The 109,609-nt window shown below is 72.6% G+C and carries 98 protein-coding genes, 3 tRNA genes and 2 pseudogenes; 59 read left to right on the top strand and 44 right to left on the bottom strand.

The window, feature by feature from the left end:
• Positions 1-100 precede the first annotated feature (100 nt).
• The 10 genes from ACWEV0_RS09675 to ACWEV0_RS09630 all read left to right on the top strand — a co-directional run bounded on the left by ACWEV0_RS09675 (position 101) and on the right by ACWEV0_RS09630 (position 9,630).
• The gene (locus ACWEV0_RS09675; protein WP_453147949.1) at positions 101-1,267 is read left to right on the top strand and encodes a nitronate monooxygenase; all 1,167 of its coding nucleotides are present in this window, start codon (positions 101-103) and stop codon (positions 1,265-1,267) included.
• A complete protein-coding gene (locus ACWEV0_RS09670; protein WP_453147947.1) occupies positions 1,264-2,007 on the top strand; it encodes a 16S rRNA (uracil(1498)-N(3))-methyltransferase in 744 nt (247 codons plus the stop codon). Before ACWEV0_RS09675 ends, ACWEV0_RS09670 begins: the two co-directional genes overlap by 4 nt.
• A gap of 139 nt (positions 2,008-2,146) precedes the next feature.
• On the top strand, positions 2,147-2,506 hold the full coding sequence (locus tag ACWEV0_RS09665; RefSeq protein WP_453147946.1) for a histidine triad nucleotide-binding protein: 360 nt from the start codon (positions 2,147-2,149) through the stop codon (positions 2,504-2,506).
• Between the two features lie 15 nt (positions 2,507-2,521).
• Positions 2,522-3,424 carry a ribonuclease Z gene (locus ACWEV0_RS09660; protein WP_453147944.1) on the top strand — a complete coding sequence of 301 codons (903 nt, stop codon included), beginning with the start codon at positions 2,522-2,524 and terminating at the stop codon, positions 3,422-3,424.
• A gap of 56 nt (positions 3,425-3,480) precedes the next feature.
• Entirely contained in the window at positions 3,481-4,476 is a 996-nt protein-coding gene (locus ACWEV0_RS09655) for an adenosine deaminase (protein WP_453147943.1), read from the top strand.
• A gap of 420 nt (positions 4,477-4,896) precedes the next feature.
• On the top strand, positions 4,897-6,009 hold the full coding sequence (locus tag ACWEV0_RS09650) for a carbohydrate kinase family protein (protein ID WP_453147941.1): 1,113 nt from the start codon (positions 4,897-4,899) through the stop codon (positions 6,007-6,009).
• Between the two features lie 336 nt (positions 6,010-6,345).
• Positions 6,346-7,431 (top strand): PhoH family protein, encoded by a 1,086-nt coding sequence (locus ACWEV0_RS09645; protein WP_453147939.1) that lies wholly within the window; start codon positions 6,346-6,348, stop codon positions 7,429-7,431.
• Positions 7,432-7,443: 12 nt separating this feature from the next.
• Positions 7,444-7,941 carry an rRNA maturation RNase YbeY gene (gene ybeY, locus ACWEV0_RS09640; RefSeq protein WP_403793034.1) on the top strand — a complete coding sequence of 166 codons (498 nt, stop codon included), beginning with the start codon at positions 7,444-7,446 and terminating at the stop codon, positions 7,939-7,941.
• A 31-nt stretch (positions 7,942-7,972) separates the two neighbouring features.
• Complete coding sequence (locus ACWEV0_RS09635; RefSeq protein ID WP_453147936.1) at positions 7,973-9,280, top strand: hemolysin family protein; 1,308 nt, start codon at positions 7,973-7,975, stop codon at positions 9,278-9,280.
• Complete coding sequence (locus ACWEV0_RS09630) at positions 9,277-9,630, top strand: MmcQ/YjbR family DNA-binding protein (protein WP_403793037.1); 354 nt, start codon at positions 9,277-9,279, stop codon at positions 9,628-9,630. Before ACWEV0_RS09635 ends, ACWEV0_RS09630 begins: the two co-directional genes overlap by 4 nt.
• A gap of 3 nt (positions 9,631-9,633) precedes the next feature.
• Here ACWEV0_RS09630 and ACWEV0_RS09625 read toward each other — a convergent pair whose 3' ends face one another.
• On the bottom strand, positions 9,634-11,085 hold the full coding sequence (locus tag ACWEV0_RS09625) for an MFS transporter (protein WP_453147934.1): 1,452 nt from the start codon (positions 11,083-11,085) through the stop codon (positions 9,634-9,636).
• A 78-nt stretch (positions 11,086-11,163) separates the two neighbouring features.
• Between ACWEV0_RS09625 and ACWEV0_RS09620 the strand changes: the two genes are divergently transcribed.
• From ACWEV0_RS09620 to era, 7 genes are all read left to right on the top strand, one after another.
• Positions 11,164-12,078: a helix-turn-helix transcriptional regulator gene (locus tag ACWEV0_RS09620; protein WP_453147932.1), complete on the top strand. Its 915-nt coding sequence runs from the start codon at positions 11,164-11,166 to the stop codon at positions 12,076-12,078.
• A 152-nt stretch (positions 12,079-12,230) separates the two neighbouring features.
• Positions 12,231-12,962 (top strand): hypothetical protein, encoded by a 732-nt coding sequence (locus ACWEV0_RS09615; RefSeq protein WP_453147931.1) that lies wholly within the window; start codon positions 12,231-12,233, stop codon positions 12,960-12,962.
• A gap of 43 nt (positions 12,963-13,005) precedes the next feature.
• Positions 13,006-13,368 carry a cytidine deaminase gene (locus ACWEV0_RS09610; RefSeq protein ID WP_453147929.1) on the top strand — a complete coding sequence of 121 codons (363 nt, stop codon included), beginning with the start codon at positions 13,006-13,008 and terminating at the stop codon, positions 13,366-13,368.
• A gap of 201 nt (positions 13,369-13,569) precedes the next feature.
• The gene (locus ACWEV0_RS09605) at positions 13,570-14,049 is read left to right on the top strand and encodes a hypothetical protein (RefSeq protein WP_451609547.1); all 480 of its coding nucleotides are present in this window, start codon (positions 13,570-13,572) and stop codon (positions 14,047-14,049) included.
• A 206-nt stretch (positions 14,050-14,255) separates the two neighbouring features.
• Positions 14,256-15,590 carry a beta-xylosidase gene (locus ACWEV0_RS09600; RefSeq protein ID WP_453147928.1) on the top strand — a complete coding sequence of 445 codons (1,335 nt, stop codon included), beginning with the start codon at positions 14,256-14,258 and terminating at the stop codon, positions 15,588-15,590.
• Between the two features lie 37 nt (positions 15,591-15,627).
• Positions 15,628-16,596 (top strand): WxL protein peptidoglycan domain-containing protein, encoded by a 969-nt coding sequence (locus tag ACWEV0_RS09595; protein ID WP_453147926.1) that lies wholly within the window; start codon positions 15,628-15,630, stop codon positions 16,594-16,596.
• A gap of 29 nt (positions 16,597-16,625) precedes the next feature.
• A complete protein-coding gene (gene era / locus ACWEV0_RS09590) occupies positions 16,626-17,585 on the top strand; it encodes a GTPase Era (RefSeq protein WP_403793050.1) in 960 nt (319 codons plus the stop codon).
• A gap of 11 nt (positions 17,586-17,596) precedes the next feature.
• On the opposite strand, the gene ACWEV0_RS09585 is transcribed toward era, so the two are convergent.
• Complete coding sequence (locus ACWEV0_RS09585; RefSeq protein ID WP_453147924.1) at positions 17,597-17,863, bottom strand: protealysin inhibitor emfourin; 267 nt, start codon at positions 17,861-17,863, stop codon at positions 17,597-17,599.
• A gap of 20 nt (positions 17,864-17,883) precedes the next feature.
• The gene (locus ACWEV0_RS09580; RefSeq protein WP_453147922.1) at positions 17,884-18,924 is read right to left on the bottom strand and encodes a M4 family metallopeptidase; all 1,041 of its coding nucleotides are present in this window, start codon (positions 18,922-18,924) and stop codon (positions 17,884-17,886) included.
• Between the two features lie 296 nt (positions 18,925-19,220).
• On the opposite strand from ACWEV0_RS09580, the gene leuA reads away from it, so the two are divergent.
• From leuA to ACWEV0_RS09565, 3 genes are all read left to right on the top strand, one after another.
• On the top strand, positions 19,221-20,990 hold the full coding sequence (gene leuA, locus ACWEV0_RS09575; RefSeq protein WP_453147920.1) for a 2-isopropylmalate synthase: 1,770 nt from the start codon (positions 19,221-19,223) through the stop codon (positions 20,988-20,990).
• Between the two features lie 38 nt (positions 20,991-21,028).
• Positions 21,029-21,391 (top strand): hypothetical protein, encoded by a 363-nt coding sequence (locus tag ACWEV0_RS09570; protein ID WP_453147919.1) that lies wholly within the window; start codon positions 21,029-21,031, stop codon positions 21,389-21,391.
• A 156-nt stretch (positions 21,392-21,547) separates the two neighbouring features.
• Complete coding sequence (locus ACWEV0_RS09565) at positions 21,548-22,240, top strand: TerB family tellurite resistance protein (RefSeq protein WP_453147917.1); 693 nt, start codon at positions 21,548-21,550, stop codon at positions 22,238-22,240.
• Positions 22,241-22,359: 119 nt separating this feature from the next.
• Here the strand turns inward: ACWEV0_RS09565 and ACWEV0_RS09560 are convergent, their stop codons facing one another.
• The 3 genes from ACWEV0_RS09560 to ACWEV0_RS09550 form a co-directional block, all read right to left on the bottom strand.
• Positions 22,360-23,739 carry a LuxR family transcriptional regulator gene (locus ACWEV0_RS09560; RefSeq protein ID WP_453147915.1) on the bottom strand — a complete coding sequence of 460 codons (1,380 nt, stop codon included), beginning with the start codon at positions 23,737-23,739 and terminating at the stop codon, positions 22,360-22,362.
• Positions 23,740-23,855: 116 nt separating this feature from the next.
• A complete protein-coding gene (locus tag ACWEV0_RS09555) occupies positions 23,856-25,229 on the bottom strand; it encodes an FAD-dependent oxidoreductase (RefSeq protein ID WP_453147913.1) in 1,374 nt (457 codons plus the stop codon).
• Between the two features lie 139 nt (positions 25,230-25,368).
• Positions 25,369-26,208: a hypothetical protein gene (locus tag ACWEV0_RS09550; protein ID WP_453147911.1), complete on the bottom strand. Its 840-nt coding sequence runs from the start codon at positions 26,206-26,208 to the stop codon at positions 25,369-25,371.
• A gap of 85 nt (positions 26,209-26,293) precedes the next feature.
• On the opposite strand from ACWEV0_RS09550, the gene ACWEV0_RS09545 reads away from it, so the two are divergent.
• Entirely contained in the window at positions 26,294-26,752 is a 459-nt protein-coding gene (locus ACWEV0_RS09545) for a hypothetical protein (RefSeq protein WP_453147909.1), read from the top strand.
• A gap of 88 nt (positions 26,753-26,840) precedes the next feature.
• Positions 26,841-27,218 (top strand): hypothetical protein, encoded by a 378-nt coding sequence (locus ACWEV0_RS09540; protein WP_453147908.1) that lies wholly within the window; start codon positions 26,841-26,843, stop codon positions 27,216-27,218.
• Between the two features lie 133 nt (positions 27,219-27,351).
• On the opposite strand, the gene ACWEV0_RS09535 is transcribed toward ACWEV0_RS09540, so the two are convergent.
• Positions 27,352-28,125, bottom strand: coding sequence for a DUF3592 domain-containing protein (locus ACWEV0_RS09535; RefSeq protein WP_453147906.1), 774 nt, complete (start codon positions 28,123-28,125; stop codon positions 27,352-27,354).
• A gap of 40 nt (positions 28,126-28,165) precedes the next feature.
• Complete coding sequence (locus tag ACWEV0_RS09530) at positions 28,166-29,080, bottom strand: nuclease (RefSeq protein WP_453147904.1); 915 nt, start codon at positions 29,078-29,080, stop codon at positions 28,166-28,168.
• A 113-nt stretch (positions 29,081-29,193) separates the two neighbouring features.
• On the opposite strand from ACWEV0_RS09530, the gene ACWEV0_RS09525 reads away from it, so the two are divergent.
• The gene (locus tag ACWEV0_RS09525) at positions 29,194-29,643 is read left to right on the top strand and encodes a hypothetical protein (RefSeq protein ID WP_453147902.1); all 450 of its coding nucleotides are present in this window, start codon (positions 29,194-29,196) and stop codon (positions 29,641-29,643) included.
• Positions 29,644-29,677: 34 nt separating this feature from the next.
• Here the strand turns inward: ACWEV0_RS09525 and ACWEV0_RS09520 are convergent, their stop codons facing one another.
• The gene (locus tag ACWEV0_RS09520; RefSeq protein ID WP_453147901.1) at positions 29,678-29,947 is read right to left on the bottom strand and encodes a DUF397 domain-containing protein; all 270 of its coding nucleotides are present in this window, start codon (positions 29,945-29,947) and stop codon (positions 29,678-29,680) included.
• Positions 29,929-30,766, bottom strand: a pseudogene (locus ACWEV0_RS09515) (helix-turn-helix domain-containing protein). Before ACWEV0_RS09515 ends, ACWEV0_RS09520 begins: the two are co-directional and overlap by 19 nt.
• 131 nt (positions 30,767-30,897) lie before the next feature.
• Between ACWEV0_RS09515 and ACWEV0_RS09510 the strand changes: the two are divergent.
• The 6 genes from ACWEV0_RS09510 to ACWEV0_RS09485 all read left to right on the top strand — a co-directional run bounded on the left by ACWEV0_RS09510 (position 30,898) and on the right by ACWEV0_RS09485 (position 34,945).
• Complete coding sequence (locus tag ACWEV0_RS09510) at positions 30,898-31,113, top strand: hypothetical protein (protein ID WP_453147899.1); 216 nt, start codon at positions 30,898-30,900, stop codon at positions 31,111-31,113.
• A complete protein-coding gene (locus ACWEV0_RS09505) occupies positions 31,110-31,325 on the top strand; it encodes a hypothetical protein (RefSeq protein WP_453147897.1) in 216 nt (71 codons plus the stop codon). The genes ACWEV0_RS09510 and ACWEV0_RS09505 overlap by 4 nt, the downstream gene beginning before the upstream one ends.
• A 123-nt stretch (positions 31,326-31,448) precedes the next feature.
• Positions 31,449-32,750 carry a S8 family serine peptidase gene (locus tag ACWEV0_RS09500; RefSeq protein ID WP_453147895.1) on the top strand — a complete coding sequence of 434 codons (1,302 nt, stop codon included), beginning with the start codon at positions 31,449-31,451 and terminating at the stop codon, positions 32,748-32,750.
• Between the two features lie 77 nt (positions 32,751-32,827).
• Entirely contained in the window at positions 32,828-33,577 is a 750-nt protein-coding gene (recO, locus tag ACWEV0_RS09495; RefSeq protein WP_403793079.1) for a DNA repair protein RecO, read from the top strand.
• 13 nt (positions 33,578-33,590) lie between these two features.
• On the top strand, positions 33,591-34,415 hold the full coding sequence (locus ACWEV0_RS09490; RefSeq protein ID WP_453147894.1) for an isoprenyl transferase: 825 nt from the start codon (positions 33,591-33,593) through the stop codon (positions 34,413-34,415).
• Positions 34,416-34,417: 2 nt separating this feature from the next.
• Positions 34,418-34,945, top strand: a complete 528-nt coding sequence (locus ACWEV0_RS09485; protein WP_453147892.1) for a YcxB family protein — start codon at positions 34,418-34,420, stop codon at positions 34,943-34,945.
• A gap of 71 nt (positions 34,946-35,016) precedes the next feature.
• On the opposite strand, the gene ACWEV0_RS09480 is transcribed toward ACWEV0_RS09485, so the two are convergent.
• The 4 genes from ACWEV0_RS09480 to ACWEV0_RS09465 form a co-directional block, all read right to left on the bottom strand.
• Positions 35,017-35,427 carry a Fur family transcriptional regulator gene (locus tag ACWEV0_RS09480; RefSeq protein WP_453147890.1) on the bottom strand — a complete coding sequence of 137 codons (411 nt, stop codon included), beginning with the start codon at positions 35,425-35,427 and terminating at the stop codon, positions 35,017-35,019.
• A 61-nt stretch (positions 35,428-35,488) separates the two neighbouring features.
• A complete protein-coding gene (locus ACWEV0_RS09475; protein ID WP_453147888.1) occupies positions 35,489-36,394 on the bottom strand; it encodes a metal ABC transporter permease in 906 nt (301 codons plus the stop codon).
• Positions 36,395-36,396: 2 nt separating this feature from the next.
• Complete coding sequence (locus ACWEV0_RS09470) at positions 36,397-37,167, bottom strand: metal ABC transporter ATP-binding protein (protein ID WP_453147887.1); 771 nt, start codon at positions 37,165-37,167, stop codon at positions 36,397-36,399.
• Positions 37,168-37,193: 26 nt separating this feature from the next.
• Entirely contained in the window at positions 37,194-38,165 is a 972-nt protein-coding gene (locus tag ACWEV0_RS09465; protein ID WP_453147885.1) for a metal ABC transporter substrate-binding protein, read from the bottom strand.
• A 117-nt stretch (positions 38,166-38,282) separates the two neighbouring features.
• Between ACWEV0_RS09465 and ACWEV0_RS09460 the strand changes: the two genes are divergently transcribed.
• Entirely contained in the window at positions 38,283-39,746 is a 1,464-nt protein-coding gene (locus ACWEV0_RS09460) for a hypothetical protein (RefSeq protein ID WP_453147883.1), read from the top strand.
• A 66-nt stretch (positions 39,747-39,812) separates the two neighbouring features.
• On the top strand, positions 39,813-41,195 hold the full coding sequence (locus tag ACWEV0_RS09455; RefSeq protein ID WP_453147881.1) for a glycine--tRNA ligase: 1,383 nt from the start codon (positions 39,813-39,815) through the stop codon (positions 41,193-41,195).
• Positions 41,196-41,272: 77 nt separating this feature from the next.
• Here the strand turns inward: ACWEV0_RS09455 and ACWEV0_RS09450 are convergent, their stop codons facing one another.
• The 3 genes from ACWEV0_RS09450 to ACWEV0_RS09440 all read right to left on the bottom strand — a co-directional run bounded on the left by ACWEV0_RS09450 (position 41,273) and on the right by ACWEV0_RS09440 (position 44,411).
• Positions 41,273-41,863, bottom strand: a complete 591-nt coding sequence (locus tag ACWEV0_RS09450; protein WP_453147879.1) for a TetR family transcriptional regulator — start codon at positions 41,861-41,863, stop codon at positions 41,273-41,275.
• Between the two features lie 16 nt (positions 41,864-41,879).
• Positions 41,880-42,905: an aldo/keto reductase gene (locus tag ACWEV0_RS09445; protein ID WP_453147877.1), complete on the bottom strand. Its 1,026-nt coding sequence runs from the start codon at positions 42,903-42,905 to the stop codon at positions 41,880-41,882.
• Positions 42,906-42,974: 69 nt separating this feature from the next.
• Positions 42,975-44,411 (bottom strand): MFS transporter, encoded by a 1,437-nt coding sequence (locus ACWEV0_RS09440; RefSeq protein ID WP_453147875.1) that lies wholly within the window; start codon positions 44,409-44,411, stop codon positions 42,975-42,977.
• 101 nt (positions 44,412-44,512) lie between these two features.
• Here ACWEV0_RS09440 and ACWEV0_RS09435 point away from each other — a divergent pair, with 101 nt between their 5' ends.
• Complete coding sequence (locus ACWEV0_RS09435; RefSeq protein WP_453147873.1) at positions 44,513-45,511, top strand: helix-turn-helix transcriptional regulator; 999 nt, start codon at positions 44,513-44,515, stop codon at positions 45,509-45,511.
• Here the strand turns inward: ACWEV0_RS09435 and ACWEV0_RS09430 are convergent.
• Complete coding sequence (locus ACWEV0_RS09430) at positions 45,478-46,953, bottom strand: MFS transporter (protein WP_453147871.1); 1,476 nt, start codon at positions 46,951-46,953, stop codon at positions 45,478-45,480. The two genes, ACWEV0_RS09435 and ACWEV0_RS09430, sit on opposite strands and share 34 nt — an antisense overlap.
• A gap of 52 nt (positions 46,954-47,005) precedes the next feature.
• Between ACWEV0_RS09430 and dusB the strand changes: the two genes are divergently transcribed.
• From dusB to ACWEV0_RS09400, 6 genes are all read left to right on the top strand, one after another.
• Positions 47,006-48,142 (top strand): tRNA dihydrouridine synthase DusB, encoded by a 1,137-nt coding sequence (gene dusB, locus ACWEV0_RS09425; RefSeq protein WP_403793104.1) that lies wholly within the window; start codon positions 47,006-47,008, stop codon positions 48,140-48,142.
• Positions 48,143-48,508: 366 nt separating this feature from the next.
• The gene (gene ppdK, locus ACWEV0_RS09420) at positions 48,509-51,220 is read left to right on the top strand and encodes a pyruvate, phosphate dikinase (protein ID WP_453147869.1); all 2,712 of its coding nucleotides are present in this window, start codon (positions 48,509-48,511) and stop codon (positions 51,218-51,220) included.
• Positions 51,221-51,742: 522 nt separating this feature from the next.
• Positions 51,743-52,840 carry a helix-turn-helix domain-containing protein gene (locus ACWEV0_RS09415; RefSeq protein WP_453147867.1) on the top strand — a complete coding sequence of 366 codons (1,098 nt, stop codon included), beginning with the start codon at positions 51,743-51,745 and terminating at the stop codon, positions 52,838-52,840.
• Between the two features lie 9 nt (positions 52,841-52,849).
• Positions 52,850-53,902 carry a hypothetical protein gene (locus ACWEV0_RS09410; protein WP_453147865.1) on the top strand — a complete coding sequence of 351 codons (1,053 nt, stop codon included), beginning with the start codon at positions 52,850-52,852 and terminating at the stop codon, positions 53,900-53,902.
• Between the two features lie 51 nt (positions 53,903-53,953).
• Positions 53,954-55,561 carry a right-handed parallel beta-helix repeat-containing protein gene (locus ACWEV0_RS09405; RefSeq protein WP_453147864.1) on the top strand — a complete coding sequence of 536 codons (1,608 nt, stop codon included), beginning with the start codon at positions 53,954-53,956 and terminating at the stop codon, positions 55,559-55,561.
• A gap of 94 nt (positions 55,562-55,655) precedes the next feature.
• The gene (locus ACWEV0_RS09400; RefSeq protein ID WP_453147862.1) at positions 55,656-56,069 is read left to right on the top strand and encodes a VOC family protein; all 414 of its coding nucleotides are present in this window, start codon (positions 55,656-55,658) and stop codon (positions 56,067-56,069) included.
• Positions 56,070-56,085: 16 nt separating this feature from the next.
• Here the strand turns inward: ACWEV0_RS09400 and ACWEV0_RS09395 are convergent, their stop codons facing one another.
• The 6 genes from ACWEV0_RS09395 to ACWEV0_RS09370 all read right to left on the bottom strand — a co-directional run bounded on the left by ACWEV0_RS09395 (position 56,086) and on the right by ACWEV0_RS09370 (position 63,004).
• Complete coding sequence (locus ACWEV0_RS09395; protein WP_453147860.1) at positions 56,086-56,850, bottom strand: SDR family NAD(P)-dependent oxidoreductase; 765 nt, start codon at positions 56,848-56,850, stop codon at positions 56,086-56,088.
• A gap of 39 nt (positions 56,851-56,889) precedes the next feature.
• Positions 56,890-58,242, bottom strand: coding sequence for an MFS transporter (locus ACWEV0_RS09390; protein WP_453147858.1), 1,353 nt, complete (start codon positions 58,240-58,242; stop codon positions 56,890-56,892).
• Between the two features lie 83 nt (positions 58,243-58,325).
• Positions 58,326-58,910: a TetR/AcrR family transcriptional regulator gene (locus ACWEV0_RS09385; protein ID WP_453147856.1), complete on the bottom strand. Its 585-nt coding sequence runs from the start codon at positions 58,908-58,910 to the stop codon at positions 58,326-58,328.
• A 32-nt stretch (positions 58,911-58,942) separates the two neighbouring features.
• Positions 58,943-59,281, bottom strand: coding sequence for a nitrite reductase small subunit NirD (gene nirD, locus ACWEV0_RS09380; protein ID WP_453147854.1), 339 nt, complete (start codon positions 59,279-59,281; stop codon positions 58,943-58,945).
• A complete protein-coding gene (gene nirB, locus ACWEV0_RS09375) occupies positions 59,281-61,818 on the bottom strand; it encodes a nitrite reductase large subunit NirB (protein ID WP_453147852.1) in 2,538 nt (845 codons plus the stop codon). Before nirB ends, nirD begins: the two co-directional genes overlap by 1 nt.
• A gap of 1 nt (position 61,819) precedes the next feature.
• On the bottom strand, positions 61,820-63,004 hold the full coding sequence (locus ACWEV0_RS09370) for an NAD(P)/FAD-dependent oxidoreductase (RefSeq protein ID WP_453147850.1): 1,185 nt from the start codon (positions 63,002-63,004) through the stop codon (positions 61,820-61,822).
• Between the two features lie 204 nt (positions 63,005-63,208).
• On the opposite strand from ACWEV0_RS09370, the gene ACWEV0_RS09365 reads away from it, so the two are divergent.
• Positions 63,209-64,600 (top strand): ferredoxin reductase family protein, encoded by a 1,392-nt coding sequence (locus tag ACWEV0_RS09365; protein ID WP_453147848.1) that lies wholly within the window; start codon positions 63,209-63,211, stop codon positions 64,598-64,600.
• 215 nt (positions 64,601-64,815) lie between these two features.
• On the top strand, positions 64,816-65,601 hold the full coding sequence (locus ACWEV0_RS09360; RefSeq protein ID WP_453147846.1) for a sulfite exporter TauE/SafE family protein: 786 nt from the start codon (positions 64,816-64,818) through the stop codon (positions 65,599-65,601).
• A 15-nt stretch (positions 65,602-65,616) separates the two neighbouring features.
• Here ACWEV0_RS09360 and ACWEV0_RS09355 read toward each other — a convergent pair whose 3' ends face one another.
• The 3 genes from ACWEV0_RS09355 to ACWEV0_RS09345 all read right to left on the bottom strand — a co-directional run bounded on the left by ACWEV0_RS09355 (position 65,617) and on the right by ACWEV0_RS09345 (position 67,927).
• Positions 65,617-66,180 carry a class F sortase gene (locus tag ACWEV0_RS09355; RefSeq protein ID WP_453147957.1) on the bottom strand — a complete coding sequence of 188 codons (564 nt, stop codon included), beginning with the start codon at positions 66,178-66,180 and terminating at the stop codon, positions 65,617-65,619.
• Positions 66,181-66,334: 154 nt separating this feature from the next.
• Positions 66,335-66,913: a hypothetical protein gene (locus ACWEV0_RS09350; protein ID WP_453147844.1), complete on the bottom strand. Its 579-nt coding sequence runs from the start codon at positions 66,911-66,913 to the stop codon at positions 66,335-66,337.
• Positions 66,914-67,135: 222 nt separating this feature from the next.
• Complete coding sequence (locus tag ACWEV0_RS09345; RefSeq protein ID WP_453147842.1) at positions 67,136-67,927, bottom strand: aminotransferase class IV; 792 nt, start codon at positions 67,925-67,927, stop codon at positions 67,136-67,138.
• Positions 67,928-68,013: 86 nt separating this feature from the next.
• On the opposite strand from ACWEV0_RS09345, the gene cutA reads away from it, so the two are divergent.
• The gene (gene cutA / locus ACWEV0_RS09340; protein WP_453147840.1) at positions 68,014-68,739 is read left to right on the top strand and encodes a divalent cation tolerance protein CutA; all 726 of its coding nucleotides are present in this window, start codon (positions 68,014-68,016) and stop codon (positions 68,737-68,739) included.
• Here the strand turns inward: cutA and ACWEV0_RS09335 are convergent.
• From ACWEV0_RS09335 to ACWEV0_RS09320, 4 genes and pseudogenes are all read right to left on the bottom strand, one after another.
• Complete coding sequence (locus ACWEV0_RS09335) at positions 68,726-70,876, bottom strand: molybdopterin oxidoreductase family protein (RefSeq protein WP_453147838.1); 2,151 nt, start codon at positions 70,874-70,876, stop codon at positions 68,726-68,728. The genes cutA and ACWEV0_RS09335 overlap by 14 nt on opposite strands.
• A 72-nt stretch (positions 70,877-70,948) precedes the next feature.
• Positions 70,949-71,638: a SanA/YdcF family protein gene (locus ACWEV0_RS09330; protein ID WP_453147955.1), complete on the bottom strand. Its 690-nt coding sequence runs from the start codon at positions 71,636-71,638 to the stop codon at positions 70,949-70,951.
• A gap of 34 nt (positions 71,639-71,672) precedes the next feature.
• Positions 71,673-72,176 (bottom strand): hypothetical protein, encoded by a 504-nt coding sequence (locus ACWEV0_RS09325; protein WP_453147959.1) that lies wholly within the window; start codon positions 72,174-72,176, stop codon positions 71,673-71,675.
• Between the two features lie 47 nt (positions 72,177-72,223).
• A pseudogene (locus tag ACWEV0_RS09320) lies at positions 72,224-72,409 on the bottom strand (aquaporin family protein); the annotation flags it as partial.
• 75 nt (positions 72,410-72,484) lie between these two features.
• On the opposite strand from ACWEV0_RS09320, the gene ACWEV0_RS09315 reads away from it, so the two are divergent.
• From ACWEV0_RS09315 to ACWEV0_RS09290, 6 genes are all read left to right on the top strand, one after another.
• Positions 72,485-73,204: a hypothetical protein gene (locus ACWEV0_RS09315; RefSeq protein ID WP_453147836.1), complete on the top strand. Its 720-nt coding sequence runs from the start codon at positions 72,485-72,487 to the stop codon at positions 73,202-73,204.
• 177 nt (positions 73,205-73,381) lie between these two features.
• Positions 73,382-74,200, top strand: coding sequence for a sirohydrochlorin chelatase (locus ACWEV0_RS09310; RefSeq protein ID WP_453147953.1), 819 nt, complete (start codon positions 73,382-73,384; stop codon positions 74,198-74,200).
• Between the two features lie 54 nt (positions 74,201-74,254).
• Complete coding sequence (locus tag ACWEV0_RS09305; RefSeq protein ID WP_453147834.1) at positions 74,255-75,619, top strand: deoxyguanosinetriphosphate triphosphohydrolase; 1,365 nt, start codon at positions 74,255-74,257, stop codon at positions 75,617-75,619.
• Positions 75,620-75,747: 128 nt separating this feature from the next.
• Complete coding sequence (locus ACWEV0_RS09300; protein ID WP_453147832.1) at positions 75,748-77,010, top strand: NAD(P)/FAD-dependent oxidoreductase; 1,263 nt, start codon at positions 75,748-75,750, stop codon at positions 77,008-77,010.
• Positions 77,011-77,209: 199 nt separating this feature from the next.
• Positions 77,210-79,108, top strand: a complete 1,899-nt coding sequence (gene dnaG / locus ACWEV0_RS09295) for a DNA primase (protein WP_453147830.1) — start codon at positions 77,210-77,212, stop codon at positions 79,106-79,108.
• Positions 79,109-79,219: 111 nt separating this feature from the next.
• Positions 79,220-80,290: an RNA polymerase sigma factor gene (locus ACWEV0_RS09290; protein ID WP_453147951.1), complete on the top strand. Its 1,071-nt coding sequence runs from the start codon at positions 79,220-79,222 to the stop codon at positions 80,288-80,290.
• A gap of 4 nt (positions 80,291-80,294) precedes the next feature.
• Here the strand turns inward: ACWEV0_RS09290 and ACWEV0_RS09285 are convergent, their stop codons facing one another.
• From ACWEV0_RS09285 to ACWEV0_RS09270, 4 genes are all read right to left on the bottom strand, one after another.
• Complete coding sequence (locus ACWEV0_RS09285; protein WP_453147828.1) at positions 80,295-82,226, bottom strand: ABC transporter ATP-binding protein; 1,932 nt, start codon at positions 82,224-82,226, stop codon at positions 80,295-80,297.
• Positions 82,226-83,959 (bottom strand): ABC transporter ATP-binding protein, encoded by a 1,734-nt coding sequence (locus tag ACWEV0_RS09280; protein WP_453147827.1) that lies wholly within the window; start codon positions 83,957-83,959, stop codon positions 82,226-82,228. The genes ACWEV0_RS09285 and ACWEV0_RS09280 overlap by 1 nt, the downstream gene beginning before the upstream one ends.
• Before the next feature lie 140 nt (positions 83,960-84,099).
• Entirely contained in the window at positions 84,100-85,539 is a 1,440-nt protein-coding gene (locus tag ACWEV0_RS09275; protein ID WP_453147825.1) for an FGGY family carbohydrate kinase, read from the bottom strand.
• A 43-nt stretch (positions 85,540-85,582) separates the two neighbouring features.
• On the bottom strand, positions 85,583-85,876 hold the full coding sequence (locus tag ACWEV0_RS09270; protein WP_453147823.1) for a YtxH domain-containing protein: 294 nt from the start codon (positions 85,874-85,876) through the stop codon (positions 85,583-85,585).
• Positions 85,877-86,023: 147 nt separating this feature from the next.
• On the opposite strand from ACWEV0_RS09270, the gene ACWEV0_RS09265 reads away from it, so the two are divergent.
• The 3 genes from ACWEV0_RS09265 (at position 86,024) to ACWEV0_RS09255 (ending at position 86,417) form a co-directional block, all read left to right on the top strand.
• A tRNA-Asn gene (locus ACWEV0_RS09265) sits at positions 86,024-86,096 on the top strand.
• A gap of 5 nt (positions 86,097-86,101) precedes the next feature.
• A tRNA-Asn gene (locus ACWEV0_RS09260) sits at positions 86,102-86,177 on the top strand.
• Positions 86,178-86,340: 163 nt separating this feature from the next.
• A tRNA-Ile gene (locus tag ACWEV0_RS09255) sits at positions 86,341-86,417 on the top strand.
• A 260-nt stretch (positions 86,418-86,677) separates the two neighbouring features.
• Here the strand turns inward: ACWEV0_RS09255 and ACWEV0_RS09250 are convergent.
• Positions 86,678-87,181 (bottom strand): carboxypeptidase-like regulatory domain-containing protein, encoded by a 504-nt coding sequence (locus tag ACWEV0_RS09250; RefSeq protein ID WP_453147821.1) that lies wholly within the window; start codon positions 87,179-87,181, stop codon positions 86,678-86,680.
• Between the two features lie 85 nt (positions 87,182-87,266).
• Between ACWEV0_RS09250 and ACWEV0_RS09245 the strand changes: the two genes are divergently transcribed.
• Positions 87,267-90,989 carry a hypothetical protein gene (locus tag ACWEV0_RS09245; protein WP_453147819.1) on the top strand — a complete coding sequence of 1,241 codons (3,723 nt, stop codon included), beginning with the start codon at positions 87,267-87,269 and terminating at the stop codon, positions 90,987-90,989.
• Between the two features lie 70 nt (positions 90,990-91,059).
• On the opposite strand, the gene ACWEV0_RS09240 is transcribed toward ACWEV0_RS09245, so the two are convergent.
• The 4 genes from ACWEV0_RS09240 to ACWEV0_RS09225 all read right to left on the bottom strand — a co-directional run bounded on the left by ACWEV0_RS09240 (position 91,060) and on the right by ACWEV0_RS09225 (position 93,070).
• On the bottom strand, positions 91,060-91,425 hold the full coding sequence (locus tag ACWEV0_RS09240) for a hypothetical protein (RefSeq protein ID WP_453147817.1): 366 nt from the start codon (positions 91,423-91,425) through the stop codon (positions 91,060-91,062).
• A gap of 86 nt (positions 91,426-91,511) precedes the next feature.
• A complete protein-coding gene (locus ACWEV0_RS09235) occupies positions 91,512-92,111 on the bottom strand; it encodes an HAD family hydrolase (RefSeq protein ID WP_453147815.1) in 600 nt (199 codons plus the stop codon).
• Positions 92,112-92,138: 27 nt separating this feature from the next.
• Positions 92,139-92,633 (bottom strand): hypothetical protein, encoded by a 495-nt coding sequence (locus ACWEV0_RS09230; RefSeq protein ID WP_453147813.1) that lies wholly within the window; start codon positions 92,631-92,633, stop codon positions 92,139-92,141.
• 107 nt (positions 92,634-92,740) lie between these two features.
• A complete protein-coding gene (locus ACWEV0_RS09225) occupies positions 92,741-93,070 on the bottom strand; it encodes a hypothetical protein (protein ID WP_453147812.1) in 330 nt (109 codons plus the stop codon).
• 253 nt (positions 93,071-93,323) lie between these two features.
• On the opposite strand from ACWEV0_RS09225, the gene ACWEV0_RS09220 reads away from it, so the two are divergent.
• The 6 genes from ACWEV0_RS09220 to ACWEV0_RS09195 all read left to right on the top strand — a co-directional run bounded on the left by ACWEV0_RS09220 (position 93,324) and on the right by ACWEV0_RS09195 (position 103,191).
• Positions 93,324-97,358: an SGNH/GDSL hydrolase family protein gene (locus ACWEV0_RS09220; RefSeq protein WP_453147811.1), complete on the top strand. Its 4,035-nt coding sequence runs from the start codon at positions 93,324-93,326 to the stop codon at positions 97,356-97,358.
• Between the two features lie 114 nt (positions 97,359-97,472).
• The gene (locus ACWEV0_RS09215) at positions 97,473-97,865 is read left to right on the top strand and encodes a hypothetical protein (RefSeq protein ID WP_453147809.1); all 393 of its coding nucleotides are present in this window, start codon (positions 97,473-97,475) and stop codon (positions 97,863-97,865) included.
• A 138-nt stretch (positions 97,866-98,003) separates the two neighbouring features.
• The gene (locus tag ACWEV0_RS09210) at positions 98,004-99,329 is read left to right on the top strand and encodes an ATP-grasp domain-containing protein (protein WP_453147808.1); all 1,326 of its coding nucleotides are present in this window, start codon (positions 98,004-98,006) and stop codon (positions 99,327-99,329) included.
• On the top strand, positions 99,326-100,483 hold the full coding sequence (locus ACWEV0_RS09205; protein WP_453147806.1) for a GNAT family N-acetyltransferase: 1,158 nt from the start codon (positions 99,326-99,328) through the stop codon (positions 100,481-100,483). The genes ACWEV0_RS09210 and ACWEV0_RS09205 overlap by 4 nt, the downstream gene beginning before the upstream one ends.
• Positions 100,480-102,177, top strand: a complete 1,698-nt coding sequence (locus tag ACWEV0_RS09200) for an ABC transporter substrate-binding protein (RefSeq protein WP_453147804.1) — start codon at positions 100,480-100,482, stop codon at positions 102,175-102,177. Before ACWEV0_RS09205 ends, ACWEV0_RS09200 begins: the two co-directional genes overlap by 4 nt.
• Positions 102,178-102,186: 9 nt before the next feature.
• The gene (locus ACWEV0_RS09195) at positions 102,187-103,191 is read left to right on the top strand and encodes a GNAT family N-acetyltransferase (RefSeq protein ID WP_453147802.1); all 1,005 of its coding nucleotides are present in this window, start codon (positions 102,187-102,189) and stop codon (positions 103,189-103,191) included.
• Here ACWEV0_RS09195 and ACWEV0_RS09190 read toward each other — a convergent pair.
• Genes ACWEV0_RS09190 through ACWEV0_RS09175 form a run of 4 tightly spaced genes read right to left on the bottom strand, consistent with a single transcriptional unit; the run spans position 103,143 to position 106,887 of the window.
• Entirely contained in the window at positions 103,143-104,177 is a 1,035-nt protein-coding gene (locus ACWEV0_RS09190) for an EamA family transporter (protein ID WP_453147801.1), read from the bottom strand. The two genes, ACWEV0_RS09195 and ACWEV0_RS09190, sit on opposite strands and share 49 nt — an antisense overlap.
• A complete protein-coding gene (locus ACWEV0_RS09185) occupies positions 104,174-105,475 on the bottom strand; it encodes a serine hydrolase (RefSeq protein ID WP_453147799.1) in 1,302 nt (433 codons plus the stop codon). The genes ACWEV0_RS09190 and ACWEV0_RS09185 overlap by 4 nt, the downstream gene beginning before the upstream one ends.
• A gap of 21 nt (positions 105,476-105,496) precedes the next feature.
• The gene (locus ACWEV0_RS09180; RefSeq protein ID WP_453147797.1) at positions 105,497-105,733 is read right to left on the bottom strand and encodes a ferredoxin; all 237 of its coding nucleotides are present in this window, start codon (positions 105,731-105,733) and stop codon (positions 105,497-105,499) included.
• Positions 105,730-106,887: a cytochrome P450 gene (locus tag ACWEV0_RS09175; RefSeq protein ID WP_453147795.1), complete on the bottom strand. Its 1,158-nt coding sequence runs from the start codon at positions 106,885-106,887 to the stop codon at positions 105,730-105,732. Before ACWEV0_RS09175 ends, ACWEV0_RS09180 begins: the two co-directional genes overlap by 4 nt.
• Before the next feature lie 303 nt (positions 106,888-107,190).
• Here ACWEV0_RS09175 and ACWEV0_RS09170 point away from each other — a divergent pair, with 303 nt between their 5' ends.
• Together ACWEV0_RS09170 and ACWEV0_RS09165 are read left to right on the top strand one after the other, a co-directional pair.
• Positions 107,191-107,934 (top strand): SDR family NAD(P)-dependent oxidoreductase, encoded by a 744-nt coding sequence (locus ACWEV0_RS09170; protein ID WP_453147793.1) that lies wholly within the window; start codon positions 107,191-107,193, stop codon positions 107,932-107,934.
• A gap of 265 nt (positions 107,935-108,199) precedes the next feature.
• Positions 108,200-109,528, top strand: a complete 1,329-nt coding sequence (locus ACWEV0_RS09165) for a LysR family transcriptional regulator (RefSeq protein WP_453147792.1) — start codon at positions 108,200-108,202, stop codon at positions 109,526-109,528.
• Positions 109,529-109,609: the final 81 nt, after the last annotated feature.

Below are 109,609 nucleotides of genomic sequence, written 5' to 3'. Positions count from 1 at the left end.
TCCCCCCGCGGGCGCCGCCCCCCTTGGGTGCGGGCCGCCCCTGCGCGTATCGCCGCCGTATCGATTCGGCGGCGTCGCACCGGCATGGCACGATGCCTGCATGTCCACCGCTCTGAACGATCTCTCTCGTCATCCGATCGTGCAGGCCCCCATGGCGGGTGGCGCCTCCTGTCCCGAGCTCGTCGGGGCCGTGTGCGAGGCCGGTGCGCTGGGCTTCCTGGCCGGCGGGTACAAGACCGCGGGCGGGTTGTACCAGGAGATCAAGCAGGTGCGCGCGCTCACCGCGCGGCCGTTCGGGGTCAACCTGTTCATGCCGCCGGGCGGTCAGTCCGCCGACCCGGCGGCCGTCGAGGTGTACCGGCAGCAGCTGGCCGGTGAGGCCACCTGGTACGAGACGGAGCTCGGCGACGCCGAGCAGGGCCGGGACGACGCCTACGACGCCAAGCTGGCGATCCTGCTCGACGACCCCGTGCCGGTCGTCTCCTTCGCCTTCGGCTGCCCGGACCGCGACGCGCTGCACGCGCTCGCCCGGGTCCGCACGTACACGATCGTCACCGTCACCTCGGTCGAGGAGGCCCGGACGGCCGAGCGGGCCGGGGCCGACGCGATCTGTGTGCAGGGCACGGAGGCCGGCGGGCACCAGAGCACCCACCGCGACGACCCGGCGGGCCTGCCCGGCGCCGGCAGCGGCCGCGGACTGCTCCCGCTGCTGACCGAGGTCCGCGAGGCCGTGCGGCTGCCTATCATCGCGACCGGCGGGATCATGCGGGGCCGCCAGATCGCCGCCGTGCTCGCGGCGGGCGCCGACGCCGCCCAGCTCGGCACCGCCTTCCTGGTCTGCCCCGAGTCCGGGGCGCATCCGCTGCACAAGCGCGCCCTGACCGACCCGCTCTTCACGCACACCGAGCTGACCCGGGCCTTCTCGGGGCGGCCGGCCAGGGGCCTGGTGAACCGTTTCATGCGCGAGCACGGGCCGTACGCCCCCGCCGCGTACCCCGAGGTCCACCACGTCACGGCGCCGCTGCGCAAGGCCGCCGCGACCGCCGGGGACCCGCAGGGCATGGCCCTGTGGGCCGGGCAGGGCCATCGGCTGGCCCGAGAGCTGCCGGCCGGGCGGCTCGTCGAGGTCCTCGCCGAGGAACTCGCGGAAGAGCTCGCGGCCGTCGGTACCGTCACCGCATCAGGCAACAAGCCAGGCAGCGGGCCGGGCAACAAGCCAGGCAGCAACAGGCCAAGTAACAGGTCGAGCAACAGGAGCACCTCGTGACCGCACCCGTCTTCGTCGTCGACGCCGTCCCCGCCGTCGGCGGGTTCCTCCTCGACGGGCCCGAGGGCCGGCACGCCGTCTCCGTGAAGCGCCTGCGCGCGGGGGAGGAGCTGGTGCTCACCGACGGGCGGGGAGCCTGGGCGGAGTGCGCGGTCGCCGCCGCCGAGGGCAAGGACCAGCTGACCGTCGAGGTCACCGCCGTCCACGAGGACCCGGAGCCCGCGCCCCGCATCACCGTCGTCCAGGCCCTGCCCAAGGGCGACCGCGGCGAACTGGCCGTCGAGACCATGACGGAGACCGGCGTCGACGCGATCGTGCCGTGGGCCGCGTCCCGCTGCATCACGCAGTGGAAGGGCGACCGCGGTCTGAAGGCGCTCGGCAAGTGGCGGGCCACCGCACGCGAGGCCGGCAAGCAGTCGCGCCGCACCCGCTTCCCCGAGGTCGCCGAAATGATGACGTCCAAGCAGGTCGCCGCGCTGCTCGCGGGTGCCGACTTCGCCGCGGTGCTGCACGAGGACCGCGACCACCCGAGCGGCGCGCTGGCGACGGCCGAGCTGCCCGGGAAGGGGTCGATCGTGCTCGTCGTCGGGCCCGAAGGGGGCGTGTCCCCGGAGGAGTTGGCACTCTTCGAGGAGGCGGGCGCCCGGCCGTACCGGCTCGGGCACAGCGTGCTGCGCACGTCGACGGCGGGAACCGCGGCGGCGGCGCTGGTGCTCGGCCGCACCGGACGCTGGTCGTGAAGGGCCGGTGGCCGGCCCGCGTTGTCGGTCGGCCCCGATAGCATCTGATCGACATCGACAGTGACGTCGAGAGCGGCGTCGAGCGTGACGCCGACAGTGGCGTCGAGAGCGACACCGACCGAGGCGAGGAGGCCCGGGCATGGCCGGAGAGCCGCAGAGCGACTGCCTGTTCTGCAAGATCGCGGCGGGGGAGGTCCCGGCGACGATCGTGCGCGAGACGGAGACGACGGTCGCGTTCCGCGACATAAACCCGCAGGCGCCCACGCACGTCCTGGTGATCCCCCGACGGCACTACCCGGACGCCGCGTCGCTCGCCGCCGCGGAGCCGGTGATCGCCGCGGACGTACTGCGCGAGGCCGGTGAGGTCGCCGCGGAGGAGAAGATCGACGGCAGCGGCTTCCGGATCGTCTTCAACACCGGCGCGGGCGCCGGGCAGACCGTCTTCCACGCCCACGCCCACGTGCTGGGCGGCCGCGGCCTCAACTGGCCGCCCGGATAGGCCCGGACGGTCCCCTTGTCCGTACGTGAACTGGTCGTCCTCGGCACGGCCAGCCAGGTCCCGACCCGGCATCGCAACCACAACGGCTATCTGCTGCGCTGGGACGGGCAGGGCATCCTCTTCGACCCCGGCGAGGGCACCCAGCGGCAGATGCTGCGGGCCGGGGTCGCGGCGCACGACCTGAACCGGATCTGCGTCACGCACTTCCACGGGGACCACTCGCTGGGCCTGGCCGGGGTGATCCAGCGGATCAACCTCGACCAGGTCCCGCACCCGGTCACCGCGCACTACCCGGCGAGCGGGCAGCGCTTCTTCGAGCGCCTGCGGTACGCGACGGCCTACCGCGAGACGGTGCGGCTGGCCGAGGCGCCGGTCGCCGCCGACGGGCCGCTCGCGGTCACCGACGCGTTCACGCTCGACGCTCGCCGGCTCTCCCACCCCGTCGAGTCGTACGGCTACCGGCTCACCGAGCCGGACGGGCGCCGCATACTCCCGGAGCGGCTGGCCGCGCACGGCATCGCCGGGCCGGACGTCGGCCGCATCCAGCGCGAGGGCGTTCTCGGCGGCGTCACGCTGGAGGACGTGAGCGAGGTGCGGCGAGGCCAGCGGTTCGCGTTCGTCATGGACACGCGGCTGTGTGACGGGGTGTACGAGCTCGCCGAGGGCGCCGACATGCTCGTCATCGAGTCGACCTTCCTCGACGAGGACGTCCAGCTCGCCGTCGACCACGGCCATCTGACCGCCGGTCAGGCCGCGGCGGTCGCACGGGACGCGGGCGTACGGCACCTCGTGCTCACGCACTTCTCACAGCGGTACGCGGATCCGGCGGAGTTCGAGCGGCAGGCGCGGGCGGCCGGGTTCGCGGGGGAGCTGAGCGTCGCCCAGGATCTGATGAGGGTCCCCATGCCCAGGCGCTAGTCGCACGAGCGCCAGACCAGTACCACCCCACGCGAGATCCAGGAAGCAGCACCACCATGCCGGTACCCAAGGCCGAACTCCACCTCCACATCGAAGGCACCCTCGAACCCGAGCTGGCCTTCGCCCTCGCCGAGCGCAACGGCGTCACCCTGCCGTACGCGGACACGGCCGCGCTCCGGGAGGCGTACAGCTTCAGCGACCTCCAGTCCTTCCTGGACCTCTACTACTCCCTCATGGCCGTGCTCCGCACCGCCGAGGACTTCACCGACCTCGCCGAGGCGTACCTGGCGCGCGCCGCCGAGCAGGGCGTACGGCACGCCGAGATCTTCTTCGACCCGCAGGCGCACGCCGTCCGCGGTGTCCCCATGGGCGTCGTCGTGGAGGGCCTCGCGGCCGCGCTCGACCGCGCCGAGGAGCGCCACGGCATCTCCACCCGCCTCATCATGTGCTTCCTGCGCGACGAGTCGGCCGAGTCCGCGCTGGCCACGCTCGACGCCGCCAGGCCGCACCTCGACCGGATCACCGGCGTCGGCCTCGACTCGGCGGAGGTCGGGCACCCGCCGGCCAAGTTCCGCGCGGTGTACGAGGAGGCGGCGCGGCTCGGGCTGCGGCGCGTCGCCCACGCGGGCGAGGAGGGGCCCGCGGAGTACATCCGCGAGGCGCTGGACGTGCTCGGCGTGGAGCGCGTCGACCACGGGCTGCGCTGCCTGGAGGACCCGGAGCTCGTGGACCGGCTGGTCCGCGAGCGGGTGCCGCTGACGCTGTGCCCGCTGTCGAACGTGCGGCTGCGCGCGATCGACGTCCTGGAGCAGCATCCGCTGCGCCGGATGCTCGACGCGGGGCTGGTCGCGACGGTGAACTCGGACGACCCGGCGTACTTCGGCGGCTACGTCGGGGACAACTTCACCGCGGTGCGGGACGCGCTGGGCCTGGCGCCGGAGCAGCTGCGGACGCTGGCCCGGAACTCGTTCCTGGCGTCGTTCCTGGAGGACGACGAGGAGCGGCGGGAGCGGTACCTGGCGGAGGTCGAGGCGTACGACTTCGGGGCGTAGCGCCGGGGTACGGGGCGGGGAGCGGGGCGCCCGCGGCGGGCTTTCCCCGGCCCCGCGCCTTCCCGGTCCGGCGGCTGGCCCCGTGCCCTCCTCGCCCCGCGCCTTCCCCGGCCCCGCGCCTCGGCCCGCGCCTCGGCCCCGCGCCTTCCCGGGCCGGCGACCGGGCCCCGGGCGCCCCCCCGTGGCACACGGGCGGCGCTACCGCTCGGGCGTTCCAGGGAACGAACCGGGAAATGAGACGGCGCCCGGTGATCCACGGGCGCGCGGCACCATGTGTAGCAAGCACCCGAGTGGGCGGAGCAGGCGTTCAGCCCCGGGCGCGGAATCGTCGCGTCCACCCCGCCCCACCGTCCCCTTCGGGCACACTGTCCGGATCAGCACCTCGTGCCGATCCGCCGCACCACGACCGGGGAGCCCGCCGTGACCGACCGCGACCGCGAACGCCACACCGACGTCGACCCGCTCGTGTGCCTGCGCGAGCCCACCGACCCGGACTGCGACGTCTTCCTCACGGGCACGGTCTTCCTCGACATCATCTTCACCGGCCTCGACAGCGCTCCCGTCCGCGGCACCGAGTCCTGGGCCCGGGGCATGGGCTCCAGCCCCGGCGGCGTCGCCAACATGGCCACCGCGCTCGCCCGGCTCGGCCTGCGTACCTCGCTCGCCGCCGCGTTCGGCGACGACCACTACGGCGAGTACTGCTGGGACGCCCTGGAGCAGGGCGAGGGCATCGACCTCTCGCTGTCGCGGACGGTGCCCGGCTGGCACTCGCCCGTCACCGTCTCCATGGCGTACGAGGGCGAGCGCACGATGGTCTCGCACGGCCACGCCGCCCCGCCGCTCGACGGCGCCCTGCCCGCCTACCCGCCGCACGCCCGCGCCGCCGTCGCCTCCCTGGTGCCCGGCCGCAGCGAGGAGTGGGTGGCGCGGGCCGCCCGCAGCGGGGCGAAGGTGTTCGCGGACGTCGGCTGGGACGACACCGGGCACTGGGACCTGGCCGGCCTGACCGACCTGGAGCACTGCGAGGCGTTCCTGCCTAACGCCGCCGAGGCCATGCGCTACACCCGCACCGACTGCCCGCGCGCCGCCGCGCGGGCGCTCGCCGACAAGGTCCGCTACGCCGTCGTCACCCTCGGATCGGAGGGCGCCTACGCCGTGGACGGCGCCACCGGCGAGACCGCCGAGGTGCCCGCGATCCAGGTCGCCGCCCTCGATCCGACCGGCGCCGGTGACGTCTTCGTCGCCGGCTTCGTCACCGGCACCCTGGCCGGTTGGCCGCTCGCCGACCGGCTCGCCTTCGCCGGGCTGACGGCCGCGCTGTCCGTGCAGGAGTTCGGCGGCTCGCTGTCCGCGCCGACCTGGGGCGAGATCGCCGCCTGGTGGCAGCACGTCCAGGGCCACGAGGGCCAGGACCCGGCCGCCCTGCGCGACCGCTACGCCTTCCTGGAGCGCCTCCTGCCCGGCGCCGCCCGCCCGTGGCCGCTCCGTCGCGCCGTCCCCACCATCGGCTTCCGCCCGGCGCCGGCCCCGTAACCGCCGGCCCTCGCTCTGGGCCCCGCGCCGTAACCGTCGGCCCTCGCTCTGGGCCCCGCGCCGTAACCGCCGGCCCTCGCTCTGGGCCCCGCACCCGTAACCGCCGGTACGGCGCTGGTGCCGCCCGGCCCCCGTGCGCGGCCCGCGCCGTAACCCCCGGCCCCCGCGCGCGGCCCGGGCCCGTAACCCCCGGTAATGGCCCGGCCCCGCGCCCGGCCCTGCCCCGTAAAAAGCGTTCAGGGTTGTCCGACCCGAGTCGTAGGCTTGGTATCCGAGAGGTTGTCGAGCAGCGAGAACCCTGCGACGGGAGGTATGTGCAGGCCACAGTGCCGGCCCATGACTCAGACACCCACAGCCCACGCCCCTGCGCCGGGGCAGGCACGCGCTCAGTTCACCGTCCCCGCGAAGCACCCGATGGTGATGGTCCTCGGATCCGGTGACGCCCTGCTGCGCGTGATCGAGGAGGCGTTCCCGTCCACGGACATCCACGTGCGGGGAAACCAGATCAGCGCCGTGGGCGACCCCAGTGAAGTCGCCCTGATACAGCGCCTGTTCGACGAGATGATGCTGGTGCTCCGCACCGGACAGCCGATGACGGAGGACGCCGTGGAACGGTCGATCGCCATGCTGCGGGAGGAGAACGGGGAGGCGGTGGCCGAGACGCCGTCCGAGGTGCTCACGCAGAACATCCTCTCCAGCCGCGGCCGCACCATCCGCCCCAAGACCCTCAACCAGAAGCGCTATGTCGACGCCATCGACAAGCACACCATCGTCTTCGGCATCGGCCCCGCCGGCACCGGCAAGACGTACCTGGCCATGGCCAAGGCGGTCCAGGCCCTGCAGTCCAAGCAGGTCACCCGGATCATCCTGACCCGGCCGGCGGTCGAGGCGGGTGAGCGGCTCGGCTTCCTGCCCGGCACGCTCTACGAGAAGATCGACCCGTACCTGCGCCCGCTGTACGACGCGCTGCACGACATGCTCGACCCGGACTCCATCCCCAAGCTGATGGCCAACGGGACGATCGAGGTCGCGCCGCTCGCGTACATGCGAGGCCGGACGCTCAACGACGCGTTCATCATCCTCGACGAGGCGCAGAACACGAACCCCGAGCAGATGAAGATGTTCCTCACCCGCCTCGGCTTCGACTCGAAGATCGTCATCACCGGTGACATCACCCAGGTCGACCTGCCCGGCGGCACGAAGAGCGGTCTGCGCCAGGTCCGCGACATCCTCGACGGGGTCCAGGACGTGCACTTCTCGATGCTCACGTCGCAGGATGTCGTCCGGCACAAGCTCGTCGGCCGTATCGTCGACGCGTACGAGCAGTACGACATCCGCAACGAGGGCAAGCGCGAGGGCCGGCACGACGGCCGTCGCGACAGCCGTCGCGAGGACCGTCGTGAGGACCGCAACGGGAAGTAGAAGCAACAGCACATGTCGATCGACGTCAACAACGAGTCCGGCACCGAGGTCGACGAGCAGGCGATCCTCGACATCGCCCGCTACGCGCTCGGGCGCATGCGCATCCACCCGCTCTCCGAGCTCTCGGTGATCGTCGTGGACGCCGAGGCGATGGAGCAGCTCCACATCCAGTGGATGGACCTGCCGGGCCCGACGGACGTCATGTCCTTCCCGATGGACGAGCTGCGCCCGCCGTCGAAGGACGACGAGGAGCCCCCGCAGGGCCTCCTCGGCGACATCGTGCTCTGCCCCGAGGTCGCCAAGAAGCAGGGCGACGAGGCCCCGACGCGGCACTCCATGGACGAGGAGCTCCAGCTGCTCACCGTCCACGGAGTGCTGCACCTGCTCGGCTACGACCACGAGGAGCCGGACGAGAAGGCCGAGATGTTCGGCCTCCAGGCCGCCATCGTGGACGGCTGGCGTGCGGAGAAGGGCCTGACCGGCCCCTCGCCGGCGCCGACCGTCTCCTGACCCCGGACGGGACAGGACAGGTCCGTCCGTCATGAACGCACAACTGATCCTGGGCGCCGTCGCGCTGGTCGTCGTCGCCTGGCTCGCCGCCTGCGCCGAGGCCGGCATGGCCCGCGTCTCCAGCTTCCGCGCCGCCGAGGCCGTCCGGACCGGGCGGCGCGGCGCCGAGAAGCTGGCGCAGGTCGCCTCCGACCCGACCCGCTATCTCAACGTGGCGCTGCTCGTTCGCGTCGCCTGCGAGACGGCGGCCGGCGTCCTCGTCACCTACGCCTGCCTGGAGGCCTTCCCGGAGACCTGGCAGGCGCTGCTCGTCGCCATCGCCGTGATGGTGCTCGTCTCGTACGTCGCCGTCGGCGTCTCGCCGCGCACCATCGGCCGCCAGCATCCGCTGAACACGGCGACCGCCGCCGCGTACGTGCTGCTGCCGCTGGCCCGCGTCATGGGCCCGATCCCGCAGCTGCTCATCCTCATCGGCAACGCGGTGACGCCCGGCAGGGGTTTCCGCAAGGGCCCGTTCGCCTCCGAGGCCGAGCTGCGGGCGATGGTCGACCTCGCCGAGCAGGAGTCGCTGATCGAGGACGAGGAGCGCCGCATGGTGCACTCGGTCTTCGAGCTCGGCGACACCCTCGTCCGCGAGGTGATGGTGCCGCGCACCGACCTCGTCGCCATCGAGCGCTACAAGACCGTCCGCCAGGCCCTGACCCTCGCGCTGCGCTCCGGCTTCTCCCGGATCCCGGTGACCGGTGAGAACGAGGACGACATCGTCGGCATCGTGTACCTGAAGGACCTGGTCCGCAAGACGCACATCAACCGCGACGCCGAGGCCGACCTGGTGTCCACGGCGATGCGCCCGGCGGCCTTCGTGCCCGACACCAAGAACGCCGGCGACCTGCTGCGCGAGATGCAGCAGGAGCGCAACCACGTCGCCGTCGTCATCGACGAGTACGGCGGCACGGCAGGCATCGTCACCATCGAGGACATCCTGGAGGAGATCGTCGGCGAGATCACCGACGAGTACGACCGGGAGCTGCCGCCCGTCGAGGAGCTCGGCGACGAGCGCTACCGGGTCACCGCCCGCCTCGACATCGGCGACCTCGGCGAGCTCTACGGCTTCGGCCCGGACGAGTACGACGACGAGGACGTCGAGACGGTCGGCGGACTGCTCGCCAAGGCCCTCGGGCGGGTGCCGATCGCCGGCGCCAACTCGGTCGTCGAGCTCCCGGACGGGCGGACCCTGCGGCTCACCGCCGAGTCCCCGGCCGGCCGCCGGAACAAGATCGTGACCGTGCTCGTCGAACCCGTCGGCACCGCCGGCCCCGAGGAGGGAACCGAGTCGTGACGCCCGACCAGCTGCGCGCCTTCTGCCTGGACTTCAACGACGCGACCGAGGAGTTCCCCTTCGGGCCCGACGTCTCCGTCTTCAAGGTGGCCGGGAAGATGTTCGCGCTGTCCTGGCTCGACGGCGACCCGCTCACGGTCAACCTCAAGTGCGACCCGGACGACGCCGTACGGCTCCGCGAGGAGTACCCGGCGATCGCCCCCGGCTACCACATGAACAAGCGGCACTGGAACACGGTGAACGTGGGAGAGCTCCCGGACCGGATGGTCCGGGAGCTCGTCGAGGACTCGTACGACCTGGTGGTCGCCGGGCTTCCGAAGGCGGTACGGCTCCGCCTCGACCGGCCCTGACGGTCAGGCACGCTTTCCCGCGGCACGCTTCGAGCCGCGCAGGCCCAGCGCCACCAGGACCGCCGTCACCAGGACGATCGCCGCGTCCAGGGCGAGGACCGTGCGCACGCCCCCGTACAGGCTGTCGCCGGTGGTGGCGAGGACGCCGAGCAGCGGGATGCCGACGGTGAGACCGACCTGCTGGGTCGTGGTCACCAGACCGGTGGCCAGGCCCTGCTCCTCGTCCGGGACGCCGGAGGTGACGGTCACGCCGTACGAGATGATCGCGCCCAGGTGGCACATCGAGGCCAGCGAGACGGCGACCGTGGCCACGACGGCGCCCGAGTCGGCGCCGACGGCGAGCAGCGCCGCGGTGAGCACGCCCTGGCCGGTGAGGCCGAGGACCAGGGTGCGGCGGGCGCCGATCCGGCCGATGACCCTGGCGGCGAAGGAGCCGGCGAGGACCGACAGGGCGCCCTGCACACCGAAGACCAGACCGGTCTGGAAGCCGGACAGGCCCAGCGTCTCCTGCAGGTAGAGGGTCAGGACGAAGACGACCGTCGACATCATCGCGAAGGTGATCAGCCCGCCCAGGTTGCCGAAGGCGACCGTGCGCCGCTTCAGCATCGGCAGCGAGACGAGCGGGGCGGCGTGCCGGGACTCGACGATCACGAAGGCGACCAGCAGGGCCACGCCCGCCACGAGGGTGACCAGGACGTCCGCGCCGCCGAAGCCGCGCTGGGCGGCCGTCGAGAGCGAGTAGATCAGCGACAGCAGACCGGCGGTGACGGTCACCGCGCCCGGCACGTCCAGGCGGGGCCGCTCGGGAGTGCGGGACTCGGGCAGCAGGCCCGGGGCGAAGGGCAGCACGAGCGCGCTGAACAGGGCCAGCAGGCCCATGGTGGAGCGCCAGCCGAAGGTGTCCGTCATGACACCGCCGAGGACCATGCCGATGGTGAAGCCGAGCGACAGGATGGTGCCGGAGATACCGAGCGCCCGGTCGCGCTGCGGTCCCTCGGGGAAGGTCGTGGTCAGCAGGGCCATGCCGGTCGGCACGATCATCGCCGCACCCAGGCCCTGCAGCGCGCGGCCGGTGAGGAAGGCGGCCGGGTTCCAGGCGAAGGTGGCGAGCAGCGAGGCCGCGCCGAAGAGCGCGAGGCCGGTGAGGAACAGCTTCTTGCGCCCGTACAGGTCGCCGATCCGGCCGGAGAGCAGCAGGAAGCCGCCGGACGGCAGGGCGAAGGCGGTGACGGCCCACTGGAGGGCGGCGGGGCTGAGGCCGAGGTCGGCGCCGAGCACGGGCAGGGCCACGTTCAGGACGGAGAAGTCCAGCGACACCATGAACTGGGCGGCGCACAGCACGATCAGGATGAGCCGGGCGCGGCCGTCCAGCGCGGGAGCCGGCGCCGGGGGCGGTGCGATCCCGGTGGGGGAAGCCTTGGGGGAAGCCTTGGGGGAGGAGGTCGTGGTTGCCATGGCCACGACTCTCGTGGCTCGGGAATGCCCGTGGGGAGCGGGAACTTATGCTGTTGGTCGTACCACCAGGCAACACCCATGCGCGTCCCGGGGGAGGAAGCACACGTGGCCACCGCACTGGAGAGCACGGAGGGCAAGGCACACCGACTCGCCGAGCTGCGCGAGTTCCTGATGAGCCGACGGGCCCGGGTCAGCCCCGCCGAGGCGGGCCTGCCGGACGGCGGCGCGCGGCGCCGCACGCCCGGACTGCGCCGGGAGGAGGTCGCCGTGCTCGCCGGGGTCGGCGTCTCCTGGTACCAGTGGCTGGAGCAGGGCCGCGACATCACCGTCTCCCCGCAGGTCCTCGACTCCGTCGCCCGGGTGCTGCGGCTCAGCCCGACCGAGCGGCGCCATCTGTACGTCCTCGCGGGGCTCAACCCGCCGGCGCCCGAGACCGCGCCCGAGGACCGGGACATGTGCCACGGGCTGCGCCGCCTCATCGACACGTGGATGCCGTTCCCGGCGCACATCATGGACGTGTACTGGAACACGGTCATGTACAACGACGCGGCGGCCATCGTGCTCGGCATGCGCCCCGAGATCGTGCAGAACTGCCTGATCGCCTTCTTCACCGACCCGCTGTACCGCGCGCGGTCGAACTGCTGGGAGCGGGTGGCGCCGCAGGTCGTCGCCCAGTTCCGGGCCGCCTGCTCGGAGCATCCCGGCGACGACGGCTTCCGCACGGTGGTCGAGGAGGCGAAGGCGGCGAGCCCGGAGTTCGCGGAGCTGTGGGAGCGGCGGGACATCCGGCCCGGCGGCCTCAACCGCAAGGAGCTGGAACACCCGCTGGTCGGCCCGCTCTTCGTCGAGGCCACCCAGCTGCGCGTGCCGGCCCGCCCGGACCTGGTGATCGTGCTGCACACCCCGCTCGCGGAGGCGGACACGGCGGCGAAGCTGGAGTGGCTGGTGTCGCCGGAGGGGCGGCGCGGGGCGATGTACCCGGTGGCCGGCTGAGGGGTCCGGGTCCCGGGGCGGCCTCCGGGGCGAGTTGGCGGTACGGGGACCTCGGCGAAGCGGTGTCAGAGACTCCGGATATCCTCACGCCGCACGTCACCGCAGGACGCGGCCGTGCTCACCCCTGCCGCCTCACCCCTAGGGCTCGCATCATGCGTACGCGTTTCTCCCGCGGCCTGTCCGCCGCGCTCGCCGTCTCCGCCCTCTCGCTGACCGCCGCCTGCGGCGGTGGCGCGGACGACACCAAGAAGGACGGCGCCGACAAGCCGGCCGCCTCCGCCACCGCGGCGGCCACCTCCGCCGCGCCGCAGCCGGCCGGCCCGCTGACCGACGCCCAGATGAAGGCCGCCGCCCTTGAGGCCAAGGACCTGCCGGCGGGCTGGAAGGCCGGCAAGGTGGAGAACGGCCCGGCCTTCGGCAAGGCCGACAAGGCCGAGTGCGTGGCGGTCACCGACCTGTTCGCCCCGGCCGTCAAGGGCGCGACGACCGGCGCGGACCTCCACTTCACTCAGGGCAAGAACACCACGCTCGACCAGCAGGTCCTCACCTTCCCGGGCACCGGCGCGGCCGACTTCGCCAAGGCGGTCGGCGCCGCCGCCGACGGCTGTACCTCCTTCAACACCACGGCCGAGGGCATGAAGCTGAAGGGCACGGTCAAGAAGCTGACCGCCCCGGCCGGCGCCGAGGAGGCGCACGCCTTCCGCGTGACGGTCACCATGCCCGACATGGGGTACACGACCCAGGTCGACCTCCTCGTCGCCCGCCAGGGCAGCGGCGTGACCCGCCTCGCGTTCGACCCGGCCAGCGACGCCACCGGCCACAAGGACTTCGACGCCCTCGCCAAGACGGCGGTGGAGAAGTTCGCCAAGGCCGCCCAGGGCTGAGACCCGCCCCCGTGGCCGCCCCGCCCCGACCTATCCTCGGATCATGACACTCAACCGCGAGCACGACGACCTCGGCGCCGAGGACCTCAAGATCATCACGCTGGCGCGCAGCGCCCGCGCCCGCAACGGAGTGCCGGAGGGCGCGGCGGTACGGGACGAGACGGGGCGCACCTATGTCGCCGGCACCGTCGACCTCGACTCGCTCAAGCTGAGCGCGCTCCAGACGGCGGTCGCCATGGCCGTCGCCAGCGGCGCCCAGTCCCTGGAGGCCGCGGCGGTCGTCTCCACCGCCGAGGCCGCCTCGGCGGCGGACCGCGCGGCGGTGCGGGACCTGGGCGGGCCGGAGACCCCGGTGCTGCTCGCGGGCCCCGACGGGCAGCTGCGGGTCGCGGTGACGGCGGGCTGACCCCGTCGAACGAGCAGGGGGAGCCCGGCGCGAGCACGATGCGCCGGGCTCCTCACACATGACCCTTGTGCTCTTGTGAAGAATGCGCGTCAATAAGCACCGGTCCGCTTGATGGGCCGTCAGAAACGCGTCGTCAGGGACGCGTCCTCCACGCAGTGCCCGCACCCCTGCGTTCGTCATCGGAAGGGGTACGACCTCGCCATGAGAAGCAGAAGCAGCTTAGGGATCGTCGCGGTGCTGTCCGGGGCGCTCGCCGCCGCCGGGCTCGCCTTCGCACCGGGTGCCGCCGCCGTCTCGCCGGGCTCGGCCACGGCGACGTACGACTGCGGGTCGTGGGGCGGCGGCGGTGCCACCCTCACCGCCACGCAGAGCGGCACGGCCGCGACCATCACCATCACCTCCGCCGTGAAGACGCCGATCTCCGTCGGCGCCGACCAGATCAGCGCCAGTCTGACGATGGCCAAGGCCGGCGGTGGCACCCGGGTCTTCACGGGCAAGAAGAACCCGCCGCTCGCCGCCAACCAGTCGGTGACGATCGGCCCGCTCAGCGGGACGGTCGCCTCCGGTGACAGCCTCAACTCCTACTTCGCGGGCACCGCGCTCTCCATGGTGATCTTCGGTGTCACGGTGAACTGTGACGCGCTCACCTCGCAGTCGCCCGGGCCCTTCGTGTTCAGCTGAGCCCTGTCCCGCACGTCCGGCCGGTACCGCCGAGAGCGGTACCGGTCCTTGCTGTGGTCGAACACGGCTGACCTGCGGAAACGCGTCAAATGTGCCGATCTTGACAGTATCTGATGGCCCATCAGTCGGTGCATTTCGATTCCATTGACTTCTCTCGGCCCGCGGCCGTCAATGGCGCCCTCTCATCTCCCTCAGGAGGGGCCCACATGCTCTTCACACCACGAAGACGGCGCCGCTGGACCGCCGTCCTCGGCGCCACCGCGCTCGCCGTCACCGCGGGCGGCGCGCTCGCCGCCCCCGCCGGCGCGGTCTCCACCGCCTCCCAGGCCGTCGACTTCGCCACCCACTGCGTGCCGCCGCCGATCGCGGGCATCCCGCCCATCGACGGCACCACCACCGCCCAGATCACCGTCGACAACGCCGCGCCCAAGGTCGGCGACACGGTCACCGTCACCTACACGGTCACCAAACCCGCCGCCTCCAACCCGGTGGACCTCGCCCTCCCGGCCGACATCATGACCCCGAGCGGCAAGGTCACCCTCGGCGGCGCCCAGTCCGGCGCGGTCACCGTCACCGGACCCAAGAAGAACCCGCCCATCCCCGGCAAGGGCTCCTTCCCGCCCTTCTCGATGAGCGGCACCTTCACCGTGACCGAGCCCGGCGCGATCACGCTCTCGCCCGGCGACTACAACATCCACACCTCGTACCTGATGGAGCTGGACACCCCCTGCACCGTCAGCAACCCGCCCGCGCCCGTCTCCGAGACGGTCACCGCCGCCGCGCAGCCCGGCGCCAACGAGCGCGCGCTCCAGCTCGACAACGCCTCCGGGGCGCCCGGTGTCCGGGTCACCGTCTCCGGCACCAAGTTCACCCCGCTCACCGAGGTCACCGTCGTCGGCCGGGCCGGCGCCGCCGAGACCGCCGACCGGATGACGGTCACCACGGACAGCGAGGGCGGTTTCGCCGCGCGCCTGAAGGTCACCGACCTGGCGACCACCGGGATCGTGGCGTACGAGGGCGCGGCCTGGGACCCCGACAAGGGCGCCGGCCCGGTCGCGTACCAGGTCATCGACGACACCCCGGCCCCGCCGAACAGCCAGAAGATCACCGCGACGGTCAAGGCGGGCACGCTGTCGATGACCCAGGCCGGTGACGCCGTCCAGCTCTCGGCCGTCGACTTCGGCCAGGGCGGCGCGGCCACCGGCGCGCTGCAGACGGTGACGGTCAAGGACTTCCGCGGCGGCCCCGCGGGCTGGTCCCTGACCGGCAAGGTCACCGACTTCACCGGACCCGGCGGCGCGTCCGTCGGCGCCGGGCGGCTCAGCTGGACCCCGGCCTGCGCCACCAAGGCCGGCAGCCCCAGCACCTGCGTCCCCGGCAGCGCCGGCCCCGTCGGCAGCGGTGGCGCGACCCTCGCTTCCACGCCCAACGGCACGCTCACGGGCGGCGAGTTCACCGTCGACGCGGGGCTCTCCCTCGACGTCCCGGCGTTCACGGCGCCGGGCTCGTACGCGGGCGTGCTGACGCTGACGCTGTCCTGACCGACACGAGAGAACCGAGCCAAAGGGGTCCGCACCCGTGCGCAAGCCGTACGTCCTCCTCCTGAACGTCCTGGCCGTCCTGGGCGCCGCGCTTCTGCTCGGCGCCCGGGACGCACCCCCGGCCTCCGCCGCCGAGAACGGCGAATGGGCCGTCTACCCCGCCGCCTCCCGCCTCGGCAGCCGCCCGTACTTCTACCTCTCCGCCGACCCCGGGACCACCGTCACCGACAAGGTCACCGTCGCCAACAAGACCGCCGCCCCGCTCACCTTCCTCCTCTACGGCGCCGACGCCTACAACACCGAACGCGACGGCGGCTTCGCCGTGCGCACCCGGCAGGAGCGGCAGACCGGCGCCGGCGCCTGGATCAGGCCCGCCCGGGACCGGGTCACCGTGCCGCCGCAGTCCGCCGTCACCGTGCCCTACACGCTCACCGTGCCCCCCGACGCCGAGCCCGGCGACCACCCCGGCGCCGTCGTCGCCCTCGACGAGCGGATCACCAAGGGCGGCGCCGGCGCGGTCGCGCTCGGCGTGCAGCGGGCGGTCGGCGCCCGGGTGTACCTGCGGGTCGGCGGCCCGACCGTGCCGGCGCTCGCCGTCGAGGACGTCACCCTCGACCAGGACCGGCCGCTCGTCCCCGGCACCCGGACGAGCACCGCCGTCGTCTCGTACACCCTCCACAACCGCGGCAACGTCACCCTGAACCCGAAGGTCGCCATCGAGGCCCGGGGCCTCTTCGGCCGGACCCTGCTCGCCCGCGACCTGGACCGGCTGCCGGCCGAGCTGCTGCCCCGGCAGAAGATCCGGCTGACCGAGCGGTGGAGCGGATCGCCGCAGCTCGACTGGGGCGAGGTGACGCTGACGGCGACCGCGAAGGACGTCCGCGAGTCGGCCGGCGTGTCCTTCCTGGCGCTGCCCTGGCTGCCGCTCACGGTGCTCGCCGCCGGCGCCGCCGGAGGCGCCGTCGCCCGCCGGACCCGCCGTCGCGCGACGCCGGGGGCGGACTGAGTACGTGAGGAGGTCGCGCATCGGGGACAATGGCCCCCATGAGCGTTCGCACCCCCGAGACCGATGAGAACACCGCCCCCCACCGGGCGGGCTTCGCCTGCTTCGTCGGGCGCCCCAACGCGGGCAAGTCCACCCTGACGAACGCTCTGGTCGGCCAGAAGGTGGCGATCACCTCCAACCGGCCGCAGACCACCCGGCACACCGTCCGCGGCATCGTGCACCGCCCGGACGCCCAGCTGGTCCTGGTCGACACCCCCGGCCTGCACAAGCCGCGCACGCTGCTCGGCGAGCGCCTGAACGACGTCGTGCGCACCACCTGGGCCGAGGTCGACGTGATCGGCTTCTGCCTGCCCGCCGACCAGAAGCTCGGCCCCGGCGACCGCTTCATCGCCAAGGAGCTCGCCGAGATCAAGAAGACGCCCAAGGTCGCGATCATCACCAAGACCGACCTGGTCGACTCCAAGACCCTCGCCGAGCAGCTGATCGCGATCGACCAGCTCGGCAAGGAGCTGGGCTTCGAGTGGGCGCAGATCGTGCCCGTCTCGGCCGTCGGCAACAAGCAGGTCCAGCTCGTCGCCGACCTGCTCATCCCGCTGCTGCCGGAGTCCCCGCCGCTCTACCCGGAGGGCGACCTCACCGACGAGCCCGAGATGGTCATGGTCGCGGAGCTGATCCGCGAGGCCGCGCTCGAAGGCGTACGGGACGAGCTGCCGCACTCCATCGCGGTGGTCGTCGAGGAGATGATCCCGCGCGAGAACCGCCCGGCGGACCGGCCGCTGCTCGACATCCACGCCAACGTGTACATCGAGCGGCCCAGCCAGAAGGGCATCATCATCGGCCCCAAGGGCAAGCGCCTGAAGGAGGTCGGGACGAAGTCCCGCAAGCACATCGAGGCGCTGCTCGGGACCCCGGTCTTCCTCGACCTGCACGTGAAGGTCGCGAAGGACTGGCAGCGGGACCCGAAGCAGCTGCGCAAGCTGGGCTTCTAAGCCCCTCGGGGCTAAGCGCCTTCCTTCAGAACGAGCTGGATCAGCTCGCGCTGTTCGTCGGTGAGGTGCGGGTCCGCGCACTTCACCGTCTGGCCGTCGATCGTGATCTCGTAGGCGAAGCCGTCGGGGACCCCGCGGGTCTGCGGCGGCGGCGGCGCGGTGAGGGTCCGCTGGGCCAGGTCCCGCAGATGCCCGTCATCGGGCCGGCCGTCGGTCTCCACCTCCGCGTCCTTCTCGATGCCCGCGAAGCCCCCTGTGCGTACGACGCGAATTCTCATGGGGCCTGTCTACCGCACCCTCAGGCCGTCGGCACGCCGACGGCCGCCCAGGCGTCCCGCACCGCCTTGACCTCTTCACCCTCGTTGTAGCGGGCCTTCGCCGCCGCGACCGTCGCCGCCGCGAAGTCGGAGAACTTCGCCTCCTCGTCGAGCGTGCCGCCGGTCAGGACGTCGTACCAGATCTGCCCGGCCCGCTCCCACGCGTTCCCGCCGAGCGCCGTGGCGACCAGGTAGAAGGCGTGGTTCGGGATGCCCGAGTTGATGTGGACGCCGCCGTTGTCGGAGTGCGTGCGGACGTAGTCGTCCATCGTCGCGGGCTGCGGGTCCTTGCCGAGTTCGTCGTCGTCGTACGCCGTGCCCGGCGCCTTCATGGAGCGCAGTGCCACGCCCCGGTCGATGGCGGGGCCGAGCAGTCCCTCGCCGATGAGCCAGTCGGCCTGGTCGGCCGTCTGGCCGAGCGCGTACTGCTTCACCAGCGAGCCGAAGACGTCCGACACGGACTCGTTGAGCGCGCCCGACTGCCCGTAGTAGGCGAGGTTCGCGGTGCTCTGGGTGACGCCGTGGGTGAGCTCGTGGCCGATGACGTCGACCGAGACGGTGAAGTCGACGAAGAGCTGGCCGTCGCCGTCGCCGAACACCATCTGCTCGCCGTTCCAGAAGGCGTTGTCGTACTTCTCGTCGTAGTGGATGCTCGCGATCAGCGGCATGCCGTTGCCGTCGATCGACGCGCGTCCGTACACCTTCTCGTAGAGGTCGTAGGTGGCGCCGAGGCCCGCGTAGGCCCGGTTGCCGGTGGCGTCGGCGGTCGGCTGCCCGCCCTCGTCCTGGATCTTGACGCCCGGCAGGTCGGTGCCGTTCCGGGCGTCGTAGATCGTGCGGCGGACCCCGGTGGCCCCGGCCGGCGCGACGGGCAGGGCCAGCCGGCGGGCGGTGCGGTGCCCGGCGTCGGCCACCAGGGTCCGCCGGGCGGCCTCGGCGAAGGCGGGATTGTCGGACCGTGCGAGCCGCTCCAGGATGTGCGGCGGGACGATCGAGCAGAAGACAGACGAGTGGGGAGTCATTGCAGCAATGTGGCACTGCGTGGTGCCGGTGTCACGACCTGCGACAGTGATTGGCGAAATGGAGTGATAGGTCACCTTTTCTGCTTGACGGCGACGCCGTCCCGCATACTGAAACGGGACGTCCGCCTCCGCCACACCTGGGCTACAGTGACGCACATCATGCGTTTCGGGCTGCTTCTCCTTAGCTGCCGCGGCGAGGGCCTGTAGTCGTAGGCCGACCCCCTCCCCGCGGGTTTCGGTGTTGCGTTCGACAGTCGGCCGTCCTTCCCGCAGGACCCTCCGAGGAGCCCTACGCAATGTCCCAGTCGCCCTTCATCAGCCGTCCGACGCCCGTCACCAACGCGACGCACCTGCAGAAGCCGTCCGGCATGCCGGTGCACAAGTACGGGCAGTACGAGGCCGTCGACATCCCGGACCGCACCTGGCCCGAGCAGCGCATCACCAAGGCGCCGCGCTGGCTGTCGACCGACCTGCGCGACGGCAACCAGGCCCTGATCGACCCGATGTCCCCGGCCCGCAAGCGCGAGATGTTCGACCTGCTGGTCCGCATGGGCTACAAGGAGATCGAGGTCGGCTTCCCGTCCTCCGGCGAGACCGACTTCGCGTTCGTGCGCTCGATCATCGAAGAGGGCGCGATCCCGGACGACGTCACCATCTCCGTACTGACCCAGGCCCGCGAGGACCTGATCGAGCGGACCGTGGAGTCCCTGAAGGGTGCCAAGCGGGCCACCGTGCACCTGTACAACGCGACCGCGCCGACCTTCCGCCGGGTCGTGTTCCGCGGCTCGAAGGACGACATCAAGCAGATCGCCGTCGACGGCACACGCCTGGTGATGGAGTACGCGGAGAAGCTGCTGGGCCCGGAGACCACCTTCGGCTACCAGTACAGCCCGGAGATCTTCACCGACACCGAGCTGGACTTCGCCCTGGAGGTCTGCGAGGCGGTCTGCGACGTGTGGCAGCCCGGCCCCGGCCGCGAGATCATCCTGAACCTGCCCGCCACCGTGGAGCGCTCGACGCCGTCCACGCACGCGGACCGCTTCGAGTGGATGTCCCGCAACCTGAGCCGCCGCGAGCACGTCTGCCTGTCCGTCCACCCGCACAACGACCGCGGTACGGCGGTGGCGGCGGCCGAGCTGGCGATCATGGCCGGCGCCGACCGCATCGAGGGCTGCCTGTTCGGGCAGGGCGAGCGGACCGGCAACGTCGACCTGGTCACCCTGGGCATGAACCTGTTCAGCCAGGGCGTCGACCCGCAGATCGACTTCTCGCAGATCGACGAGATCCGTCGGACCAGCGAGTACTGCAACCAGATGGAGGTCCACCCGCGCCACCCCTACGCGGGCGACCTGGTCTACACCGCCTTCTCCGGCTCCCACCAGGACGCCATCAAGAAGGGCTTCGACGCCATGGAGGCCGACGCGGCCGCCCAGGGCAAGACCGTCGACGAGATCGAGTGGGCCGTCCCGTACCTGCCGATCGACCCGAAGGACGTCGGCCGCTCCTACGAGGCCGTCATCCGGGTCAACTCGCAGTCCGGCAAGGGCGGCATCGCGTACGTCCTGAAGAACGACCACAAGCTGGACCTGCCGCGCCGGATGCAGATCGAGTTCTCGAAGATCATCCAGGCGAAGACCGACGCCGAGGGCGGCGAGGTCACGCCGAAGGAGATCTGGTCCGTCTTCCAGGACGAGTACCTGCCCACCGCGGACCCGGACAACGCCTGGGGCCGCATCCAGCTGCGCTCCGGCCAGTCGACCTCCGACACGGACGGCACCGACACGCTGACCGTCGAGGCTGTCGTCGACGGCGTCGAGACCGTCCTGACCGGCTCCGGCAACGGCCCGATCTCCGCCTTCTTCGCCGCGCTGCAGGCGATCGGCGTGGACGCCCGCCTGCTGGACTACCAGGAGCACACGATGAGCGAGGGCGCGTCCGCGCAGGCCGCCTCGTACATCGAGTGCGCCATCGACGGCAAGGTCCTGTGGGGCATCGGCATCGACGCGAACACGACGCGCGCGTCGCTGAAGGCCGTCGTGTCGGCGGTGAACCGCTCGGCGCGCTGACGCCCCTTGCGCCCAGTGCCCCGCACCCCTTCCGGGGGGTGCGGGGCACTGTCGCGTGCGGGCACCACTACAAGAACCGGCCGGCGGCGCCCGGCGGCCCGGTCGTGCCGCCGCCGCAGCAGCCGAAGCCGGCCAAGACCCCGGTCCCGGCCGAGCCCGGCACGCCGGCCGGGACCCCTGGTTCTCCGCAGTCGTCCACCACCCCTTCCGCTTCCGTCCCCGCGCCCTCCGGACCCTCGTCGGCGGCCGTCCCGGTCCCCGTCCCCTCGTCCACCCCGGAGGGTGATCTCGCCACGACCGGTTCGTCCGTCGGACCTGGGGCGATCGGCGCCGGCGCGGCGGCCGTCCCGGCCGGCGGCGGCCTTCTGGCCTTCGCGAAGCTCCGCAAGCGGGCCTCCTGACGCCCGGCGGACGCCGGCCGGGGCCCCTTCCGGACCTCGGCGGGTCTCGGCCATCTCCTTGGCGTTCTGCTGACGAGGTGCTGACGCCACATCATCGATGTGGCTAACATCACGCCAACGCCGGCAGCGACGCCGGCGCGTCGAAGGAGGTGCGGCGTGCGATCTGCGCGGAAGTCTCGTGAGCGGAGCCTGGTTCTCTGCGGGATCCGGACCTCCTGGAACACGATCGGCGACGGCGAGTTCTTCTGCGAGGAGTGCGGCGGCGACCGCAACTACCGGCGCCGCACCGGCCGCCGCCGGTTCGCCCTCCTGGGCGTACCGCTGCTGCCGCGCGGCCACGCGGGCCCGGTCGTGGAATGCGCCGCCTGCCACACCCACTTCGGTACGGACGTGCTCACGCACCCGACGACCAGCCGCTTCTCGGGCATGCTCCGCGACGCCGTGCACACCGTCGCCCTCGCCGTCCTGGCCGCCGGCGGCACCTCGTCCCGCACCGCCGTCGACACCGCCGCCACCGGTGTCCGGGCCGCCGGATACGCGGACTGTACGGCCCTCCAGCTCGTCGAACTGGTCGAGGCGCTCGCCGCCGACACGGGCCGCTTCCTGCCGGACGTCAGCAGCGGGGGAGCGGCCCTCGCCATCGAACTCCACGAAGCCCTCGAACCCCTCTCCCCCCACCTCGCCGCCGCCGGCCGCGAATCGATCCTGCTGCAGGGCGCCCGCATCGCCCTGGCCGACGGGCCCTACACGCCCGCCGAGCGCGAGGTCCTGGGCACGGTGGGCAACGCGCTGGCGCTGTGCCCGGACGACACGGCGAGGCTGCTGGCGACGGCGCGAAAGGTCGGCTGACGGCGGAAGGCGACCCGGACGGCCCGGCCCGGCCCGGCTGGCGGGGTCGGGCCGGGTAGACCGGGGCGGCGGGGGCCGCGCACAGTCGGTGCGCCTGGTGGCGTCCGGGACGGGCGCGGTCAGGCCGGTGCGGCGCCCAGGCGGGCGAAGGCCGCGCGGGCGGCGGCCAGTTCGTCGGCCGCGGCCCGATCGGCCGCCGCGAGCCGCATCCGTACCCGCGCCGCCTCGTACGGCACCCGCAGCTCCAGCCACAGTGCGAGTGCGCGCCGCAGCGGCCCGGGCGCGCGCGTCACCGCTCCGCGCGCACTCGCCGCCATCGCCGTCAGCAGCGGCACCTCCCCGGCCGGGTCCAGCGCCTCGAGCCCTGCCACCGCATCCCCCGCCGCGTCCGTGTCGCCCAGCGCGAGGTGCGTTTCGACGAGCGCGGCGAGCAGCCGGGCCCGGCCGAGCACGTCGTGCGCCGGGTCGCTCTGGCAGTCCAGGGCCAGCCGCAACCCAGCCAGAGCCGGGTCCGCCCGGCCCTGCGCGAGCCGGAGCAGCGCAAGCCCCGGCTGCGGGACCCGTCCCAGCTCGTGCGCGTGCGCGTACGAGCGGGCCGCCTCGTCGAGCCGGCCCTGCCGGCGCTGGATCTCCCCGACCGCGTACGCGGCGGCCGCCGCCGTGTCGAGCGAGTCCGGCAACACCTCCTGGTACACGAGCCGCGCCTCCTCCTCGGCCCGCTGCCACTCGCCGAGCAGGTCGAGCACCTCGACGTGGTGGATGCGGAAGAGGGCGCGGAAGGGGTTGTCGGCGAGGTTCTGCGTGGCGGCCGCGCACCACGCCAGTGCCGCGTCCGTCCACTCCACCGTGCGCGCGAGGTCGGCCGCGCGCGTGCTCTCGCCGAGGGCCAGGTCGTACAGCCGGCCCGTGAAGAGGTCGCTCAGTTCGCCCGCCGTCACCGCGCGCATCGCCTCGTCGAGGAGGGCGAGCGCCTCCGCGCGGTGGGCCGGGCCCCGGGAGAGGAGGACGGAGGATTCGGCCTGGTGGCCGAGGGCGAGCAGGTCGCGGCTGCCGGAGCGGGCGGCGAGGCGGGTCATGCGGTGGGCGGCGGCGAGGGCCGTGGCCGGGGCGTGGTGTTCCTCGGCGTCGGCGACGTCGGACCAGGCGAGGAGGCACTGCTCGGGGCAGTCGGGCCGGCCCTCCAGGTGGTGGCGGGCCCGGTGCAGCCAGCCCGCGGCGGCGACGGGGCGCCCGAGCCGGCGGTACTCCGCGGACAGCCACCACGCGGCGCGCCCCGCGCCGCGCGGGTCGTGCGCCGCGACGTACGCGGCATGGGCGCGCAGCCGGGCCGCGACCGACTCGTCGACGTGACCGGACCACCAGGCGGAGTCGGCGAGGGCGTCGAGCTCGGCGGGCCCGAGGGGCGCGAGGGGATGCCGGTCGGCGGCGTGCAGCAGCCCGTACCGCCCGGCCCAGTCCTCGCCGGCCGCCGCGTTCGTGGCCCGCGCGACGACAGTCACGCCTCCAGCGTAGGACCGGGCCCGGGACGGGGCCCGGGGACGCCACCGGCCCCGTACACGCCACCGGGCCCGGGGATGCCCCCGGGCCCGGTGCCGACGCGTTCTCGTCCTGCGGGTCAGGCGAGTTCGACGCCGCTCGCTCGCAGCATGTCCTCGCGCTCCACGATCTTCACGCGCTCGCGGCCCTGCGGCTCGCCGAGGGCCTTCTCCGCCGCGTCGAGCTTGTACCAGCCCTCCCACGTCGTGTACGTGATGCCCTTGTCCTCCAGGAAGGCCACGACAGCGGCCTCGTCCGGGGTCTCGGGGGTGAGCAGGCGGCCGTTGGCGTGGTCGTCGAGCAGGTTGGCCACGGTCTCGTTCGCGTCGCCCTTGGTGTGGCCGATGAGGCCGACGGGGCCGCGGCGGATCCAGCCGGTGACGTAGGTGGAGGCCATGTGCTCGCCGGTCTCCTCGAGGACCCGGCCGCCCTCGTCGGGGACGGTGCCGCTGACGGCGTCCCACGGGAGCTTCGGCAGCTCGTCGGAGAGGTAGCCGACGGCGCGGTAGACGGCCTGGACGTCCCAGTCGGTGGTCCGGCCGGTGCCCTTGACGTTGCCGGTGCCGTCCAGCTCGGTGCGCTCGGTGCGCAGGCCGACGACCTTGCCGTCCTCGCCGAGGATCTCGACCGGCGACTCGAAGAAGTGCAGGAAGAGCTTGTGCGGGCGGTCGCCGACGTCGCGGATCGCCCAGTTCTCCAGGGTCTTGGCGACCATGTCGGTCTGCTTGTTCTTGCGGCGCTCGGCGATCGAGCCCTCGTCGTAGTCGATGTCCTCGGGGTTGACGATGACCTCGATGTTCGGCGAGTGGTCCAGCTCGCGCAGCTCCATGGGGCTGAACTTCGCCTGGGCCGGGCCGCGGCGCCCGAAGACGTGGATCTCGACGGCCTTGTTGGCCTTGAGGCCGTCGTACACGTTCGCCGGGATCTCGGTCGGCAGCAGCTCGTCGGCCGTCTTCGCGAGGATGCGGGCGATGTCGAGGGCGACGTTGCCGACGCCGAGGACGGCGACCTTCTCGGCGGAGAGCTCCCAGGTGCGCGGGACGTCCGGGTGGCCGTCGTACCAGGAGGCGAAGTCGGCGGCGCCGAGGGAGCCGTCGAGCTCGACGCCCGGGATGCGCAGCTCGCGGTCGGCCATGGCGCCGGTGGAGAAGATCACGGCGTCGTAGAAGGCGCGGAGGTCGTCGAGGTGGACGTCGGTGCCGTAGTCGACGTTGCCGAAGAGGCGGACCTGCGGCTTGTCGAGGACCTGGTGGAGGGCGGTGATGATGCCCTTGATGCGCGGGTGGTCGGGCGCGACGCCGTAGCGGATCAGGCCGAAGGGGGCGGGCATCCGCTCGAAGAGGTCGATGGACACACCCGGTTCGGCGGCGGCCTCGGACTTCAGCAGCGCATCAGCGGCGTAGATCCCGGCGGGGCCGGCGCCGACGATCGCGACCCGGAGGGGGCGGGGCATGACGGGTTTCCCTTCGCAAGCGACGAGGCGGCGAGGGGAGCCGCCGCTTAGGTCACCCTAAATAACGCGTGTCGCGGGAGAGTACCCGCCCCCGGTCTATGGCCTCATAAGGTGGACTTATGAGATCCCAAAGGGAACCCTAGACTCCGTCGCCGGTGAGCGTACCGCCCGTGAACGCGTCCACGACCGCGAAGCCGACCATGGCCACGGCGTTCAGCGAGCAGAAGAGGATGAAACCGCCCACGGTGACGTCGAGGCGTCTCATGAAGGGGGTCTGCGGCACGAGCACGTCCGCCGGGTCCCGCGGGTCGTAGCTGACCTGGAGGAACGGTGCGCCGCCGAGGTGGGACACGGTGCGGGTCAGACCGTCGGTGTCGACGTAGAGGTACAGCCCCGACATGTTGGCCGGCGCGGCGAGGACCGTGATGCCGTGCTTCAGCAGCCGGCGCTCGTGCAGCCACGTGCCGACGAGGTACGCGCCGATCCACAGGCCCGCGGTGCCGATGCCGCCGAACACCACGATCATGATGGGGTAGACCGCGCCTCCCGCGATCCCGGTGACCACGGACAGCGCGACGAGCGTCGCCAGGGAGCCGATCACCAGCCACTTCAGGCGGCGCATGAACCGCTCGCGCCACAGCGTCCTGATCGTCCGAAGGACGACGAGCGCGGTGCCGTCCACGTCCTCCGCGTCGGCCGCCGGCTCCTCCAGGAGGCCGTTCACGGCGTCGGCGAAGGCCGTGGCCGCCGCCTCGCTGACGTCCTCGATCTCGATCCGGTGCGCCGCCGTCGCCGCGCCCCCGGCCGGCACCCGCAGCTCGACGGTGACGGACCGCCCCTCGGCCCGCACCCGGGCGACGGCCCGCTCGGGAATCGACAGCTCCTCGCGGGGCCGGGTCAGGACGAGCCCGCCGGGCTCAGCGGTCAGGACGGCGCCGCCGCGGCCCTGGAGGACGGGTATGGACGAGAGCATCGACATGATCGGGATCGTAGGGAGGGAGGGCGGGCGCGGGGAGGGGAACGCGAAGACGTGCCCGTTAGGGTGGGGAATCATGCGGAATTGGATGTTTGGTGGCGTTTACGGAACGGTGCTCGCGAGCGCCCTGCTCGCGGGCCTGCACAGCGAGGGCGAGACGTACACACCGCTGTACGACGCGCTCTGGATCCTGGTCACGGCGGTGGCGTCCGGTCTCGTGCACGGATACGCCCACCACATGGCGAGCCACCACCCCGGCAGCGAGTCCGTCCGCTGGCGGCGCCTCTTCGTCGCGCTCGGCCGGGAATGGCCCCTGGTCGCCGCCGTCGTCCCCACCGTCCTCCTGCTCCTCCTCGCCGGTGCCGCCGACTGGCCCGAACCCCCGGTCACGGCGGCCGGCCTCACCCTCAACACCCTGCTGCTCGGCGCGTGGGGCACCATGGCCGCGCTCAAGGCCGGCTACCGCCGCCGCTCCGCCACCCTGGTCGGCCTCGCGGACGCGGCGATCGGCCTGGCGATCGCGGGGGCCAACGCCTTGATCAAGTAGGCGGCGGGGCCTGGGGTGGGCGCGGTCGCCGGGTGGGTGCGGGGCCTCCGCCCCGAGTCTCCGGTCGGCAGGCGGTACGTTTCGCGCCGTGAAGTACTTCGGCTTCTATGACGACGCGCCGTACAGGATCGGCGCCGCGACCTCGGCGGCGGCTCTGCCGCGAGGGCCCGTGCGGGGCGACCGGAGGGCCCTCGCGCGCTACCTGGCAGGCTGCGAGCGCCTCACCGTCGTGCCGGGGGTGGAGACGGACCCGTATGACGGCTGCCAGGTGATGGGCGGGTTCAGCCTGCACACGGACGGCGTGTGGTGCTGGCCGGGGATGGCCGCCCGGATGGTCCGCGAGCACGGGCTCGCCGTACCGGCGGAGTTGGAGGAGAGCGCGGCAGCGCGTGGCTTCGTCGCCCCGGTCCTCGGGCACGAGGAGATCGTCGCGCTGTTCCGGGAGGTCAGGGGCGAGTTGTGGTGACCGAGGCCGCCAGTCCTGCCACGCCCCGATAGTGGCGGGCCACGGCGGCGAGCCTAGTCGGGCGTCGGGCGCCGCTCGGAGACCGGACGGGCGCCGGCCGCCGGCGCGTACGGTCTGCGCCCCGGCCCCGGTCTCAGCCGCCGAACGCCCCGGCGACGCCCGAGCCCACTCCCACGAGCCCCGCGCAGACCATGCCGGACCCCACCAGGGTCATGACGCCCATCATGCAGCGCACGTAGACCGACTCGACCACGATGGCCTTCCTCGGATCGAGCGGGTCGTAACTCAGCTCGACGCGCTGCCCGCCCGGCCCGTTGTCGTACGTGTGCTCCCGCCCGGTCGTGTCCGTGTAGCGGTACACGCGCTTCCTGTTGGTGTAGTGCGAGAACTCCGCCGTCACGGTGATGCCGTGCCTGGGCAGCCGCCACATGCGGTACAGCCCCTGCATCATCACGTACGCGACGAAGGCGCCCGCGGACCCGAAGAGGAGCGAGCAGAACACGAGCGCCCCGCTGGTCATCCCGCCGGCCAGCCCCACCGACACCACCAGCGCCGTGACCGCCACCGCCACGGCGACGGCCACGGCCCTCGCCTTGGTGAGCCGGCGCCCGGCGGTGTCGACCGCACGGGACGTGACGGCCGCCGACGGGTCCACGGCCTCCGGCAGGTCGGCGCCGACCGCATCGGCGAAGGCCGCCGCGCCGGCCGCGCTCACGTCCTCGACCTCGTACGTCGTCGCCGGCAGCTCGATCCGCAGCGTCCGCCCCTCGGCCCGTACCGCCGCGATCGCCGCGAGCGGGATGTGGTGCTCCTGGCCGTCGCGACGCAGGATCACCGCCCCGTCCGCGTAACGGAGTACGGCGTCGCCGCTGCCACGCAGGACCAGAGGGGAGGGTGTCGTGGGCATGGGCATGATCGTAGGGGCGGACACCCTCCCCCGCCACGACTCACTTCGGGGTGAAGAGGATCTGCTCCGAGGGGAGCGTCATCCGCACCGTGTTCGTGTCGGTGATCTCGACGAGGTTGTGCAGCCCGGTCTGCTCCTTCGGATTCACCTGCGTCAGGTCGAGGAACTTGTCCTCCGTCCCTCCGGCCAGATACGTGCGGAACGACTCCAGCGTGGTGTTGCCGAGCGACAGGTACTCCTTCAGGCGCCGGAACAGCTTCGGGAGGATCACCACGTCGTCGGTGATCGAGTCCATCCCGGTGATCTTCGCCCCGGTGAGGGTCACGTCGCCCATCGCGTCGGCCGCCATGTTCCAGATGCCCTTGCCGATACCCGCCTTCGCCAGCTCCTTCGCTGCGGCGAGTTCGCGCCGCAGCTCGGGGTCCAGGCCCGCGTAGAACATCGGGTACGCCAACCCCTCGGCCACCAGGTGGTGGTTGGCGGTCTCCTTCAGGCGCTTCACCCCCACGTCCAGCTCGTAGCCGCTGGCCCCCGGCGGCTCGGTGCCCCTGCCGACGAACGACACGCAGCGGCCGTAGGTGTCGGTGCCGCGCGTGAGGATGTATCCCGGGACCGTGTCCGGGGTCGCGGAGATGTCGTCGTGCGGGTACTTGGGATCGGGCGTACGGCGGATGTCGCCGAAGCCGAGCCAGGTCAGCAGGGCGTCCGTGGCGGCGTCGCCGAGCTTGGCCGGCTGGTGCTTCTCCTCCCCGTAGCTGCCCGAGTAGTGCGTCTCCAGCGCGTCGATGCCTTCGAGCCGGACGTCGACGTGGCCGTCCCGCGCGGGCTGGAGTTTCTTGCAGCCCCGTACGAGCTTCCACTCGCCCACGTAGTCGGGGACGAAGGGGATGGTGTCCCCGTCGGGGGCCGTACGGCCGGAGAGATGGAAGGATCCCTTGATCAGCAGCATGTACATGGTCGCTCCCACGACGATGTGCGGCACGGGTGTGGGAGGGAACCGGTTCTCCTCCTTCCATGCTGCGACCGTTCGTGGCCGGGTGCCATGGGAGAGGGGCGGGGGGAGAGGCTTTGAAAAAGGGCCGCAAGGACAGCGAATGGACGCTCGACGAGAGGAGCTGGTCGCGGGTCTGGTGGACTCCGCTCACGGCCGTGGTGCTGGCCGCCGTGACCTGGGGCCTCCTCGGGCTCGTCGAGGGAGGCTGTCGAACCGGCCCACGGGGCGGCTGCGTTGCCGCCGAGGGCTACGAGCTCAACGGCTGGGTCGTCTTCCTCTCGGCCTTGCCCACGTACATCGTCGTCATCACCGGCCTCGCGACGGACCGCTGGCCACCAGCACTCGGCCTCACCCTCGGCGGGGTGGCGTGCGGGGCGTACGTGCTGACGCAGGGGCGTACGCCGGCGCACTTGGGCATCGCGGGCGTGCTTCTGGTTCTCGCGGTGCTCGCGCCGGCGCTGACCTGGTGGCGCAAGCGTCGGACGCCGTCCCCGCGCCGCAGCGTCAGGGCGTCGTCCTCGTGACGGAGAACGACGCCGTCGCTGCCGCGCAGAGTCATCACCCCTTCACGCCGGCGACGAACGCCGCCCAGGCGGCGGCCGGGACGACGAGCGCGGGCCCGGTGGGGTTCTTGCTGTCGCGGACGGGGACGACGCCGGGGACGCCGTCGAGGACCTCGACGCAGTCGCCGCCCTGGCTGTTGCTGTACGAGCTCTTGCGCCAGGCGGCACCTACGAAGTCGTACGACACCTCAACGCAGGAGCCGCCCTCGCCGTTGCTGTAGGAGCTCTTGAACCAGTGGGCGTTGTTCAGGTCGTACTCGCGCATCGTCTGAAGTCCTCCGCCGCCGACTCGATCAGGGCCAGGGACGCCTCTGGCGACAAGGCGGCGACCCTGAGCAGATCGTAGGCGCGCTGCGTACGCTTCACCACCGCCGGATCATCGAGGAGCGTCCCCGAAAACGACGTTTCCGTATAGGCCGTTGGCGGCTGGTCCTCGAACTCCATGAGTTGGAGCATGCCGTTCATGGAGGCGTGCGCTCCGGTCGTGAGCGGCAGCACTGCCACCAGCAGCCGCCGCTGTCGAATCAGCATCGCGATGTGGTCCATCTGTCGCGCCATGGCCGCCGCACCGCCCACGGGGCCGCGTAGCACGTTCTCATGGAGGATCACCCAGTACTCGGGCTTTGTAGCGCTGTCCCGGAGGATTTCCTGTCGTTCGATCCGTGAGCTGACCTTCTCCTCGACGTACTCCTCCGTCGCGAACGGGTTCGCCGCCACCGTCACCGCCCGCGCGTACTCCGCTGTCTGCAACAGCCCCGGCACCACCGTCGGCGCGAACTCGCACAGTTTCGTCGCCACCGCCTCAAGTTCCGCCACCTCGTGGAAATACGAGGCATACGGCGACGCGTTGATGAGCTTCAGGCAGGTCCGTTCGAAAATACCGCCGGTTTGAAGCACCTCGTCGATTCTCTTCGCCACGTCCAACTGCGGCTTCCGCGCCCCCTGCTCGAACAGGCCGATGTACGTCCCCGACACGAACACCCGTCCACCCAGGTCCGTCCCGCGACATCCTCGCCGCTTCCCTGCGCTCTCTCAGCAGCTCCCCGAAGAACTCCCACGTCGCCTGCTGCCTGCCTTTGGCCACGGATTGACTCACCAGCCTCACATCGCAGTTGTTTCCCCCGCGCATCTGTCGATGCTACGGATTCCCCTCCAATCTGGTTGTCGTAACCGGGAATTGGATTCGGAAAGGAACGCGTTGTGAAAGAAGACAGCATGCGGTCGACAGAAGAGGCGCGTGAGGCTGTACGGGAATTGCGCGAGGCGCTCGGTCGGGCCGGAATCACCCTGCCCTCGCTCGGGCTCGACGCCGTGACCCTCGCCGCCGTTCCTCCTCGGCCGCTGGTGGAACTCGGGCGCTGCACGGCGGCGACGGCCCGGCTGCTCGCCGCCGCGCTCGCGCACGACACGAGGGAAAGGAGCCGAGGATGAAACTGCCCGTAGGGGCGTACGTGGTCGACATCCGCACCGGAAGGGTCGGCACCCTCATGGGGCACGTGGGGCCCTATCTCCAGGTGCGGCCCATCGGCGGCGGGCGTGAGTGGGACTGCGAGCCGGACGGCGTACGGGTCGCCACCGCGGCCGAGCGGCTGAGCGCGGCGACGGCGCACGCGAACGCGCGGAGTCGGGGTGAGGTGCCGTGAGGTCGTGAGCCGTACGGGTGTTGGTACGGGTTAGGCCAACCGCCGCGCCCGCGCTGCAGGCCCGCCACCGCACCGGTTACGTGGTCCACGCGAAGTGGATCACTCACGGAAACGAGGTGTGGCATGGCGGGACGAAGGCGTGTCGCGGCGTCGGCGGCGGCGTCCGCGGCGGCGGCCGTGGCGCTGCTGGCGGGTGGTCTGACGGGGGCCCAGGGCGCGGCGGCCGAGCCGTTGGGGCGGTACGTGGTCGTGCTGGACGACACGGCCCGCGGGCAGGTCGACGCGATCGTCGCGGAGCACGTCAGGGCCCATGGGCTGAAGGCCGGCTTCCGGTACTCGCACGCGGTCGTCGGGTACGCGGCGGTCATTCCGGAGGGTGAAGTGGCGGCGCTGCGGGCGTCGCCGCACGTGAAGGCGGTGGCGCCGGATCTGCCCGTGCGGGCGACGGCGCAGGTGCTGCCGACCGGGATCGACCGGGTGCAGGCCGATGTGAGCGGTGCGCGCGCCGGGGACGGGAGCGGGACCGTCGACATCGGGGTGGCGGTCATCGACACCGGCATCGACACCCGGCACCCGGACCTCAACGTGGTGGGCGGCACGAACTGCGTCTCGCCGTGGCCGGGCGCGTCGTACCGGGACAACAACGGCCACGGCACGCATGTGGCCGGCACGATCGGGGCGCGGGACAACGGGTCCGACGTGGTCGGGATCGCGCCGGGCGCGCGGCTGTACTCGGTGAAGGTGCTGAACTCGGCCGGCCGCGGGTACACGTCGAACATCGTGTGCGGCCTCGACTGGGTGGCGGACAACGCGGCCCGGCTGGGCATCAAGGTCGCGAACATGAGCCTGGGCGGGTCCGGCACGGACGACGGCGCCTGCGGGCTGAACAACGGCGACCCGGAGCACCAGGCGATCTGTCGGGTGGTCGACCAGGCGGGTGTGACCATGGTGGCGGCGGCGGGCAACAGCACCAGCGACCTGGCCGGCTTCGTCCCGGGCTCGTACGACGAGGTGCTGACCGCGACCGCGGTGGCCGACTTCAACGGCAGGCCGGGCGGCGGGGCCGCCTCGACCTGCTACTCCGACGTGGACGACACCGCGGCGGACTTCTCCAGCTTCGCCGTCGGCGCGGCGGACGCGGCGCACACCGTCGCGGGTCCGGGCGTGTGCATCACCTCCACCCGGCTCGGCGGCGGCACCACGGTCCTCTCCGGCACCTCGATGGCCTCCCCGCACGTCGCCGGCACGGCCGCCCTCTGCCTCGCCGGCCCGTCCTGCGCGGGCTTCACCCCCGCCCAGGTGCGGGCGAAGCTCCGCGCGGACGCGGCCGCCCAGCCCACCTCGTACGGCTTCACGGGCGACCCGAACCACTCGCCCGTCGCCGGCCGCTACTACGGCCACCTGGTCCACGCCGGCGGCTACTGAGTCCCGCCGCTCCTCGTACGACCACGGAGTCCCGGGCGGCGGCCCGGGGCTCCGTCGCCGTACGGGACAATGGCTCCATGAGTCTGTTCCGCGACGACGGCATCGTGCTGCGCACCCAGAAGCTGGGTGAAGCGGACCGCATCATCACCATCCTCACGCGCGGTCACGGCCGCGTACGCGCCGTCGCGCGCGGGGTCCGGCGGACCAAGTCGAAGTTCGGGGCGCGGCTCGAACCGTTCTCGCACGTGGACGTGCAGTTCTTCGCTCGCGGGAGTGAGCTGGTCGGACGCGGGCTGCCGCTCTGCACGCAGAGCGAGACCATCGCCGCGTACGGCAGCGGCATCGTCACCGACTACGCCCGGTACACCGCCGGCACCGCGATGCTGGAGACGGCGGAACGGTTCACCGACCACGAGGGCGAGCCGGCCGTGCAGCAGTACCTGCTGCTCGTCGGGGGACTGCGCACCCTCGCGCGCGGGGAGCACGCCCCCCACCTCATCCTCGACGCCTTCCTGCTGCGCTCGCTCGCCGTCAACGGATACGCGCCCAGCTTCGAAGACTGTGCGAAATGCGGACTTCACGGCCCGAACCGCTTCTTTTCGGTCGCCGCGGGCGGAGTCATCTGCGCGGACTGCCGGGTGCCCGGAAGCGTCGTACCCTCTGCGGAGGCCGTAGGGCTGCTCAGTGCGCTGCTGACCGGCGACTGGGAGACGGCGGACGCGTGCGAGCCGCGTCACGTCAGGGAGGGCAGCGGACTCGTGTCCGCCTATCTGCACTGGCACCTGGAACGCGGACTGCGCTCGCTGCGGTACGTAGAGAAGAGCTAGGAGACACCACGCCATGGCCATCGCACGACTCCTCGGGCGCCAGCGACGGGAGTACAGGACCCCGGAGCCGCACCCGTCCGGTGCCCGCCCGCCGAAGCTCCAGCCGGAGCTCGTGCCCGAGCACGTCGCGATCGTCATGGACGGCAACGGCCGCTGGGCCAAGGAGCGCGGGCTGCCGCGCACCGAGGGACACAAGGTCGGCGCCGAGAAGGTCCTCGACGTCCTCCAGGGCGCGATCGAGATGGGCGTGGGCGCGATCTCGCTGTACGCCTTCTCCACGGAGAACTGGAAGCGCTCGCCCGAGGAGGTGCGCTTCCTGATGAACTTCAACCGGGACTTCATCCGCAAGACCCGCGACCAGCTCGACGAACTCGGCATCCGGGTGCGCTGGGTCGGCCGCATGCCCAAGCTGTGGAAGTCGGTCGCCAAGGAGCTCCAGGTCGCCCAGGAGCAGACCAAGGACAACACCAAGCTGACGCTGTACTTCTGCATGAACTACGGCGGCCGCGCGGAACTCACGGACGCGGCGCAGGCGCTCGCCGAGGACGTGAAGGCGGGCCGGCTCGACCCGTCGAAGATCACCGAGAAGACCATCCAGAAGTACCTCTACTACCCGGACATGCCGGACGTCGACCTCTTCCTGCGGCCCAGCGGCGAGCAGCGCACCTCCAACTACCTGATCTGGCAGAGCGCGTACGCCGAGATGGTCTTCCAGGACGTGCTGTGGCCCGACTTCGACCGCCGCGACCTGTGGCGGGCCTGCGTCGAGTATGCCCAGCGCGACCGGCGCTTCGGCGGCGTGGACCCGGCGGACCTCGCCGTCCTCGACAAGGCCTGAGCGTGGACAGGGGGGTTACGGCGATGGAGCTGGTCTACACGCCGACGCGTGCGGACGTCCATGAGGCGATACGGGCGCGGCGGCGGACGACGCCGTCCGGGCGCCGGATGCGGTGGCTGACGCCTCTCACGCTGGGCCTGGTGGCCCTGGCGATCGTCCTGAAGCTGATCAGCCCCGAGCCCGACACCCGGGGCATCGTGCTCATGGTCTGGCTCGGGCTGACCGCCGCCGTCGTGCCCGCGCTGGTGCCCTGGCTCAGCGCCCGGCAGATGTTCCCGATGCTGGAGCGGCAGGGCGAGTTCCGGGCCCGCGTGGACGACGAGGGAGTCCGCTTCACCTCCCGCGACAGCGAGGTCGTCAACCGCTGGCAGATGCTGTCCCGGTACGTCGAGACGCCCACGCTGTTCGTCCTGCTCAGCGCCGACAAGGGCGGGGTGGGCTTCGCGGCCCTGCCCAAGCGCGCGCTCGAAGGTCCCGGTGACGTCGACCGGCTGCGTGCATTCCTGGACGCGCGGCTCACCCGTGTCTGACCTGACATACGCGAAAGGGCCCGCACCGAAGTCGTTCGGTGCGGGCCCTTCGCGTATGTCAGGTCACTTCGTCACTTCGCCGCGCACTCCGCGCACGTCCCGAAGATCTCGACCGTGTGCGCCACGTTCACGAAGCCGTGCTCGGACGCGATCGTCTCGGCCCACTGCTCCACCGCCGGGCCCTCGACCTCCACGGCCTTGCCGCAGACGCGGCAGACCAGATGGTGGTGGTGGTCGCCGGTCGAGCAGCGGCGGTAGACGGTCTCGCCGTCGCTGGTCCGCAGCGCGTCGACCTCGCCGGCCTCGGCCAGGGACTGCAGCGTGCGGTAGACCGTGGTGAGACCGACGGAGTCGCCGCGGTGCTTGAGCATGTCGTGCAGCTCCTGGGCGCTGCGGAACTCGTCCACCTCGTTCAGCGCCGCCGACACGGCGGCCCGCTGCTTGGTCGAGCGGCCTTGTACGGGGGGTCCTGCCGTCGCCACGGGGGCCTCCTTGAATCCTTGTCTGCCCCCGCCATTCTGCCAGCCTCCCCCTGCGTCGATGTCAGACCTTCACGTCGTCCGAGGGGCGACGGGTGGCCGGAAGTGTCGTGTTGACGGCCGCGTCGCAGGCCCGGGTGGCCGCCTCGGCGGCCCGGGCGCGGCGCCGGGCGAGCGGCGTGGCGAGGGCGGTGAGGGCGATGAAGACGCCGATCGCGAGGAGGACGATCGTCGCGCCGGGCGGGGCGTCGACGTAGTACGTCGTGACGGTGCCGGAAAGGGTGACGGCGACGCCGATGACGACCGCGAGCACGAAGGTCGTACGGAAGGACCGGGACAGCTGCTGGGCGGCGGCCACCGGGACCACCATCAGGGCGCTGACCAGGAGCAGGCCGACGACGCGCATGGCGACCGTGACGGTGACGGCGGCGGTGATGGCGACGAGCAGGTTGAGGAACCGCACCGGCAGGCCGGTGACGCGGGCGAAGTCCTCGTCCTGGCTGACGGCGAAGAGCTGGCGGCGCAGGCCGACGGTGACGAGGACGACGAAGGCGGCCAGGACGACGATCGCCGTGACGTCGGCGGGGGAGACCGTCGAGAGGGAGCCGAAGAGGTACGAGACCAGGTTGGCGTTGGAGCCGGTCGGCGACAGGTTCATCAGCAGGACGCCGCCCGCCATGCCGCCGTAGAAGAGCAGCGCGAGGGCGAGGTCGCCGCGGGTCTTGCCGTACGCCCGGATGAGCTCCATGGCGACCGAGCCGGCGACGGCGACCAGGGTGGCCATCCAGACCGGGCTGGAGTTCAGCAGGAAGCCGAGGCCGACGCCGGTCATGGCGACGTGGCCGATGCCGTCGCCCATGAGCGCCTGGCGGCGCTGCACGAGGTAGACGCCGACGGCGGGGGCGGTGATGCCGACCAGCACGGCCGCGATGAGCGCCCGCTGCATGGCGGGGGAGGCGAGGAAGTCCATGGTCAGGTCAGCAGTCCCGTACGGAGCGGCTCGTCGGCCGCGTGGGGGTGGACGTGGTCGTGGCCGGGCAGCGCGTGCTGGCCGACGGCCTCCGGCGGCGGGCCGTCGTGGACGACGCAGCCGTCGCGGAGCACGACCGCGCGGTCGATGAGGGGCTCCAGGGGGCCGAGCTCGTGCAGGACGAGCAGGACGGAGGTGCCGGCGGCGACCTGCTCGCGCAGGGTGGCGGCGAGGATCTCCTGGCTGGCGAGGTCGACGCCGGCCATCGGCTCGTCCATGATCAGCAGCTCGGGCTCGGAGGCCAGCGCGCGGGCGATGAGCACGCGCTGGTGCTGGCCGCCGGAGAGCGCCGAGACGGAGTCCTTGGCACGGTCGGCGAGTCCGACGAGGGCGATGGCGCGGTCGACGGCGGCCCGGTCGGCCCTGCTCGGCCAGCCGAAGCGGCGGCGGGCGAGCCGGCCGGAGGTGACGACCTCGCGGATGGTGGCGGGGACGCCGCCGGCGGCGGTGGTGCGCTGCGGGACGTAGCCGATGCGGGCCCAGTCGCGGAACCGCTTGCGCGGGGTGCCGAACAGTTCGATGGTGCCGCCGGTCAGCGGCACCTGGCCGATGATCGAGCGGACGGCGGTGGACTTGCCGGAGCCGTTGGCGCCGAGCAGCGCGACGACCTCGCCGCGCCGGACGGTGAGGTCGACACCGCGCAGGACGGGGCGCGCGCCGAGGGCCGCGGTGGCGCCGCGGACGGAGATGACGGGCTGGTCGTCGTCGCTCACGACGTCCTCCTTCGTGGCTGCGGGGGTCACTTGGCGCCGAGCGCGGTCTTCAGCGCGGCCAGGTTGGACCGCATGACCTCGAAGTAGTCGTGGCCCCGGGACTTGTCCGTGATGCCTTCGAGCGGGTCGAGCACGTCGGTCCTCAGGCCGGTGTCGCCGGCGAGGGTCCTGGCGGTCTTGTCGCTCGCGAGGGTCTCGAAGAAGACGGTGGAGACCTTGTCCTTCTTCGCGACGTCCTGGAGCTGCTTGACGCGGGCGGGGCTCGGCTCGGACTCGGGGTCGACGCCGGAGATGCCCTCCTGCTCCAGGCCGTAGCGCTCGGCGAGGTAGCCGAAGGCGGAGTGGGTGGTGATGAAGGTCCTGGTGGCCGTGTTCTTCAGGCCGGTCTCGAACTCGGTGTTCAGGTCGCCGAGCTTCTTCACCAGGGCGTCGGTGTTCTTCTTGTAGTCGGCGGCGTGCGCCGGGTCGGCCTTCTCGAAGGCGGCGCCCACGCCCTTGGCGACCTCGGCGTACTTCACGGGGTCGAGCCAGATGTGCGGGTCGGCGCCGGCCTCGGACTCGTGGTCCTCGTGGCCCGCTTCTTCGGCTCCGTGCTCGCGGCCGCCGGCCTCGGTGCCGTGCTCTTCCAGCTTGGTGAGGGTGGCGGCGTCGACGGTGTTCTTCACGCCGGACTGCGCGATGGCGTCGTCGACGGCGGGCTGCAGGCCCTTGAGGTAGAGGATCACGTCGGCCGTGCCGAGGTCGACGACCTGGCGGGGCTTGAGCTCCAGGTCGTGCGGCTCGACGCCGGGCTTGGTGAGCGTGTCGACGGAGACGTGGTCGCCGCCTATCTGCTCGGCCAGGAACTGCATCGGGTAGAACGACGCCGTCACGCCCAGCTTCCCGTCGCCGTTCCGGTCGGCGGCGTCCGAGCTTCCGCCGCAGGCGGAGAGGGTGACGAGACCCAGGGCAACGGCTCCGGCGACGGCGGTCGGGGGTATCAGTCGGCGTACGTTCATGACAGTCATTTTCAACAAAGATGGAAACGGTTGTCAATTGCCGTACGTGTGTCCCGGGGCACTGCCGTTCGAGCTTCTGGTGTTCGGCGACTGCTGTCCGGCAACTACTGTTCGGCCATGCGGCGCGCGGAGATCAACGGCATACCCCTGTACTGGGACGACGTCCCCGGACCCTTCACCGCCCATCTCCTCCTCGGTACGGGCATCGAGCACGAGCCGCTCCCGCGCCGCGGCGTCACCGAACTCGCCGAGCAGCTCGCCATGGCCGGCGCCGGGGCGGCCGCCTGCGACGAGGTCGGCTCCGCCGTCGAGGGCGACTACGCCCGCTTCTGGGCCACCGGCGAGCCCGAGCAGGTCGCCGAGGTCGTCAACCGGCTGTGCCGGGCCCTCGCCGAGCCCCCGGTCGCCGGGCTCGCCGCGGCGGTGCGGCGGGTCGAGGCGCGGCAGCTGCGCGAGGAGCGCTGGGAACGCTTCCAGGAACGGGAGCTCGGATTCCGCTACGGGCTGCGCGGCCCCGGCAGGGCCGGCTGGGCCGCCATGGCCGTCGCGCACATCGGCGCCGACACCGTGCGCGCCTGGGCCGCCGAACGCTTCACCCGCGCCGGGGCGGTGCTCCTGCTCACCGGGCCGCCGCCGAAGGCCCTCGACCCGGGGCTGCCGGACGGGCCGCGCCCCGAGCGGCCCGTGGTCGCGCCGCTGTCCGGGACCGCGGGCCGCTGGCTGGAGGCCCCCGACGGGTACGGCGAGGACGTGATGCTCTCCTTCGAGGTGCCCGCCGCGCCCGTCGGCTACCTCGCGGCGGACGTGGCCCGGGCCCGGGTCGCGCGCGATCCGCGCATCGCCGACGACCTGACCGGAGAGGTGCGGCTCCACTCGTCCTACGTGGGCGGCGGGCGCATGCTCTTCTGGCTGGTCGCCCCCACCGACGAGCTGGGCACCGAGGCCGTCGCCGACGGGCTCGACGCGGTGCTGCGCGAGCTCGCCGGGCAGGGCCCCGCCGAGGAGGAGGTCCGGCGCGCCGGGCGGGTCCGCTCGGAGCGGCTCGGTTCGGACGACGGCCGGCACGCCCAGCTGTTCGCGGCCGGCCTCGACCACCTCTCCGGTCTTGAGGTCCTCGACATCCCGGCCGTGCGGGCCCGCCTCGCCGCCGCCGGCGCCGAGGACGTCCGCGCCGCCCTCGCCGCGTACGGCTCGACCGCCGTGCTCACGCTCCCCGCGCAGTGCGCCCCGGGGCGGGACACGCCCTTCGTTCCGGAGTCGAGCCCGTCCGACCAGGGCCTGCACGAGGCGTACACGTACAAGCCGAGGCTCTTCGGACCCGCCGGGCGTCACGAGCGGATGTATCTGAGCGAAGAGGGCATCGCGCACTGGAACGGGCGCTGTCTGCACGACGTGCGCTGGCACCAGGTGGCCGGGCTCGGAATCTTTCCTTCCGGGCTGCGGCGGCTCTTCGGCGAGAACGGCGCCTCCCTCGATATCCAGGCAGACTGGTACAAGTCGGGGAGCGATCTGACCGCCGCCCTCGACAGCCGCGTACCCCCCTCCCTCCGCTTCACCGTGAGCGAGGAGGAACCGATTTGAAAGAGGGGGTGCGGGCGCCGGTAACCTGAGGCATTCGCACTTCGTCGTCGTAATGAAGAGAGCACCGTGGCCGCCGACAAGATCGACACCATCGTCAGCCTGAGCAAGCGCCGTGGCTTCGTCTACCCGTGCAGCGAGATCTACGGCGGTCAGCGTGCCGCCTGGGACTACGGGCCGCTGGGTGTCGAGCTGAAGGAGAACATCAAGCGCCAGTGGTGGCGTTACATGGTCACCTCGCGCGAGGACGTCGTCGGCATCGACTCGTCGGTCATCCTGGCCACCGAGGTCTGGGAGGCGTCCGGTCACGTCGCGACCTTCACCGACCCGCTGACCGAGTGCACCTCCTGCCACAAGCGCTTCCGCGCCGACCACCTGGAGGAGGCGTACGAGGAGAAGCACGGCCGCCTCCCCGAGAACGGCCTCACCGACCTGAACTGCCCCAACTGCGGCAACAAGGGCACCTTCACCGAGCCCAAGCAGTTCTCCGGCCTGCTCTCCACGCACCTCGGCCCGACCCAGGACACCGGCTCCGTCGCGTACCTGCGTCCCGAGACCGCCCAGGGCATCTTCACCAACTTCGCCCAGGTGCAGACGACCGCGCGCAAGAAGCCCCCGTTCGGCATCGCGCAGATGGGCAAGTCCTTCCGGAACGAGATCACTCCGGGCAACTTCATCTTCCGCACCCGCGAGTTCGAGCAGATGGAGATGGAGTTCTTCGTCAAGCCGGGCGAGGACGAGCAGTGGCAGGAGTACTGGATGGAGCAGCGCTGGAACTGGTACACCGGCCTGGGTCTCCGTGAGGAGAACATGCGCTGGTACGAGCACCCGGCGGAGAAGCTCTCGCACTACTCGAAGCGCACCGCCGACATCGAGTACCGCTTCCAGTTCGGCGGCAGCGAGTGGGGCGAGCTCGAGGGCGTCGCCAACCGCACCGACTACGACCTCTCCGCGCACTCCAAGGCCTCCGGCACCGACCTGGTCTACTTCGACCAGGAGGCCCAGGAGCGCTGGACGCCGTACGTCATCGAGCCCGCCGCCGGTGTCGGCCGCACGATGCTCGCCTTCCTGCTCGACGCGTACATCGAGGACGAGGCCCCGAACGCCAAGGGCGTGATGGAGAAGCGCACCGTGCTGCGCCTCGACCACCGCCTGGCCCCGGTCAAGGTCGCCGTCCTGCCGCTGTCCCGCAACCCGCAGCTCTCGCCGAAGGCCAAGGGCCTCGCGGCCGACCTGCGGCAGAACTGGAACATCGAGTTCGACGACGCCGGCGCCATCGGCCGCCGCTACCGCCGCCAGGACGAGATCGGCACGCCGTTCTGCGTCACCGTCGACTTCGACACCCTCGAGGACAACGCGGTGACCGTGCGCGAGCGCGACACCATGAAGCAGGAGCGCGTCTCCCTCGACCAGATCCAGGGCTACCTGGCCAGCCGCCTCATCGGCGCCTGATCATCTGACCCGTACGGCGAAGCCCCCGGTTCCGTTCTCGGAACCGGGGGCTTTCCCGTACCTGGAGTACCTGGTCCTTACGGCTTGAGCGCGCGCTGCACCAGCGACACCACCGCGTCGAACGCCGCCTCGACGCCCTCGCCCGCCCACTCCGCCGCGTGCGCCGGGTTGTGGAAGCGGTCCGTGGCGTGGAAGACCGCGAGCGCCGTCGTCGCGAAGTCCCGCTCCGGGGCGGCGAAGACGCCCTCGCGGTGCCCGTCGCCGAGGATCCGGGCGATCTGGTCGACCAGGTGCTGCTCGTGGCGGTCGACGACCGCGCTGTTCTCGCCGATCAGGACCTGGAAGGTGGCCATCAGCTCCGGGTCGCCGCCCGCCTTGCTGCGCTTGAAGCGGAAGAGGGCGGTCAGCCAGCCGGTGAGCCGCTGGTCGGCGGGCTCCGAGCCCTCGACGTACGGCGCGAGCGAGGTGATCGTGCGCTCCAGCCACCGCTCGGTGACCGCCTCGCGCAGCGCGGCCTTGGTACGGAAGTGCCGGTAGACGCTGCCGTGGCTGACGCCCAGCGCCCGGGCCACGTCCACGACGGTCGCCTTCGCGGGGCCGTAGCGGCGCAGCACCTCCTCGGTGGCTTCGAGGATGCGCTCTGCGGTCAGGGTCTCCGTGGTGGCCATGGAATGACATTACCTGTCAGCGCTCGCTGTCCAGGTGGGCCATCTGCGCCTCCGGGTAGCGGTCGCCGGCCGCCGCGCCCGCCGGGACGGCCGCCTCGATCGCCGCGAGGTCGGCCGCGTCGAGGGTGACGTCCAGCGCGCCGAGGGCCTCGGTGAGCCGGTCGCGGCGGCGGGCGCCGACGAGCGGGACGATGTCGGCGCCCTGCGCGAGCACCCAGGCGATGGCGATCTGCGCCACCGAGACGCCCTTGGCCTCGGCGATCGCGCGCAGCCGGTCCACCAGGTCCAGGTTGTGGCTGAGGTTCTCGCCCTGGAAGCGCGGGCTGAAGCCGCGGAAGTCGCCGGCGGCGAGCTCGCGGTCCCGGGTGAAGTGGCCGCTGATCAGACCGCGGGAAAGGACCCCGTACGCGGTGATGCCGATGCCCAGCTCGCGGGCGGTCGGCAGGATCTTCTCCTCGATGCCGCGCGAGATCAGCGAGTACTCGATCTGGAGGTCGGCGATCGGGGCGACGGCCGCCGCCCGGCGCAGGGTGTCCGCGCCGACCTCGGAGAGGCCGATGTGCCGGACGTGCCCGGCCTCGACCAGCTCGGCGATGGCGCCGACGGTCTCCTCGATCGGGACCTCCGGGTCGAGGCGGGCGATCCGGTAGACGTCGATGTGGTCGGTGCCGAGCCGCTGCAGCGAGTACGCGAGGAAGTTCTTCACCGCGGCCGGGCGGCCGTCGATGCCGCTGAAGCCGCCTTCCATCGTGCGCATCGCGCCGAACTTCACGCTGGTCAGCGCCCGCTCACGGGCGGCGGCCGGAGCGGTCCGCAGGGCCTCGTTGATCAGCAGCTCGTTGTGGCCCATGCCGTAGAAGTCGCCGGTGTCGAGGAGCGTGACGCCCGCGTCCAGGGCGGCGTGGATGGTCGCGACCGACTCGGCGCGGTCGGCCTCGCCGTACAGCGCGGACATGCCCATGCAGCCGAGGCCGAGGGGGAAGACGCGCGGGCCGGTGGTGCCGAGGGGACGGGAGGGGAGGGAGTTCGTGTTCGTCGTCATGCATCAACCATGGCATGTGCGATGACAGATTTCAATATCTGTCAGTCAGTCGATCGATGGCAGCCGTTCTCAGTCGAGCGTCTTCGGGAGGCGCAGGGCCAACGCACCCGTCACCACCGCGAGCCCCGACTGCACCAGCAGCGTCACCGTCAGCGCCGTGTCCGTCGCACCGGTGGCCGAGAGCGACAGGAACAGCGAGCCGAGCGTCGCCACGCCCACCGCCATGGCCGACTGCTGGGCGGTCACCATCACGCCGCTGCCCACGCCCGCCCGCTCCGCCGGCACCTCCGAGAGCACCACCCGGAAGAGGACCGGCAGCTGGAGCCCCTGGCCCAGGCCCGCGACCGCCATGCCCGGCGCCAGGTCCACCACCGAGAGGTCCGGCCAGGAACGCGCGGCCGCCCAGACGATCAGGCCGAGGCCGAGGGCCTGGAGCAGGGCGCCCACCGGGACGATCCGGGTGCCCCAGCGGCGGACGAGCCGCGGGCCGGCGAGCGAGGCGCCGAAGAAGGCGAGCGCCATCGGCGCCACCGCGAGACCCGAGGCCACCGCGCTCAGGCCCAGGGCCTGCTGGAGCGCCACCGCCATCACGAACATGAAGCCGCTGAAGCCGCCCGACAGCGGCACGATCAGCGCGACACCGCGGCGCAGCGACACCAGGTCGAGCAGGCTCGGCGGGACCAGCGGCATGGCGCCCCGGCGGTCCGCCCGCCGCTCCACCCACCAGAAGGCGCCGGCCGCGAACGGGAACACGATGAGCGCGACCCAGGTCCACACCGGCCAGCCCGCGGCCCGGCCCTCGGTCAGCGGGGCGAGCAGGGTGAGCAGCGCGACGGCGAGCAGCAGGGTGCCCGGTACGTCCACGGGCGCGGGCCGGTCGGAGCGGGTCTCGGGGACGCTGCGGGCGGCGAGCGCGAGCCCGGCCACCGCCACCGGCACGTTCACCAGGAAGACCGAGCGCCAGCCGGTGCCCGCGATGTCGGCGGCCACGAGCACGCCGCCCAGGATCTGGCCCACCGTCATCGACAGGCCGGCGGTCGCCCCGTAGAGGCTGAGCGCCCGCGCCCGGCGCGGTCCCGAGGTCGAGGAGTGAATGGTCGCGAGGACCTGCGGCAGCATCAGCGCGGCCGCGGCACCCTGTGCCACCCGCGCGCCGACCAGCGTCCAGGCGTCCGGGGCGAGGCCGCAGGCGAGGGAGGTGAGGCCGAAGGCGGCCATGCCGGCGAGGAAGAGCCGGCGGCGGCCGAAGAGGTCGCCGAGCCGGCCGCCGAGGACGAGCAGCACGGCGTACGACAGGCCGTACCCGGCCACGACCAGCTCCAGGAGCGCCGGTCCCGCGGCCAGGTCGTGGTCGATGGTGGGCAGGGCGACGTTGACGATGAAGAAGTCGACGAGGGGGAGCGCGGCGCCGAGCAGCACGGTGAACAGGCCGAGGGCGCTGAGGGCCGGCGGGGCCGGGGTGAGGACCGCCGGGGTGCGGACGGACGGATCGGTTGTCGTAGTCACGCATCCGAGGTTCCGCCGATCCTCAGCCTGGTACCAGAGGGTGTTTATCCTGGTACAAGCACTACCTGGCAACGGGCTGAGCGGCCCTGCACCCTGGGAGCATGACGCTGATGGTGACCGAGACGTGGACCGACGCCAAGACGCGGACCGAGCCCGGGACGCGGACCGGGAGCGAGCCCGGGACCGGGACGCGGAGCGACACCGACATCCGGCGCCACGAGCTCGCCGCCTTCCTGCGCAGCCGGCGCGAGCGCATCACGCCCGAGCAGGTCGGACTGCCGCGCGGGCGGCGCCGCCGCACCCCGGGGCTGCGCCGCGAGGAGGTCGCCCACCTCTCGGCGGTCGGCGTCACCTGGTACACGTGGCTGGAGCAGGCCCGGCCCATCCAGGTCTCCCCGCAGGTCCTGGACGCCCTCGCCGACGCGCTCCAGCTCGACCCGACCGAGCGCGCCCATCTCTTCGCGCTCGCCGGACAGGCCGATCCGCACCCCGAGGCCGCCTGCCCGACCGTCACGCCCGCGCTGCGCGCCCTGCTCACCCAGCTGGAGCCGATTCCCGCCTGCGTCCAGAACGGCCGCTACGAGTACCTCGCCTACAACCGCACCTTCGGGCGGCTCTACTGCGACCTGGACAAGCTGCCCCGCGAGGACCGCAACACCCTCTGGCTGGTCTTCACGAACGACGACTTCCGCGCCGCCGCGGCCGCCGAACTGCCGGAGGTGCAGCGCGCCATCGCCGGCAAGTTCCGCGCCGCCATGGCCGAGCACCTGGCCGAGCCCGCCTGGAAGGCGCTGCTCCGGCGGCTCGAGGACGCCTCGCCGGAGTTCCGCGAGATCTGGGCCCGGCACGACGTCGTCGACTCGGGCGGCCGGGCCAAGACCGTCCGCAACGCCCACGTGGGGCTGCTGAACGTGGAGCACACCAACCTCTGGCTGGGCCCGGCCGCCGGCCCCCGGCTCATCACGTACGTCCCGCTCGACGAGGAGTCCCGGGCGGGGCTCGAACGCCTCCAGGCCCTCGTCCTCGCGGAAGAGGCGGCGGCAGCGGGCCGGGCGGCGGGCGGCGCTCAGCCCGAGGACGCCGTCGTCGCCGTCGCCTGATCCGCGGCCTCCGACTCCAGCCTGCGGGCCGTCCGCTCCGCCGTGCGCCGCGCCCAGCGCCCGCTGGTCAGCGCCCCGGTGAGCAGCACGCACAGACCGCAGCCGGTGATGATCCAGTACACCGGCCTGCTCGCCGCCACGAAGCCGTCGAGGTGCGCCGAGCCCGTCCCGTACGGGGCCGAGCCCAGGCCCGCCGCGAGCACCGCGCCCGCCACCGCGACGCCCAGCGTCTGGCCGATCTGCCGGCTGGTCGACGCCACGGCCGCCGCCACGCCCGCCTGGGCGCGGGGCATCCCGGACACGGCGGTGTTCGTGATCGGGGCGTTGACCAGGCCGAAGCCGATGCCGAACACCACGTACCCGACGAACAGCAGCGGCGTGCCGGTCTCCGCGTCGAAGGCGGCGAAGAGCAGCGGCCCGGCCGCCATCGCCGTCCCCGCGATCAGCAGCGAGGGCCGAGGACCGCGCGCACCGACCAGACGGCCGGAGAGCGGAGCGAAGACGAAGGTCATCGCGGCCATCGGCAGCATGAAGAGCCCCGCGTGCAGGGCGGACAGGCCCCGGACGTCCTGGAGGTAGAGCGTGTTGACGAAGAGGAAGCCGCCGAGCGCGGCGAACGCGCTGATCGCGATCACCGTCGCCCCGCTGAACGGCGCGCTGCGGAAGAACCGCAGGTCGATCAGCGGCTCCGCGCGCCTCGGCTCGTAGATCAGGACCCCCGCGAGGGCGATCGCCGCCACGACGGCGAACGGCAGGCTGTACTCGATGATCGCGTACGTGAGCGAGCCGAGCAGCGCCGCCACCAGCAGCTGGCCCACCGGGTCGGCGCGGCGGGGGCGGGGCGCGCGGGACTCGGGGACGTACCGCAGGGTCAGGACCAGCGCGGCCAGGGCCACCGGCAGGTTCACCCAGAAGATCGCCCGCCAGCTGACCGACTCCACCAGGAGGCCGCCGACCAGCGGCCCCGCTGCCATGGAGACGCCGACGACCCCGCCCCAGACGCCGATGGCGCGGGCGCGGGCGGCCGGGTCGGTGAAGACGTTGGTGATGATCGACATGGCGACCGGGTTCAGCATGGAGCCGCCGACGGCCTGCACCATCCGGAAGACGACGAGGGCCTCCAGGCCGGGCGCGAGGGAGCAGAGCAGCGAGCCGAGGGCGAAGACGACGAGCCCGGTCGAGAAGACCCGGCGGCGGCCGATCCGGTCGGCGGTGGAGCCGGCGAGCATCAGGAGCGAGGCGAGGACCAGGGTGTAGGCGTCGATGACCCACTGCATGCCGGCGACGGAGGTGCCGAACTCGCGCCGCATGGAGGGCAGTGCGACGTTCAGCGCGGTGTTGTCCAGGCTCACGATCAGCAGGCTCATGCAGCAGATCGCCAGGACGAGCCGTTGGCGGCCGGGCGGGAGCTGCTTCGTGAGCTGCTTCGTGAGCTCTGGCATAGCCGGATAGTACGGCTGTCTAAAGACTTGCGCGGTGCGCGACAATGGGCGAATGACCGCGTTCTCCCCTCTCGCCATCGGGCCGCACATCGTGCAGCCGCCGGTGGTGCTCGCGCCGATGGCCGGCATCACCAACGCCCCCTTCCGCACCCTCTGCCGTGAGTACTCAGGCGGCAAGGGGCTGTTCGTCAGCGAGATGATCACGACGCGGGCGCTGGTCGAGCGCAACGAGAAGACGATGCAGCTCATCCGCTTCGACGCGTCCGAGCAGCCGCGCTCGATCCAGCTGTACGGCGTGGACCCGGTGACCGTCGGCAAGGCGGTGCGGATGATCGTCGACGAGGACCTGGCCGACCACATCGACCTGAACTTCGGCTGCCCGGTGCCGAAGGTGACCCGCAAGGGCGGCGGCTCGGCGCTGCCGTACAAGCGGCCGCTGCTGCGGGCGATCCTGCACGAGGCCGTGGCGAACGCGGGCGACCTGCCGGTCACGATGAAGATGCGCAAGGGCATCGACGACGACCACATCACCTATCTGGACGCGGGCCGGATCGCCGTGGAGGAGGGCGTCACCGCGATCGCCCTGCACGGCCGGACCACTGCCCAGCACTACGGCGGCACGGCCGACTGGGACGCCATCGCGCGGCTGAAGGAGCACGTGCCGGAGATCCCGGTGCTCGGCAACGGCGACATCTGGTCGGCGGACGACGCGCTGCGGATGATGCGCGAGACGGGCTGCGACGGTGTCGTCGTGGGCCGTGGCTGCCTGGGCCGGCCGTGGCTCTTCGGCGACCTGGTGGCGGGCTTCGAGGGCACGGGTGCCTACGCCCAGCCGGGGCTGCGCGAGGTCGCGGACGCGATGGTGCGGCACGCTCGACTTCTTGGCGAGTGGCTGGGGGACGAGGCCCGCGGTGTCATCGACTTCCGCAAGCACGTGGCCTGGTACCTGAAGGGCTTCTCGGTGGGCTCGGAGATGCGCAAGAGCCTCGCCATCACCTCCTCCCTGGACGAACTGCGCGCTCAGTTGAGCGAGCTCGACCTGGACCAGCCGTGGCCGGTCGGCGCGGACGGCCCCCGGGGCCGTACGTCCGGAAACAACCGGGTTGTCCTGCCGGACGGCTGGCTGAAGGACCCGTACGACTGCGCCGGAGTGAGCGAGGACGCCGAGCTGGACACGTCCGGGGGGTGAGATCGGGGTCTCTCACGGGCGTTTTCGGCGAGTGATCCTCGCCACCCCTGATAGGGGTAGCGCTCAGATGAGCAGGTTACGGACCCCTCTCCCGCTTGAAGGGTGGCACTGGGTGCCACCCTTTTTGCGTTCAAGAGTTGAACGCAACTGCTCCATTCGGCGCTCATGTGAGCGCTTGAGCCCTGCTTTGAGTCAAATGAGCTTCGGGCCCTGAAAGCGGAAGCTACTCATCGGTTACTTTCGATGTGCTGGCGGACGGGTGGTTAAGACCGGGTGACCGCTAGGCGTACCTCCCCAGACGCCTTCGATCTGGGTATGTTCCTCGGCGTCAGGGCAGCCAACCGAGTCGTCGAGGAGTCGTGACCCGTGTCGGAAATCAATGATCAGAAGTTCGTCTACGACTTCACCGAGGGCAACAAGGACCTGAAGGACCTGCTCGGTGGCAAGGGCGCCAACCTCGCCGAGATGACCAACCTCGGCCTGCCGGTGCCCCCCGGCTTCACGATCACGACCGAGGCGTGCAAGGTCTACCTCGAGTCCGGCTCCGAGCCGGCCGCGCTCCGCGACGAGGTCACCGCGCACCTCGACGCGCTCGAGCAGCAGATGGGCAAGAAGCTCGGCCAGGCCGACGACCCGCTGCTCGTCTCGGTCCGCTCCGGCGCCAAGTTCTCGATGCCCGGCATGATGGACACGGTCCTCAACATCGGCCTCTCCGACGCCTCCGTCGAGGGCCTCGCCGCCCAGGCCGACAACCCGCGCTTCGCCTGGGACTCGTACCGCCGCCTGATCCAGATGTTCGGCAAGACCGTCCTCGGCGTCGACGGCGAGCTCTTCGAGGAGGCCCTCGACGAGGCCAAGGCCGCCAAGAAGGTCACCAGCGACACCGACCTGGACGCCGGCGACCTGAAGAAGGTCGTCAAGCAGTTCAAGAAGATCGTCAAGAGCGCGACCGGCCGCGACTTCCCGCAGGACCCGCGCGAGCAGATGGACCTCGCCATCGAGGCCGTCTTCAACTCCTGGAACACCGACCGCGCCAAGCTGTACCGCCGCCAGGAGCGCATCCCGGGCGACCTCGGCACCGCCGTCAACGTCTGCTCGATGGTCTTCGGCAACCTCGGCCCGGACTCCGGCACCGGCGTCGCCTTCACCCGCGACCCCGCCTCCGGCCACCAGGGCGTATACGGCGACTACCTGCAGAACGCGCAGGGCGAGGACGTCGTCGCCGGCATCCGCAACACCGTGCCGCTCGCCGAGCTCGAGTCGATCGACAAGAAGTCGTACGACCAGCTCATGGAGATCATGTCGACGCTGGAGACCCACTACAAGGATCTCTGCGACATCGAGTTCACCATCGAGCGCGGCCAGCTGTGGATGCTGCAGACCCGCGTCGGCAAGCGCACCGCCGGTGCCGCCTTCCGCATCGCCACCCAGCTCGTGGACCAGGGCCTCATCGACGAGGCCGAGGCGCTGCAGCGCGTCAACGGCGCCCAGCTCGCCCAGCTGATGTTCCCCAAGTTCGACGAGAACGCCAAGGTCGAGCAGATCGGCCGCGGCATCGCCGCCTCCCCGGGCGCCGCCGTCGGCAAGGCCGTCTTCGACTCGTACACGGCCGTCAAGTGGTCCCGCTCCGGCGAGAAGGTCATCCTCATCCGCCGCGAGACCAACCCGGACGACCTGGACGGCATGATCGCCGCCGAGGGCATCCTCACCTCCCGCGGCGGCAAGACCTCGCACGCCGCCGTCGTCGCCCGCGGCATGGGCAAGACCTGTGTCTGCGGCGCCGAGGAGCTCGAGGTCGACACCAAGCGCCGCCGCATGACCACCGCCTCCGGGGTGGTCATCGAGGAGGGCGACGTCGTCTCCATCGACGGCTCCACCGGCAAGGTGTACGTCGGTGAGGTACCCGTCGTACCGTCCCCGGTCGTCGAGTACTTCGAGGGCCGCATGCACGCCGGCGCCGACGACGCCGACGAGCTGGTCCAGGCCGTGCACCGGATCATGGCCTACGCCGACCGCGTCCGCCGCCTGCGCGTCCGCGCCAACGCCGACAACGCCGAGGACGCCTCCCGCGCCCGCCGCTTCGGCGCCCAGGGCATCGGCCTGTGCCGCACCGAGCACATGTTCCTCGGCGAGCGCCGCCAGTACGTCGAGCGGCTCATCCTCGCCGACACCGACGAGGAGCGCGAGGAGTCGCTGAAGGCGCTGCTCCCGCTGCAGAAGCAGGACTTCGTCGAGCTCTTCGAGGCGATGGACGGCCTGCCGGTCACCGTGCGCCTGCTCGACCCGCCGCTGCACGAGTTCCTGCCCGACATCACCGAGCTGTCGGTGCGCGTCGCCCTCGCCGAGGCCCGCAAGGAGCCGCACGAGAACGACCTGCGCCTGCTCCAGGCCGTGCACCGGCTGCACGAGCAGAACCCGATGCTGGGTCTGCGCGGCGTCCGCCTCGGCCTGGTCATCCCCGGCCTGTTCACCATGCAGGTCCGCGCCATCGCCGAGGCCGCCGCCCAGCGCATCGACGCCAAGGGCGACCCGCGCGTCGAGATCATGATCCCGCTCGTCGGCACCGTCCAGGAGCTGGAGCTGGTCCGCGAGGAGGCCGAGGCCGTCATCGCCGAGGTCCAGGCGCAGACCGGCATCGAGCTGAAGCTCGCGCTCGGCACCATGATCGAGCTGCCGCGCGCCGCCGTGACCGCCGGTCAGATCGCCGAGGCCGCCGAGTTCTTCTCCTTCGGCACCAACGACCTCACCCAGACGGTCTGGGGCTTCTCCCGCGACGACGTGGAGGCCAGCTTCTTCACCGCGTACCTGGAGAAGGGCATCTTCGGCGTCAGCCCCTTCGAGACCATCGACAAGGACGGCGTCGGCTCCCTGGTCCGCCAGGCCGTCGAGGCCGGCCGCGCCACCCGCCCGGACATCAAGCTCGGCGTCTGCGGCGAGCACGGCGGCGACCCGGAGTCGGTGCACTTCTTCCACGAGGTCGGCCTCGACTACGTCTCCTGCTCGCCGTTCCGGATCCCGGTGGCGCGCCTGGAGGCCGGTCGCGCGGCGGCCGAGGCGAAGGGCAGCGACAGCCGCTGATGTGAAGACCACCGGAGCCGCCGTTCGTCCCCGACCCTCAGAACCGATGGGCGGCGGCTCCGGTTTCCAATAGAGACGGGGCGGACACCTTGTGCGGAGGTGTCCGCCCCGTCGTATTTCGTCCCGGCGATCGCGGTACGAGTCGTTGCATGATCGTTGGGGAAATGTGAGTTCTTGTTCAACTGCATGTGCCAGTGGTGCATTGATTTATTCGTCGTTGAACATTCGCAAAGAATGAGACGGGCGCGGCCCCCGGATCCCCACCCGGAGGCCACGCCCTTTAACTGTGTCGGGCGGGTGAGCCGCAACCTCGCCGACCGCCGCCGGACGCGGCAAAGCCCCCCACGGTCTTCGCCGCGTCACCTCGGTCCTGAAGGTTTCCCGTCCGACGGGCACAGCTTTTCGGTTTCCGGCCGTTCGCCGCGAGGCTTTTCAAGTGTGGCTGAAACACCCTGGTAACGTGCAGTGATGCTGTGCATACTCGTCGTCGGGGGTGGTTGCGAGTGCACAGGTGGGGGTTCCATGCTGCGGATTCATTTCACCGGAAACGACTTGGCGGGCGTCCGGATGGCCGCCCGGCCGGATGTTCTGTGGGAAACGATTCTCAGTTTTCACCGTTTAAGGGACCGGCGCGGCTCGGTCGTCTACGGCGAATGGCGGTCCGAGGCACGGACCCGGGTCGGCGCCGAGACCCGGCTGCTCGCCGCGCTCGTCCCGGGCCGCGGCTACTTCCCGGACTTCCTCACTCCGCCCGAGGGAGTGCTCGGGCTCGACGAGGGTCTTGACGCGATACGCGCCACACCCCCGGGGAGGCTGCACACCGAACTGGCCCTGATCGGCGCCGCCCGCGCCGGCCGCCCCGCCGTGCCGTCCGCGCTGCGTGCCCTCGCCGACGGCGGCACGGCCGCGTTCGGCCGGATGCTCGACGCCCTGCGCCGCTATCACCGGGCCGCCGTGCAGCCGTACTGGACGCACATCCAGGCCCGCTTCGAGGCCGACCGGGCCCGGCGCGGCCGCGCGCTGCTCGACGGCGGAGCCGACGAACTCCTCGCCTCCCTGCCGCCGATGCTCCGCTGGCGCAGCCCCGTCCTGGAGGCCGACTATCCCGTCGACCGGGACGTCCACCTCGACGGACGCGGACTGCTGCTCCAGCCCTCGTTCTTCTGCCGCGGCACCCCGGTCGTGCTGCGCGACCCCGGCCTGCCGCCGGTCCTGGTCTACCCGGTCACGCACTGCGAGCCGCCGACCGTTCGCGCGCCCGGCCTGCCCTCGCTCGCGAAGCTCGTCGGCCACACCCGGTCCGCCGTGCTCAGCGCGATCGGCGACGGCGGCACGACCAGCGAACTGGCCCGCCGGGCGGGCGTCTCGCTCGCCTCCGCGAGCCAGCACGCCGGAGTGCTGCGCGAAGCCGGCCTGGTCGCCACGCTCCGGCACGGCAACGCGGTGCTGCACACGCTGACACCGCTGGGCGCGGCGCTGCTCGGCGGGGGCTTCGGAGCCGGCCCGGGCTCCGGCCCCGGCTCGGGCTCCGGCTTCCACGGCGCCGCGGACGGACAGTGCTACGCGCGTAGGGAGCGGGCGTCGGGGGAGGGGCGTGGCGCTGTCAGTGGGGCCCGCTAACTTCGGGGCATGGACACCGAGATCACGGCGCGACCGCTCGGCACGACCGAGCTCCCCGGCGCGCACGAACTGCTCTACAGCCAGTTCCTCGCGCGCACGGGCCGCGGCGGCCTCCGGGTGCCGCTCCTGAACGGGGCGGAGCTCGAAGTCCACGTCCTGGCCGCCCTGCTGGCCGGGGAGCGGGCACCGGACGCGGTGTTCCCGCTGCCCTGGCCGGGCTGGGACCGGGGCGTCCACTCCGAGAGCCCCGACGGCACCTTCGCCGTCTTCTCCGGGCAGCGGTCCGTGCGCGCGGTGAACGCCGACGGCACGACGCGATGGGTGTACGGGCACGGGTGCTGGGACCCGCTGGTCGGGCACCCGCACACCGGCGACGAGCGGCAGGTCTGCCCGGGCAGCGAGTCCGGCTCCTGCCGGGTCTCCGACGACGGCCGCGTGGTGTGGGCGCACGTCGTCCTGGCGGCGGGGGACGAGCCCGACGACTACCAGGAGGGCTGGGTCGTCCTGGACGCGGAGGACGGCCGCGAGCTGGCCCGGCTCGAGCTGGTCGACAGCTATGCCTCCGGCTCGTTCCACCTCGCCCACTCCGACGGGGTCCACATGGGCCTGTGCGTCGGCATGGGACAGGACGGCGTCCTCGCCTACTGGGGCCACTGGGACGGCGAGCGGCTGACCGTCCACGACGAGCTGAACGACGGCCTCGACCGCATCCTGACCGACGTCCACCCCGCGCACGCGGGCTTCCTGACGATCGAGCACAGCGGCAACGACCTCCGACTGCACACCCTGGACGGCTCGGTCCTCGCCGAGAACGGGGAGCTGCGCTGGGACCACACCTGCGGCTTCCTCGACGGCGACACCGTCCTCGCCACCACCGAGGTCGAGTACGCCCGTGACCCGGCGGCGTACGGCACCTGGCTCCTCGACGCCCGCACCCTGGAGATACGCGGCCGCGTCCGCTATCCGGCGGGCGCGGCGGACGGATCGGTCCGGCCGCTCGGGGACGGCACCTGGCTCACGTACGACGGAAAGGCGCTGCGCCACTGGAAGATCGACGACTGACGAACTGACGTACGCTCCTCCGACACGCAGACTTCGGAGGGGAACGGGATCGTGGAACGTCGTGCGCTGATGCTGGCCATGGGCGGATTCGTGGGCGCCGCGGCCTGGGCCGGCGGCGCCGCACCGGCGGCCGGCGCCACCGGGAGCGGCGTGGTCGTCGACGTCACCGCCGCCCCGTACGACGCCAAGGGCGACGGGATCGCCGACGACTCGGCCGCCTTCCAGGCGGCGCTCGCCGCCGTGAAGGCGGTGCCGGGCGGGGCGACGCTGCTGATCCCGCCGGGCACGTACGCGATCCGGACCAGCCTGGTGCTCGGGGCCGGGACGACCGTGCACGCGTACGGCGCCACGATCGTCCGCACCGACGACAGCGGCGCCCTGCTGAAGAACTTCGACTCGGTCACGCAGGTGTACGGCTACGAGGGCGCGGGCTCCATCGCCGTTCTCGGCGGCACCTGGGACATGCGCGGCGGTCAGCACGGCAAGCAGAGCGACGCCATGGGCTTCGCGCACTGCGACGGCGTCCTGGTGAAGGACTGCACGATCCTCGACACGCCCTCCGCGCACGCCGTCGAGCTGAACGCGGTCAGGAACGCGGCCGTCGTGAACTGCGTCTTCGACGGCCACCACCCGGGCGACGGCGCGAGCCTGACGACGAAGGAGGCCGTCCAGATCACCTGCGCCACCGACGGCAACCTGCCCGCTCCCGCCTACGACCTCACCACCTGCGAGGACGTCCTCATCACCGGCTGCACCCTGAAGGCCGGCACCACGACCGGGCCGTTCGGCGCGCTGTGCGGCGACCACTGGGGCGCCAAGGGCAGGACTCACCGCCGGATCCGGGTCATCGGCAACACGGTCGAGAAGAGCGGCGCGTACGGCGTACACGTCGCCGACTGGCAGGACTCGGTCGTCGCCGACAACACGATCGACGGCGTCGCCCTCCACGGCGTCTACCTCAACTCGCCGCAGGGCAACGCGCTCAGCGGCATCACCGTCTCCGGCAACACCGTCCGCAACATCGACGGCAGCGGCGGCATCACGGTCAGCGTCCCGAAGTTCAACACCGTGCCCGTCACCTACGGCGCCCGGCACAGCGACCTCACTATCAGCCGCAACACGGTGGAGTCGGTCAAGGGCGAGGCGGCGATCTACGTCTCCCGGACCGACGGCGTCACCGTCACCCGCAACACCGTCACCGGCACCGTGCGCCTCACGGACACCGGCAACGCTCAGGGCATCCACGTCCAGGAGTGCCCGAACGCGGTCGTCACCCACAACACCGTCGCGGACGTCCAGGGCGACGGCATCGGCCTGGACACGAACGTGACGGGCGCCGTCGTCGCCGGGAACACCGTCACCGGCGCCACCAATTACGGCATCCACGCGGCGGCCGGCGCCGGCACGATACGCGGCAACCGGGTCACCGGCGCCACCACGTACGGCATCCGGATCACGGGCGCCGCCGACACGATCTGCCAGGGCAACACGGTCGGCACCGTCACCACCGTCTCCGGCACCGCGGCCGCGGCCGTCGCCGTGACCTCCACCTGCACCGGCGTCTGGGTCGTCGGCAACGACCTGAGCGGACGGGGCGCCGGCGCGGCGGCGGTCTCCGACCTGGGGGCCGGCACCACGGTCTCCGGAAACACGATCTGAACTTCTTTCCGGCGCGGCGATGAGTTCTCGCCGCGCCGTCCGTCTTAACTCTCGAAAGCGAAAGCGACACGCACCGACGGAAGAGAGCGACACCATGGCCCCGCAGATGATCTTCGTGAACCTGCCGGTGAAGGACCTGGACGCCAGCAAGTCCTTCTACGAGAAGCTCGGCTTCTCGATCAACCCGCAGTTCACCGACGAGACCGCCGCGTGCGTCGTCGTCAGCGACACGATCTTCGTGATGCTCCTCACCGAGGAGAAGTTCAGGAGCTTCACCGCGCCGGGCAAGGAGATCTCCGACGCGACCAAGTCCACCGAGGTCCTCGTCACGCTGAGCGCCGAGAGCCGCGAGAAGACCGACGAGCTCGCGGACCGGGCCCTGGCGGCGGGCGGCAGCCCGGCGAAGGAGCCGATGGACATGGGCTTCATGTACGGGCGCTCGTTCGCCGACCTGGACGGCCACCACTGGGAGGTCTTCTGGATGGACCCGGCGGCCGTCCAGGGCTGAGCGCCCAGAAACGAGGTCAGGCCGAGACGCCGCCGTCGATCACGAGGTCCGTGCCGACGGCGGAGCCCGCCGCGTCGGAGGCGAGGTAGAGCACCGCGGCCGCGATCTCCTCGGCCGAGGAGATCCGGCCGAGCGGCGACTGCGTCTTCATCCGCACCTCCCGCTCGGCCTCCGTCTCGCCCGGCCGCAGCGACATCGAGGACTCGGACGCGCCGGGGCTGACCGCGTTGATGCGGATCCCGTCGCCGATGTGGTCGCGGGCGGCGGCCCGGGTGAGCGCGGAGACGGCCGCCTTGGAGACCTGGTAGCCGAAGACGCCGGGGATCCGGACGTGCGGGCCCAGGTTGGACGCGATGTTGACGATGGCGCCGCCGCCGTGGCCGCGCATGTGGGCGATCTCCGCCTGGAGCGCGTGCAGCACGCCGGTGACGTTGACGTCGAGCAGGGTGTGCCAGTCGTCGAGGGGGAGGTCGGCCGCGCTGTGGCCGCCGCCGCGGAACACCCCCGCGTTGTTCACGGCCACGTCGAGCCCGCCGAAGGCCGCCACCGTGTCCCGTACCAGCCGGTGCATGTCCGCGGCGACGGTGACGTCGGCGGTGAACGAGCGGGCGGTGCCGCCCGCCGCCTCGATCAGCGCCACCGTCCCGTCGAGGGTGGCGGCGCTGCGGCCGGCGACGGCGACCCGCGCGCCCTCGGCGGCGAAGGCGCGGGCGATGGCCCGGCCGAGGCCGGTGCCGCCGCCGGTGACGAGGACGGTGCGGTCGGTGAAACGCGAGGTCATGAGGGGTTCTCCTGGTGAGGGTCGGGACGGGCCGGGAAGTCAGTCGGTACGGGAGGACAGGGCGGCCAGGACGGCCAGGGCGAGCGCGGTCGCCGCGAGCGACGCGGCGTCCGAGCCGAGGGTCAGCACGGCGGCGAAGACGACGGTGGGGCCCAGCTCCATCGCGGTGTTCAGGACCCCGCCCGCGAGGCCGGCCCGCTCCGGCGGCACCCCGTCGGTGGCGAGGACGCCGGCTCCGGCGAACGCGACGGCGGCACCGGCCGGGAGCAGCAGCAGGCCGGGCAGCAGCCCGTACGCGTAGGGCACGGCCGGGTCGAGGCCGGTCGCCGCGAGCAGTGCGAGGCCCGCGGCCGCGGTGCCGAGCCCGGTGGCGGTGGCGCGCCCCGCCCCGTACCGCCCGATCAGCGGCCCGGCGGCGCGGCCCGCGGCGAGCAGGGCGACGGCGAAGGGCACGAAGGCGCCCGAGGTGAGCAGCGCGGACCAGCCGCGGCCGCGCTGGAGGCCGAGCGAGAGGAGCACGAAGACGCCGGCGGTGCCCGCGGCGGTGAGCGAGACGGTGGCGAGCCCGATGCCCCGGCGCCGGTCGCGCAGGAACGCGGGCGGCAGGAGCGGGTCGGCGGCGCGCCGCTCGACGAGCGCGAAGGCGGTGAGCAGGACGAGTCCGGTGAGCAGCGGGACCAGGACGGCGGCGGAGGTCCAGGAGCGGGCGTCGGTCAGCACGAGCCCGTAACTGGCCAGGGTGATCCCGGCGGTGGCGAGCAGCGCCCCGGGCAGGTCCAGGCCGCGCCGCGATCCTCCTCCGGCGGTGGCCGGCAGCAGGCGCGGGCCCAGGACGAGGGCGGCGGCCGCGACGGCGACCGGGACGGCGAAGCTCCAGCGCCAGGAGGCGACGGCCGAGATCACCCCGGACAGCAGATTGCCCGCGGTCGCGCCGAGGACCGAGAGCCCGCCCCAGGTGGCCATGGCCCGGCCGTACGCGGCGGGCGCCGGGTACAGCGCGCGGAGCACGGCCATCGCGGCGGGCGCGACGAGCGCGGCGCCGAGGCCCTGGCCGAACCGGGCGGCGAGCAGCGTGCCGTAGCCGGTGGTGAGCGGGGCGAGCGCGGAGGCGGCGCCGAAGACGAGGAGTCCGGCGGTGAGGGCCCGGCGGCCGCCGAAGCGGTCGGCGAGCCGGCCGCCGAAGAGCAGCAGTCCGGCGAAGGTGAGTCCGTAGGCGGCGCTGAGCAGGATGAGCTCGGCCCGGTCCAGTCCGAGTTCGCTGCCGATCCGCGGAAGCGGCACGGCGAGCGAGGCGAGCGTGAAGATCAGCGTCATCTGCACGGTGCCGAGGAGCGCGAAGCCGGCGGCGGGTGTCGGCGTGCTTCTGGTCGCGGTGATCGTGGTGGCGGTCATGTCTCCCCCTGTATTTTGACCGAACGTTCCAATATGAAGGCCGAAGAAAAGGGCGCCCGAAGGCACCCTTTTTTCCGGGCCCGTCAGTCCAGCAGTGCCAGCGCCTGCTCCGCCGCGTCCCGCACGCGCCCCGGGTCGCTCGACGCCTTGCCGACCACCCGGAGCCCCTGCATCAGGACGAGCAGCATCCGGGCCAGGGTCCGCGGGTCGCGGTCCTCCGGCAGCTCGCCCTGGGCGCGGGCCCGGACGAGCGCGGCGTGCAGCAGGGTCTCGATCTGCTCCCAGCCGAGCTCCACCCGGCGGGCCACCGCCCGGTCGTGTGGCCCGAGTTCGGCCGCCGAGTTGGTGACGAAGCAGCCGTTCAGGCGTACTTCCTCCGTCGCTGCCTCGGCGGCGAAGCGGCGGACGACCGCGCGGACCGCCGGCAGTGCGGGGCCCGGCGCGGACAGCTCCGCCATGAGCTGCGGGTCGCGGGTCTCGCGGTAGCGGTCCAGCGCCCGCACGTACAGCTCGTGCTTGCTGCCGAAGGTCGCGTAGATGCTGGCGCGGCCGATACCGAGGTGCTCGACGAGGTCCGACATCGTGGTCGCCTCGTAGCCGCGCGCCCAGAACAGCTCGACGGCTGCCTGGAGCGCGGCGTCGGGATCGAATTCCTTGGTCCTGGCCATGAGAGGACCGTACGCCTATCAAGAACGATCGGTCAAGAAACTTCTGGAGACCGGCGCACGGGATAGACCGCCACCGTCACCTCGTCGTCGTCCAGGCACCGGCCCGTCTCCAGGTCGAAGCGCTGCTTCAGGAGCGGCGAGGCCACGAACGGGCGCCCGCCCGCCGAGCCGATCAGCCCCCGCGCGAGCACCTGCGCGCCCGTGAACGGATCGCGGTTGTCGATCGCGTACGTCCGCCCCGCCCGGTCCTTGAAGACCGCGGCCTGCCGGCCGTCCGGGAGCAGCGCCGTCACGCCCCGGCCCGGGGTGAGCCGGGCCTCCTCGCAGACCGGCAGCCACGCCTCGTCGGTGGGGGAGAGTTCGAGCATCATCAGGCCATCGCCCCTTCTCGCGTGCCGATGGTGAGGACCGTCAGGTCCGGCTTGATCTGGTCGCGCTCCGGCACGAACCGCACCGACGGGTCCGGCGTCTCCGGCGCGTTGACGAAGGACACGAACCGCCGCAGCCGGTCCGGGTCGTCCAGAGTCTCGGCCCACTCGTCCTTGTAGCCCGCGACGTGCGCCGCCATCAGCGCCTCCAACTCGTCGCACAGCCCGAGCGAGTCGTGCACCACCACGTCCCGCAGGTGGTCGAGGCCGCCCTCCAGGCGCTCCAGCCACACCGAGGTGCGCTCCAGGCGGTCGGCGGTGCGGATGTAGAACATCAGGAACCGGTCGATCAGCCGGACCAGTTCGGCGTCCGAGAGGTCCTGGGCGAGCAGATCCGCGTGCCGCGGGGTGGCGCCGCCGTTGCCGCCCACGTACAGGTTCCAGCCGTTCGCCGTGGCGATGACCCCGAAGTCCTTCGACTGGGCCTCGGCGCACTCCCGGGCGCAGCCCGAGACCGCCGACTTCAGCTTGTGCGGGGCGCGCAGGCCCCGGTAGCGCAGTTCGAGCTGGATCGCCATCCTCACCGAGTCCTGCACGCCGTAGCGGCACCAGGTCTGCCCCACGCAGGACTTCACCGTGCGCAGCGCCTTGCCGTAGGCGTGCCCCGACTCGAAGCCCGCGTCGACGAGCCGCGTCCAGATCGACGGCAGCTGGTCCACCCGGGCGCCGAACAGGTCGATCCGCTGGCCGCCGGTGATCTTCGTGTAGAGCCCGAAGTCGCGGGCCACCTCGCCGATCACGATCAGCTTCTCCGGGGTGATCTCGCCGCCCGGGATGCGCGGCACCACCGAGTAGGAGCCGTTGCGCTGGAGGTTGGCCAGGTGGTGGTCGTTGGTGTCCTGGAGCGCCGCCTGCTCGCCGTCCAGGATGTAACCGCCCACCCCGATCGTCGGCGCGAGGGAGGCCAGGATCGACCCGACGGTCGGCTTGCAGACCTCGCAGCCCTCGCCGCCCTTCGCCTCCTCCCGCCCGTGCGAGTCGAGCAGCGCGGCGAACGACGTCACGCGCAGGGTGCGAGCGATCTCGTAGAGCTCGCTGCGGGTGTACGAGAAGCAGCCGCAGAGCCCTTTGCCCGTGGCCGCCGGCAGCAGCTTCTCGATCACCTTCACGCAACTGCCGCAGCCCGTACCGGCCTTGGTGCACTTCTTCACCTCGGGCAGCGTGCTGCACTGCGTGATGTCGTGCTTGGTCACGTTGTGGCAGGAGCAGATCACGGCGTCGTCCGGCAGCGCGGACGGGCCGAGCGCGACCGGCGCGCCCACGCCCGCCGGCAGCACCAGCTGCTCCGGCGAGACCGGCGGCCTGCTGCCGGTGAGCGGGCGCAGCAGGCCGTACGACTCGGCGTCGCCGACCAGCACACCGCCGAGCAGCACGCCGTCGCCGTCCACCACCAGCTTCTTGTAGACGCCCGAGCGCGAGTCGGAGTAGACCACGTCCAGGCTGCCCTCGGCCGTGCCGTGCGCGTCACCGAAGGAGGCCACGTCCACGCCGAGCAGCTTCAGCTTCGTCGACAGGTCGGCGCCCGTGAAGCCCTTCGTGTCCGCCTCGGCGATCGCCGCGGCCGCCGTCTGCGCCATCTCGTAGCCGGGCGCCACCAGGCCGTACACCCGGCCGTCCGAGGCGAGCGCGCACTCGCCGATCGCGAACACGGCCGGGTCCGACGTCCGGCACAGCTCGTCCACGGCGATGCCGCCGCGCTCGCCGACCGTCAGGCCGCAGTCGCGGGCCAGCTGGTCGCGGGGACGCACGCCCGCCGAGAACACCACCATCTCCGTGGCCAGTTCGGAGCCGTCCGACAGGCGCATCGCCGTGACCGCGCCGTCCTCGGTCACGATCTCCTGCGTGCCGGTCCCGGTGTGGACGGTCAGGCCCATCTGCTCGATGGTGCGCAGCAGGGCCGCGCCGCCGCCCTCGTCGACCTGCACCGGCATGAGGCGCGGCGCGAACTCCACGATGTGCGTGTCGAGGCCGAGGCCCTTGAGCGCGCCGGCCGCCTCCAGGCCGAGCAGCCCGCCGCCGACCACCGCGCCGGTCGTACGGCCCTTCGCGTACTCCTCGATCGCGAGCAGGTCCTCGATCGTGCGGTAGACGAAGCAGCCGCGGGCGTCCTTGCCGGGCACGGGCGGCACGAAGGGGTACGAGCCGGTGGCGAGCACGAGCGTGTCGTAGGCGAGGACCCGGCCGGAGCGGGCGGTGACCGTCCGCGCCTCGCGGTCGACGGCGATCGCCGGGTCGTCGGTGTGCAGCTCGATGCCGTGCCGCTCCATGAAGCCGGCCTCGACCATGGACAGGTCGTCCGGCGTCTTCCCGGAGAAGTACGAGGTCAGCTGCACCCGGTCGTAGGCCGGCCGGGGCTCCTCGCAGAGCACCACGACCCGCGCCCGCGCGGTGACGCCCCGGTCCGCGAGCGCCTCCAGGAACCGCTGGCCGACCATGCCGTGGCCGACGAGCACGATGGTGGGGGTGTACGGGGTCGTCATCTCAGGAGCCTCCGTCGTGGGTGAGCAGGTGAAGCAGCGGGGCGTCGGGCAGGGCCTCGTCGCCCTCCCAGGCCCGGGCGAGCGTCCCGACCGCGCCGAGGTCGCCGAGCAGCACACCGCCGACGAGCCGGTCACCGCGGACGACGACCTTGCGGTAGGCACGGCGGGTGGCGTCGGTGAGCTGGACGACGTCGTCGCCGGGCGCGGGTGTGGTCTCGCCGAATGCGGCGAGGTCGAGGGCGTCGGGCCCGCCGAGGGTGAGCCGGGTGAGGGCGCGGGTGCCGGTGTAACGGGGCGCGTCGCCCAGGAGCACGTCCGCCAGGACGTCCGCCTGGTCCAGTGCCGGGCCCGCCAGGCCGTAGACGCGGCCGTCGTGTTCCGCGCAGTCGCCGATCGCGTGGATGTACGGGTCCGAGGTGCGCAGTCGGTCGTCCACGACCACGCCCGTCCGGACGTCGAGCCCCGCCTCGCGGGCCAGCGCCACGCGGGGCCGCACCCCGCACGCCAGGACCACGATCCGCGCGTCGAGGACGAAGCCGTCGGCGAGTTCGACCGCGGTGACGGCGCCGTCCTCCTGGCGGAGGCCGGTGACGCGGCACTCGGTGTGGACCTCGACGCCGAGGGCGGTGAGGTGCTCCCGCAGCAAGCCGGAGGAGGAGACGTCCAGTTGGCGCTCCATCAGGTGCTCGGCCTGCTGCGCGAGCACGACCTCCGCGCCGAGTGCCGCGAGGGCCCGCGCCGCCGAGACGCCGAGCAGACCGCCGCCGATGACCACCGCGCGCACGCCGGGCCGTACCAGCTCGCGCAGCGCGAGACAGTCGTCCATCGTGCGGAAGGGCAGGACGCCGGACGGGAGTTCGGCGCCGCGCAGGCCGCGCAGCGGAGGCAGGACGGGGGCCGAGCCGGTGGCCAGGACCAGGCGGTCGTACGGGACGAGCGAACCGTCCGCGCACTCGACCGTGCGGGCCGCGCGGTCGACGCGCACCGCCCGGACGCCGAGCCGGGCCGGCTCGCGCGGGTCGGGCAGGGCGATGACCTCGGGGCCGTACCGGCCGGCGAGGACATCCGCGAGCAGCACCCTGTTGTACGGTGCGTGCGGCTCCTCGCCGAGGAGCGTGACCGGCAGGCGCTGGGCGAGCCGGGCGCCCGCCGTTCCGCCCCCGACCACCACGATCCGTGTACTCATACCGGGAAGCGTGCGCGGCGGGTGTTACCCGTCGACATCCCTCCTGTTTCCCGTACGGAACGCTGATCTCACGCCCCGGCCGGACCGCTGTGAGGGCCGTCGAGGATTAACCGCCCGTCAGCGCTCGCTCAAGGCCGCCTTAAGGATCGCCGCCGCGGCCCCGAACCCGCGTTCCCCGTATACCGGCCGCCCTAGTGTGCCGACGTGACCACCGAGGCTCCGCACCCCCTCTACGCTCCCGTCTCCGTCCGGCTGGCCGCGGCCCGAACACCGGAGGAGCCCGCGCCGCCCCGCCTCGACCCCGACCGGCTCCGTGCCGCGATAGTCGCCGGCGCGGGGGCCGTCGCCCTCTGCTGGGGCGTCCAGGCCCGGCCGTCCGCCCGGCTCGACGCGCTGTTCGCGACCGGCGCGCACCTCACCGGACTGCTCGCCGGATACGGCGTGCTCGTCATGCTCCTGCTCATGGCGCGAGTGCCGGCGGTCGAGCACGGCGTCGGCGCCGACCGGCTCGCCCGCTGGCACGCGCGCGGCGGGCGCCACGTCCTCGGCCTGGTCGCCGCGCACGCGCTCCTCGCCCTGTGCGGTCACGCCGCCCACAGCGGCACCGACCTGGTCGCCGCCGGGCGCGGGCTGCTCGGCTATCCGGCGGTCGCCGCCGCCTGCGCCGGCACCCTGCTCCTGGCCGCCGTCGGGGTGTCGTCCGCCCGGGCCGCCCGCCGCCGGATCCGGCACGAGACCTGGCGCCGGCTGCATCTGCTCAGCCACCTCGCCTTCGCCCTCGGCTTCGTGCACCAGCTCGCCGGACCCGACCTGGCGGCCTCGGCGCCGACCCGGTGGCTCTGGTCGATGGCGCACGCCACCGTCGCCGTGCTCCTCGTCTGGTACCGGATCGTCGTGCCCGCGCGCCGGGCCCTGCGGCACGAGCTGCGGGTCGCCGAGGTGCGCGCCGAGGGCCCGGGCGTGGTGTCCGTGCTCGTGCGGGGGAGGGGCGTGGCCGAGCTGCGGGCGGAGCCCGGGCAGTTCTTCCGCTGGCGGTTCCTGCGGCCCGGGCTCTGGTCGACCGCGCTGCCGTTCTCGCTGTCCGCGCCGGTCCGCGACGACACCCTGCGGATCACCGTGAAGGCGCTCGGCGACCACACCCGTCGCGTGCGGCGGCTGCGCCCCGGCACCCGGGTCGTCGCCACCGGCCCGTTCGGCGCGCTCACCGCCCACCGCCGGACCCGGCGCAAGGTGCTGCTCCTCGCCGGCGGCGTCGGCATCACACCGCTGCGCGCCCTGTTCGAGACGCTGCCCGGCGGCCCCGGCGACCTCACCCTGCTCTACCGGGCCTCCGACGCCGGCGGGCTCGTGCTCCGGGCGGAGCTGGAGGCCATCGCCCACGAGCGGCGGGCCGCCCTGCACTATCTGCTCGGCCCGTCCGGAGACTCCTTCGACCCCCTCGCGCCGCGCGCCCTGCGCGAGCTGGTGCCCGACCTCGCCGCCCACGACGTCTATCTGTGCGGGCCGCCGGGGATGGCGCGGGCCGCGACCGCGTCACTGATCCGGGCCGGGGTCCCGGCCCGCCGCATCCACAGCGAGGACTTCAGCCATGCCTAGACACCGTCGCCGTGCCGCGGGAACCGGCTCCCGGCGGTGGGCCGCGGCCGGGCTGCTCGCGGCAGGGGCCGTCGCCGCCACGCTGCTGACCGTCGCCGTCGACCCGGCCGCCCCGCCCGCGCCCGACCGGGAGCCGGCCACGGCAAGCTCTGACGTAGCTCAAGACTCAGCCGATTGATGGACGGCACACCTATTCCGTTCCTAGGCTCACGCCCATGCCTGACATATCCCTGACCACTCTTGTCCTGCTCTGCCTCGCGGCCTTCGCCGCCGGCTGGATCGACGCCGTGGTCGGGGGCGGCGGGCTGCTCCAGCTGCCCGCGCTGCTGCTCGGGCTGCCGCACGTGCCGGCCGCGCAGATCCTCGGCACCAACAAGGCCGTGTCGATCGTCGGCACCTCCGGCGCGGCCGTCACCTACCTGCGCAAGGCGCCGGTGAAGGTGGGCATGGCGGTAAGGATCGGGCTCGCCGCCCTGCTCGGGTCGATGGCCGGCGCCTTCTTCGCGGCCGGGATCAGCAGCGCCGTGCTCCGTCCGGTGATCATGGTGGTGCTGCTCGGGGTGGCCGGCTTCGTCATGTTCCGGCCGTCCTTCGGCACCCGGGCGGCGGGCGAGGAGCGGGCGGCGCTCACCCGGGCCCGGATCGTCACCGCCGTCGTCGTGGTCGGCGGCGGCATCGGCTTCTACGACGGGCTCTTCGGGCCCGGCACCGGCACCTTTCTCGTGCTCGCGCTGACCGCCGTGCTCCATCTGGACCTGGTGACGGCCTCCGCCACCTCGAAGATCGTCAACGTCTGCACCAACGCGGGCGCGCTCGCGATGTTCGCCTACCAGGGGCACGTGCTGTGGCAGCTCGCCGCCGTCATGGCCCTCTTCAACCTGGCCGGCGGGACGCTCGGCGCCCGGATGGCGCTGGCGAAGGGCGCCGAGTTCGTGCGCGGCGTGCTGCTCGTGGTCGTCTTCTCGCTGGTCGCGAAGCTCGCCTTCGACCAGTGGGCGTGACCGGGCCCGACGGGCTCACTTCACGCCGATGAGGTGGCCGAAGGCGACCACGTTGCCCTGGTAGCCGCCGGCCTTCCGCGAGAAGCCGCCGCCGCAGGTGATCACCCGGATCTCGGCCCGGTCCGCCTCCCCGTACACCTTGGCGTCGGGGAAGGCGCTCTTGTCGTAGACCTCGACCGCGTCGATCGTGAAGACGGCGGTCCGGCCGTCCCGCCGGTCCACCTCGATCCGGTGGCCCTTCTTCAGCGCGCCGAGCGCGTAGAAGACGGCCGGGCCCTGCGCGTTGTCGACATGGCCGGCGACGATCGCGGTGCCCTTGGCGCCGGGCCGGGTGCCGTCCTCGTACCAGCCGGCCAGATTGCGGTCGGCGGCCGGCGGCACGTCGAGGGCGCCGTCCGCGCCGAGCCCGAGGCCCGTCAGGGGCGCGTCCACGTCGATCTCGGGGATCCGCAGCCGGACCGGGACGGACGGCGGGAGCGGGTCGGCGGCGGCGTCGGTGTGGACGCTCGGCCCGGCGGCGAAGGCCTGCGCGGCCGACGGCACGGGCGGGGTGACCTGGCCGGAGCCGTTCTGGATCATCCACAGGCCCACGCAGGCGGCGACGGCTATGCCCCAGCCCTTGCTCCTGTTGGTCACGACCTCATGTCCTTCCGGAGGGCCTACCCGAGGGGTGGTCCTGCCCCCGCCGGGCCGTCAGCTGGCGCGCGGCGGGGACAGGACGTCGGCGGTACGGTCAGCCGTCCTGCGCGCCGCTCGCCCGGCGGCGCAGGAGCCACGTACCGCCCACGGCGGCCACGGCCAGCACCGCCGCGCCCGCCGTGACCTGGGCGGTGTCGGGGCCGACGCTGCCCCCGACACCGGTCTGCACATGGCCGCTCGGGCTCTTGTGCTTGACGAAGAGCTCGCCGCGGGCCGACCGTCCGTTGTCGCAGTGGACGCTGATCGTGTACGTCCCGGACTGGGCGTGGTGCGGCACCGTGAACTGGCCGACCACGACCTCCTTGTGGGTGCTCGGGTTCAGGTGGAACTCGCCCGCGTCGAGCCCGTCCGTCTTGCCGATGCCGTGGCCGTGCTCCCCGCAGGCGGTGGTGTTCACGGTGACCAAGGTGCCCGGCTCGGCCGAGGACGGGAAGATCTCCAGCGACTCCGAGCCGCCGTGCTGCCCGCCGCCGTGGTCGCCGCTGCTGTTGTGGTCGCCGTCGTTGTTGTTCCAGTCTCCGTTGGCGAAGGCCACCGGACCGGTGGCGAAGACGCCGAGGGCGGCGAACGTCAGCGCGGTACCGCTGAGCAGTCGGGCAGGGGTGCGGCGCATGGGGGACCTCCGGGGCGCGCGTACGGTCTCTCGGAAAGGGGCTTCCGTAGGTCCGAGATAAATGCGTGCCCGGACGGCTCGCCTGCTGATGTCCCATCAGAATTGCTCCGTCCGGAGCGGCGCGTCGCCTGGATCTTCCGCGTTTACGCAGGTCAGCGCGAGTTTCCAGGCGTCAGCTGACGGTCCGTGCCGAACGGGTGACCGCCTCGGGGCCCGGTCCGCCTACAGCGCTTCCCAGGGCGCCGCCTCGTACGCCGCGTACACCCGCTCCATCAGCTTCTCGTCCACCCGGAGCGGGGTGTCGTCGATCCGGGTCACCGGGGCGATCCCGCGCGCGCTCGTCACGAAGGCCGCGCGCAGCTGCGGCACCTCCGCCAGCGTCACGGGCCGGGACACCGACGGCAGCTGCGGGGCCACCAGGGACATGGTGGTGCCGACGAGGTGCGGCGCGGCCGGCCAGATCACCGAAGTGCCGTCCCAGAACGCGATGTTGGTGACCGCACCCTCGGCGATCTCGTGCTCCGGGCCGCCCGTCAGCAGCGCCTCGTCGAAGCCCGCACGGCGGGCCGCGTCGCCGTGGTAGCGCTGGCCGAAGCCGCCCAGGTGCTTGATGTGCGCCGCCGGACGCCAGTACGGCACGGACTTCAGGGCCTTCGGCGAGCGGTCCTGCGAGAACGGCGCCCGCACGGTCACCACGGTGTGCGGCCGGCCGCCGTCGCTGCCCTCGTACACGTACACCCGCGCCGACGCGTCCTTCCGGTCCGCGCCCGCGAGCGCCCCGGTGAGCAGCGCCCGCACCCGCCCGCCGTCCAGGCCGAGGCCGAACAGCTCGCGCGTCGACCGGTCGAGCCGCTCCAGGTGCAGGCCGAGACCCTGGACGCGGCCGTCGCGCACCTGCATCGCCGTGTAGTGGCCGTAGCCGCTCATGAGGGACGCGAGGACACCGGGCTCGGTGGCGGCCGGAGCGCCGTCGATCTCGACGTACAGGTCCTGGGGCCGGGGAGACGTCGTCATGGGCCCACCGTATGCCCGGGGCACCGCACGGCCCAGGGCGCCCGCGCCCTGCTGCGCACGGCCCGGTTCGCCCGTACGGTGAGGGAGTGATCGTCACCGTCCGCACCACCACCGACGCGCGCGCCAAGGCCGAGACCCTGGCGCGCGGCGCCGTCGAGGCCCGGCTCGCCGCCTGTGCGCAGCTCTCGGGGCCCGTCACCTCCGTCTACCACTGGCAGGGCGCGGTCGAGACCGCCGAGGAGTGGGAGGTGACGTTCAAGACCACGGAGGCCCGCTACCCCGCCCTGGAGGCCCACCTCCTCGCCACCCACGACTACGAGACGCCCGAGATCCTCGCGACCCGGGTGACCCGGGTGAGCGCGGAGTACGCCCGCTGGGTCGAGCGGGAGACCTCGGAGCCCGCGGCGATCGAGGCCGGCGCGCCGGCGCACGACGAGCGCCCGTTCTTCGTGTACGGGACGCTGCGCCCGGGCGCGTACAACCACGACCGCTTCCTCGCCGGCCGGATCGGCACCGAGGCGGACGCCGTGCTGCACGGGGCGGTCCTGTACGACGGGCCCGGCTATCCGTACGTCCTCCCGGCGGACGGGGGCCGGGTCGTCGGCACCCTGCTCACCCCCGCGCCCGGTGCCTACGGCGAGCTGTTCGGCCTGCTCGACCGGCTCGAACTGCCCGTCGGCTACGAGCGGGTGGCGATGGACGTCGAGCGGGTACGGGACGGGGCGCGGGTGTCCGCCTGGGTCTTCCTGGCGACGCCGGACGCGCCCCTGGGCGAGGTCATCGAGAGCGGGGACTGGTTCAACCGGCCGTAGTGCCGGAGCCCTTGGCGGACTCGTCGGCGGCCGGCTCCAGGCGGACCGCGCACACCTTGAACTCGGGCATCTTCGACACCGGGTCGAGCGCCGGGTTGGTCAGCGTGTTCGCGCGGCCCTCGCCCGGCCAGTGGAAGGGCATGAAGACCGTGTCCGGGCGGATCGCGGCCGTGATCCGGGCCGGCGCCACCGCCCGGCCGCGCCGTGACACCACCGCGACGGCCTCGCCCTCCGCGACGCCGATCCGCTCGGCGAGCCGGGGGTGGAGCTCGACGAAGGAGCCGGGCGCGGCCGCGTTCAGCTCGGCGACGCGCCGGGTCTGCGCGCCCGACTGGTACTGGGAGACGACCCGCCCGGTCGTCAGGACCACCGGGTAGTCGGCGTCGGTCTCCTCGGCCGCCGCGCGGTGCACGACGGGCACGAACCGGGCCCGCCCGTCGGGCGTGGCGAACCGGTCGAGGAAGAGCCGCGGGGTGCCCGGACCACCGCCCGTGCCACCACCCGTACCGCTCTCGTCCGGGCAGGGCCAGAACACGCCCTGCTCCTCCTCGATCCGGCGGTAGCTGATGCCCGCGTAGTCGGCCGGGCCGCCCGCCGAGGCGCGCCGCAGCTCCTCGAAGACCTCCTCCGGGTCGGCCGGGAAGCCCTTCTCCCAGCCGAGCCGGGCCGCGAGCCCGTGCAGCACCTCCAGGTCGCTGCGGACGCCCGGCGGCGGGGTGAGGGCGCGGCGGCGCAGCAGCACGCGGCCCTCCAGGTTGGTGGTGGTGCCGGTCTCCTCGGCCCACTGGGTGACGGGGAGGACCACGTCCGCCAGCGCCGCGGTCTCGGACAGGACGACGTCGGCGACGGCGAGGAAGTCCAGGGACCGCAGCCGCTCCTCGATGTGCGCGGCGCGCGGGGCGGAGACCACCGGGTTGGAGCCCATGAGCAGGAGGGCCTTCACGTCCCCGCCCAGGGCGTCGAGGAGTTCGTAGGCGCTCCGGCCCGGCCCCGGCAGGGACTCCGGCGGGACCCCCCACACCCCGGCGACGTGTTCCCGGGCGGCCGGGTCGTCGAGCTTGCGGTAGCCGGGCAACTGGTCGGCCTTCTGGCCGTGCTCGCGGCCGCCCTGGCCGTTGCCCTGGCCGGTGAGGCAGCCGTAGCCGCTGTACGGCCGGCCGGCCTTGCCGGTGGCCAGGCAGAGGTTGATCCAGGCGCCGACGGTGTCGGTGCCCTTGGACTGCTGCTCGGGGCCGCGCGCGGTGAGCACCATGCCGCTCCCGGCCTCGCCGAACATCCGTACCGCCTCGCGCAGTCGCGGCACGGGCACGCCGGTGATCCGCTCCACGTGCTCCGGCCAGTGCGACATCGCCCCGGCCCGGGCCGCCGCCCAGCCCGCCGTGCGCGCGGCGACGAACTCCTCGTCGACCCGGCCCTCGGCGACGACCAGGTGCAGCATGCCGAGCGCGAGCGCCAGGTCGGTGCCGGGGCGCGGGGCGAGGTGCAGGTCGGCCTGTTCGGCGGTGCGGGTGCGGCGCGGGTCGACGACGACCAGCCGGCCGCCGTTCTCCTTCAGCTCGGTGAGGTAGCGCAGCGCGGGCGGCATGGTCTCGGCGAGGTTGGAGCCGACGAGGATCACGCAGCCGGTCTTCGGGATGTCCTCCAGCGGGAAGGGCAGGCCGCGGTCGAGGCCGAAGGCCCGCTGGTGCGCGGCGGCGGCGGAGGACATGCAGAAGCGCCCGTTGTAGTCGATCTGCGAGGTGCCGAGGACGAGCCGGGCGAACTTGCCGAGCGCGTACGCCTTCTCGTTGGTCAGACCGCCGCCGCCGAAGACCCCCACGGAGTCGGCCCCGTGGCCGTCGCGGGTGCGGCGCAGCCCGTCGGCGACGGCGGCGAGGGCCTCCTCCCAGGTCGCGGGCCGCAGCGCCCCCGTGTCAGGGCAGCGGACCAGGGGCTCGGTGAGCCGGACCCGGGAGGAGAGCACGGCGGGGGCGGTGCGGCCCTTGCCGCACAGCGCGCCCCGGTTGACGGGGAAGTCGGGCCGGTCGACCACCTCGACGGGCAGCTCCCCGGCGCCTCCCGCGGTGGGGCGCAGGTTCATGCCGCACTGGAGGGCGCAGTAGGGGCAGTGCGTGGGGACGGTGGTGACCTCTGACATGAGCCGAGGATGCGGCGGCCGTGTTACGGGCGAGGACCTGACGGATTACGGACGGGGTGCCGTGCGCTCCTTTCAGCGGGTCGCGACGGGTGAGGCGAGGGCCTTCGTCACGCCGTCCTCCTTGGCGCCGAGGAACGTCGGATCGGGCCGCAGGGCCGCGTCCAGGGCCGCCTTCCCCGCGGCGGCCATCTCGCGGGTGGTGCCGTAGTACCAGGTGACGTCGTGCGGTTCGCCCACCCCGACCCCGTACGACTGGACGCCCGCCGCCCCGCACAGCGCCACGGCCCGCTTCACGTGGAAGTCCTGGGTGACGAGCACCGCGCGGTCCACGCCGAAGATCTTCCTGGCGCGCACGCACGAGTCCCAGGTGTCGAAGCCCGCGTAGTCGCTGACCACCCTGGAGTCGGGCACGCCGCGCTGGGCCAGGTACTTCCGCATGGCGCTCGGCTCGTCGTACTCGGTGCGGCTGTTGTCGCCGGTGACGAGCAGGACCTTGACCTTGCCGGTGCGGTAGAGCTCGGCGGCGGTGTCGAGGCGGTGCGCGAGGTACGGGGTGGGGCGCCCCTTCCAGAGGCCGGCGCCGAAGACGACGGCGACGTCCTGGGCGGGTACGTCGGCGGTGGTGCGGAGGCGGTCGGCGGTGCTGGTGTGCAGCCAGGCGGCGGGGGCGAGGGCGAGCACGGCCGCGAGCATCACGGCCTGGACGGCGCGGCGGCGGCCCCGGGTGGTGCGGGGGAGGCGGGGCAGGCGGACGCCGCGCATGGGTGGGACCTCCGGTCGGGTTTTCGGGACGTTGTCACACGGTCGGACGCGTTTCGGCGGGCTGTGGTTCGCTCGCGCCGCGTTCCGTGCCGTACCGCCCTCCGTACAGCACGCTCGACAGTCCCATGCCGAGGAGCATCCCGAGGAACTGTGCGGCGGCGAAGGCGGGCACGGAGCCCGGCGCGATGCCGGTGAAGGAGTCGGACAGCGCGCGGCCGACGGTGGCCGCCGGGTTGGCGAAGGAGCCGGAGGAGGTGAACCAGATCGCCGCGCCGATGTAGCAGGCGACGGCGACCGGGGCGAGCGCCGGGCGGCCGATGCGGCGCAGGCCCTGCACGACGAGGACGAGCCCGGCGGTGGCGACGGCCTCGCCGAGCAGGAGGTGGAGGTCGGCGCGCTCGGTGGTGGCGAGGGCGGCACCGGGCGTGCGGCCGAACATCGCCTCGGCGAGCAGCGCGCCGGTGACCGCGCCGGCGAGCTGGGCGGCGATGTAGAGGACGGCCTCGCGGCGCCGTCCTCGTGCCGGCGCGCCCACCACTCGGAGAGGGTGACGACCGGGTTGAAGTGGGCGCCGGAGAGCGGGCCGATGAGCGCGATGAGCAGGCCGAGCCCGACGGCGGACGCGGCGGCGTTGGCGAGCAGCCGGACGCCGGTGTCCGGGCTGAGGGCGTCGGCGCGGAGGCCGGAGCCGACGATGACGGCGACGAGGGCGGCGGTGCCGGTGAACTCGGCGAGGGCACGCCGGGGGAGCGGCACAGGGGAGAGTCTCATAACGGAAAAGATATTCCGTGATTCGGAAGAGAAAAAGAGGGGAGGAGAGGGGCGGGCTGTCCATAGGATCCGCTGGTGATCGACAACGCCCCGGGGGCCACCGACGCCCTGCTCTCCGCCGCCGTCCGCAACAACGCCGACTGGTGCGACACGATGTGCCGCGCCCACGGCCTCTCCGGCGCCTTCGGCCCGCGCGCCTGGAGCAGCCCGCGGCGCACCCCGCTCTACTACCCGGACGCCGTCACCCTGGCCCCGGACACGGCCGCCGAGGACTTCCTGGACGCCGTCGACCGCACGGCCCCCGGCGCCTCCGTCAAGGACAGCTACGCGCGCCTCGACCTGGCCGGGTCCGGATTCTTCACGCTCTTCGAGGCCCAGTGGATCCACCGCCCCGCGGGTCTCCCGGTCCGTGGCGAGACCGCCGGCGCCCGCCCGGTCCGCACCCCCGCCGAACTCGCCGCCTGGGCCCTCGCCTGGAGCGGCGGCGACGCCGACGAGGCCGCCCTCTTCCGCCCCGGGCTCCTCGACGACCCCGCCACGACGATCGTCGCCGCCCACGCCCCCGACGGCCGGATCCTCGGCGGCGCCGTCCTCACCGACAGCGCCGGCGTCACCGGCGTCTCCAACGTCTTCACGGTGGACGACCTCCCGGCCGCCCACGCCTGGTCCGCGGCCCTCGCCCACGCCGCCCCCGACCGCCCGGTCGTCGGCTACGAGTCGGGCGACGACCTGGAGGCGGCCCAGGAGGCCGGCTTCGGAACGATCGGGCCGCTGCGGGTGTGGCTGGCGCAGTGAGCGGCACGGGGCGGGTGTGACCGGCGGGCTGAGCGGCCGGTGCGGGGTGAGGCGCCGCTGTGAGGCCGCGGCAACCAGCCGTGACCCGGGCGAAACTGCCAGGCAACCTGCCCCCGGCACGATCGGCGCATGAAGAGGCAGGAGCCGGACCCCACGTTCGACAGCAGCGCCGCCGGGATGCTCGGCCGCATCTTCGCGCGGCCGGCCGCTCGCGACGCCCCCACCCTCATAGCCGTCGGCCACGGCAGCCGCGACCCGCGCGCCGCCGCCACCCTCGGCCTCCTCGCCGACCGGGTACGGGAGCTGCGGCCCGGCCTCGACGTACGGCTCGCGCACATCGAACTGAACGCACCACTGCTCGCCGACACCCTCGCCGGCCTCGCGGGACCGGGCGCCGACACCCGCGCCGGCTTCGCGCGGCCGGGGCGCGGCGCCGTGCTCGTGCCGTTGCTCCTCGCCCGCGGCCACCACGTCAAGCACGACCTGCCGGCCGCGGCGGCCGCCGCGCCCGCCGGCGTCCGCGTGCGGATCGCCGAACCCCTCGGCCCGCACCCGCTGCTCGTCGAGGCCCTCGCCGACCGGCTCGCCGAGGCCGGCTGGACCCCGCAGGACGGTGCCTCGCCCACCACCGGCGTCGTCCTCGCCGCCGCGGGCTCGCGCGACCCCGAGTCCGCCGCCGACATCCGCCGCATCGCCGCCCGGCTCGGCGAACGCCTCGGCGGCGTGCCGGTACTCGCCGCGTTCGCCTCCGCCGCCGGCCCCACCGTCCCCGAGGCCGTCCGCGCGCTCGCCACCCGCGGCCGCCACCGCATCGCCGTCGCCTCCTGCTTCACCGCCCCCGGCCTCTTCGCCACCCGCGCCGCCGCCCACGCCCCCTGGCTCGCCACGGCCCCCCTCGGCCCGCACCCGGCCCTCGCCCGGCTGATTCTGCACCGCTACGACGAGGTGGCCATGTCCCCCGCCCCGGCAAGGGAGTTCGCCGCCGCGACCGGCTGACGCGCGAGCCGCGTCTCGCCCCTTCTGTCCGTGCCGCCCGTTACCGTCGACACCATGGAAGGCTTCGCAGACCCCACCCGTACCGGCACCACTCCCACCCCCACCCCCGGCTACGACCCCCTCGCCCTCGAACGCTGGGCCCCCGAGCCCGACAAACGGCCCGGCCGCACCGCCTTCCAGCGCGACCGCGCGCGGGTGCTGCACTCCTCCGCGCTGCGCAGGCTCGCCGGCAAGACTCAGGTCGTGGACCCCGGCTCCCTGCCCCGGCCCCTCGGCTCCGCCCAGGCAGGGGGGATCCCCGTCCACACCTGGGACGCCAGCCCGCGCACCCGGCTCACCCACTCCCTGGAGTGCGCCCAGGTCGGCCGCGAGCTGGGCGCCGCGCTCGGCTGCGACCCGGACCTGGTCGAGGCGGCGTGCCTGGCGCACGACATGGGCCACCCGCCCTTCGGGCACAACGGCGAGCAGGCGCTCAACGACGTCGCCAAGGACTGCGGCGGCTTCGAGGGCAACGCGCAGTCGCTCCGCCTGCTCACCCGCATCGAGCCCAAGCGGTTCATCGCCGACCCCGTCACCGGCGACCCCGTCAGCGTCGGCCTGAACCTGACCCGCGCCGCGCTCGACGCCGCCACCAAGTACCCCTGGCCGCGCGGCGGGCACCCCACCGACCCGGGTTCGCCGAAGTTCGGGGTGTACGAGGACGACCTGCCGGTCTTCGAATGGGTCAGGAAGGGCGCGCCGGAGTACCGCAAGTGCTTCGAGGCGCAGGTGATGGACTGGTCCGACGACGTGGCGTACTCGGTGCACGACTTCGAGGACGGCCTGCACGCCGGGCACATCGACCCCAACATGCTGTTCTCCGAGCCCGAGCGCGCCGACATCTGGCAGGTGGCCCTCGGCCGGTACGTACCGGAGGACACCGATCCGCAGGAGCTCGCCGACGCCCTCGACCGGCTCGTCGACCAGGACTGGTGGCCGCACGGCTACGACGGCTCGGCCGTCGCCCAGGCCCGGCTCAAGGACGCCACCAGCCAGCTCATCGGGCGCTTCTGCCTGGCCGCCGAGGGCGCCACCCGGCAGGCGTACGGCGGCGGCCGGCTCACCCGTTACGGCGCCGAGCTGGTCGTCCCGCGCGGCACCCGCAACGAGTGCGCGGTGCTCAAGGCGATCGCCGACCGGTACGTGATGCAGCGCGCCGAGCAGGAGGCGCTCCGGGCCGACCAGCGGATCGTCGTCGCCGAGCTCGCCGAGGCGCTCGCGGCCCGCGCGCCCGAGGGTCTCGACCCGCAGTTCCGGGCCCTGTTCGCCGCCGCGCCGGACGAGCGTTCCCGCAAGCGGGTGATCGTCGACCAGATCGCCTCCCTCACCGACGCCTCCGCCCGCACCCTCCACGCCCGGCTCCGGACCCCCCGCCGCTAAGGGCCGTTCGCCCTCTTTCGCCTTCCCGGCCGGTGCGGCACCCTCGCATGCACGCCCCGAGGCGGTACGGCCCGGCCCGGGCCCGGGGGCGTAGCGTAGGGAACCGGTCGCAACGAGGAGGAATCAACGTGGTCGACGCAGATCAGACCTTTGTCATCGTCGGCGGGGGCCTGGCCGGGGCCAAGGCGGCGGAGACCCTGCGCTCCGAGGGCTTCAACGGGCGGGTGATCCTCATCTGCGACGAACGCGAGCGCCCCTACGAGCGCCCACCGCTCTCCAAGGGCTACCTCCTCGACAAGGACGAGCGGGACTCCGTCTTCGTCCACGAGCCCGGCTGGTACGCGCAGCACGACGTCGAGCTCCACCTGGGCCAGCCCGTCACCGCCGTCGACCGCGAGGCGCACACCGTCCGCCTCGGCGACGGCACCGTCATCCGCTACGACAAGCTGCTCCTCGCCACCGGCGCCGAGCCGCGCCGCCTCGACATCCCCGGCACCGACCTCGCCGGCGTGCACCACCTGCGCCGGCTCGCCCACTCCGAGCGGCTCCGCGACGAGATCAGGAAACTCGGCCGGGAGAACGGCCAGCTGGTCATCGCCGGCGCCGGCTGGATCGGCCTGGAGGTCGCCGCCGCGGCCCGTACGTACGGCGCCGAGGTCACCATCGTCGAGGCCGACCCCACCCCGCTCCACCGGGTCCTCGGCCCCGAACTCGGCCAGATCTTCGCCGACCTGCACACCGACCACGGCGTCCGCTTCCACTTCGGCGCCCGGCTCACCGAGATCACCGGCCAGGACGGCATGGTCCTCGCCGCCCGCACCGACGACGGCGAGGAGCACCCCGCCCACGCCGTCCTGGTCGCCATCGGTGCCGCCCCGCGCACCGCCCTCGCGGAGAACGCCGGCCTCGCCCTGGTCGACCGCGCCGACGGCGGCGGCGTCGCCGTCGACGAGGCGCTGCGCACCTCCGACCCGGACGTCTTCGCCGCCGGCGACATCGCCGCCGCCCACCACCCGCTGCTGCACACCCGGCTGCGCGTCGAGCACTGGGCCAACGCCCTCAACGGCGGCCCGGCCGCCGCCCGCGCGATGCTCGGGCAGCACGTCTCCTACGACCGCGTCCCCTACTTCTTCACCGACCAGTACGACCTGGGCATGGAGTACTCGGGCTGGGCGCCGCCCGGCTCGTACGACCAGGTCGTGGTGCGCGGCGACACCGGCAAGCGGGAGTTCGTCGCCTTCTGGCTGAAGGAGGGCCGGGTGATCGCGGGCATGAACGTGAATGTGTGGGACGTCACAGACCCGATCCAGAAGCTCATCCGGTCCCGGGCGCAGGTGGACCAGGACCGCCTGGCGGACGCGTCGGTACCGCTGGAGAGCCTCACCGAGTAGCCCCGAGGCAGCCCGGGGACCCCCGCCGTCACCCGTAGCTGCATCTCTGCGGGGGACGACCCCCGGACCCCCGCAGGCTGCATCTCGCGGGGGACGACCCCCGGACCCCCGTAGCTGCATCTCTGCGGGGGACGACCCCCGGACCCCCGTAGCTGTATCTCTGCGGGGGACGACCCCCGGACCCCCGTAGAATTCATGCGTGGCAGGCAGGATCAACGATGACGACGTGAAGGCGGTACGGGACGCGGTCCCGATCGACGCCGTCGTGTCCGAGTACCTCCAGCTCCGCAACGCAGGCGGCGGGAACCTGAAGGGACTCTGCCCCTTCCACGACGAGAAGTCGCCCTCCTTCCAGGTCAGCCCGAGCAAGGGACTCTTCCACTGCTTCGGCTGCCAGGAGGGCGGCGACACCATCGCCTTCGTGATGAAGATCGACCACCTCACCTTCTCCGAGACGGTCGAGCGCCTCGCCGCCAAGGCGGGCATCACCCTGCGCTACGAAGAGGGCGGCTACAACCCCGGCCACCAGCGCGGCGAGCGCACCCGCCTGGTCGAGGCGCACCAGGCCGCCGCCCGGTACTACGCCGAGCAACTCGGCTCCGCCGAGGCCGAGATCGGGCGCCGCTTCCTCGCCGAGCGCGGCTTCGACCAGGCCGCCGCCGAGCACTTCGGCGTCGGCTACTCCCCGGCCGGCTGGGACCACCTCACCCGCTTCCTGCGCGGCAAGGGCTTCTCCGACCGCGAGTTGATCCTCTCCGGCCTCTCCCAGGACGGCCGCCGCGGCCCCATCGACCGCTTCCGCGGCCGGCTGATGTGGCCGATCAAGGACGTCGGCGGCGACGTCGTCGGCTTCGGCGCCCGCAAGCTGCGCGACGACGACAACGGGCCCAAGTACCTCAACACGCCCGAGACGCCGATCTACAAGAAGTCCCAGGTGCTCTACGGCATCGACCTGGCCAAGAAGGACATCGCCAAGGTCAGCCGCGCGGTCGTCGTCGAGGGCTACACCGACGTCATGGCCTGCCACCTGGCCGGCGTCACCACCGCCATCGCCACCTGCGGCACCGCCTTCGGCGGCGAGCACATCAAGATCCTGCGCCGGCTCCTCATGGACAACGGCTCGGCCCGGGTGATCTTCACCTTCGACGGCGACGCCGCCGGCCAGAAGGCCGCCCTGCGCGCCTTCGAGGACGACCAGAAGTTCGCCGCCGAGACCTACATCGCCATCGCCCCCGAGGGCATGGACCCCTGCGAGCTGCGCCTCGCCAAGGGCGACGAGGCCGTCGTCGACCTGGTCCAGCCACGCACCCCGCTCTTCGAGTTCGCGCTGCGGCAGATCGTCGGCCGCTACGATCTGGAGATCCCCTCCGGCCGCGCCGCCGCGCTCGACGAGGCCGCGCCGATCGTGGCCCGGATCAAGAACGTGGCCTCGCAGCACGAGGTCGCCGTCCAGCTCGCCGGCATGCTCGGCATCCTCGACACCCAGTTCGTGGTCCGCCGGGTCGCCCAGATCGCCCGCTGGCAGCGCGGCGGCGGGGGCAAGGAGCCCGACCGGCGCGCCGAGCGGCGCAAGCCGTACGACACGGCCGGCATCCAGGCACCGGTCGCCCCGGCGGGCCCCGCGCTCAACCTGCGCAGCCCCGCCCACCGCACCGAGCGCGAGCTGCTCAAGCTGGCCCTGCAGCGCCCGGAGCTGGTCTCCCCGGCCTTCGACGCGTACGGGGTCGACGAGTTCACCGCCCCGCCGTACGCGGCCGTCCGCCAGTGCATCCAGGACGCGGGCGGCGCCACCGGCGCGCCCGCCGACTACCTCGACGCGGTCCGCGAGGCCGCCCCGGACGACACCGTGCGCGCGCTCGTCACCGAACTCGCCGTCGAGACGATCTTCGCGAAGATCGTCGACGAGGCGTACGCGGGCGACCAGCTCGTGACCGTACGGCTCCGGGCCGTCGACCGCCGCATCCGTGACGTCCAGGGCACCCTCGCCCGGCTCGGCGCGCACGGCGACCCGGCCCAGGTGGCCGCCGTGCAGAACGAGCTGTGGGTGCTCACGCAGTACGGGCAGTCGCTGCGCAACCACGGGGCCGCGGCGCTCTGACGCCGTCGGACGCCCTCCGACGTCCGGTTGACGGTCTCTGACGTTCGGTGACCCGCCGAACTCAAAAAGTCACCGCACGCCCCTCGTAGCGGTGTTGTGTCGTACGACACACTGGGTGGACGGTCCGTCCCGCCCTGGAGGTCGCCCCCCGTGCAGACGCAGCCCCAGACCCTCGCCGTGACCGACGAACCCTCCCCGGTCGAGCTCGTGGCCGTCGAACAGGAACCGGAGGTCCCGGCCCAGCGCCGCCGCGCCGACGCCGGCGGCAACGGCCCGTCCTCCGACCTCTTCCGCCAGTACCTGCGCGAGATAGGCAGGGTGCCGCTGCTCACCGCGGAGGAGGAGGTCGAGCTCGCCCGCCGGATCGAGGCCGGCCTCTTCGCCGAGGAGAAGCTCGCGAGCACCCCCGACCTGGACAGCCGCCTCGCCCACGACCTCGACCGGCTCGTGGTCCTCGGCCGCATCGCCAAACGCAGGCTGATCGAGGCCAACCTCCGGCTCGTCGTCTCCGTCGCCAAACGCTACGTGGGCCGCGGCCTCACCATGCTCGACCTGGTCCAGGAGGGGAACCTGGGCCTGATCCGGGCCGTGGAGAAGTTCGACTACGCGCGCGGCTACAAGTTCTCGACGTACGCGACCTGGTGGATCCGCCAGGCGATGTCCCGGGCCCTCGCCGACCAGGCCCGGACCATCCGCGTCCCCGTGCACGTCGTCGAACTCATCAACCGGGTCATCCGCGTCCAGCGCCGGATGCTCCAGGAACGCGGCTACGAACCGACCGCCGAGGAGGTCGCCGCCCAGCTCGACCTCGCGCCCGAGCGGGTCGGCGAGGTGCTGCGGCTCGCCCAGGAACCGGTGTCCCTGCACGCGCCCGTCGGCGAGGAGGACGACGTCGCCCTCGGCGACCTCATCGAGGACGGCGACGCCGCCTCCCCCGTCGAGTCCGCCGCGTTCCTGCTGCTGCGCGAACACCTGGAGGCCGTGCTCTCCACCCTGGGCGAGCGAGAACGCAAGGTCGTGCAGCTGCGCTACGGCCTCGACGACGGCAGGCCCCGCACCCTGGAGGAGATCGGACAGCTCTTCGGCGTGACGCGCGAACGCATCCGCCAGATCGAGTCCAAGACCCTCAACAAGCTGCGGGACCACGCCTACGCGGACCAGCTGCGCGGTTACCTCGACTGAGGCGTCAGTCGACTTCCGCGACCGCCTGCGCGAACTGCGCCGCGTACAGCCGGGCGTACGCCCCGCCCGAGGCCAGCAGCTCCTCGTGGGTGCCCTGTTCGACGATCGAGCCGTGCTCCATCACCAGGATCACGTCCGCGTCCCGGATGGTGGAGAGCCGGTGCGCGATGACGAACGAGGTCCGGCCGTGGGCGAGGCGGGCCATCGCCTTCTGGATCAGCACCTCGGTGCGGGTGTCGACCGAGCTCGTCGCCTCGTCGAGGACCAGGATCACCGGGTCGGACAGGAACGCCCGCGCGATGGTGATCAGCTGCTTCTCGCCGGCGCTGACGCCCGCGCCGTCGTCGTCGATGACCGTGTCGTAGCCCTCGGGGAGGGTACGGATGAAGCGGTCCGCGTGGGCCGCCCGCGCCGCCTCCTCGATCTCCGCCCGGGTCACCTCGCGCGTCGCGCCGTACGCGATGTTCTCGGCGATGGTGCCGCCGAACAGCCAGGTGTCCTGGAGGACCATGCCGATGCCGGCGCGCAGGTCCTCGCGGCGCATCCGCGCGATGTCGACGCCGTCGAGCGTGATCCGGCCGCCGGTGACCTCGTAGAACCGCATGAGCAGGTTCACCAGCGTGGTCTTGCCGGCGCCCGTCGGGCCGACGATCGCGACCGTCTGGCCCGGCTCCACGGTGAGCGACAGGTCCTCGATGAGCGGCTTGTCCTCCTCGTAACGGAAGGCCACGCCCTCCAGGGCCACCTTGCCCTTGAGGTCGGCCGGCTTCTCGCTCCTCGGCGCGTCCGGCTCCTGCTCCTCCGCGTCGAGCAGCTCGAAGATCCGCTCGGCGGAGGCGACGCCCGACTGCACCAGGTTCGCCATCGAGGCGACCTGGGTCAGCGGCATCGAGAACTGCCGGGAGTACTGGATGAACGCCTGCACGTCACCGATCGACAGGGTGCCGCTCGCCACCCGCAGACCGCCCACCACGGCCACCAGGACGTAGTTCAGGTTCGAGACGAAGAGCATGACCGGCTGCATGATGCCGCTGTTGAACTGGGCCTTGAAACCGGCCTCGTACAGCGCCTCGTTCTGCTCGGCGAAGTCCCGCGCGGACTCCTCCTGCCGGCCGAAGACCTTCACCAGCGTGTGGCCGGTGTACATCTCCTCGATGTGCGCGTTCAGCTTGCCCGTGGACTTCCACTGCTGCACGAAGTGCGGCTGCGAGCGCTTGCCGATCCTCGTCGCCACGACCACCGACAGCGGCACCGTGACCAGCGCCACCAGGGCGAGCAGCGGCGAGATCCAGAACATCATCGCGAGCACGCCGACGATCGTGAGCAGCGAGTTGACCAGCTGGCCCATCGACTGCTGGAGGGTCTGCGAGATGTTGTCGATGTCGTTGGTGGCGCGCGAGAGCACCTCGCCGCGCTTGGCCTTGTCGAAGTACGACAGCGGCAGCCGCGCCAGCTTCGCCTGGACGTCCTCGCGCATCCGGAACACGGTCCGGTTGATCACCTTGATCGACATGCGGGTCGACACCAGCATCAGCAGGCCCGCGAGCACGTAGACGCCGAGCGCGGTGCCCAGGACCTGGCCGACCGCGGTGAAGTCGATGCCCTTGCCCGGAGTGAAGTCCACCCCGGCCAGCATGTCGGCCATCCCCGTGTCGCCCTTGGCGCGCAGCGCCGCGAGCACCTGCTCCTTCGTGGCGCCCGCAGGCATCTGCTTCTGCTGCCCGACCACGCCCGCGAAGACGAGGTCGGTGGCCCTGCCGAGGATCTTCGGCCCGACGACCGAGGCCGCGACCGACAGCACGCCGGCGCCCAGCATCAGCCACAGCGCGCCGCGCTCGGGCGCGAGCTGCCGCAGCAGCCGCTTGCCCGAGCCCTTGAAGTCCATCGACTTCGAGTCCGGGCCGGCCCCGGCCATGGGCATACGTGGTCCGGCCATCAGGCTGCCTCCGCCTCGGTCAGCTGGGAGAGCACGATCTCCCGGTACGTCTCGTTCTCCGCCATCAGCTCGTGGTGCCGTCCGGTGCCGACGACCCGGCCCTCGTCGAGGACGACGATCCGGTCGGCTTCGCGGATGGTGGCGACCCGCTGGGCGACGATGACGACGGTCGCGTCGGCGGTCTCGTCGGCGAGCGCGGCACGCAGCAGCGCGTCCGTCTCGTAGTCGAGCGCCGAGAAGGAGTCGTCGAAGAGATAGATCTCCGGCCGCTGCACGAGCGTGCGGGCGATCGCGAGGCGCTGCCGCTGGCCGCCGGAGACGTTGGTGCCGCCCTGCGCGATCGGGGCGTGCAGGCCGCCCTCCAGCTTGGACACGAAGTCCTTGGCCTGGGCCACCTCCAGGGCGTGCCACAGCTCCTCGTCGGTCGCGTCCGGCTTCCCGTACCGCAGGTTCGTCGCCACCGTCCCGGAGAACAGGTATGGCTTCTGCGGGACGAGGCCGACCGTCCGCGCCATCAGGACGGGGTCGAGCGTGCGCACGTCCACGCCGTCGACGAGGACCTCTCCGCCGGTCACGTCGAAGAGCCGCGGCACGAGCCCGAGCAGCGTCGACTTGCCGGAGCCGGTCGAGCCGATGATCGCGGTGGTCTCGCCCGGCCGGGCGACCAGCTCGACGTCCCGCAGCACCGACTCCTCCGCGCCCGGGTACCGGAAGTCCGCGCTCCTGACCTCCAGGTGACCCCTTCGTCCGAGCTCGCGCACCGGCTCGGCCGGCGGCACGACGCTGGACTCGGTGCCGAGGACCTCCTCGATGCGCTCGGCGCACACCTCGGCCCGCGGCACCATCATGAACATGAAGGTGGCCATCATCACGGCCATCACGATCTGCATCAGATAGGCGAGGAAGGCGGTCAGCGCGCCGATCTCCATCCCGCCGCTGTCGATGCGGTGCGCGCCGAACCACACGACGGCGATCGACGACACGTTCACGACCGTCATCACGGTCGGGAACATCAGCGCCATCAGCCGGCCGGTGGCCAGCGACACCTCGGTCAGCTCGGTGTTCGACCCCTTGAACCGCTCGCGCTCGTAGCCGTCCCGGACGAAGGCGCGGATGACCCGGTTGCCGGTGATCTGCTCGCGCAGCACCCGGTTCACCGTGTCGAGCCGCGTCTGCATGGTGCGGAACAGCGGCCGCATCCGCCGTACGATCAGCGACACCGCGATGCCGAGCACCGGCACCACCGCGATCAGCACGGCCGACAGCGGCACGTCCTGCCCGAGGGCCATGATGATGCCGCCGACGCACATGATCGGCGCGGAGACCATCAGGGTGAACGCCATCAGGACCAGCATCTGGACCTGCTGCACGTCGTTGGTGGTCCGGGTGATCAGCGACGGCGCCCCGAAGTTCCCGACCTCCCGGGCCGAGAACGACTGCACCCGCGCGAACACCGCGGCCCGGACGTCCCGCCCGAGCGCGGCCGCCGTCCGCGCGCCGAAGTACACGGCACCGATGTTGCACAGCACCTGGACGACGGACACGCCGATCATCAGCGTGCCGAAGCGCAGGATGTAGCCGGTGTCCCCGTTGACGACACCGTTGTCGATGATGTCGGCGTTGAGGGTCGGCAGGTAGAGAGTGGCGCTGGTCTGCAGCAGCTGCAGCAGGACCAGCAGGGCGATGGGTTTCCTGTACGGCTGAAGGTGGGTTCGGAGAAGTCTTATGAGCACGGGTTCTACTATCGCCCGCGCTGCTGTGACGTTACGACTGGATTCCTCGCGTGGCGGGGAGATCGGGTGACGGTGTCCGCCGCCCGCGTCAGCCGGAGAACGCCCCGGGGGAGGGGCGCCGGGCGACGCCCGTGGGGACGTCAGCCGGAGAACGCTCCGGGGTGCATCTGCTCGCGGGTCGCGGAGTACTGCTGGCGCACGGCCTGTCCGACCGCCAGCTCCTCGCCCGGCTCGAAGACCTGCGCCGCCGCGCCCTGCCAGGCCGGCGGAGCGGCCGGCGACAGCGTGCCCTGCGACACCCCGAGCGCCCACGCCGCCTGCCGGGCGGCGCCGAGTGCCGCGTACTCGGCCGGCTGCGGTACGACGACCTGGGCGCCGAACAGCGCCGGTGCCAGCGCCTGTACGGCCGGCAGCCCGGCCGCCGCGCCGAGCAGGAACACCCGGCGCACCTCGACGCCCCGCCCGCGCAGCACGTCCATCGCGTCGGCGAGCGAGCACAGCATGCCCTCGAAGGCGGCCCGGGCCAGGTGCTCGGGCTTCATCGACTCGCGGCGCAGCCCGCTGAGGGTGCCGGCGGTGTGCGGCAGGTTCGGCGTCCGCTCGCCCTCCAGGTACGGCAGCAGCACCAACCCCGAGGAACCGGGCGTCGACTTGAGCGCGAGCGCGGACAGCTCGTCGAGGGACTCCGCGCCCAGCATCTCGGCGGTGCCGCGCAGCGCCCGTACCGCGTTGGAGACGTGCACGACCGGCAGGTGCATGCCGGTGGCGTCGGCGTACGAGGTGATCATCCCGTTCGGGTCGGTCAGCGCCTCGTGGTGGACGGCCATGACCGAGCCGGAGGCGCCGAGCGAGACGACGGCGTCGCCCGCGCCGACGCCGAGCCCGAGCGCGGCCGCCATCGTCTCCCCCGTACCGGCGGAGATCAGCAGCCCTTCGGGAGTGGTGCCGGCGGCCTCGGCCGGGGCCAGGACCTCGGGTAGCACGGCCTGGTGCCCGAGCGCCAGGTCGACCAGGTCGGGGCGGTAGGCGCCGGTCCGGGCGGACCAGTAGCCGGTGGCGGAGGCGGCGCCGCGGTCGGTGGTCCGGCGCGCGGGCCGGCCGAGCAGCTGCCACACCAGCCAGTCGTGGGGCTGCAGGATCATCGCGACGCGCTGCGCGTGCTCGGGCTCGCTGCGGGCCAGCCAGCGCAGCTTCGCGATCGGCAGCCCGGACTGCGGCACGGTCCCGACCGCGTCCGCCCACGCCTGCCGCCCGCCGAGCCCCTCGACGAGATCCGCGGCGGCGACCTGCGCCCGCTTGTCGTTCCCGACGAGTGCGGGCCGCACCAGACCGCCCTGCGCGTCCAGCGGCACGAGCCCGTGCTGCTGGGCGGACACCCCGATCGCCTGCACGCCTTCGAGCAGCCCGCCGGTCGCGGCCTCACCGAGGGAGAGCAGCCACGCCTGCGGGTCGACGTCGGTGGCCTTGGGTTCCAGGGGATGCGGGGCATGGGCCTGCCGCAGTACGGCGCCCGTGTCCGCGTCGCAGACGACGATGCGCGTGGAGTCGGAAGAACTGTCCAGACCGGCGACTATCCCCATGGCACATGATTCTGCCGCACGAGGACGGCTGCGGTGTACGAGGTCAGGTGTTGCTGGTGCCCCAGTCGTCGTCCTCGTACCGCGCGGACTGCCCGGCGTAGTGCCCGTCGTGATCGCGCCGCGACCGGATCCGCTGCGCCTGGTCACCGACCACGTGCAGCGCCTTCCCGGCCGCGTGCCGCCCGCCCTGCGCGGCGGACTCGGCGGCATTGCGCACGGCGGGGTTCTCGGCGACCCGCTGGGCGCCCCGCTTCATCCGGTCGTACCACTCACGTCCGGCCCGCGTCCCGATCACGAAACCCACTGCCAGGCCGCTGACGAAGATCAGCTTGCGCACGCTGCGATCCTTCCCTGGAACCGTCCCGGGAGCGCTCTGGGGATACCGATTGGCGGAGCACCCCCCTGCTTGCGCTAATGTATGTCTCGCAGCGAGCGACCGCCCCCCGGCAAGGCCGAGGTGGATCCGATCGGTGCAACGCAGCAATCCCCTGTAGCTCAATTGGCAGAGCAGCCGGCTGTTAACCGGCAGGTTACTGGTTCGAGTCCAGTCGGGGGAGCGCGATCCCCTGTAGCTCAATTGGCAGAGCATTCGGCTGTTAACCGGAGGGTTACTGGTTCGAGTCCAGTCGGGGGAGCCACACGGAAGAGGACCCTTCGGGGTCCTTTTTCATTTCCCGTGGAACCGCGGGACCCGCTGCGGAGTCTTGATGATCGAGCATGGCCGACCATCCGGAGCAGGAGATCGTATGAGCGGCTATGCTGCGGCAGACGGCGCGCACACTTGTACGCGCCGTGGTGTTCGGGGCGGTAGCTCAGCCGGTTAGAGCAGCGGACTCATAATCCGTCGGCCGTGGGTTCGAGTCCCACCCGCCCCACCACTGCCCGTGCCCGCAGGAAGGATTTTCCTGCGGGCACGGGCTTCTTGTCCTCCACGGTGCACCCGGCGCGACCCACGGCATGGGAACGACACGCCGACGTCACCCGTACGCATCACTCGCCCCCTCCCGGCCGTCGGTGACGGAGAGTTTCGATCCGATGTATTCCTGCTACGTAGAGTTATAGTCCCTCGCGTACGGTGAACGTTTCGTGCCGCGCCCCGGAGGCCCGCATGTTCCGTGACCGCCCGCGACCTCGCAGGTCAGCGGAGGCCCGAGTCGAGGACGAGATCCAGTTTCACGGTTGCGCCGGGCGGCACGGTGACCTGGCGCGTCTCGCCCGGGTTGCTGACGTTGAAGACCCGGTTCTCGACCCGGACCGTGTAGGCGCCCGCCGTGAGCGAGAGGCGGTAGCGGCCCTCGTTGTCGGCCGTGGCGATCTTCGCGGTGCCGCCGTCCGCCGGTGTGAAGTCGACCCTCGCCCCGGGCAACGGCCTGCCCGGGCGAGGGCTGCCCACGGACTCCGGGCCGCCGACGCGGGGCCAGAGGGTGACCTGCCCCCACACGGTGCCCGGGCCGGTGCCGCCGCCGGAGACGCCCGGGTGCGTGGTGTTCGTGGACCCGCAGCCGACCAGTACCGCGGCGAGGACGAGGAGAAGGCCCGCGCGCCGCGTACGGAGATATCCGCCGGCCCCGCCGCGGACGCCGTGAACGGCGCCGCGGCACTCGACAGCACCCAGCGGTTCCACCGGTTCCAGGAAGTCCACCGGAGCCCGACCCGGCCGCGAGCCGGAGTACGAGGCGCGGGACTTCCCCGCCAGAAGGGGCAAGGAATTGTCACGACCACGGACCATGGCCGACCTCCAGAGGAGATGGCCCCGAAGGCCATCATCCGGCTGGGGGCGCCGGGTCGCCACCGCGGCGATCGCGCTGCTGCTCCCCGTCTCCTCACTCGTGGCGGCCGGCACCGCGGGCGCCACGACCGCCGGCGCGCCCACGCCGACCGTGACCTCGCAGAAGGTCACGCCCGGCGAGTTCAACGGCGACCTGAGGAAGATCAGGACGCGGCCGCCGCGTCCTGACGGCCCGGCCCGCCAGGAGGACGGGCGCGTCAGGCGTCGTGTGAAGCCCGACACGCGCCCCGACCCGCTGGCCGGCAAGGCGCCCGCCCGGTTCAGGGGCCCCGGGGCGCTCTCGGACATGATCCAGGACTTCGAGGGCGTCAACAACGTCAACGGCATCTTCCCGCCGGACACCAACGGGGACGTCGGCCCGAAGCACTACATCCAGCAGGTCAACAGCTCCTTCCAGATCTACGACAAGAACAATCCGGGCAACGGTCTGCTGACGGCGGGAAGCCCGCCGGTGCCGACGCCCATGGCCACCAACCAGCTGTTCTCCACGTACCAGCCCTCGACCAGCCTCTGCCGCACGACCAACCGCGGCGACGGCGTCGTCCGGCACGACCCGATCGCCGACCGCTGGGTGATCACGTACTTCGCCTTCAACGTGGACTCCTCGAACGACCCGGTCGCGCCGTACCACGAGTGCATCGCGGTGTCGAAGACCGCCGACCCGGTCACCGGGGGCTGGCACCTCTACGACTTCCTGGTCAGCAACCAGCGCTTCAACGACTACCCCAAGCTGGGCGTCTGGCCCGACGCGTACTACGTCACCTTCAACTGGGAAGGCGCCCCGGGAGCGGGCGGAGCGTACGCCTTCGACCGGGCCAACATGCTGAACGGCAACCCGGCCGGGTTCGTCTGTTTCGGCTGTGACACCGGCATCGGGCTCAACGGCGGCGACGGCTTCACCCGCCTCTCCTCCGACACCGGCATGCTGCCCGCGGACTTCGACGGCACCCGGCTGCCCACCTTCGGCGCCCCCGCGACGCTGACGCGCATCACCGGCAACAACACGCTGCGCAGCTTCGCCTTCCACGTCGACTGGCAGGTGCCGGCCAACTCGACCCTCACCCAGCTCGCCGACGTCACGGTCGCGGACTTCAACACCAGCCTGAGCGGCATTCCGCAGCCGGACACCACCCAGACGCTCGACCCGCTGTCCGACCGGCTGATGCACCGGCTGCAGTACCGGAACTTCGGCACCTACGAGTCGATGGTCGTCAACCACACCGTCAACGTCGACGGTGCCGGTCACGCGGGTGTGCGCTGGTACGAGCTGCACCGCCCCGCGGGCGCCGCGAACTGGATCCTGCACCAGCAGGGCACCTTCGCGCCCGACGCCGCCCACCGCTGGATGGGCAGCATCGCCATGGACAAGGCCGGCAACATGGCGCTCGGCTACAGCGTCTCCAGCGCGCCCGCCACGCCGACCGCGCAGGACCCGAAGGTCTACCCCTCCATCCGGGCCGCCGCCCGCCTGGCCGGTGACCCGCTCGGGCTCCTCCCGCAGAGCGAGCTCCGGATCCGCGACGGCAACGGCTCGCAGACCGGCGCCTCCCCGGACGGCATCGGCCGCTGGGGCGACTACAGCGCCATGCAGGTCGACCCCACCGACGGCTGCACCTTCTGGTACACCACGGAGTACATGCAGACCACGTCGAACGCCGGCTGGCAGACGCGGGTCGCCTCCTTCAAGTTCCCCACCTGCAACCCGGCCGACGTCTCGATCACCAAGTCCGGTTCGCCCAGCCCCGCGGTCGCGGGTGCCGAGCTCCGCTGGAACCTGGTCGCCAAGAACAACGGCCCGGACGCGGCCGACAACGTGATCGTCGAGGACGAACTCCCGGCCGGCAACGTTCCGTTCAGCGTCACCCAGCCCGGCTGCACGATCACCGGCCAGAAGGTGCGGTGCGAGCTCGGCACCCTGGCCGACGAGGCCTCCGTGCCGATCCAGATCCGCAGCCAGGTCGACCCCGACTACGACGTCCCGGCCGGCGGCCCCACGCCGCTGACCGACGACGCCACCGTCAAGGCCGACCAGTTCGACCCGGACACGGCCAACAACAAGGCCACGGCCTCGGTCAACGTCAACGAGCAGGCCGACGTCGCGGTCTCCAAGTCCTGCGACAACAACGTCCTCGCCGGCCAGCCCGGCAAGTGCACCATCTACGTGGACAACAACGGCCCCTCGACCGCCCGCGGCGTCGTCCTCACCGACACCGCGACCTCGGACGGCACGTTCACGATCAGCTCGGCCACCGCCAGCCAGGGCGGCTGCGGCTCACTGCCGCCGCCCGACCAGTCCAGCGGCACCGTCACCTGCCCCCTGGGCAACATCCGGCCGGCCACGCCCAGCGGGCCCGGCCGGGCGACCGTGGTTGTCTCGTACACCGCCACCGAAGGCCAGACCGTCCACGACTCGGCCACGGTGACCTCGGACACCCCCGACCCCAACAGCGCCAACAACACGCAGAGCACCCAGCTGCCCATCACCTCGCTGGCCGACCTGAAGATCACGTCCGCCACGGCGACCCCGGACCCGGTGACCGCCGGAACGGACCTGACCTTCTCGGTGACCGTGCGCAACAGCGGGCCGTCCACCGCGCAGAACGTCGTCCTCAAGGACCAGCTGCCCGCGGGCGTGACCGTCACCTCGATCACGCTGCCGTCGAGCACCAGCTGCACGGCGGGCGTGCCGGGTGACCCGTTCCAGCCGGCCAGCTGTGGCCTCGACCTGCTCAGGCCCGGTGCCACGGCGACCATGACCATCGTGACCAGGGTCAAGCCGACGACCACCGGCGTGCTGCACGCGGACGCCTCCGTGACCAGCGTGACCCTCGACCCGAACAACTCCGACAACTACGCCCACACCGACACCACCGTCGCGACCCGGTCCGACCTGAGGGTCGCCCTGGCCGACTCGCCCGACCCGGTCGTGGCCGGCACCTCGCTGACCTACACCGCGACCATCACCAACGGCGGTCCGTCCACGGCTCGTACGGTCGAGCTGACGGAGGACCTCGACAACGGCGTCACCTTCCAGTCCGCCAGCATCTCCAGCGGCGGTGAGGGCACCTGCGCCCAGGTCGTGGACAACCCGCACCGGATCGAGTGCCGACTGGCCGACCTCGACCCCGGCCAGTCGGTCGTCGTCTACACCCAGGTCCTCGTCTCCCCGTCCGCGCCCGCCAACAGCACGCTGACGACGAGCGCCCGGGTGAGCACGAGCAGCGGCGACCCGAACAACGCCAACGACAGCGCGTCCGCCTCGACCTCGGTGCGCACCCGGGCCGATCTCGCGGCCGGGCTCACCGCCCCGTCGCACCGGTACCAGCCGTCCACCAGCGTCACGTACGCCGCGACGATCAAGAACAACGGACCGTCCGACGCCCAGTCGGCCGTGCTCACGGTCACGCTGCCCGGCACCAAGGTCGGCAACTACGTCTCCGACACCGGCGGCGCGTCCTGCACCCACACCGCGACCACCAACGCCACCACGGTGACCTGCACCTATCCCAGCCTGGCCGCCGCGGCGAGCCACACCGTCGACGTCGTGTACTTCTTCCGCGGCAACGCGAAGCTCCAGAACACGACCGCCAGGGTGAGCTCGGCGACCACTGACCCGGTCAGCGGCAACAACACCGCGACCTGGGCGGTCGACACGAAGTAACCGCCCCTCACCGCACATGACGAAGCCCCAGGCCAATGGCCTGGGGCTTCGTTCATGGCAGCGCCCTTGCCTACGAGGTCAGGGGTACGCCGAGGAAGGCCGCGAAAACCAACAGCGTGACGACGACCAGCAGCGGGGCGGCGACGGCGAAGCCCGTGCGTCGTGGCGGGATCCAGGCGGCGATCAGCAGGGCCAGGGAGACCAGAAGACCCACCAGGAAGGTGGGGAAGGCCACCCTGAAGCCGGCCTCGAACCGGTCTGCCTCCACTCCGCCGCATGAGTCGCAGGCCATGGGCGAGAACATGGCGAAGACCAGAGCGACGAAGCCCAGCGGCAGGGTGATCAGGGTGGAGAAAAAGGGCGGGATCCAGGATCCGGTGACCCGTACTTCGGCGGCTTCGGGGGTGTCGGCGGTGTCGGCGGCGTTTGCGGGCATGGGGACACTTCAGCGCACCGGGACGGCTGGGCGGATGAGTTGCCGTACTCATCCTCCCCACCGTCACATGCCTAGCCCAGGAGTGCCTAGCCCAGGAGCTCCGCCAGGGCCGCGTCCAGCTGCGCGGCGCCCGTGAAGTGGAGCGCGGTGATGCCCACGGCCCGGGCGCCCGCCACGTTCGACGGCTTGTCGTCGATGAAGAGCGCCGCCTCCGGCGGGACGCCGACGAGGCGGAGCGCGCGGGTGTAGGCCGCCGGGTCGGGCTTGGTGGCGCCCAGTAGGCAGGAGAAGAGCAGGGGGTCGAAGCGGGCGGCGACCTGGGGGAGGACCTCCGGGAGGGCCTCCAGGACCAGGGCGTCGTTGTTGGTGAGCAGCGCCGTGGGCAGCGGGCGGAGACGGTCCACGATCTCCAGCACGGCGGGGTCGGGCTCGAACGCGCTGCACCAGACCTCGTGGAGGTCGGCGGTGTCGCCCGGGTAGCCCAGCTCCTCCCGCAGGGTGCGGTGGATCTCGGCCACCGAGCCGAGCCCGCGGTCCCATCGCGCGACCCGCCCGGACTCGTACAGCACCTGCTCCGCCCGCTCGGCGCTCACCCCGCACGCCTCGGCGAGGACGGTCAGCCGCCGCTGGGGATGGAACCGGCAGACCACGTCTGCGAGATCGAAGAGGATCACCTCGGGCCGCATGCGCCGACGATAGCCGCGGGCGGTGCCTCAGCCCTCCACCGCGGTGAGGTGGTACGTCGTGTCCACCCAGAAGCCGCCCGTCGAGGCCGCCTTGATCTCCAGGACGTACTGGCCCGGCAGCAGCGGGGCGAGGCCCGCCCAGAGGCCCCAGGCGAGGTGCATCTGGAGGCCCAGGCGGAAGGGGCGGGTGGTGAACTCGTGGAGGGGGAGCGGGACACCGTTGAGGTGAGCCTTCGCGACGGAGACGTCCAGGGGCAGGGGGGTGCGGGACTGGAGCTTGGTGTGGACGGTGTTGAGGACCGGGAAGAACACCGGGCGGTCGGCGGGGATCTCGCAGCGGCGGACCACCCGGCCGCCGTAGGTGCCGGCCAGGAACCAGATGTCGCCGGGTTGTCGCCAGTCCGCGTGTTCGCCGGTCGCGTCGGCGACGGGGCTGCGGCCTTCGGGGGCGGACCGCGCCCACTGCCACCACCGGGCGGCGAGGGTGCCGCCCTCGTCGTCGGTCAGCTGCCATTCACTCATGGCCTCATACCCTAGGGGGTGTCTCGCCGATCATGCCGGGCTCGCGGCCGCTCCCTGATCCGGCCTGATCGACGAGACGCCCCCTAGGGCCGTATCGCCCGTTGCTGTCACGGCGTGTCGAGGATGCCCATGAACAGCAGCGCCGAGACCACGACCACCAGCGGCGCGGCCAGGGCCAGGGCCGGGCGGCGCGGCGGGGCCCAGGCGGCGATCAGCAGGACGAGGGCGAGGATGAGGCCGCCGCCGAGGAGGGGGAAGGCGATGGCGAAGCTGTCGTCGAAGCGGTCGGCCTCGGCGCCGTTGCAGGAGTCGCAGGCCATCGGGGAGAGGCCCGCGAAGAAGAGGGAGACGAGGCCCAGGGGGAGCGTCACCAGGGTGGAGAGCAGCGCGGGGATCCACGAGCCGGTGGGGGCGGCGGGGGCGGGGTTCGTCGTCATGGGGACAGTTCAGCGCACCGGGGCGGCCGGGCGGATGAGTCGTCGTACTCATTCGGCCGGGCCGGATGCCCAGGGCGCGGGGTGAGAGTCGCAGAAGAGCGCGTGCTGTCAGGATGGCGCCCGCTTCCCCCCACGCAGAGCTCCGTGCCGGGTCCCGGTGCCGGATCCGGTGCGGTCGCACGCCCTGAACCGGGCGTGTCCCTCCCCCGGAAAGTAAGGACAGACGTTGAGCCCCACGAGAACGTTACGCGCCGTGTCGAGGCACGTGCGCGTCCCCGTCACCGCGGCCGTCGCGCTCGCGGTGGCCTGTGGTGTCACCACGCAGGCGTACGCGAGCACCATTCCGCCGGGTGCGGCGAACGGCTGGGCGCCGGCGGCCCCTTCGGCCGTGCCGCCCGCGCCGGGCGGCGAGCCCCGCGCCGTACCGCAGGAGAAGCGCGCCGAACTGCTCGGCGCGGGCTACCGGTCGTCGTCGGACCAGGCCTTCACGACGCTGGGCGACGGCACCGGGTTCCATGTGATGGTGGCCGCCGAGAAGGACGGCTACCGGTGGAAGACCGCGGCCTCGCTCTCCGAGCCCGGCTTCGACACGGACACCTGGATCGGCAACGCCTGTGTCACCGGGTCCGGGAAGTACGCGGCGGTCGCGTACGCGCCGCGGACCTTCACCAACAAGCCCGACCTGATGAGCCGTGGCGCCTTCACTGCTGTCATGGACCTGACTAACGGACGGGTCCGCAAGCTGCCGTTCCAGGCCACGCTCGGCTACTTCTCGCCGGGCTGCGGCACCGGCGACGAGGTCGTCTTCACCCAGTTCACCGACGAACTGACGGCGAAGAAGAACGAGACCCGGCTGCTCACCACCGACGCCCGCACCGGCCGCACCACCAAGAAGGCGACCATCGCCGGACAGGTCACCTCGGCGGTCCCGGCGGGCGGCGCGATCGTCGCCGCGCGCGGCAAGCAGGTCGTGCGGATCGACGGCACCACCGTGCGCACCGTCGCCCGCACCCACGCCGTCCCCTTCCAGCTCCAGCCGGACGCCGACGGCGGTGTCACCTTCATCGACCGCCTGCCCGCCGACCTGAAGCCCTCCGCCAAGGCCACCGCGAACCAGGCCGACCAGGCCGGCCAGGCGGCCGTGTCCCGGGTCGACGCCGGCGCCCTGCGCTCCCCGAACGCCAAGGGGCGGGCCGCCGAGCTGGCCCGTGGCCCGCTCACCGGCTTCGACCTGGCCCGTACGCCCGGCGGCACCGTCTACGTCACCGGCCGGGCCCGCAACGCCGGCCCCCTGCCCGCCGCGGTCCGCAACCCCGGTGGCATAGCCAAGGACGCCCGCGTCTCCAGCCGCGGCGGCGCCGCGCTCACCACGGCCTGGGCGGACGGCAAGGACTCGCGGATCTCCCAGCGCGACTCCTTCTCGGCCCGTACGGCCCGGATCACCCTCAAGGCGCTGGACACCGGTCGTACGACCGTCCTCGACGCCATGCCGGGGGACCGGCTCGGCGACGCCGCCGCCCAGCGCTCCGCGACCACGCTGAGCCCGGCCCTGTCCGCGACCGGCTCCGCGTCCACCGGCGCGGTGACCGCGTTCGCCTCGCCGGTCGACGACGACCGCACCTGCTCCGTGCCGCGCAACGACGTCAAGAAGCAGGCCTTCCAGCCGACCCCGCGCCAGATCGAGTGGGCCGTCGACCAGGCGATCGTCGGCAACCTCAACGCCGGCGCGAGCAGGCCGTCGAACTGGAAGAACACCGGCATGGCGGCCTACTCGCCGCAGACCCTGTTCCCGCTCAGCACCATGACGGGCGGCAGCGGCGCCGACTGGCACGTCCCGGCGCAGGTGATGCTCGGCATCACCGCCCAGGAGTCCAACATGTGGCAGGCGACCCGGTACGCGGTGCCGGGCGTCACGGCCAACCCGCTGGTCGCCAACTTCTACGGCGTCCACTACTCGTCCAGCGGCCAGCAGGCCGACCCGTGGGCCATCGACTGGTCCAACTCCGACTGCGGCTACGGCGTCACCCAGGTCACCGACGGCATGCGGCTGCCGAACAAGGGTCAGCCGGTGACGAAGACCGTGGCCCAGCAGGAGGCGGTCGCGCTCGACTACGCGGCGAACATCGCGGCGGGCGTGAACATCCTGATCGAGAAGTGGAACCAGACCCGTTCCGACGGCCTGCTCATCAACGACGGGCAGCCGAAGTACATCGAGAACTGGTTCTACGCCCTGTGGGCCTACAACTCCGGCTACCACCCGCAGTCCTCGGCCGGCACCACGTCCGGCAAGTGGGGCGTCGGCTGGACCAACAACCCGGCGAACCCGCTGTGGAAGGAGAACCGCACCCCGTTCCTGGAGAACGCGGCCGGCGGTGACGACTACAGCCAGGCCGCGCACCCGCAGGACTGGCCGTACGAGGAGAAGGTCATCGGCTGGGCCGCGCGACCCATCTCCGCCATGTTCAAGCCCGGCACCTTCGCGCCCGGCTACCGCGCCGCCTGGTGGACCTCCACCATGAACCGCACGACGGCCAAGCCGCCGATCGGCCTGTTCTGCGACAGCAGCAACGACTGCGACGCCTCCAAGATCAGCACGGACGCGACCAACAACACCGGCGGCGGCCCCTGCCTGCTGCCCGGTGACCCGAACGAGTCGGACCCGCTCTACCTCAAGTGCTGGTTCCACAAGTCCGCCACCTGGAAGAACTGCACCGCCAACGCCGAGTGCGGCAACCCGCTGCACCGCTTCGACACGACCTACCCCGAGCAGCCTGACGAGAACTCCTACCCGCCGCGGTGCAGCGCGGGTCTGCCGGCCGGCACGCTGGTCGTCGACGACGTCGCCAACGGCGTCACGCCGGCCGGATCGTCGGCCCGGAGCTGCGGAGCGGTCTCGTCCGCCGGCACCTTCGACCTGTCCTTCGCCAGCTCCTCCGGTCACATCGACCTGCACCAGATCGGCGCCGCCTACGGCAACCACTTCTGGTTCTCGCACACCAACAAGGCCGGCACGACCGACGCCGACCGGCTGAAGACCACCGGCACCTGGACCCTGGGCACCGGCAACCGCGGCTGGATGCGGGTCTGGGTGCACCTGCCCGACCACGGCGCGCACACCCGGCAGGCCGTCTACACCGTCGGCGGCAGCGACTCGACCAGCACCCAGCGGGCCAAGCCGCAGCGGCTCATGGAGAACAAGTGGGTCTCGCTCGGCGCGTTCAACTTCACCGGCACGCCCACCGTGTCGCTGTCGAACGTGACCCAGGACGGCAAGGGCACCGAGGACGTCGCCTGGGACGCGGCGGCCTTCGAGCCGCTCGGCGGCAAGCCGGCCAACCAGGTCGTGGCCATGGGCGACTCGTACTCCTCCGGTGAGGGCGCCTCGTCCAACGGCGGCGACGACTACTTCCCCGAGTCCGACTACTACGACGCGCAGCAGCCGGACACCGAGGACAAGTGCCACCGCTCCAAGTACGCCTGGTCCCGGGTGGCGGTCCTGCCCGGCTACGGCTCCTCGATCGGCGCCATGATGGACAGCATGAGTCCGAACATGGACTACCAGTTCGTCGCCTGCTCCGGCGCCCGGCACTTCAACATCCTGCGCGACGGCCAGAGCGGTGAGCTGGGCCAGATCGCCCAGGGCTACCTGGACCAGAACACCACCCTGGTCATGCTCTCCATCGGCGGCAACGACATGCGGTTCGCCGACATCATCCAGGAGTGCATCACGGCCCTGACCGTGTGCAACGACAACGAGCTCGACAACAAGAACCCGGACACCGGCGGCTCCGCCTCCGGCACCACCGGACCGCTGGACCAGTGGGCGCCGGTGTGGGCCCACGACACGGTCCGGCCGCGCCTGGCCAACACGCTGGGCGAGATCCACAAGCGCGCCCCGAAGGCGAAGATCGTGCTCATGGGCTACCCGAAGCTCCTGGAGAACGGCGGGCAGTGCGTGCTGGGCATCGGCACCGAGGAGGCGCCGTGGCTCAACTCGATGGCGGACACCGTCGCCACCGAGATGCAGGGCGCGGTGAACGACGCCAACACCGTCTACGCGGCCAACGCGGTCTTCTCCGACCCGCGCGACGAGTTCGCCGGCAAGGCGATCTGCGGTGACCCGGAGACGGTCAACGGCATCGTCCTGTCCGGCCACTCGAAGGCGGACAACCGCGACTGGAACTGGCTGCCCGGCAACGTCGCGCCGTCCATGAAGTCCTTCCACCCGAAGGTCTCCGGCGCCGCGATCTACGCCACGGCACTGCAGAACACGCTCAACGGCCGCTGATCACACGGCTGAACCGGCTCGGCAGCGTCCGATCCGGCTGACCCGACTCGACCGAAAAGGGCCTGAGTACTCGTACTCAGGCCCTTTTCCCGTCCCCCGTGAAACGGTGCACCCATGACGAAGACCAGAACGTTCCGCTGGCTCAAGGGCACGCTCGTGTCCGGTCTCGCGGCCCTCGTCGGTTACGCGGTCTGGCACGCCCTGCGGCAGTGGGCCCACGCCGCCTCCGCCGGCCCCGACGCCGGTTTCGGCACCGGATTCCTGGAGAGCCTCGTGGCGTCCGTCGTCGGCGTCCTGCTGACGCCGCTGCTGCTCTGGGCCGGCATGCGGCTGACCGGCGAGCGCGGCAACCACCTGCTGGTGGCGGGCGGCGCGGCGGCGTGGTTCTTCGCCGGTGGCCGCCTCGTCGAGAACGCCGGCGTCGACACCGTGGAACTCGCCCTCACCGTCGTCCTGTTCGCGGTCCTCGGCGGTCTGCTGTCCCTCGTGGAGGTGCCCAGGAAGTGAACGGCCGGGGGCCGTCCTTCCTATGCGCCTTGTCCGCCGCCTATGCGCTCCGCCGCCACGGCCGTGACCCCCGCCGTACCGGCGGGGTCAACTGGGGTTCCAGTCAAGTGACTGCGGTGGAATCACGGAGGCGGTTCGATGACCACACCCCTGGCCGACTATGCGAACTTCGCGGGCAAGCGCATCGCGATCGTCGAGCACATGCAGAACCACCCGTTCGTCCTGGGCCTGCACCAGGCGCGGGAGCACGGGCTCGAGGTGTGGCTGCTCACGGGTGACCGGAACTGGTACACCCACGGCCACGACTGGGACACCCACCCGCTCGGCGCGGCCGTCGACCGGGTGATCGACGTCGACACCACCGACCTGGACGCCGTGCTCGCCGAGGTCACCGGCGAGGACGGCCGTCCGCTCGTCGACGGCCTCACCTCGTTCTCCGACTACCACACCGTCCTCGCCGCGCAGGCGGCGAAGCGGCTCGGCCTGCCCGGCCCCGACCCGGCCGCCGTGGAGACCGCCAACGTCAAGGACCGGCTGCGGGTCGCGCTCGGCGACGTGCCGTACAACATCCCGCACATGCTGGTCGCCGACCGCGCCCAACTGCCCGAGGCGGTCGCCAAGCTCGGCTTCCCGATGATCGCCAAGCCGCCGGCCGAGGCCATCAGCTACGGCGTCCGGCGGGTCGACGACATGGCGCAGCTCGAAGCGGCCTTCGACGAGCTGTCCGGCGTACGGCAGAGCCTGCGCGGCCAGCCGCGCTCCGGCGAGGTGCTCCTGGAGACGTACGTCGAGGGCGTCGAGGTCAGCGTCGAGACGATGACCGTGAACGGGCACACCCACGTCTTCGGCGTCACCTCCAAGGACCTGTTCGGCGACCCGGCGTACATCGAGTGCGGCCACACCTTCCCGGTGCCGCTGTCCGACGAGGAGCGCGACGCGCTGTACTCCGTGGTCCGCGAGACCCTCGCGGCGATCGGCTACGACCACGGGCCCTGCCACACCGAGGTGCGGCGCACCGAGTCCGGCTGGCGCATCATCGAGGCCAACCCGCGCACCCCGTCCAGCTGCATGACCATGCTGGTCACGGACGTCACCGGGCGCAGCCCCATCCTCGACGCGTGGCTGCTCGCCATCGGCGAGGTCCCGCCGATCGAGCCCGTCGTCCACCGCGGCGGCGCCGCCGTACGGATGATCTACCCCCAGCGGCGCGGCACCCTCGTGCGCGTCGACGGCATCGAGGCCGCCTCCGCCGTCCCCGGCGTGCAGGTGCTGCTGCACGTGGAGAAGGGCGACAAGCTGCTCCAGCGGATGGACAACTCCTCCTGCGTCGGCTTCACCTACTGCAGCGGCGCCGACCGCGAGGAGGCCCAGGCCCTGGCCGACAAGGCGGCCGGCTACCTTGACTTCGTCGTCGAGGAGGACGCCGGGGAGGACGCCGAGCACACCGAGGACGCGCGCTCGTGAGCGGCGACGCGACGGTGGCACGACCGGCCGCGGCAGGACCGGCCGCGACCGGTGCGGCCGTGGTGGAGCACGTTCCCGGCGCGGCCGCCCTCGTCGACGCCGGCTGGGACGAGCTGGTCGGCCCCGAGGACTGCTTCCAGACCCCGCGCTGGCTCGCCGTACAGGAACGCAACTCGGGCACCACCATGGACTTCCTGGTCCGCCGGCGGGCCGGCCGGCCCGCCGCGGCCCTGGTGACCGCCTGGGCCGACGACACCGTGCCCTGGCTCCTCGCCCGCCCCGACGCGATGCTCGGACGGGCCGTCGGCGAGGAGGACCCCGAGGCCCTGGAACGGCTCCGGGACACGGCGGACGGGGACCCGGCGTCCCTGCTGCCGTCCCTGGTGTGCGGCGGCCGCCACCTGGGCCGCACCCGGCCCCTGGTGGCCGCCGACGGCCTGCCGGAGGACGTCGCGGCGCTGGTCGAGGAGGCCGAGGAGCTGGCGCGGCAGCGGGGCGCGGCCACCGTCTGCTTCCCGCACGTCGACGAGCGGGACACCGACCTGGTGGCGCTGCTGCGGCAGCGCGGCTACGTCTCCCACCCGTCGGCGCACTACGCCTGGCTGCCCGTGCCGCCCGGCGGCTGGGACGAGTTCCTCGCGGACATGACCGTGCACCGCCGCCGCCGGGTCCGCCTGGAGCGGCGCGCGCTGGAGGAGGCGGGCATCGAGACCCGTATCGAGCGCATCACCCCGGAGCTCGTGCCCCGGCTCGGCGAACTCGACTGCAACCTGCTGCGCAAGTACGGCAATCCCGCCTCGCCCGAGCACTCGGCCGGGCTGATCGGCTGGATCGGCGAGGTCATGGGGGACGACGCGATGGTCTCCGTCGCCCGCAAGGACGGCGTGCCCATCGGCTTCGGCATGGTGCTGCGCTCCCGGGCCCGGGGCCGCGAGGAGTGGTTCGGCCACCGCGCCGGCTTCGACTACGAGGCCCAGGGCAAGCTGCCCCTCTACTACGACGTCCTGTACTACCGCGTCCTGGAGGCCGCGGCGCAGCAGGGCGTGAAGGTCCTCCACGCCGGCATCGGCAGCGTCGAGGCCAAGCTCGCCCGCGGCTGCCTCGCCGCCCGCGAACACTCCTTCCTCCTCAGGCTCGAAAGGACAGCACGATGAGCACCGCCCAAGCCGCCCGCCGCCCCGGAGCGGGCTGGGACACCGGCGTGGGAGCCCTCGTCAACCCCTCCGACCGGAGGGGCGGAACGCTCCGCCTCGTCTCCTCCGCCGACGTCGACTCGCTCGACCCGGCCCGCACCTACTACGTGTGGGTGTGGCTGCTCCAGCGGATGCTCAACCGCACCCTGATGGCCTACCCGACCGACCCGGGCCCCGCCGGGCTCGTCCCGGTCCCGGACCTCGCCGAGGGGCCGGGCGCGGTCTCCGACGGCGGCCGCACCTGGACGTACCGGCTCCGTCCCGGCCTGCGCTACGACGACGGCACCCCGATCACCGCCGCCGACGTGCGCCACGCCGTGCAGCGGATCTTCGCCCAGGACGTGCTGCCGGGCGGCCCCACCTATCTGATCCCGCTGCTCGACGACCCGGCGCGGCCCTACCCGGGGCCGTACCGCACCGACCTGCCGCTGCGGTCCGTCGAGGTGCCCGACGAGCGCACGATCGTCTTCCGGCTCGGCCGGCCCTTCTCCGACTTCGACCACCTGATGGCCCAGCCGTGCACCGCGCCGGTGCCGCGGCACGCCGACACCGGCGCCGACTACGGCTCCGACCCGCGCTCCAGCGGCCCCTACCGGGTCGCCGAGCACAAGCCGGGCGCGCACCTGTGGCTGGAGCGCAACCCGCACTGGGACCGGGCCACGGATCCGCTCCGGCCCGCGCTGCCGGACCGGGTCGAGCTGACCATCGGTCTGGACGTCGACGAGCTCGACGCCAGGCTGATCGACGGCGAGTTCGACATCAACCTGGAGGGCCGCGGGCTCCAGCACGCGGCCCAGGACCGGGTGACGGCCGACGGGGTGCTGCGCTCGCACACCGACAACCCCCGCACCAGCTTCCTGCACTTCGTCGCCATGCAGCCGCACATACCGCCCTTCGACAACGTGCACGTCCGCCGGGCCGTGCACTTCGCCGCGGACAAGATCCTGCTCCAGCAGGCCCGCGGCGGCCCCGTCACCGGCGGCGACCTGACCACCGCCCTGTTCCCGCCGCGGCTGCCCGCGCACCAGGACCTCGACCCGTACCCGACCGGCCCCGACCTGCGCGGTGACCTGGAGGCGGCCCGGGCCGAACTGGCGGCCGCGGGACTCCCGGACGGTTTCGAGGCGGTGATCGGCACCCAGCGCGGCAAGTTCCGGATGGTCGCCGACGCGCTGGTCGAGTCGGTGGCCCGGGTCGGCATCCGGCTCACCGTCAAGGAACTCGACGTCGCCACGTACTTCAGCCTCGGCGCCGGCCACCCCGACACCGTGCGCAGGCACGGGCTCGGGCTGATCGTCACCGACTGGGGCGCCGACTTCCCCACCGAGTACGGCTTCCTCGCCCCGCTCGTGGACGGCCGCCAGATCCGGCGCAACGGCGGGAACTGGAACCTGCCCGAACTCGACGACCCGGTGATCAACGGCCTGATCGACGAGACCCTGCACAGCACCGACCCCGACGAGCGCGTCGAGCGCTGGCGGGCCGTGGAGCGCCGGGTGATGGAGCACGCCGTACTGCTGCCCCTCGTGCACGACAAGACCCTGCACTTCCGCAACCCCTGGGTCACCAACGTCTACGTCCACCCCGCCTTCGGCCTGTACGACGTCCAGGCGATGGGCCTCGACCCCGACGCCCCCTCCGGCTCCGACTCGTAAGGACCCCGTATGAACCTGGAGTTCGTCCCGCTCGCCGCGGACGACGACGAGACGGTCGGCCAGTGGCTCGACCTGATGGCCGTGGCGACCGCCGCCGGCCCGCGCTCCGCGCCGCCGTGCAACGTCGACCTGGTCGGCTCGCTGCGGTTCGCGCCGCCCGCCACCGTCCTGGACGACTGGGTGGTGCGCAGCGAGGGCCGGGTGGTCGGCGCGCTGCGGCTCGCGCTGCCCGAGGGGGCGCCGTCGGCCCGGGTGGACCAGCTGGTCGTCCACCCCGCACTGCGCCGCCGCGGCATCGGCCGGGCGCTGCACGACCACGCGCTGTCCCTGGCCCGCAAGCACGGCCGGAGCTCGCTCGCCGCGACGGTCGTCGAGAGCCTGCCGGCCGGTCCGCCGCAGGACCCGGCGCCCGCCGCCTTCGCCGCGGCGACGGGCGGCAGCCGGGCCGGGATACCGGCGGGCGTGCACCAGTGGCTCGACCTGCGCCGGCACGATCCGCTGGCCGGCGGCGTGCCCGCCGTGCCCGCCGGCTACTCCCTGGTCACCTGGGGCACCATCACCCCGGACGAGTACGCGGTGCCGGTCTCGCGGCTCGAACTGTCGCTGGGCGACGCGGCCGCCGACCGGGCCGAGGAGGACGTCCGCACCAGCTACGCCCGGCAGTTCGAGACCATGCGGGTCGGCCGCGGCCGGCGGGCCCACCACACCGGGGTGGTGCACCAGGAGAGCGGCACCCTGGCCGGCTACACCAGCGTGTCCAAGACGGCCGGCAACCCCGAGTACGCCCTCCAGGGCATGACCGTGGTGCACCGCGACCACCGCGGCCACCGCCTCGGCCTGCTCCTCAAGCTCGCCAACCTGGCGTACGTGCTGCGCCACGAGCCCGAGGTGCGGCTGATCGAGACGGCGAACGCCGAGGACAACCACCCGGTGATCGCGCTCAACGCGGCGATGGGCTTCGAGCCCTACGACCGCTGGGTGTTCTGGACCCGCGCCGTCGACCCGTCGGACTGACCCGGGCCGGGCTCTGCCGGGGCCGCGGGCCCCGGCAGGCCGTGGCGCGCCGCGTCGCCCGTTCCGCCGCCCGTGCCGCCGCCCGGTGTCGTGGCGGGCGTGGCGCCCGGCGTCGCGGCCTTCGTCCGGCCCTTCGTCGTGCCCACGAGCACGCCGACGACGACGGCCACGCTGGCCACCGCCGACCAGGCGGACAGCCGCTCGCCCAGGAAGATCCACGCCACCGCGACGGCGACGACCGGGACCAGCATCGAGAACGGCGCGACGGTCCCCGCCTCGTACCGCTTGAGCAGGGCCGTCCAGATGCCGGAGCCGACCACCGTGCCCGCGAGCGAGGTGTACAGCAGGGCCACCAGACCCGCCGCCCCGTCGGGGCTGAACGACTCGCCGAGCGCCCGCCAGCCCGTGCCGGGGCCCTCCAGGAGCGCGGACAGGGCGAGCAGCGGCACCGGCGGCACGACGGACATCCACAGCGCGAAGCGCAGCGGATGCTCCGGCCGGGCCTGCCGGCCCGCGATGTTGCCCGCGGCCCAGCCGAGCGCGGCGAGCAGGGTGAGCACCAGTGGCAGCAGCGCCGCGTCCCGGGCCCGCTCCACCGCGATCGCGGTCATGCCGAGCACGGCGAGCACGATGCCGCCCACCTGCCGCCGACTGATCCGCTCGCCGAACAGCAGGCCGAGCAGCATCGTGAACGGCGCCGAGGCCTGCACCACCACCGACGCCTGCCCGGACGGCATGCCGGCGTCGATGGCGAGAAACAGCAGCGCGAACTGCACGACGCCGAAGCCCAGTCCGTAGACCACCAGCCAGCGGACCGGCACCTTGGGCCGGGGCACGAACAGGGCCACCGGCACGGCCAGGACGAGGAACCGCATCGCGGAGAGGAACACCGGCGGGAAGTGGTCGAGCCCGATCCGTACGGCGAGGAAGTTCAGCCCCCACAGCACGGCGACGAGCCCGGCGAGCAGGCGGTCGCGGACGCTCACCGGGCGGGCTTTGCTTCGGGAGCCAGCAGGCCGGACTCGATGATCCGGCGGCCGACGCCGCGCAGGAACAGGCCGTCGCCGATGAACTTCTGCTCGGCGGAGGACTGCCGCAGCACCAGCACCCAGACCTGGCCGGCGTGGTCCTCCAGCAGCCAGCAGAACATCATCACGCCCGGGCTGGAACCGGCCTTGAAGTAGACCCGGGACCACCGGTCCCGGTCGACCGGGATCCCCGGGTACGCGGTGAGGATCTCCTCCACCACGCCGTCGGCGTCCCGCTCGCTGTCCTCCCGGAGTCCGTCGAGGACCCGGAGCACGTCATAGGCGTCCATGTACCAGTCGAGGCCCAGCTGGTGCACGGTCTCGCCCAGGTCGCTGATGCGCACCGTGATCGGCCCGGCGATCTCGCGCAGCAGCTCGCGGCGCCCGGCCTCGTCCCGCCGCGCCCACTCGGCGCGCCGCTCCGGATCCCCCCAGCCGAGCTCGAAGACCTCGTGGCTGGTGAGGAACGGGCGTATCAGGGACGGGTCGTGGTGCCCGGCGGGGGCCAGGGCGGCTTCCACCGCGTCCCGCCCGAGCAGGTCCGCGACCAGGTCGGCGCCCGTGTTGTCGCTCAGCGCGATCATCTTGTGCGCCGTCTCGCGCACCGACACCCGCGTCCCGTCCGCCAGTTCCTGCATGTCGCCGGTGGGCAGGCTGCGCAGCTCGGGCGTGATCGTGACCTCGTCGTCCCAGCCGACCCTGCCCTCGTCGATCGCCACGAGCAGCGCCCGCATCAGGAACAGCTTGTACGCCGAGCCGGTGGGCATCGGCCGGTCGGCGGCCGACTCGTGCAGCACGACCGGGCCGTCGGCGGTGAGCCGGGCGGCGAGGACGGAGTGCTCCACGCCCTCGGTGCGCAGCAGGTCCTCCACCTCGTCCCAGGTGCGCACGTCCGGGATCACGGTCTCGGGCTGGAAGGTGAGCAGGCGCAGCAGGCCGCTGGAGTCGAGGGTCAGCGACAGGAAGTGCCGCGTCCCGTCGCCGCCGCGCAGCACGACCCACCCCTTGTGGGCGACCGGCTCGTACGCCTGGACCGTGAACGGGCCCTTCTCCCGCCACTCCCGGAGCCGCTGGACGAAGCCCCCGCCGAGCCCGAACGGGAAGGAGGGCACGAAGCGCCCGGCGAGGGCGTCCTCGGTGGCCAGGCCGGGCGCCGTGAGCAGTTCCACGGCCCAGCGGGCCGCCTCGCCCATGGCGGAGGCGTCGGCGGCGAGCGCCGCCTCGGCGGCGGACGGGACGGAACCTGCGTCGTTCATCATCGCTCCTTGTCGGCGCGGTCAGGTCTCGGTGACCGTGATGGCCGCGCACGGGCACAGCTCGGCGCACAGCCGGGCCGCCTCGTGCTGCTCGGGTGGGGGAGTGGCGTTCAGCAGGACCACGATCCCGGTGTCGGGGTCCTGGTCGAAGAGCTCCGGCGCGGTGGCCGCGCAGCGGCCCATGGCGCAGCAGGCGTCCGGGTCGACCGTGACGGTGAACGGGGCCGTGGCGCCGGCGGACGGTTCCACGGCGCTCACCAGGTGACGGGCAGGGCGCCGAGGCCGTAACTCGACACCTCGTGACGGAAGTCCAGCTCGTCGAAGGGCACGGCGAGCTTGGCGCCGGGCATCCAGCGCAGGACCGCGGCGAGGATCTCCTCCAGCTCGACCCGGGCCAGCCACTGGCCCAGGCACTGGTGCATGCCATGGCCGAAGGCGAGGTGGCGGCGGGAGTCGCGGTGCGGGTCGATCCGGTCCGGGTCGGGGAACACCCGCTCGTCGCGGTTGCCGGCCGACAGCGAGAGCACCACGCCCTCGCCGGCCCGGATCAGCACGTCGTCGAGCTGCACGTCCTCGATCGCCGCCCGGGCCAGGCCGTTCTGCACGATGGAGTGGAAGCGCAGCAGCTCGTCGACGGCCTTGGGCATCAGGTCCGGGTCCGCGGCGAGCGCGTCGGCCAGGTGCGGGTCGGTCAGCAGGCTGAGCAGGCTCAGGCTGGCCTGGCTGGTGGTCGTGCCGTGGCCGGCCACGAGCAGCAGGCGGCACATGGGCACCAGTTCCTCGACGGTGAGGTGGCCCGGGCGCACCTGGTCGAGCACCAGCCGGCTGATCAGGTCGGAGCCGGGATCGGCGATCCGCTCCTCGACCAGCTCGCGCAGATAGCCGTCCAGTTCGTCGCGGGCCGTCGCGACCTGGTCGGGGGTGTAGCCGCGGTCGATGAGGATCGCGCTGCGGCTCTCGATGAACTCGCGGCGGTCGTCGCCGGCCCCGAACAGCATGGTGATGACCCGGGACGGCACCGGAATGGTCAGCCCCTGCACCAGGTCGACGGGGCGCTGCCCGGTCACCAGACCGGCCAGGGTCTCGTCGAGGAGTTCGCGCACCGCCGGCCGCAGGGCCTCGGCCCGCCGGGTCAGGAAGTCGCGGGTCAGCATGGAGCGCAGCCGGGAGTGCTCAGGGTCGTCCATGCGGATGAACGAGGCCGACTTCGGGTTGGCGCGCACCAGCGGGGAGGTGCGGGTCAGCATCGGGAAGCCGGGCGCGCTGGTGACCGCGGTGAGGCGGCGGTCGCCGAGCAGCGAGCGTACGGCGGCGTGCGAGGTCACCAGCCACACCTCGCTGCCGTCCCAGAGGGTGACCCGGCTCGCGGCCCGCCCGGCCCGCAACTCGGCGAGCTCCGGCGGGGGATCCACGGGGGAGACGCGGGGCATCGGGTACGCCGACGCCTCCTGTCGCTGCCGAGGAGCTGCCTCGCTCATCATCAACCGCCCATCGCTGCACACGGATCGCCCTGTCGTGCAGCCAATCTGCCGGAGCGGCGAAGGCCGTGCCCGGGTGCGATCCGCCGGTCGCATAACCGCGCGGAAACAGTCATAACCGGGAACGCGATGGGCGGCCCGCCGCCTTCGTATTCTCCGGTTCACCGGTTCTCTGGAACTCCGTACGCCACTATTACCGCCGGGCAGCACGACCGCGGTACCACCTGGGGAGAAACGATGTCATCCGCACTGCAGGGCAAGGTCGCGCTCGTCACCGGAGCGAGCTCGGGAATCGGCGAGGCCACGGCCCGGATGCTGGCGGCCGAGGGCGCCGCCGTGGCGGTCGCCGCGCGCCGGGTCGAGCGCCTGCGCGCGCTCGCCGACGAACTGGCCGCCGCCGGCGCGAAGGTCCACGTGGTCGAGCTCGACGTCACCGACGCCGCCGCGGCGGAGGAGGCCGTGCGCTCCACCGTCGAGGCCCTCGGCGGCCTGGACATCCTGGTCAACAACGCGGGTCTGATGCTGCTCGGGCCCATCGAGGGCGCCGACCCCACGGACTGGACCCGGATGATCGACACCAACCTGCTCGGCGTGCTCCACATGACCCGGGCCGGCCTGCCGCACCTGCTGGAGAGCAAGGGCGTCATCGTGCAGATGTCCTCCATCGCGGGCCGTACGGTCGTCCGCAACGCCGGCGTCTACCAGGCCACCAAGTTCGCCGTGAACGCCTTCAGCGAGACGCTGCGCCAGGAGGTCACCGAGCGCGGTGTGCGGGTGGTCCTCATCGAACCCGGCACCGTCGAGACGGAGTTGCGCAGCCACATCACCCACGCCCCGACCAAGGCGGCCTTCGAGGAGAAGGTCGGCCGGATCCGCACGCTGAGCGCCGCCGACGTCGCCGAGGCCGTCCGGTACGCCGTGACCGCGCCGCCGCACGCCACCGTCCAGGAGATCCTGGTCCGCCCGACCGACACGGTCTGACCGACACGCCCCACGGGGCCCGACCCGTCCGGGCCCGGACCGCTATCGGGCCGGTCTCCGCGCGCTCTCGGCGGCCGGCCGCGAGGAGCGGCAGAAGAGAACCGCCTGCCATGATCGATTCCGCGATTCCAGAAAAGCAACGGGCAATTCGGCGTTGATTCTTCGATGGAAAAGGGAACCGAAATTGTCTCTCTTGACGGAATGGGAGCCGACCCTCGCGGACGGGACGGAATCGGTGTCGTCCCTGAGCAGGGACGATCTTTCGTTGCTCGCCGCGGTGGGACAGTACGGCGACATCGCCGAAGTGGCCCGCCGCGCGGGCACCCGGCACAGCACCGTGGACCGCCGGCTCGACCGGCTCGACCGGGCGGTCGGCGCCCCGCTCACCCTGCGCGGCCTGCACACCGCCCGGCTGACGTCGGCCGGCTCCCGCATGCTGGTCGCCGGCCGCCGCTACTTCCGCCGCATCGACCTCGCCGCGCGCACCCAGCTGCTCGGCCACGGCTCCGAGGCCGTCGACGCACCGGAAGTGCTCTCCCTCGCCACCACGGCGCCCCTCCTGGAGGACGTGGTCGAGGACGCGGCGGCCTCCCTCGGTCTGCTCCTCGCGGTCCGCCACGAGCAGCCGCACCAGGTCACCGCGCACCTCGCGGACTACGTCGTCGACGCCGCGTACACCTGGACCGTGGACGCGCCGCGCCACGCGCTGGAGCGGCCCACGCGGACGTACGAGGTGCTCGACGACCCCCTGTGGGTGATCCTGCCGCGCGAGCACCCGCTGGCCGCCCGGCGGCAGGTCTCGCTCGCCGACCTGCGCGACGAGAGCTGGGTGTCCGAGTCCGGGCCGGCCTCCGAGATCCTGGTGGCCCGCGTCTTCCAGGCGGCCGGACTGCCGGCGCCCGCGCGGCTGCAGGTCGCCGACGCCTCCGTGGTCCGCGGCATCCTGAGCCGCGGCGACGCGATCGGTCTCGGCTCGCCCGCGCACCCGGCCGCGCACGCGCCCTCGCTGGTGCGCCGCTCGCTCGTGGAGCGCCCGCGCCGCACCGCGAGCCTGCTCGCGGACCCCACGGTCGTCCCGCCGGCGCTGGCCGCACGGCTCGCCGCGCTGATCGCCCGCGGCCATCTGCGCCGCTTCGCCGCGCACCACCGCGACCTGCTCGACGAGCCCTGGTGGACCAGGTGGCACGCCGAGCAGACCCGGCGGCACGCCGACCCCGCCGGGACCGGTCCGCACGGCGGGACGCACCCCGACGCGTCACCGGTGCCGGCCGAGGGACGCAAGCTGGACGTGGAGGACCTCCACCTGCTGCGGGCCGTGGCGCGGCACGGCAGCATCAACCGCGCGGCGGCCGTGCTGTCCATCAGCCAGTCCGCGCTGACCCGCCGCATCCACCGCCTGGAGCACGCCTTCGGCGCCCGCCTGCTGCTGCGCAGCCCCCGGGGCACCAGCCTGACCGGGCCCACCCGCCGCTTCCTGCGCCTCCTGGAGGGGTACGAGGCCGACTTCCGCGAGGCGGCCGTGGCCTGCGGCGGCCTCGGGCCGCGGACCCTGCCCTCCGGCGCGTGGCCCGCCGGGCACGCCGCGGCGGGCTGAGGCGGCCCGATCCACGAGGCACGACGCGGCCCGGATCGCCCGGCCCCCCACGCAGAAACGGTCCGGCGCACCCGCCCCGAC

It is taken from the genome of Streptomyces sp. NPDC003943 (assembly GCF_053605265.1).
This window is presented reverse-complemented; position numbering and strand designations above follow the sequence as displayed.

Coding starts and splice junctions, on each gene's coding strand:
- ACWEV0_RS09305 (WP_453147834.1), top strand. CDS start 74,255: ATGGAAGGCTTCGCAGACCCCACCCGTACCGGCACCACTCCCACCCCC.
- ACWEV0_RS09530 (WP_453147904.1), bottom strand. CDS start 29,080: ATGTACATGCTGCTGATCAAGGGATCCTTCCATCTCTCCGGCCGTACG.
- ACWEV0_RS09200 (WP_453147804.1), top strand. CDS start 100,480: ATGAGCACCGCCCAAGCCGCCCGCCGCCCCGGAGCGGGCTGGGACACC.
- ACWEV0_RS09360 (WP_453147846.1), top strand. CDS start 64,816: ATGCCTGACATATCCCTGACCACTCTTGTCCTGCTCTGCCTCGCGGCC.
- ACWEV0_RS09580 (WP_453147922.1), bottom strand. CDS start 18,924: ATGACTCCCCACTCGTCTGTCTTCTGCTCGATCGTCCCGCCGCACATC.
- ACWEV0_RS09510 (WP_453147899.1), top strand. CDS start 30,898: ATGCGGTCGACAGAAGAGGCGCGTGAGGCTGTACGGGAATTGCGCGAG.
- ACWEV0_RS09345 (WP_453147842.1), bottom strand. CDS start 67,927: ATGACGACGTCTCCCCGGCCCCAGGACCTGTACGTCGAGATCGACGGC.
- ACWEV0_RS09240 (WP_453147817.1), bottom strand. CDS start 91,425: ATGCCCGCAAACGCCGCCGACACCGCCGACACCCCCGAAGCCGCCGAA.
- ACWEV0_RS09645 (WP_453147939.1), top strand. CDS start 6,346: ATGACTCAGACACCCACAGCCCACGCCCCTGCGCCGGGGCAGGCACGC.
- ACWEV0_RS09435 (WP_453147873.1), top strand. CDS start 44,513: ATGACGCTGATGGTGACCGAGACGTGGACCGACGCCAAGACGCGGACC.
- ACWEV0_RS09520 (WP_453147901.1), bottom strand. CDS start 29,947: ATGCGCGAGTACGACCTGAACAACGCCCACTGGTTCAAGAGCTCCTAC.
- ACWEV0_RS09395 (WP_453147860.1), bottom strand. CDS start 56,850: ATGACCTCGCGTTTCACCGACCGCACCGTCCTCGTCACCGGCGGCGGC.
- ACWEV0_RS09275 (WP_453147825.1), bottom strand. CDS start 85,539: ATGGGGATAGTCGCCGGTCTGGACAGTTCTTCCGACTCCACGCGCATC.
- nirB (WP_453147852.1), bottom strand. CDS start 61,818: ATGACGACCCCGTACACCCCCACCATCGTGCTCGTCGGCCACGGCATG.
- ACWEV0_RS09390 (WP_453147858.1), bottom strand. CDS start 58,242: ATGACCGCCACCACGATCACCGCGACCAGAAGCACGCCGACACCCGCC.
- ACWEV0_RS09310 (WP_453147953.1), top strand. CDS start 73,382: ATGCTCGGCCGCATCTTCGCGCGGCCGGCCGCTCGCGACGCCCCCACC.
- era (WP_403793050.1), top strand. CDS start 16,626: ATGGCCCCCATGAGCGTTCGCACCCCCGAGACCGATGAGAACACCGCC.
- ACWEV0_RS09285 (WP_453147828.1), bottom strand. CDS start 82,226: ATGGCCGGACCACGTATGCCCATGGCCGGGGCCGGCCCGGACTCGAAG.
- ACWEV0_RS09505 (WP_453147897.1), top strand. CDS start 31,110: ATGAAACTGCCCGTAGGGGCGTACGTGGTCGACATCCGCACCGGAAGG.
- ACWEV0_RS09625 (WP_453147934.1), bottom strand. CDS start 11,085: ATGGCAACCACGACCTCCTCCCCCAAGGCTTCCCCCAAGGCTTCCCCC.
- ACWEV0_RS09535 (WP_453147906.1), bottom strand. CDS start 28,125: ATGCCCACGACACCCTCCCCTCTGGTCCTGCGTGGCAGCGGCGACGCC.
- ACWEV0_RS09490 (WP_453147894.1), top strand. CDS start 33,591: ATGGCCATCGCACGACTCCTCGGGCGCCAGCGACGGGAGTACAGGACC.
- ACWEV0_RS09500 (WP_453147895.1), top strand. CDS start 31,449: ATGGCGGGACGAAGGCGTGTCGCGGCGTCGGCGGCGGCGTCCGCGGCG.
- ACWEV0_RS09230 (WP_453147813.1), bottom strand. CDS start 92,633: ATGAGTGAATGGCAGCTGACCGACGACGAGGGCGGCACCCTCGCCGCC.
- ACWEV0_RS09330 (WP_453147955.1), bottom strand. CDS start 71,638: ATGCGCGGCGTCCGCCTGCCCCGCCTCCCCCGCACCACCCGGGGCCGC.
- ACWEV0_RS09185 (WP_453147799.1), bottom strand. CDS start 105,475: ATGAACGACGCAGGTTCCGTCCCGTCCGCCGCCGAGGCGGCGCTCGCC.
- ACWEV0_RS09225 (WP_453147812.1), bottom strand. CDS start 93,070: ATGACGACGAACCCCGCCCCCGCCGCCCCCACCGGCTCGTGGATCCCC.
- ACWEV0_RS09170 (WP_453147793.1), top strand. CDS start 107,191: ATGTCATCCGCACTGCAGGGCAAGGTCGCGCTCGTCACCGGAGCGAGC.
- ACWEV0_RS09415 (WP_453147867.1), top strand. CDS start 51,743: ATGCTGCGGATTCATTTCACCGGAAACGACTTGGCGGGCGTCCGGATG.
- ACWEV0_RS09195 (WP_453147802.1), top strand. CDS start 102,187: ATGAACCTGGAGTTCGTCCCGCTCGCCGCGGACGACGACGAGACGGTC.
- ACWEV0_RS09335 (WP_453147838.1), bottom strand. CDS start 70,876: ATGTCAGAGGTCACCACCGTCCCCACGCACTGCCCCTACTGCGCCCTC.
- ACWEV0_RS09615 (WP_453147931.1), top strand. CDS start 12,231: ATGCGTACGCGTTTCTCCCGCGGCCTGTCCGCCGCGCTCGCCGTCTCC.
- ACWEV0_RS09355 (WP_453147957.1), bottom strand. CDS start 66,180: ATGATCCAGAACGGCTCCGGCCAGGTCACCCCGCCCGTGCCGTCGGCC.
- ACWEV0_RS09450 (WP_453147879.1), bottom strand. CDS start 41,863: ATGGCCACCACGGAGACCCTGACCGCAGAGCGCATCCTCGAAGCCACC.
- ACWEV0_RS09475 (WP_453147888.1), bottom strand. CDS start 36,394: ATGGACTTCCTCGCCTCCCCCGCCATGCAGCGGGCGCTCATCGCGGCC.
- ACWEV0_RS09400 (WP_453147862.1), top strand. CDS start 55,656: ATGGCCCCGCAGATGATCTTCGTGAACCTGCCGGTGAAGGACCTGGAC.
- ACWEV0_RS09430 (WP_453147871.1), bottom strand. CDS start 46,953: ATGCCAGAGCTCACGAAGCAGCTCACGAAGCAGCTCCCGCCCGGCCGC.
- ACWEV0_RS09410 (WP_453147865.1), top strand. CDS start 52,850: ATGGACACCGAGATCACGGCGCGACCGCTCGGCACGACCGAGCTCCCC.
- ACWEV0_RS09610 (WP_453147929.1), top strand. CDS start 13,006: ATGACACTCAACCGCGAGCACGACGACCTCGGCGCCGAGGACCTCAAG.
- ACWEV0_RS09545 (WP_453147909.1), top strand. CDS start 26,294: ATGTTTGGTGGCGTTTACGGAACGGTGCTCGCGAGCGCCCTGCTCGCG.
- ybeY (WP_403793034.1), top strand. CDS start 7,444: ATGTCGATCGACGTCAACAACGAGTCCGGCACCGAGGTCGACGAGCAG.
- ACWEV0_RS09235 (WP_453147815.1), bottom strand. CDS start 92,111: ATGCGGCCCGAGGTGATCCTCTTCGATCTCGCAGACGTGGTCTGCCGG.
- ACWEV0_RS09370 (WP_453147850.1), bottom strand. CDS start 63,004: ATGAGTACACGGATCGTGGTGGTCGGGGGCGGAACGGCGGGCGCCCGG.
- ACWEV0_RS09555 (WP_453147913.1), bottom strand. CDS start 25,229: ATGCCCCGCCCCCTCCGGGTCGCGATCGTCGGCGCCGGCCCCGCCGGG.
- ACWEV0_RS09245 (WP_453147819.1), top strand. CDS start 87,267: ATGGCCGACCTCCAGAGGAGATGGCCCCGAAGGCCATCATCCGGCTGG.
- ACWEV0_RS09445 (WP_453147877.1), bottom strand. CDS start 42,905: ATGACGACGAACACGAACTCCCTCCCCTCCCGTCCCCTCGGCACCACC.
- ACWEV0_RS09210 (WP_453147808.1), top strand. CDS start 98,004: ATGACCACACCCCTGGCCGACTATGCGAACTTCGCGGGCAAGCGCATC.
- ACWEV0_RS09655 (WP_453147943.1), top strand. CDS start 3,481: ATGCCGGTACCCAAGGCCGAACTCCACCTCCACATCGAAGGCACCCTC.
- ACWEV0_RS09600 (WP_453147928.1), top strand. CDS start 14,256: ATGCTCTTCACACCACGAAGACGGCGCCGCTGGACCGCCGTCCTCGGC.
- ACWEV0_RS09605 (WP_451609547.1), top strand. CDS start 13,570: ATGAGAAGCAGAAGCAGCTTAGGGATCGTCGCGGTGCTGTCCGGGGCG.
- ACWEV0_RS09350 (WP_453147844.1), bottom strand. CDS start 66,913: ATGCGCCGCACCCCTGCCCGACTGCTCAGCGGTACCGCGCTGACGTTC.
- ACWEV0_RS09465 (WP_453147885.1), bottom strand. CDS start 38,165: ATGAACGTACGCCGACTGATACCCCCGACCGCCGTCGCCGGAGCCGTT.
- ACWEV0_RS09215 (WP_453147809.1), top strand. CDS start 97,473: ATGACGAAGACCAGAACGTTCCGCTGGCTCAAGGGCACGCTCGTGTCC.
- ACWEV0_RS09460 (WP_453147883.1), top strand. CDS start 38,283: ATGCGGCGCGCGGAGATCAACGGCATACCCCTGTACTGGGACGACGTC.
- ACWEV0_RS09665 (WP_453147946.1), top strand. CDS start 2,147: ATGGCCGGAGAGCCGCAGAGCGACTGCCTGTTCTGCAAGATCGCGGCG.
- ACWEV0_RS09635 (WP_453147936.1), top strand. CDS start 7,973: ATGAACGCACAACTGATCCTGGGCGCCGTCGCGCTGGTCGTCGTCGCC.
- nirD (WP_453147854.1), bottom strand. CDS start 59,281: ATGATGCTCGAACTCTCCCCCACCGACGAGGCGTGGCTGCCGGTCTGC.
- dusB (WP_403793104.1), top strand. CDS start 47,006: ATGACCGCGTTCTCCCCTCTCGCCATCGGGCCGCACATCGTGCAGCCG.
- ACWEV0_RS09385 (WP_453147856.1), bottom strand. CDS start 58,910: ATGGCCAGGACCAAGGAATTCGATCCCGACGCCGCGCTCCAGGCAGCC.
- ACWEV0_RS09585 (WP_453147924.1), bottom strand. CDS start 17,863: ATGAGAATTCGCGTCGTACGCACAGGGGGCTTCGCGGGCATCGAGAAG.
- leuA (WP_453147920.1), top strand. CDS start 19,221: ATGTCCCAGTCGCCCTTCATCAGCCGTCCGACGCCCGTCACCAACGCG.
- ACWEV0_RS09550 (WP_453147911.1), bottom strand. CDS start 26,208: ATGTCGATGCTCTCGTCCATACCCGTCCTCCAGGGCCGCGGCGGCGCC.
- ACWEV0_RS09620 (WP_453147932.1), top strand. CDS start 11,164: ATGCGCGTCCCGGGGGAGGAAGCACACGTGGCCACCGCACTGGAGAGC.
- ACWEV0_RS09675 (WP_453147949.1), top strand. CDS start 101: ATGTCCACCGCTCTGAACGATCTCTCTCGTCATCCGATCGTGCAGGCC.
- recO (WP_403793079.1), top strand. CDS start 32,828: ATGAGTCTGTTCCGCGACGACGGCATCGTGCTGCGCACCCAGAAGCTG.